101 protein-coding genes and 1 pseudogene are annotated in these 94,138 nt (G+C 71.4%); 73 read left to right on the top strand and 29 right to left on the bottom strand.

What is annotated here, in order from left to right; genetic code table 11:
* Nucleotides 1-150: 150 nt before the first annotated feature.
* From ACFXG1_RS12775 to ACFXG1_RS12755, 5 genes are all read right to left on the bottom strand, one after another.
* The gene (locus ACFXG1_RS12775) at nt 151-753 is read right to left on the bottom strand and encodes a phage tail protein (RefSeq protein ID WP_384724063.1); all 603 of its coding nucleotides are present in this window, start codon (nt 751-753) and stop codon (nt 151-153) included.
* 188 nt (nt 754-941) lie between these two features.
* Complete coding sequence (locus ACFXG1_RS12770; RefSeq protein WP_384724061.1) at nt 942-1,394, bottom strand: hypothetical protein; 453 nt, start codon at nt 1,392-1,394, stop codon at nt 942-944.
* A 294-nt stretch (nt 1,395-1,688) separates the two neighbouring features.
* Nucleotides 1,689-1,889 carry a MerR family transcriptional regulator gene (locus ACFXG1_RS12765; protein WP_384742323.1) on the bottom strand — a complete coding sequence of 67 codons (201 nt, stop codon included), beginning with the start codon at nt 1,887-1,889 and terminating at the stop codon, nt 1,689-1,691.
* A complete protein-coding gene (locus tag ACFXG1_RS12760) occupies nt 1,886-2,548 on the bottom strand; it encodes a hypothetical protein (protein ID WP_384742321.1) in 663 nt (220 codons plus the stop codon). The genes ACFXG1_RS12765 and ACFXG1_RS12760 overlap by 4 nt, the downstream gene beginning before the upstream one ends.
* Nucleotides 2,549-2,621: 73 nt before the next feature.
* Nucleotides 2,622-2,918 carry a WhiB family transcriptional regulator gene (locus tag ACFXG1_RS12755; RefSeq protein ID WP_384722416.1) on the bottom strand — a complete coding sequence of 99 codons (297 nt, stop codon included), beginning with the start codon at nt 2,916-2,918 and terminating at the stop codon, nt 2,622-2,624.
* A gap of 194 nt (nt 2,919-3,112) precedes the next feature.
* Here ACFXG1_RS12755 and ACFXG1_RS12750 point away from each other — a divergent pair, with 194 nt between their 5' ends.
* The 6 genes from ACFXG1_RS12750 to tuf all read left to right on the top strand — a co-directional run bounded on the left by ACFXG1_RS12750 (nt 3,113) and on the right by tuf (nt 9,461).
* Nucleotides 3,113-3,556, top strand: a complete 444-nt coding sequence (locus ACFXG1_RS12750) for a helix-turn-helix domain-containing protein (protein WP_384722413.1) — start codon at nt 3,113-3,115, stop codon at nt 3,554-3,556.
* A 293-nt stretch (nt 3,557-3,849) separates the two neighbouring features.
* Nucleotides 3,850-4,575 carry a hypothetical protein gene (locus ACFXG1_RS12745; protein WP_384742319.1) on the top strand — a complete coding sequence of 242 codons (726 nt, stop codon included), beginning with the start codon at nt 3,850-3,852 and terminating at the stop codon, nt 4,573-4,575.
* Between the two features lie 530 nt (nt 4,576-5,105).
* A complete protein-coding gene (gene rpsL / locus ACFXG1_RS12740; protein ID WP_003948652.1) occupies nt 5,106-5,477 on the top strand; it encodes a 30S ribosomal protein S12 in 372 nt (123 codons plus the stop codon).
* A 2-nt stretch (nt 5,478-5,479) separates the two neighbouring features.
* Nucleotides 5,480-5,950 (top strand): 30S ribosomal protein S7, encoded by a 471-nt coding sequence (gene rpsG / locus ACFXG1_RS12735; RefSeq protein WP_384719258.1) that lies wholly within the window; start codon nt 5,480-5,482, stop codon nt 5,948-5,950.
* Nucleotides 5,951-5,988: 38 nt separating this feature from the next.
* Complete coding sequence (fusA, locus tag ACFXG1_RS12730) at nt 5,989-8,115, top strand: elongation factor G (protein WP_384719256.1); 2,127 nt, start codon at nt 5,989-5,991, stop codon at nt 8,113-8,115.
* Nucleotides 8,116-8,267: 152 nt separating this feature from the next.
* A complete protein-coding gene (gene tuf, locus ACFXG1_RS12725) occupies nt 8,268-9,461 on the top strand; it encodes an elongation factor Tu (protein ID WP_384719254.1) in 1,194 nt (397 codons plus the stop codon).
* A 107-nt stretch (nt 9,462-9,568) separates the two neighbouring features.
* On the opposite strand, the gene ACFXG1_RS12720 is transcribed toward tuf, so the two are convergent.
* A complete protein-coding gene (locus tag ACFXG1_RS12720) occupies nt 9,569-11,719 on the bottom strand; it encodes a PIG-L family deacetylase (RefSeq protein WP_384719694.1) in 2,151 nt (716 codons plus the stop codon).
* A gap of 254 nt (nt 11,720-11,973) precedes the next feature.
* Nucleotides 11,974-12,894 carry a hypothetical protein gene (locus ACFXG1_RS12715; protein ID WP_384719696.1) on the bottom strand — a complete coding sequence of 307 codons (921 nt, stop codon included), beginning with the start codon at nt 12,892-12,894 and terminating at the stop codon, nt 11,974-11,976.
* A 146-nt stretch (nt 12,895-13,040) separates the two neighbouring features.
* Here ACFXG1_RS12715 and ACFXG1_RS12710 point away from each other — a divergent pair, with 146 nt between their 5' ends.
* A complete protein-coding gene (locus ACFXG1_RS12710; RefSeq protein WP_384719698.1) occupies nt 13,041-13,628 on the top strand; it encodes a Uma2 family endonuclease in 588 nt (195 codons plus the stop codon).
* Here the strand turns inward: ACFXG1_RS12710 and ACFXG1_RS12705 are convergent.
* Genes ACFXG1_RS12705 through ACFXG1_RS12695 form a run of 3 tightly spaced genes read right to left on the bottom strand, consistent with a single transcriptional unit; the run spans nt 13,619 to nt 16,861 of the window.
* Nucleotides 13,619-13,942 carry a hypothetical protein gene (locus ACFXG1_RS12705; protein ID WP_384742316.1) on the bottom strand — a complete coding sequence of 108 codons (324 nt, stop codon included), beginning with the start codon at nt 13,940-13,942 and terminating at the stop codon, nt 13,619-13,621. The genes ACFXG1_RS12710 and ACFXG1_RS12705 overlap by 10 nt on opposite strands.
* The gene (locus ACFXG1_RS12700; protein WP_384742314.1) at nt 13,924-15,150 is read right to left on the bottom strand and encodes an RNA repair domain-containing protein; all 1,227 of its coding nucleotides are present in this window, start codon (nt 15,148-15,150) and stop codon (nt 13,924-13,926) included. Before ACFXG1_RS12700 ends, ACFXG1_RS12705 begins: the two co-directional genes overlap by 19 nt.
* The gene (locus tag ACFXG1_RS12695) at nt 15,137-16,861 is read right to left on the bottom strand and encodes an RNA ligase family protein (protein WP_384709958.1); all 1,725 of its coding nucleotides are present in this window, start codon (nt 16,859-16,861) and stop codon (nt 15,137-15,139) included. The genes ACFXG1_RS12700 and ACFXG1_RS12695 overlap by 14 nt, the downstream gene beginning before the upstream one ends.
* A 662-nt stretch (nt 16,862-17,523) precedes the next feature.
* Here ACFXG1_RS12695 and rpsJ point away from each other — a divergent pair.
* The 31 genes from rpsJ to truA all read left to right on the top strand — a co-directional run bounded on the left by rpsJ (nt 17,524) and on the right by truA (nt 35,059).
* Nucleotides 17,524-17,832: a 30S ribosomal protein S10 gene (gene rpsJ / locus ACFXG1_RS12690; RefSeq protein WP_003948644.1), complete on the top strand. Its 309-nt coding sequence runs from the start codon at nt 17,524-17,526 to the stop codon at nt 17,830-17,832.
* Nucleotides 17,833-17,846: 14 nt separating this feature from the next.
* Nucleotides 17,847-18,491 (top strand): 50S ribosomal protein L3, encoded by a 645-nt coding sequence (gene rplC / locus ACFXG1_RS12685; RefSeq protein ID WP_006347233.1) that lies wholly within the window; start codon nt 17,847-17,849, stop codon nt 18,489-18,491.
* Nucleotides 18,492-18,496: 5 nt separating this feature from the next.
* The gene (gene rplD, locus ACFXG1_RS12680; protein WP_384709962.1) at nt 18,497-19,150 is read left to right on the top strand and encodes a 50S ribosomal protein L4; all 654 of its coding nucleotides are present in this window, start codon (nt 18,497-18,499) and stop codon (nt 19,148-19,150) included.
* Nucleotides 19,150-19,479 carry a 50S ribosomal protein L23 gene (gene rplW, locus ACFXG1_RS12675; protein ID WP_384709966.1) on the top strand — a complete coding sequence of 110 codons (330 nt, stop codon included), beginning with the start codon at nt 19,150-19,152 and terminating at the stop codon, nt 19,477-19,479. The genes rplD and rplW overlap by 1 nt, the downstream gene beginning before the upstream one ends.
* 51 nt (nt 19,480-19,530) lie before the next feature.
* A complete protein-coding gene (rplB, locus tag ACFXG1_RS12670; protein ID WP_384709969.1) occupies nt 19,531-20,367 on the top strand; it encodes a 50S ribosomal protein L2 in 837 nt (278 codons plus the stop codon).
* Nucleotides 20,368-20,379: 12 nt separating this feature from the next.
* Complete coding sequence (gene rpsS, locus ACFXG1_RS12665; RefSeq protein ID WP_003948639.1) at nt 20,380-20,661, top strand: 30S ribosomal protein S19; 282 nt, start codon at nt 20,380-20,382, stop codon at nt 20,659-20,661.
* Nucleotides 20,662-20,712: 51 nt separating this feature from the next.
* The gene (gene rplV / locus ACFXG1_RS12660) at nt 20,713-21,060 is read left to right on the top strand and encodes a 50S ribosomal protein L22 (RefSeq protein ID WP_384710005.1); all 348 of its coding nucleotides are present in this window, start codon (nt 20,713-20,715) and stop codon (nt 21,058-21,060) included.
* A complete protein-coding gene (rpsC, locus tag ACFXG1_RS12655) occupies nt 21,060-21,893 on the top strand; it encodes a 30S ribosomal protein S3 (RefSeq protein ID WP_384742311.1) in 834 nt (277 codons plus the stop codon). Before rplV ends, rpsC begins: the two co-directional genes overlap by 1 nt.
* Nucleotides 21,894-21,898: 5 nt before the next feature.
* Nucleotides 21,899-22,318 (top strand): 50S ribosomal protein L16, encoded by a 420-nt coding sequence (gene rplP / locus ACFXG1_RS12650; protein ID WP_006347227.1) that lies wholly within the window; start codon nt 21,899-21,901, stop codon nt 22,316-22,318.
* Nucleotides 22,318-22,542: a 50S ribosomal protein L29 gene (gene rpmC, locus ACFXG1_RS12645; protein ID WP_351565954.1), complete on the top strand. Its 225-nt coding sequence runs from the start codon at nt 22,318-22,320 to the stop codon at nt 22,540-22,542. Before rplP ends, rpmC begins: the two co-directional genes overlap by 1 nt.
* Nucleotides 22,542-22,826 (top strand): 30S ribosomal protein S17, encoded by a 285-nt coding sequence (rpsQ, locus tag ACFXG1_RS12640; RefSeq protein WP_384709975.1) that lies wholly within the window; start codon nt 22,542-22,544, stop codon nt 22,824-22,826. The genes rpmC and rpsQ overlap by 1 nt, the downstream gene beginning before the upstream one ends.
* Before the next feature lie 98 nt (nt 22,827-22,924).
* Nucleotides 22,925-23,293 carry a 50S ribosomal protein L14 gene (gene rplN / locus ACFXG1_RS12635; protein WP_003956455.1) on the top strand — a complete coding sequence of 123 codons (369 nt, stop codon included), beginning with the start codon at nt 22,925-22,927 and terminating at the stop codon, nt 23,291-23,293.
* Nucleotides 23,294-23,295: 2 nt separating this feature from the next.
* The gene (gene rplX / locus ACFXG1_RS12630) at nt 23,296-23,619 is read left to right on the top strand and encodes a 50S ribosomal protein L24 (RefSeq protein WP_361956715.1); all 324 of its coding nucleotides are present in this window, start codon (nt 23,296-23,298) and stop codon (nt 23,617-23,619) included.
* Nucleotides 23,619-24,176, top strand: a complete 558-nt coding sequence (rplE, locus tag ACFXG1_RS12625) for a 50S ribosomal protein L5 (protein WP_006347223.1) — start codon at nt 23,619-23,621, stop codon at nt 24,174-24,176. The genes rplX and rplE overlap by 1 nt, the downstream gene beginning before the upstream one ends.
* Before the next feature lie 5 nt (nt 24,177-24,181).
* Nucleotides 24,182-24,367 carry a type Z 30S ribosomal protein S14 gene (locus ACFXG1_RS12620; RefSeq protein ID WP_003956452.1) on the top strand — a complete coding sequence of 62 codons (186 nt, stop codon included), beginning with the start codon at nt 24,182-24,184 and terminating at the stop codon, nt 24,365-24,367.
* Nucleotides 24,368-24,577: 210 nt separating this feature from the next.
* Nucleotides 24,578-24,976, top strand: a complete 399-nt coding sequence (gene rpsH / locus ACFXG1_RS12615; RefSeq protein ID WP_006347222.1) for a 30S ribosomal protein S8 — start codon at nt 24,578-24,580, stop codon at nt 24,974-24,976.
* A gap of 21 nt (nt 24,977-24,997) precedes the next feature.
* Complete coding sequence (gene rplF, locus ACFXG1_RS12610) at nt 24,998-25,537, top strand: 50S ribosomal protein L6 (RefSeq protein WP_384709980.1); 540 nt, start codon at nt 24,998-25,000, stop codon at nt 25,535-25,537.
* Between the two features lie 3 nt (nt 25,538-25,540).
* Nucleotides 25,541-25,924: a 50S ribosomal protein L18 gene (gene rplR / locus ACFXG1_RS12605; protein WP_384709983.1), complete on the top strand. Its 384-nt coding sequence runs from the start codon at nt 25,541-25,543 to the stop codon at nt 25,922-25,924.
* Nucleotides 25,925-25,970: 46 nt separating this feature from the next.
* The gene (rpsE, locus tag ACFXG1_RS12600) at nt 25,971-26,576 is read left to right on the top strand and encodes a 30S ribosomal protein S5 (protein ID WP_005313527.1); all 606 of its coding nucleotides are present in this window, start codon (nt 25,971-25,973) and stop codon (nt 26,574-26,576) included.
* Entirely contained in the window at nt 26,576-26,758 is a 183-nt protein-coding gene (gene rpmD / locus ACFXG1_RS12595; protein ID WP_384709986.1) for a 50S ribosomal protein L30, read from the top strand. The genes rpsE and rpmD overlap by 1 nt, the downstream gene beginning before the upstream one ends.
* Before the next feature lies 1 nt (nt 26,759).
* Complete coding sequence (gene rplO / locus ACFXG1_RS12590) at nt 26,760-27,215, top strand: 50S ribosomal protein L15 (protein WP_384709989.1); 456 nt, start codon at nt 26,760-26,762, stop codon at nt 27,213-27,215.
* 254 nt (nt 27,216-27,469) lie between these two features.
* Nucleotides 27,470-28,789: a preprotein translocase subunit SecY gene (gene secY / locus ACFXG1_RS12585; protein WP_384709992.1), complete on the top strand. Its 1,320-nt coding sequence runs from the start codon at nt 27,470-27,472 to the stop codon at nt 28,787-28,789.
* Complete coding sequence (locus tag ACFXG1_RS12580; RefSeq protein ID WP_384709995.1) at nt 28,789-29,442, top strand: adenylate kinase; 654 nt, start codon at nt 28,789-28,791, stop codon at nt 29,440-29,442. The genes secY and ACFXG1_RS12580 overlap by 1 nt, the downstream gene beginning before the upstream one ends.
* Nucleotides 29,443-29,607: 165 nt before the next feature.
* A complete protein-coding gene (gene map / locus ACFXG1_RS12575) occupies nt 29,608-30,447 on the top strand; it encodes a type I methionyl aminopeptidase (protein WP_384709999.1) in 840 nt (279 codons plus the stop codon).
* A 225-nt stretch (nt 30,448-30,672) separates the two neighbouring features.
* A complete protein-coding gene (gene infA, locus ACFXG1_RS12570; protein ID WP_003956442.1) occupies nt 30,673-30,894 on the top strand; it encodes a translation initiation factor IF-1 in 222 nt (73 codons plus the stop codon).
* 60 nt (nt 30,895-30,954) lie between these two features.
* On the top strand, nt 30,955-31,068 hold the full coding sequence (rpmJ, locus tag ACFXG1_RS12565; protein ID WP_003956441.1) for a 50S ribosomal protein L36: 114 nt from the start codon (nt 30,955-30,957) through the stop codon (nt 31,066-31,068).
* A gap of 197 nt (nt 31,069-31,265) precedes the next feature.
* Nucleotides 31,266-31,646, top strand: a complete 381-nt coding sequence (rpsM, locus tag ACFXG1_RS12560; protein WP_384710002.1) for a 30S ribosomal protein S13 — start codon at nt 31,266-31,268, stop codon at nt 31,644-31,646.
* Nucleotides 31,647-31,711: 65 nt separating this feature from the next.
* The gene (rpsK, locus tag ACFXG1_RS12555; RefSeq protein WP_003956432.1) at nt 31,712-32,116 is read left to right on the top strand and encodes a 30S ribosomal protein S11; all 405 of its coding nucleotides are present in this window, start codon (nt 31,712-31,714) and stop codon (nt 32,114-32,116) included.
* 188 nt (nt 32,117-32,304) lie between these two features.
* Complete coding sequence (locus ACFXG1_RS12550; protein WP_146481858.1) at nt 32,305-33,327, top strand: DNA-directed RNA polymerase subunit alpha; 1,023 nt, start codon at nt 32,305-32,307, stop codon at nt 33,325-33,327.
* Nucleotides 33,328-33,522: 195 nt separating this feature from the next.
* A complete protein-coding gene (rplQ, locus tag ACFXG1_RS12545; RefSeq protein ID WP_384714909.1) occupies nt 33,523-34,047 on the top strand; it encodes a 50S ribosomal protein L17 in 525 nt (174 codons plus the stop codon).
* 118 nt (nt 34,048-34,165) lie between these two features.
* Complete coding sequence (gene truA / locus ACFXG1_RS12540; protein WP_384714912.1) at nt 34,166-35,059, top strand: tRNA pseudouridine(38-40) synthase TruA; 894 nt, start codon at nt 34,166-34,168, stop codon at nt 35,057-35,059.
* On the opposite strand, the gene ACFXG1_RS12535 is transcribed toward truA, so the two are convergent.
* Nucleotides 35,030-36,010: a hypothetical protein gene (locus tag ACFXG1_RS12535; protein ID WP_384714915.1), complete on the bottom strand. Its 981-nt coding sequence runs from the start codon at nt 36,008-36,010 to the stop codon at nt 35,030-35,032. The two genes, truA and ACFXG1_RS12535, sit on opposite strands and share 30 nt — an antisense overlap.
* Before the next feature lie 55 nt (nt 36,011-36,065).
* Between ACFXG1_RS12535 and ACFXG1_RS12530 the strand changes: the two genes are divergently transcribed.
* The 4 genes from ACFXG1_RS12530 to glmM all read left to right on the top strand — a co-directional run bounded on the left by ACFXG1_RS12530 (nt 36,066) and on the right by glmM (nt 40,860).
* Nucleotides 36,066-37,688 (top strand): ABC-F family ATP-binding cassette domain-containing protein, encoded by a 1,623-nt coding sequence (locus ACFXG1_RS12530; protein ID WP_384714918.1) that lies wholly within the window; start codon nt 36,066-36,068, stop codon nt 37,686-37,688.
* A 609-nt stretch (nt 37,689-38,297) separates the two neighbouring features.
* A complete protein-coding gene (gene rplM, locus ACFXG1_RS12525) occupies nt 38,298-38,741 on the top strand; it encodes a 50S ribosomal protein L13 (protein WP_384714920.1) in 444 nt (147 codons plus the stop codon).
* 43 nt (nt 38,742-38,784) lie between these two features.
* A complete protein-coding gene (gene rpsI, locus ACFXG1_RS12520; RefSeq protein WP_384714923.1) occupies nt 38,785-39,303 on the top strand; it encodes a 30S ribosomal protein S9 in 519 nt (172 codons plus the stop codon).
* A 198-nt stretch (nt 39,304-39,501) separates the two neighbouring features.
* A complete protein-coding gene (gene glmM / locus ACFXG1_RS12515) occupies nt 39,502-40,860 on the top strand; it encodes a phosphoglucosamine mutase (protein WP_384742304.1) in 1,359 nt (452 codons plus the stop codon).
* Nucleotides 40,861-40,978: 118 nt separating this feature from the next.
* Here glmM and ACFXG1_RS12510 read toward each other — a convergent pair whose 3' ends face one another.
* The 7 genes from ACFXG1_RS12510 to ACFXG1_RS12480 form a co-directional block, all read right to left on the bottom strand.
* Nucleotides 40,979-41,536 (bottom strand): DUF6584 family protein, encoded by a 558-nt coding sequence (locus ACFXG1_RS12510; protein ID WP_384720380.1) that lies wholly within the window; start codon nt 41,534-41,536, stop codon nt 40,979-40,981.
* A gap of 72 nt (nt 41,537-41,608) precedes the next feature.
* The gene (locus tag ACFXG1_RS12505) at nt 41,609-42,697 is read right to left on the bottom strand and encodes a protein kinase family protein (RefSeq protein WP_384720383.1); all 1,089 of its coding nucleotides are present in this window, start codon (nt 42,695-42,697) and stop codon (nt 41,609-41,611) included.
* Between the two features lie 95 nt (nt 42,698-42,792).
* A complete protein-coding gene (locus ACFXG1_RS12500; protein ID WP_384720386.1) occupies nt 42,793-43,584 on the bottom strand; it encodes an ABC transporter permease in 792 nt (263 codons plus the stop codon).
* Nucleotides 43,581-44,576 (bottom strand): ATP-binding cassette domain-containing protein, encoded by a 996-nt coding sequence (locus ACFXG1_RS12495; RefSeq protein ID WP_384720389.1) that lies wholly within the window; start codon nt 44,574-44,576, stop codon nt 43,581-43,583. Before ACFXG1_RS12495 ends, ACFXG1_RS12500 begins: the two co-directional genes overlap by 4 nt.
* 104 nt (nt 44,577-44,680) lie before the next feature.
* Nucleotides 44,681-45,112, bottom strand: coding sequence for a hypothetical protein (locus ACFXG1_RS12490; RefSeq protein ID WP_384714932.1), 432 nt, complete (start codon nt 45,110-45,112; stop codon nt 44,681-44,683).
* Between the two features lie 20 nt (nt 45,113-45,132).
* On the bottom strand, nt 45,133-45,393 hold the full coding sequence (locus ACFXG1_RS12485) for a hypothetical protein (protein ID WP_384714929.1): 261 nt from the start codon (nt 45,391-45,393) through the stop codon (nt 45,133-45,135).
* Entirely contained in the window at nt 45,390-45,755 is a 366-nt protein-coding gene (locus ACFXG1_RS12480) for a DUF2089 domain-containing protein (protein WP_384742300.1), read from the bottom strand. Before ACFXG1_RS12480 ends, ACFXG1_RS12485 begins: the two co-directional genes overlap by 4 nt.
* A gap of 259 nt (nt 45,756-46,014) precedes the next feature.
* Between ACFXG1_RS12480 and fxlM the strand changes: the two genes are divergently transcribed.
* From fxlM to ACFXG1_RS12455, 5 genes and pseudogenes are all read left to right on the top strand, one after another.
* Nucleotides 46,015-47,211 (top strand): methyltransferase, FxLD system, encoded by a 1,197-nt coding sequence (gene fxlM, locus ACFXG1_RS12475; RefSeq protein WP_384713192.1) that lies wholly within the window; start codon nt 46,015-46,017, stop codon nt 47,209-47,211.
* A gap of 82 nt (nt 47,212-47,293) precedes the next feature.
* The gene (locus ACFXG1_RS12470; protein ID WP_384713191.1) at nt 47,294-47,476 is read left to right on the top strand and encodes a hypothetical protein; all 183 of its coding nucleotides are present in this window, start codon (nt 47,294-47,296) and stop codon (nt 47,474-47,476) included.
* A gap of 126 nt (nt 47,477-47,602) precedes the next feature.
* Nucleotides 47,603-49,403, top strand: a pseudogene (locus ACFXG1_RS12465) (lantibiotic dehydratase family protein); the annotation flags it as partial.
* Nucleotides 49,404-49,655: 252 nt separating this feature from the next.
* A complete protein-coding gene (locus ACFXG1_RS12460; protein WP_384713200.1) occupies nt 49,656-50,414 on the top strand; it encodes a thiopeptide-type bacteriocin biosynthesis protein in 759 nt (252 codons plus the stop codon).
* The gene (locus tag ACFXG1_RS12455; RefSeq protein ID WP_384713188.1) at nt 50,407-51,645 is read left to right on the top strand and encodes a lanthionine synthetase LanC family protein; all 1,239 of its coding nucleotides are present in this window, start codon (nt 50,407-50,409) and stop codon (nt 51,643-51,645) included. The genes ACFXG1_RS12460 and ACFXG1_RS12455 overlap by 8 nt, the downstream gene beginning before the upstream one ends.
* A gap of 35 nt (nt 51,646-51,680) precedes the next feature.
* On the opposite strand, the gene ACFXG1_RS12450 is transcribed toward ACFXG1_RS12455, so the two are convergent.
* Both ACFXG1_RS12450 and coaA read right to left on the bottom strand, forming a co-directional pair.
* Nucleotides 51,681-52,616: a DUF389 domain-containing protein gene (locus ACFXG1_RS12450; protein ID WP_384713185.1), complete on the bottom strand. Its 936-nt coding sequence runs from the start codon at nt 52,614-52,616 to the stop codon at nt 51,681-51,683.
* A 39-nt stretch (nt 52,617-52,655) separates the two neighbouring features.
* Nucleotides 52,656-53,651: a type I pantothenate kinase gene (gene coaA / locus ACFXG1_RS12445; RefSeq protein ID WP_384713182.1), complete on the bottom strand. Its 996-nt coding sequence runs from the start codon at nt 53,649-53,651 to the stop codon at nt 52,656-52,658.
* A gap of 178 nt (nt 53,652-53,829) precedes the next feature.
* Between coaA and glmS the strand changes: the two genes are divergently transcribed.
* Nucleotides 53,830-55,677 (top strand): glutamine--fructose-6-phosphate transaminase (isomerizing), encoded by a 1,848-nt coding sequence (gene glmS, locus ACFXG1_RS12440; protein ID WP_384713179.1) that lies wholly within the window; start codon nt 53,830-53,832, stop codon nt 55,675-55,677.
* 11 nt (nt 55,678-55,688) lie between these two features.
* Nucleotides 55,689-56,057: a holo-ACP synthase gene (locus ACFXG1_RS12435; protein WP_384713198.1), complete on the top strand. Its 369-nt coding sequence runs from the start codon at nt 55,689-55,691 to the stop codon at nt 56,055-56,057.
* Nucleotides 56,058-56,395: 338 nt separating this feature from the next.
* On the opposite strand, the gene ACFXG1_RS12430 is transcribed toward ACFXG1_RS12435, so the two are convergent.
* Nucleotides 56,396-58,504 (bottom strand): endoglucanase, encoded by a 2,109-nt coding sequence (locus ACFXG1_RS12430; RefSeq protein WP_384742297.1) that lies wholly within the window; start codon nt 58,502-58,504, stop codon nt 56,396-56,398.
* Between the two features lie 36 nt (nt 58,505-58,540).
* Complete coding sequence (locus ACFXG1_RS12425; protein WP_384715150.1) at nt 58,541-59,131, bottom strand: hypothetical protein; 591 nt, start codon at nt 59,129-59,131, stop codon at nt 58,541-58,543.
* 228 nt (nt 59,132-59,359) lie between these two features.
* Here ACFXG1_RS12425 and ACFXG1_RS12420 point away from each other — a divergent pair, with 228 nt between their 5' ends.
* From ACFXG1_RS12420 to ACFXG1_RS12400, 5 genes are all read left to right on the top strand, one after another.
* On the top strand, nt 59,360-60,832 hold the full coding sequence (locus ACFXG1_RS12420; RefSeq protein WP_384715153.1) for an NAD(P)H-hydrate dehydratase: 1,473 nt from the start codon (nt 59,360-59,362) through the stop codon (nt 60,830-60,832).
* Nucleotides 60,833-61,399: 567 nt separating this feature from the next.
* Nucleotides 61,400-62,593: an alanine racemase gene (alr, locus tag ACFXG1_RS12415; protein WP_384714337.1), complete on the top strand. Its 1,194-nt coding sequence runs from the start codon at nt 61,400-61,402 to the stop codon at nt 62,591-62,593.
* Between the two features lie 76 nt (nt 62,594-62,669).
* Complete coding sequence (locus ACFXG1_RS12410; RefSeq protein WP_384714335.1) at nt 62,670-63,893, top strand: alpha/beta fold hydrolase; 1,224 nt, start codon at nt 62,670-62,672, stop codon at nt 63,891-63,893.
* On the top strand, nt 63,868-64,410 hold the full coding sequence (gene tsaE, locus ACFXG1_RS12405; RefSeq protein ID WP_384714332.1) for a tRNA (adenosine(37)-N6)-threonylcarbamoyltransferase complex ATPase subunit type 1 TsaE: 543 nt from the start codon (nt 63,868-63,870) through the stop codon (nt 64,408-64,410). The genes ACFXG1_RS12410 and tsaE overlap by 26 nt, the downstream gene beginning before the upstream one ends.
* A gap of 171 nt (nt 64,411-64,581) precedes the next feature.
* Entirely contained in the window at nt 64,582-64,782 is a 201-nt protein-coding gene (locus ACFXG1_RS12400) for a hypothetical protein (protein WP_384714329.1), read from the top strand.
* 142 nt (nt 64,783-64,924) lie between these two features.
* Here the strand turns inward: ACFXG1_RS12400 and ACFXG1_RS12395 are convergent, their stop codons facing one another.
* Nucleotides 64,925-65,470, bottom strand: a complete 546-nt coding sequence (locus ACFXG1_RS12395; RefSeq protein ID WP_384714326.1) for a hypothetical protein — start codon at nt 65,468-65,470, stop codon at nt 64,925-64,927.
* Nucleotides 65,471-65,686: 216 nt separating this feature from the next.
* Between ACFXG1_RS12395 and tsaB the strand changes: the two genes are divergently transcribed.
* The 7 genes from tsaB (at nt 65,687) to ACFXG1_RS12360 (ending at nt 71,273) form a co-directional block, all read left to right on the top strand.
* A complete protein-coding gene (gene tsaB / locus ACFXG1_RS12390; RefSeq protein ID WP_384714323.1) occupies nt 65,687-66,376 on the top strand; it encodes a tRNA (adenosine(37)-N6)-threonylcarbamoyltransferase complex dimerization subunit type 1 TsaB in 690 nt (229 codons plus the stop codon).
* A gap of 59 nt (nt 66,377-66,435) precedes the next feature.
* On the top strand, nt 66,436-66,927 hold the full coding sequence (rimI, locus tag ACFXG1_RS12385) for a ribosomal protein S18-alanine N-acetyltransferase (protein WP_384714343.1): 492 nt from the start codon (nt 66,436-66,438) through the stop codon (nt 66,925-66,927).
* Nucleotides 66,928-66,930: 3 nt separating this feature from the next.
* Nucleotides 66,931-68,055, top strand: coding sequence for a tRNA (adenosine(37)-N6)-threonylcarbamoyltransferase complex transferase subunit TsaD (gene tsaD / locus ACFXG1_RS12380; RefSeq protein ID WP_384714320.1), 1,125 nt, complete (start codon nt 66,931-66,933; stop codon nt 68,053-68,055).
* A 53-nt stretch (nt 68,056-68,108) separates the two neighbouring features.
* Nucleotides 68,109-68,354, top strand: a complete 246-nt coding sequence (locus ACFXG1_RS12375; RefSeq protein ID WP_384714340.1) for a hypothetical protein — start codon at nt 68,109-68,111, stop codon at nt 68,352-68,354.
* 122 nt (nt 68,355-68,476) lie between these two features.
* Nucleotides 68,477-68,845 carry a YciI family protein gene (locus ACFXG1_RS12370; protein ID WP_384714317.1) on the top strand — a complete coding sequence of 123 codons (369 nt, stop codon included), beginning with the start codon at nt 68,477-68,479 and terminating at the stop codon, nt 68,843-68,845.
* 58 nt (nt 68,846-68,903) lie between these two features.
* Nucleotides 68,904-70,166, top strand: coding sequence for an RNA polymerase sigma factor (locus ACFXG1_RS12365; protein WP_384714314.1), 1,263 nt, complete (start codon nt 68,904-68,906; stop codon nt 70,164-70,166).
* 456 nt (nt 70,167-70,622) lie between these two features.
* A complete protein-coding gene (locus ACFXG1_RS12360; RefSeq protein WP_384718206.1) occupies nt 70,623-71,273 on the top strand; it encodes a hypothetical protein in 651 nt (216 codons plus the stop codon).
* 13 nt (nt 71,274-71,286) lie between these two features.
* Here ACFXG1_RS12360 and ACFXG1_RS12355 read toward each other — a convergent pair whose 3' ends face one another.
* Nucleotides 71,287-72,537 carry an SAM-dependent methyltransferase gene (locus ACFXG1_RS12355; protein WP_384718214.1) on the bottom strand — a complete coding sequence of 417 codons (1,251 nt, stop codon included), beginning with the start codon at nt 72,535-72,537 and terminating at the stop codon, nt 71,287-71,289.
* Nucleotides 72,538-72,697: 160 nt separating this feature from the next.
* Here ACFXG1_RS12355 and ACFXG1_RS12350 point away from each other — a divergent pair, with 160 nt between their 5' ends.
* From ACFXG1_RS12350 to groL, 4 genes are all read left to right on the top strand, one after another.
* Complete coding sequence (locus ACFXG1_RS12350) at nt 72,698-73,657, top strand: polysaccharide deacetylase family protein (RefSeq protein WP_384718208.1); 960 nt, start codon at nt 72,698-72,700, stop codon at nt 73,655-73,657.
* On the top strand, nt 73,654-73,950 hold the full coding sequence (locus ACFXG1_RS12345; RefSeq protein WP_384718210.1) for a hypothetical protein: 297 nt from the start codon (nt 73,654-73,656) through the stop codon (nt 73,948-73,950). The genes ACFXG1_RS12350 and ACFXG1_RS12345 overlap by 4 nt, the downstream gene beginning before the upstream one ends.
* Nucleotides 73,951-74,203: 253 nt before the next feature.
* Nucleotides 74,204-74,512 carry a co-chaperone GroES gene (gene groES, locus ACFXG1_RS12340; RefSeq protein ID WP_004955293.1) on the top strand — a complete coding sequence of 103 codons (309 nt, stop codon included), beginning with the start codon at nt 74,204-74,206 and terminating at the stop codon, nt 74,510-74,512.
* Nucleotides 74,513-74,629: 117 nt separating this feature from the next.
* Entirely contained in the window at nt 74,630-76,252 is a 1,623-nt protein-coding gene (gene groL / locus ACFXG1_RS12335) for a chaperonin GroEL (RefSeq protein ID WP_384718212.1), read from the top strand.
* A 429-nt stretch (nt 76,253-76,681) separates the two neighbouring features.
* Here the strand turns inward: groL and ACFXG1_RS12330 are convergent, their stop codons facing one another.
* The 3 genes from ACFXG1_RS12330 to ACFXG1_RS12320 all read right to left on the bottom strand — a co-directional run bounded on the left by ACFXG1_RS12330 (nt 76,682) and on the right by ACFXG1_RS12320 (nt 79,333).
* The gene (locus ACFXG1_RS12330; RefSeq protein ID WP_384714070.1) at nt 76,682-77,668 is read right to left on the bottom strand and encodes a hydroxyacid dehydrogenase; all 987 of its coding nucleotides are present in this window, start codon (nt 77,666-77,668) and stop codon (nt 76,682-76,684) included.
* An 85-nt stretch (nt 77,669-77,753) separates the two neighbouring features.
* Nucleotides 77,754-78,527: an SDR family NAD(P)-dependent oxidoreductase gene (locus tag ACFXG1_RS12325; protein ID WP_384714067.1), complete on the bottom strand. Its 774-nt coding sequence runs from the start codon at nt 78,525-78,527 to the stop codon at nt 77,754-77,756.
* 116 nt (nt 78,528-78,643) lie between these two features.
* The gene (locus ACFXG1_RS12320) at nt 78,644-79,333 is read right to left on the bottom strand and encodes an MOSC domain-containing protein (protein ID WP_384714064.1); all 690 of its coding nucleotides are present in this window, start codon (nt 79,331-79,333) and stop codon (nt 78,644-78,646) included.
* Between the two features lie 79 nt (nt 79,334-79,412).
* Between ACFXG1_RS12320 and ACFXG1_RS12315 the strand changes: the two genes are divergently transcribed.
* Nucleotides 79,413-80,411, top strand: a complete 999-nt coding sequence (locus ACFXG1_RS12315) for a LysR family transcriptional regulator (RefSeq protein WP_384714061.1) — start codon at nt 79,413-79,415, stop codon at nt 80,409-80,411.
* A gap of 146 nt (nt 80,412-80,557) precedes the next feature.
* On the opposite strand, the gene ACFXG1_RS12310 is transcribed toward ACFXG1_RS12315, so the two are convergent.
* Entirely contained in the window at nt 80,558-80,887 is a 330-nt protein-coding gene (locus ACFXG1_RS12310) for a WhiB family transcriptional regulator (protein ID WP_384714058.1), read from the bottom strand.
* 416 nt (nt 80,888-81,303) lie between these two features.
* Between ACFXG1_RS12310 and ACFXG1_RS12305 the strand changes: the two genes are divergently transcribed.
* The 4 genes from ACFXG1_RS12305 to ACFXG1_RS12290 all read left to right on the top strand — a co-directional run bounded on the left by ACFXG1_RS12305 (nt 81,304) and on the right by ACFXG1_RS12290 (nt 85,825).
* On the top strand, nt 81,304-81,915 hold the full coding sequence (locus ACFXG1_RS12305) for a response regulator transcription factor (RefSeq protein ID WP_003948568.1): 612 nt from the start codon (nt 81,304-81,306) through the stop codon (nt 81,913-81,915).
* Between the two features lie 293 nt (nt 81,916-82,208).
* The gene (locus ACFXG1_RS12300) at nt 82,209-82,784 is read left to right on the top strand and encodes a sigma-70 family RNA polymerase sigma factor (protein ID WP_384714055.1); all 576 of its coding nucleotides are present in this window, start codon (nt 82,209-82,211) and stop codon (nt 82,782-82,784) included.
* A 262-nt stretch (nt 82,785-83,046) separates the two neighbouring features.
* Complete coding sequence (guaB, locus tag ACFXG1_RS12295) at nt 83,047-84,549, top strand: IMP dehydrogenase (RefSeq protein ID WP_384714052.1); 1,503 nt, start codon at nt 83,047-83,049, stop codon at nt 84,547-84,549.
* 151 nt (nt 84,550-84,700) lie between these two features.
* The gene (locus tag ACFXG1_RS12290; RefSeq protein ID WP_384714049.1) at nt 84,701-85,825 is read left to right on the top strand and encodes a GuaB3 family IMP dehydrogenase-related protein; all 1,125 of its coding nucleotides are present in this window, start codon (nt 84,701-84,703) and stop codon (nt 85,823-85,825) included.
* 403 nt (nt 85,826-86,228) lie between these two features.
* Here the strand turns inward: ACFXG1_RS12290 and ACFXG1_RS12285 are convergent, their stop codons facing one another.
* Complete coding sequence (locus ACFXG1_RS12285; RefSeq protein WP_384715884.1) at nt 86,229-87,464, bottom strand: nucleotide sugar dehydrogenase; 1,236 nt, start codon at nt 87,462-87,464, stop codon at nt 86,229-86,231.
* A 400-nt stretch (nt 87,465-87,864) separates the two neighbouring features.
* Here ACFXG1_RS12285 and ACFXG1_RS12280 point away from each other — a divergent pair, with 400 nt between their 5' ends.
* The 3 genes from ACFXG1_RS12280 to ACFXG1_RS12270 form a co-directional block, all read left to right on the top strand.
* Nucleotides 87,865-89,571, top strand: a complete 1,707-nt coding sequence (locus ACFXG1_RS12280) for a glycerol-3-phosphate dehydrogenase/oxidase (protein WP_384715881.1) — start codon at nt 87,865-87,867, stop codon at nt 89,569-89,571.
* Nucleotides 89,572-89,900: 329 nt separating this feature from the next.
* Nucleotides 89,901-92,399, top strand: a complete 2,499-nt coding sequence (locus ACFXG1_RS12275; RefSeq protein ID WP_384715878.1) for a serine/threonine-protein kinase — start codon at nt 89,901-89,903, stop codon at nt 92,397-92,399.
* Between the two features lie 202 nt (nt 92,400-92,601).
* Nucleotides 92,602-94,138 (top strand): protein kinase (locus ACFXG1_RS12270; protein WP_384742287.1); only part of this gene is annotated, 1,537 nt, incomplete at its 3' end.

The raw sequence follows: 94,138 nt of genomic DNA, 5'->3' as shown, positions 1-94,138 counted from the left end.
TTTTAATACCCCCCGCCCGCGGGGGGGGTTTTTTTCTCCCGGGGGCGGGTTTCCGCTTGGGGTTCCGCGGGGGGGGGGGGGGGGGGTGGGGGGGGGGGTGGGGGGGGGGGGGGGCCCGGGCGGGGGCCCCGCCCCGCCCCGTGCGGGGTGTTACGGGGTGACCGGCGGGGCCGCGTACGCCGGGTCCTTCATGTAGAAGGTGGCCAGCGGCCCGGTCGTGCCGGGGGAGAGGGCGGTGAAGGTGACGCCCAGCGACGCGGCCGACTTGCGGGCCAGCTTCACGTCGTCGGCGGTCGTCACCTGGCCGCGGGGGATGACGAAGCGGTAGGTGATCTCCTTCCCGTCGGTGAACTCCAGGCCCAGGGCCCGCTCGTCGAAGGTCGGGCCGTCCGGGATGTCGATGCTGTAGACCCCGGTATTCGTACCGACCGGCTTGACGTCGCTCTTCGACCCGCCGATGAAGAAGGGCAGCGTGTTCTCGTTGAACTGGAGCATCGCGAACTTCAGCGTCAGATCGCGGTCCGAGTAGACGAACCGGGCCGGGCTGATCGCCTGCCAGGTCTCCACCGGGTCGAGCTTGTCCTTCTTGGCGAAGGTCACGCCGTCGGTGGTGGTGTAGCCGAGGTCCGTCCACGCGGCGCTCCAGTCCGCCGCGGGGTTGGCGGAGAACGTGGTGGGCGCCGCCGCGCCGACCGCGCCGACGAGGACGCGGCCGGTACCGGCGACGCGGATCTCGGACGAATTGCCTGCCATAGAGGGCTCCTTGGGTGTGGGTGTGGGTGTGGGTGTGGGTGGTGCGGTGGTGCGGTGGTGGGTGCCCGGGGCCGGTCGTGACCGCCCGGGGCGGGCTGCCGTGGGCACGGCAAAGGCCCCGTCCTGGGGAGGGCGGGGCCCGGTCTGCGGGGGCGGCTCGGAGCCGCGGGGGAGGGGGGAGGGGCGGGTCAGCGGACCCGGAGGGTGAAGCGGATCACGCAGATGTAGCGATTGGCGCCCGCGTGGATGAAGTCCGGCTGCCAGCGCGGCCCGTCCAGCTCGGCCACATCCGTGACCACCGTGGTGATCCCGCCGGGGGCGGCCGGCCCGATCTCCTTGCTCCGGAGCGGGAGCAGGACGCCGCGCGCCCGGTTGGCGAGGAGGTGGGCCGCCGCCTTGGTGGCGCCGTACACCTCCAGCTCGATCATCGGCTCGTCGACCTGGAGGTCCTCGACCCAGGCGCCGCCGCGACGGGAGACGAGCACCGCCGCCTGGGTCCCGTTGAACCCGGCGGGCGGGGACTGGCCGACGTGGACGTTCGGCCCCAGTCCGCTGTGGGCGTCGCTGAGGAAGTCGACGACGATGTCCTCCACATCGGGGAAGGACGTCGGGATCGGTGAGAGCGGGGGCGGTGTGGTCATCGGGGCATCACTCCTGTTCGTACGCGGACGGCCGGATCGGCCCCGAGAGTCGGCGCGGATCCGCGCGGCCCCGCTGAACCAGGTCGTTCGCGGGCCGTCCCGGCGGGAACCGGCAGTAGGAAGCGGCGGAGCCGTGCCCGGGAGGGATCCGGAGGGATGCGGGCACGGCTCCGCCGCTGCCTCCATTGTGATCGAGAGCGCGCGAGAGCGCAACCAGTTCGTGCGAGCGCGCACAAAGAAAGGGCGGCCACTCCTTTCGGAGTAGCCGCCCCCTGGGTGATCCGGCGGTCGGTGTCAGTGGCGGCGGCGCGTCGCGCGTTCGGCGGCGAAGACGTCCTCCAGCCGGTAGAGCCCGGCCCGGCCCCGGCGTGCCGCCGGGGCCAGTCGGCCCAGCTGTACCCACTTGCGGATGGTCGCGGGGGCGACCCCGGCCTCCGTCGCGGCGAGCGCACCGGTGATCAGGGGTACGGCGGCGGGCGCCGGTGCCGGGCTCATCGGCGGGCGCCTTCCGCCGCCGCGTCCATGGCCGCCGCGAGCGCCGGCCAGTCCGTGCCGGGCGGTGCGCCGGTGTCGCCCTCGGGCCAGAGATGGCGGTGCGCCGGGTCGGTGGCGCACGGGCATCCCTCCGTACCGCAGCGGCAGCCCGGGTTGACGCAGAGGACGGCGCGCCGGTCGGGGAAGGCCCGCAGCGACACCGAATCGCACCACGGGCAGCGCCCCTCGACCCGGACCACCGGCTCCGGGTCGCCGAGCGCCCGCCCGCAGCGGCGGACCATCCGGCGGGCCTCGTCGCGGACGTGCCCGGCGAGGTCGGGGTGGGCGTCGATCTCGCCGAGCAGCCCGGCGATCCGCGCCAGCCGCTGCGGTACCCGGGCATGCCGGGGGCGGCCGATGCGGAGCCGGTCGTGGACGGCCTCGTCCAGTTCGACGACCCCGTCGGTGATGTCGCGTACGGCGTCGGAGACATGGAGTCGCAGCGGCGCCGACGGCCGGCCGGGCGCCGAACGCCCCGCGCCGCTCGGCGCCGACGGGGAGCGATTGCGGGGGGCCAGCTCGGCCAGCAGCTCGGGGAAGCGGCGATGGAGCGTCTCGATCCAGACGGCTGCGTCGTGGGTGGCCGGATTCAACGGTGCCTCCTGTGCGTGCGTGTACATCTCGTGCTCCGGGTGCGTTGACTCGGCGTACGTCTGGGTAAGGAGAAGTGAATGCGCGCCCGGCAGAAATCGCCTACGCCCCCACGGCGGCGGCGGGACCCGAAGTAACGCGCGCCCTCGCAACGTAATCGCCGCGTAGTCGCACCAGCCGTCCGTTGCGCCACAGCCGTCCGGCGCTGACGCCGTCGAAGTAGCTCTCCGCCGGGGCCACGGACTCCTCGCAGCGGCGGACCACCGGACACCGGCGGCAGGCTTCCAGCGCTGGTCGGGCCACTTCCTCGCGCCGGGCGAAGATGATCTGCGGGGGCAGTCCCGCGCAGGCGGCGGCGGTGCGCCAGCGCGGGGGAGCGGTGGAATCGGGTACGGGCATACGGACGCCTCCTGGCTCCTCGGGCAAATCGTTGCGCCTCCGCACGGTGGCACGTTGCGAGCGCACACGCAACTAATTTCGAGGTCGCTTCGCGCTCTCGCCCGGTGGCGCCAGGGCGACCGGGTGCGCAATCACGTAATTCCTTGCGCGCAAGCGCGATACCCTGAGGGCCGCTTCGGAGGGAGGCGACCGAGATGACCGCCAGTGGCCTGGAACCGTTCGCCACCTGGATCGAAGACCTCATCCGCCGCCGCGGGTACGACATCGACAGCCCGCGCGGTGGCGGGAAGTCACGACTGGCCGACGAGGCCGGAGTGCATCGCGCCGCGATCACCCGGCTGCTCCAGCGGCAGTCGATGCCCGATCTGGAGACCACCCGCCGCCTCGCCCACGTCCTCGACGTACCGGTCCGGGACATGCTCATCCGCTCGGGCCGGCTGACCGAGGAGGATCTGCCGCTGCCGCAGTCCCCCGACCCCGGCGCGGCGGCCGGGGCGGAACACCGGCGGCTGACGCTGGAGGAGGCCGCCGCCAGGCTCGGCGTACCGCCCGATCAGCGGGAGATGTTCATCCGGGTGGCGGGACAGTTCCTGCCGCCGCCCGCGCCGTCCCGGCGCGCGCCTCTCGCCAAGGACTGACCCCACGGCGTGCGCTCGTCACCAAGGGCGCGCACCGGTGTCCCGCACCCCGCGCGGCTCTCCGGGGGACGCCGTCCGCACGTCCCCCGGAGCCGCGCGCGCCTTCCCCGGCACCCCACCGCTCAACGGCCGGAAACATCACCATCAGTAAACTGTCACCGTCTGTTCCCCCGTGTTTACGCAGGCCGCCCGCCCGGTCGGGGGGCGGAGTCGGCCGAGGGGCGTCGTCGGGGGCGTTCCCGCCGGACGGCATACGGGCGGGTGGTCAGTGAAGGACGGGGCGGGGAGCGCGTATGTCCGAGCACGAGGGACCGGCGGGCGAGGTGACAGGGCCCCCGTCGGTGTCGCCGCCGTCGGTGCCGTCGGTGCCGACGCACCCCCGCCACCCGAGCGGCCCGGCCCTGCCCGGCACGCCGCCCGACGACGGCCTCCCCGGGCTGCTCGCCTTAGTGGGACGGCTCCTCGAAGGCCATGCGCCGGCCGAGATCGCCGTCCTGCTGTGCGAGGAGCTCGACCGCAGGGAGATCGAGGCGTACGCCAAGGGCTGGCGGGAGGCCGCGGCCGAGTACGGCCCGGCGCTGGAGGAGGCGCTCGCGGCGGCCAGGCCGCTGCGGCTGGTGGGCCGTACGCCCGGTCAGGCCGCGGTCATACCCTTCCCCCACGACTACGACTCTCCCGGCCGCCGCGATCAGCGCGACGAGCACGGTCGCGGAGACTTGCGCGACCCGCACGGCGGCGTCGTCCGGGACCGGGCCGGGGCCTTCCCCGGTGACGAGGAGGTTCGGCGCCGCGCGCCCGAAGAGGCCGACGCCCCGGACGGCCGGGCGGCGGGCGCGGGGACGGCCGCGCCCGAGGGCGACGAGGGGGCGCCGCAGCCGCGTCCGGCCTTTGTGGCCAAGAGCCGCAAATCGAAGGTGCCGACGATTCCCCAGCTCCCCGCGCCCCGCCGCCCGCCGCGTGACCCGGCCCCCCGGACGGACGGCGCCCCCGGCGGCGCGCCGGACGACCACGTCGGCTGACCCCGCGCGACCGGCGACCGGAAGGCCCCGCAGGCCCCGCGCGCGCCCCGCGTGCCCCGCAGGCCCCGCGGGCCCGGAATCCCGGGCCCGCGCCCCGTACGGCCCCTTCCCGGCGGGCGGTCCGTTCCGTACCCTTCGTACGGAACGGGCCCGCCGTGCCTCCCGGCCGCGCAATCACCATGTTTACGCGCTTCCAAGAGTTTTCCGGCCGCCCGGACCGACGCCCCGGAGCCCGCCCCCGGCCGCCCGGCCGCCCGAACGGGCCGAATCGCGGGGGCGGCCGGGCCGTGCCCCGCGTGGGCATTTGTTTTGACCCAAGTCCGTGCGATAGGTACGCTCAGACCTTGTGCCTGGGGTGTGCCTGGGCTCTTGTGCGTGTCCTCAGCCGCATACGAGCCCTCTGAAGGGCCACCGTAATCTGCGCCATCCCCGCCTCGCGGAGAGCCCCGCAGTATTCGACACACCCGACCGCGTGGGTCGGTGACGTTCCAGGTTAGTTTCACGAACGGCACACAGAAACCGGAGAAGTAGTGCCTACGATCCAGCAGCTGGTCCGGAAGGGCCGGCAGGACAAGGTCGAGAAGAACAAGACGCCCGCGCTCGAGGGTTCGCCCCAGCGCCGCGGCGTCTGCACGCGTGTGTTCACGACCACCCCGAAGAAGCCGAACTCGGCCCTGCGTAAGGTCGCGCGTGTGCGTCTGACCTCTGGCATCGAGGTCACGGCCTACATCCCGGGTGAGGGACACAACCTGCAGGAGCACTCCATCGTGCTCGTGCGTGGTGGCCGTGTGAAGGACCTGCCGGGTGTTCGTTACAAGATCATCCGCGGCTCCCTTGACACCCAGGGTGTCAAGAACCGCAAGCAGGCCCGCAGCCGCTACGGCGCCAAGAAGGAGAAGTAAGAATGCCTCGTAAGGGCCCCGCCCCGAAGCGCCCGGTCATCATCGACCCGGTCTACGGTTCTCCTCTGGTGACGTCGCTCATCAACAAGATCCTGCTGAACGGCAAGCGCTCCACCGCCGAGCGGATCGTCTACGGCGCCATGGAGGGTCTTCGTGAGAAGACCAACGCCGACCCGGTCATCACGCTGAAGCGCGCGCTCGAGAACGTCAAGCCGTCTCTCGAGGTCAAGTCCCGCCGTGTCGGTGGCGCCACCTACCAGGTGCCGATCGAGGTCAAGCCGGGTCGTGCCTCCACCCTCGCGCTCCGCTGGGTCGTCGGCTACTCCCGCGCCCGCCGCGAGAAGACCATGACCGAGCGCCTCATGAACGAGCTGCTGGACGCCTCCAACGGCCTCGGCGCTTCGGTCAAGAAGCGTGAGGACACGCACAAGATGGCCGAGTCCAACAAGGCCTTCGCGCACTACCGCTGGTAGTCGCTACCCCCATCGAGACCGAGAGAAGACTGAGCCATATGGCCACCACTTCGCTTGACCTGGCCAAGGTCCGCAACATTGGGATCATGGCCCACATCGACGCGGGCAAGACGACGACCACCGAGCGCATCCTGTTTTACACCGGTGTGAGCTACAAGATCGGTGAGGTCCACGACGGCGCTGCCACGATGGACTGGATGGAGCAGGAGCAGGAGCGCGGCATCACGATCACGTCCGCCGCGACGACCTGCCACTGGCCGCTCGAGGACGTCGATCACACGATCAACATCATCGACACCCCGGGCCACGTCGACTTCACCGTCGAGGTGGAGCGGTCGCTCCGCGTCCTCGACGGCGCCGTGACCGTCTTCGACGGTGTCGCCGGTGTCGAGCCGCAGTCCGAGACCGTCTGGCGTCAGGCGGACCGCTACGGCGTGCCGCGTATCTGCTTCGTCAACAAGCTCGACCGCACCGGTGCCGAGTTCCACCGCTGTGTCGACATGATCAGCGACCGCCTGGGCGCGACGCCGATCGTGATGCAGCTGCCGATCGGTGCCGAGGCCGACTTCAAGGGCGTCGTCGACCTCGTCACCATGAAGGCGTTCGTCTGGTCCGCCGAGGCGACCAAGGGCGAGATGTACGACATCGTCGACATCCCGGCCACCCACACCGAGGCTGCCGAGGAGTACCGCGGCAAGCTGCTGGAGACCGTCGCCGAGAACGACGACGAGCTCATGGAGCTGTACCTGAACGGCGAGGAGCCGTCGGTGGAGCAGCTCTACGCGGCGATCCGTCGGATCACCATCGCCTCCGGCAAGTCCGAGGGCGTCACGGTCACCCCGGTGTTCTGCGGTACCGCGTTCAAGAACAAGGGCGTCCAGCCCCTGCTCGACGCCGTGGTGCGCTTCCTCCCCTCCCCCCTGGACGTCGAGGCCATCGAGGGCCACGACGTGAAGGACGCGGAGCTGGTCGTCAAGCGCAGGCCGTCCGACGACGAGCCGCTGTCGGCGCTGGCGTTCAAGATCATGAGCGACCCGCACCTCGGCAAGCTCACCTTCGTGCGCGTCTACTCCGGCCGTCTGGAGTCCGGCACCGCGGTGCTGAACTCCGTGAAGGGCCGCAAGGAGCGCATCGGCAAGATCTACCGTATGCACGCGAACAAGCGTGAGGAGATCGAGTCGGTGGGCGCCGGCGACATCGTCGCCGTCATGGGCCTGAAGCAGACCACCACCGGTGAGACGCTGGCGGACGAGAAGAACCCGGTCATCCTGGAGTCCATGGACTTCCCGGCGCCGGTCATCGAGGTCGCCATCGAGCCCAAGTCCAAGGGTGACCAGGAGAAGCTGGGTGTCGCCATCCAGCGTCTCGCGGAGGAGGACCCCTCCTTCCAGGTGCACACCAACGAGGAGACCGGCCAGACCGTCATCGGCGGTATGGGCGAGCTTCACCTCGAGGTGCTGGTCGACCGGATGCGGCGCGAGTTCAAGGTCGAGGCCAACGTCGGCAAGCCCCAGGTCGCGTACCGCGAGACGATCCGCAAGACCGTCGAGCGCGTGGACTACACCCACAAGAAGCAGACCGGTGGTACCGGTCAGTTCGCCAAGGTGCAGATCGCGATCGAGCCGATCGAGGGCGGCGACGCCTCGTACGAGTTCGTGAACAAGGTCACCGGTGGCCGCATCCCCAAGGAGTACATCCCCTCGGTGGATTCGGGTGCGCAGGAGGCCATGCAGTTCGGCATCCTGGCCGGCTACGAGATGACGGGCGTCCGCGTCACGCTCATCGACGGTGGCTACCACGAGGTCGACTCCTCCGAGCTCGCCTTCAAGATCGCCGGTTCGCAGGCCTTCAAGGAGGCCGCGCGCAAGGCCAGCCCCGTACTGCTCGAGCCGATGATGGCCGTAGAGGTCACCACGCCCGAGGACTACATGGGTGACGTCATCGGCGACATCAACTCCCGCCGTGGCCAGATCCAGGCCATGGAGGAGCGGGCCGGTGCCCGGGTCGTCAAGGGCCTGGTGCCGCTGTCGGAGATGTTCGGCTACGTCGGCGACCTCCGCAGCAAGACCTCGGGTCGCGCAAGCTACTCGATGCAGTTCGACTCCTACGCCGAGGTTCCCCGGAACGTCGCCGAGGAGATCATCGCGAAGGCCAAGGGCGAGTAACTCACCCGAGTACACGCTTTAGGCTTGTTCCCGGAGCCTTCGGGGCATTTCCCGCCCAACCGGTGGGAAACGCCCCGGGCCCCGGTATCCCAGCAAAGATCACCTGGCGCCGATGAGTAAGGCGTACAGAACCACTCCACAGGAGGACCCCAGTGGCGAAGGCGAAGTTCGAGCGGACTAAGCCGCACGTCAACATCGGCACCATCGGTCACATCGACCACGGTAAGACGACCCTCACGGCCGCCATTACCAAGGTGCTGCACGACAAGTACCCGGACCTGAACGAGGCCTCGGCCTTCGACCAGATCGACAAGGCGCCCGAAGAGCGTCAGCGCGGAATCACCATCTCCATCGCGCACGTCGAGTACCAGACGGAGTCGCGTCACTACGCGCACGTCGACTGCCCGGGTCACGCGGACTACATCAAGAACATGATCACCGGTGCGGCGCAGATGGACGGCGCCATCCTCGTGGTCGCCGCCACCGACGGCCCGATGCCGCAGACCAAGGAGCACGTGCTCCTGGCCCGCCAGGTCGGCGTTCCGTACATCGTGGTCGCCCTGAACAAGGCCGACATGGTGGACGACGAGGAGATCCTGGAGCTCGTCGAGCTCGAGGTCCGTGAGCTGCTCTCCGAGTACGAGTTCCCGGGCGACGACCTTCCGGTCGTCAAGGTCTCCGCGCTCAAGGCCCTCGAGGGCGACAAGGAGTGGGGTGAGTCCGTCCTCAACCTGATGAAGGCTGTCGACGAGGCCATCCCGCAGCCCGAGCGCGACGTCGACAAGCCGTTCCTCATGCCGATCGAGGACGTCTTCACGATCACCGGTCGTGGCACCGTCGTCACCGGTCGTATCGAGCGTGGCGTCCTCAAGGTCAACGAGACCGTCGACATCGTCGGTATCAAGACCGAGAAGACCACCACCACGGTCACCGGCATCGAGATGTTCCGCAAGCTGCTCGACGAGGGCCAGGCCGGTGAGAACGTCGGTCTGCTCCTCCGTGGCATCAAGCGCGAGGACGTCGAGCGCGGCCAGGTCATCATCAAGCCCGGTTCGGTCACGCCGCACACCGAGTTCGAGGCCCAGGCCTACATCCTGTCGAAGGACGAGGGTGGCCGTCACACCCCGTTCTTCAACAACTACCGCCCGCAGTTCTACTTCCGTACCACGGACGTGACCGGCGTCGTGACCCTCCCCGAGGGCACCGAGATGGTCATGCCGGGCGACAACACCACCATGACCGTCGAGCTGATCCAGCCCGTCGCCATGGAGGAGGGCCTCAAGTTCGCCATCCGTGAGGGTGGCCGGACCGTGGGCGCCGGCCAGGTCATCAAGATCACGAAGTAATTCGTCGATCGACCTGGTTGCTCCGAAACGAGCACCGAGGAGAGGCCCCGCACCGAAAGGTGCGGGGCCTCTCCGCCGTTTCGTCGCTGATGGCCTGCGGACACGCCCTAGCCTTTGTCCGCCAGTACGGGACTCCTGCCCACCGGGCGCATCAGCCATGGCCGGGCCGCCGCGTCCAGCCCCACCGCCGTCACCGTCTCCCCCGCCACCACCAGGGCGGGGGAGTCGAGGGCGCCCGGCCGCCGTACTCCGCCGGTACGTCCCGTCAGCTGGATCCGCCCCCGCAGATCCCGCCCCACCAGGATGCGCGCGCCCGCGACCGAGGCCGCGCCCACCGGGCCGTACCCCTCCATCGCCGTCACCGCGCGCACCGGCGGTGCGGTCCGGCCGGCCGTCGTGGGCGCCCCGGCGCCCGCCGTCGCCCCGCCGAGTGTCACGGAGATCAGCCGGCCCGACGCGGGCCTGCGGTAGTACAGCTCGATCCGGCCGTCCGGCAGCGGTACGGCCGTCACCTCGTCGCCGGGGGTCGGCAGGGCGCCGCCGTCCGCCCGGAACGCCACCGGGCCGCCGGTCCGCTCCTGCGACCAGTGCCCCACGCCCTCCCGGGCCGCCGCGAAGACATGGACCAGGCCCCGGCCGTCGGTGACCGCCGACAGACCGTCCTGGATCTCGGCGTCGCCGCCGAGGTCGCGCCAGCGGCCCCAGGTCCCGTCGCCGGCGCGGACCCGGGTGCTGACGCCCTTGCCGGCGTTGCGGACGAACAGATGTACCCGGCCGTCGCCGCCGGTCACCGCCGTGGGCACCCCGATCCGGCGGCTGCGGTCGGCCGTGCGCTCGGGGGCGCCGAGCCCCCGCCAGGCGTGGAAGCCGCCGCCGGGTGTCCGCTGCTCCAGCAGGACCAGCTCGCGCCGGTTCTCGGCGTGCCGCCCGCCGATCGCGGCGAACCGCAGCCCGAACAGCAGCAGCCGCCCGTCCGGGAGGACGGTGTGTCCGAGCGCCGGGGCCAGCGGGCCGCCGCCCAGATCCACCGGGTCCTCCCAGGCACGGCTGCCGGGCGCGGTCTCGCGCCAGCGCACCACGCGCAGGCCGAGGACGCCGTAGGCGGCGATCCGCCCGTCGCGGTCGGCGACGGCGACCGGGCGCGGTCCCGGGTAGCGGTGGTGGGTGGAGCGCACCCAGCCCTTGCGGTTCCGCAGCGGACGGACCCCGCCGACCGCGTAGTCCCCGCAGCCCGAGGGGTTGCCGCACTCCCACTCCGGGTCGCCGCCGTAGGGCACCAGATGGGACGCCTTGGTCCGCAGCACCTCGGGCGGCAGGTTCTTCGGCCAGTGCCGGTTGTAGTAGCCGCGGAAGGCGGTCGCCACGAAGCCCGGCACCCGGCCGTCCCGCTCGGTGGCGTCCCGCACCCAGCGGATCATGGCGGCCCAGCTGAAGCAGGCGGCGGCCGTGTGGTCGCCGTGGTCCGAGTAACCCGGCTGCTCGGAGTCCTTGCGCCGGGTCCGCTCGTCGCTGTGCTGGATGTCGGGGTCCGGGTCCAGCGTCTGGACGACCGTCGGCCGGTACCGCTCCATCAGGCCCACGAGGACGTCGATCAGTCCGTGGTACGTGTACGGGGAGCTGTGCCGCAGCGGGGAGTCCTTCGCCACCACGGTCTGTACGCCGATACCGCCCCGGTCCTTCCACAGTCCGGGCAGCGCGTTGCGGCGGCGCCGGGTGTGCATCGGCAGATTGAGGAAGATCAGCTCGACCCGGCGTCCGGCGTGGGCGAGGGTGTTGATCTCGGCCCGCCGACCGCCGCTGAGGGTGACGACGTCCCGGGTCCACGGGGTGAACTTGTCGACGCCGAGCAGGGTGGCGTACGCCTGCCGCAGGCCCTGGTGGCGGGCGGAGGAGTAGCCGGGCCGGTCGGCGACGGGCGGCTCCTCGTCACCGGGTATCCGGTTCACCCCGTTGTGCTCGCCCGCGGTGATGTACACACAGACCAGCGGGGTGCCCGCGGCCAGCGTCTGCTGGGTGTCCGGGTTCATGAAGTACAGGTCGTCGTCCGGGTGGGCGAGGATCTGCATCAGCAGCGCCCGGCGGGTACCCGCTATCGGCATCCCCGGAGCGGGATCGGCGGTCGGTACGGAGACGGGGGCCGGCGGCACGGTACAGGCCGAGGCGCCCGCCCCGATCCCGGCGAGGGCCGTCAGCGCGGCGACCACCGTACGCCGCCGCGGCCGGTTCGCCTCCGGGGTGGGGGTGCTGGGTACAGCCATGCGTCATCGCTCCGTCCGCTTCCGGCAGCGGGCAGGCTGCCCCCGTGGGCGTACTCGATCCGGGATGGGCGGTAAGGGCTGGTCGGGCCGCTTCCGCGACCATCTAGACGGATAATCGTGCGACGAGGTTGCCTCGGGCGGCGGCTTTCGGCGACCCGGATGGGCCGGAGGTGTGAGTGCGCCCCCGGACACACCGACGCCGCGCCGGTTCACGACCGGCGCGGCGCTGGATGCGAAGGGGGCGGGGCGGGCGGTCAGCCCCGGGGCTCGTCGGACTCCGCGATCTCCTCGATGAACAGCTCCTCGGCGCTGTCGACCGTGAGCACCCGGTCCCACCAGCCGTCGAGCACCTCCAGATCCACACAGTCGGCGATCCGCGCGCGGTGGTCGTCCGCGATGGGGATCTCGCGCTTCTCCAGGACGCTGAGGATCAGCCGGGAGCGCTCTTCGGCCCGGCCTTCGGCGACACCCTTCAGGAACGACCGCTCGATCATCGTCCCCCGGCCGGGGAAGTACGTGCCTACTGCCATCAGGTTCCTCCAGTGAGTTCCGGCCGGGGTGTCTCCCAGACCGATTTCCAGCAGTTCGGTGAAGTAGTCGCCGGACTCGCCGTCCTGGGCGGCGGATCCGAGCGCGGAGGCCAGCGCCTTCAGTATGGCGTCGAGCTCCGGATGGGTGCTGTGGGTCAGCGCGGAAAGCGTGGCCATCGCGAGGTTCTGCCGGGCCTCGCGGGGGCTGGTGATCACCGGCAGGTTGTCCGGCCCCACGACCATCGGACGGGTACTGAGGGCGGTCCATCCCTCCACCCCGGTCGTGAACGGCCCGGCCGCCCATTTCGCCGTGGCCGGGTCGTGGCAGACAACCAGGAGAAGGGCCGGGATCCCGTACTTCGCCCTGAGATAGGCCAGGTAGTACGTCCAGCTCGCGGCCTTGTCCGGGTCGCGGCGCCGCTGCGCCTCCACGGCCAGCAGAAACCGCTCGCCGTCGGACGACTCGACCCGTAACAGGCTGTCGACCCGCCGCTCCAGCGGCCGGATCTCGGTGACATCGCCCGTGAGCACCTCGACGGAGGTTTTCGCGGGCAGGGGGACGCCCAGCACCCGGAAAACCGGGGTGAGCAATTCGGGCCGGTCCTGGAAGATCCGGTGCGCGGCCTCGTGAGAGGAAGTGACCATGACGGGAACGCTAGGCCCGTTGGATCGCATGAAGATACTCAATCCTGCATATTCATGCGAACGGGTGATCGGGTCTCGCAATGTTGACGGCACGGTCCGGTCGAATCGAAGACCGGCCCGCGGACCATACGAAGGCGGCGACTGCCATGACCCCGGGCCCGGACCAGGCGGACCACGATGCCCTCCGCTACCAGCGCCTCAAGGCCACCGCCGAACGCCTCCGGCGCGGTGTACCGGGAAAGGTGGAGATCACCCCCGAAGGGCTGGTGCACGACCTGATCTCGCCGGTGGGGCCGCACGAGTTGACCGCCGCGCGGGTCAGTCGGCGGCTGGAGAAGGTCATGCCGGAGGGGTTGCTCGCCCATACCGGGGCGCCGGATGTCGAGGACATCGCCCGGGGTGTGCTGAGGCATCCGGATGTGATGGTCATCGCCGAGCGGGACATGGAGGTCGATGGGCCCTTCGATCCCCGGTCGTTGATCGCGGCGATCGAGGTGGTGTCCCGGTCGAACCCCGACAACGACTGGATCGGCAAGGTACGGGACTATTCGCTGCTGGGGATCCCCATCTATGTGATCTTCGATCCCCGTACGGGCGAGGGCGCGGTGTTCTCCGACATCCATCCGACCGCGAGCGGCCCCCGCTACGCGACCCGGAAGGACTTCGTCTACGGGGAGCCCGTCACCGTCGGCGACTGGACCATCCCCACCGAGGATCTGCCCCGCTACTCCTGACCCGTCAGGCCCCGGGCCGCGAGCAGGGCCCAGCCCAGGCCGGGGAGCCCGCCGAACGGCGCCGAGTCCAGGCCCTTCGCCCGCGCCCACGCCTTCACCTCCCGGGCGAGGCCGGTGAAGGAGTCCCGGCGGGCCGCGCCCGCGAGTGCGAGGACCGCGTCCGCGTCGCCGACGGCGCTCAGCGCGACCGCCGCCGCATCGCCGAGTTCGGTACGGCGCTCCACGGCCCGCGCGGGCGGCACGTCACCCGTGCCGACGACGACCAGGTCGACGTCGAGCCCGCCCGTGGTGAACTTCAGCCCGGCAGCTCGCACGCCATCCGGCGGGACCCCACGAGATGGACGGAGCCCTCGGGGAACGCCCCGGTCACCCGGTGCAGGGTGTCGGTGGCGCGGGCCGCGTGGGTGTCGTCGCCGCGGGAGTGGGAGCGCGGGCGGGGGACCGCGGGCAGGGTCGTCAGTTCGGCCAGGACGCCGAAGTGGTCGGAGGCGTACAGCCCGTCCCGGTCCGGCGCGGTCCCGGTCAGTACGGCCCGGCGGGCCGTGTACCGCCCCCGCAGGAACACCCGGTCGATCCGGCCCGCCCGGCCGGTGAGGGAGCCGACGGCGGCCAGCGGATTGACCCGCGGGTCGAAGGTCGGCGCTTCGGGGTCGTCGGGCACGCGCTCCGGGGCGTCCGTCCAGGCGTCCGCCATATCGAGGATCCCGCCGGGCAGCCCGGTGGTGTCGTTCATGTCGCCCGTCACCACCAGATCCCCGCCGACCCCGGCGAAGCCCTCCCGCAGGGCGGCGAGCTGGGTCCGGCGCAGCGCCGGGCCTTCGGCGGTGTGGTCGCTGGTCAGATGGGTGGTGGCGACGGTGAGCGGACCCTCGGCGCTCTCCACGACGACCGCGAGGACGGCCTTGTGGGGGCCGAGCACCTGCCGGCCCGCTTCCCGTACCGGCAGCCGGGTCATGATCAGCAGCCCGTACTCCCCGGCCGCCCGGCGCCCCGGCAGCAGCGTCCAGCCGCCGTCCCGGACCCACTCCGCGTCCCGCAGCAGGTCGTACAGCGGCGGCTCCACCTCCTGGAGCGCGATCACATCGGCGTCGGCGTCCCGCAGGGCGGCCAGCAGGAGCGGGCGGCGGCGGGCGGTGTCGATGCGCTCGGCGTCGTACCGGTCCCACAGCGTGTTCCAGGTCAGCACCCGCGGCGCCCGGCGTACCGGTACGCCGCCGTCCGGTACGCCGTCGACCGCGACGGGTTCGAAGAACGGCGGGACCAGCAGCCGGGGGGAGCGGGCCCGGCCCGCGTCCGAGGTGTCGATACGGTCGGTGCCCGTCTCCCGGTCCCAGACCCGTTCCCCGTCGGCCTCGAACCAGACGACCCGGTGCCAGGGGACGTCCCCGCCGGGGACGAACGAGGCCAGCGGCACCCGCTTCGGCGCCGCGCCGCCGCGCTGGGCGACCCCGACGGCGAACCGGCCGGGGTCGAACCGGGCGTCCCACCGGATCCGGTGGTAGATCTGCTCACTCGTCCGCATGCCCGCCGCCGCCCCCGCTCGTGCCGTTGTCGGTGTCCTCGACCGTGCCGTCGGCGCCGAGATACCAGGTCCGGTGCGCCTCGCCCGGATACGGGGGCGCGAAGCGGCGCAACTGGCGGTCGAGCACGGCGGGCGGTACGGGATGCTCCCGGATCCCGTTGCGCCGGATCAGCTCCGCCCCGTCGACGACCGCCACGGCCTGGGTGACCAGCGCGTTCCTGCGGTCGGCGACCGCCAGGACCCGGGCCCGCTGATGCCGGTCGAGTCCCGTGGCGTCCCAGACGGTGGTCCCGCCGGCCGCGAGTGCGGTGTCCAGCAGGGCGGCGGCCCGGCGCAGGACGTCCCCGTTGGCCCGCTGGTCGGCCCGGTCCCCGGCCTCCTCGCGCAGCGCGTCGAGGGATATCCGGTGGTCGGCCGGGACCGTCGCCGCGAAGGTGCTCTTGCCGCTGCCGGACGGCCCCACCAGCTGGATCAGCCGGGGGAACCGGCCGTCGCGCCAGCGCCAGGTGGCGGCGACGGCCTCCGGCGCACCGCCGATCCGGCCCCGCGCGTACGCCTCCCTGGCCTCGGCCCGGCAGCGGTCGGCCGCGTCGGGGGAGAGGCCGTCGAAGGACCAGGACTCCCAGGGCGCGGGTGTCTCGAACAACCCGGCGTCCTGGGCGTGCAGCGCCGACCACTCGGTCTGCTCCCGGGCCTCGGCGGTCGGCGCGAGGGCGCGGGCCACCGTGTGCAGGACCCGGGGGTCGGCGGCGTACGCCATCCGGATCAGCCCGCCGCGCCGCTCCTCGTCCGGGAACGGCCGGTGCGGCCGCGGACCGAGGCCCACCAGGTCGGCGACCCGGCGGGCGGTCCGCATCCCCACGACGGGGGCGAGCCGGCCGCCGAGCCCGCCGCGGGGCTCCGCCGAGAGCAGCAGCCCGAGCGCGGCGGTCAGCCGCTCGTCGCCGAGGAGGTCGAGACCGGCCAGGGCGGCGGGAAGGTCCTGCGTGGGCGTGCCCGGGGTCTCCCCGAGCGCGGGGGCGATCGCCGCGGCCAGGTCGGCGGCCGGTACGGGCGCCCCGGACCTGATGTCCCACAGCACCGCCCCCGGGCCGCGCCGGTTCTCGACGACGGCGGAGTGCATCCAGTGCCGGTCGGTTTGTACGTGTCCGGGGCGCACCCACTTGGCGACCCGGGTACCGAACTCCTCGTAACCGAATCCCGCCGCGGTCCTGACCACGTACCCCTCCTGGCGCGCGGGGTCGACCCGCAGGGCCCGCAGCGCCTTCTCGTCGTACCTTCCGCGCCACAGGACGCGCGGGGCCGGAACGCCGATACCGCGCAGGAAGGCGACCGTACGGTCCCAGCCGAGGCACCGGTTCCGGTCGTCCCAGACGGAGAATCCGTAGAAGAAGCCGTCGAGGTCGTCGTAGCCGAGGGAGTGGCGGGCGAGCATGTTCTCGCCGCAGATCCGCCAGCCGGCGGGGACGGCCCGGCCGATCCGGCCCTGGAGGGCCTTGACCCGGGTCCGGGACGGATGGTGCGCGGAGTCGAGCGATCTGGCGTGCAGCCCGTCCCGGTAGAGGGTGGTGTTCTCGCCGTCGAGCTTCTCGGTGACGACGATCTCGCGCCCGGCGAATCCGGCGGCCGTGTCCCGGGTGATCCGTACATCGTCCGCGCTCGCCCCGGGCGACCAGGGGAGATGGGGCGTACGGGGATAGTGCGTACGCATCCCGGCCCCCTGTTCGTCCCGCTCGTCCCGTCGGTCGGAAACGACCGCGGCCCCCCGGACGCGGTCGTGTGGTCACCCACTGTAGGAACGGCCGGGTGCGGTGATCGAACGAATTTGCCGCGGGCGGCGGATCGCGCCGCGGATCGTGCCGCGGGTCCGTGCGGGTCTGCGCAGGTCGGCGCCGGTTTGGGGCGGAGCCGGAGCTTCCGGGCGGTGTTCCGGGCACACCGGGTGTGCCGGAGTTTGCAAGCAGGGGCGGTACGGGTACCCTCTTCGACCCGATTGGCCAGGTCCCGGCCCCGTATGGCAGACTAAGCGGGTTGCTCGGTTGAGTGCCGATGCTGCGCGCCTCCCGCCGGGAGGACCGGAAGCGAGTCCCACAGTACTCGTCGCCCCAACTGCCCCACAGGCCGAAAGGCCCGCACGGCAGCGCTGGGGCGGACGTACGGGAATCTTCCGGGAAGTGTCAGCGGGGTACCGACCAGGCACCCGGTGGGTGGTTCTTCCCCGGCGCGCGGGCCAGGCCCGCACCCCCTTGGTTGGGATGTCCTTAGGGACATCTGCGTAGAGGGAGTGCGACACGCCCGACCGCGTGGGTCGGAGAGGATCGCGGTACCCGCCGGGTTCCGGAGCGTACGAAGAGACAGGACTACTGAGTAGCCATGGCGGGACAGAAGATCCGCATTCGGCTCAAGGCCTACGACCACGAGGTCATCGACTCTTCGGCGAAGAAGATCGTCGAGACGGTGACGCGTACTGGTGCGTCGGTCGCTGGCCCGGTGCCGCTGCCCACTGAGAAGAACGTGTACTGCGTCATCAAGTCGCCGCACAAGTACAAGGACTCGCGCGAGCACTTCGAGATGCGTACGCACAAGCGCCTGATCGACATCCTCGACCCGACGCCCAAGACCGTTGACTCGCTGATGCGCCTGGACCTTCCGGCCGGCGTTGACATCGAGATCAAGCTCTGAGAGGCGCGGAAGAGATGGCAAAGCAGATCAAGGGCGTCCTGGGCGAGAAGCTCGGCATGACCCAGGTCTGGGACGACAACAACCGTGTCGTCCCGGTGACCGTCGTCAAGGCCGGGCCCTGTGTCGTTACCCAGGTCCGTACCAATGACAGGGACGGCTACGAGTCGGTCCAGATCGCCTTCGGCGAGATCGACCCGCGCAAGGTGAACAAGCCCCTCAAGGGCCACTTCGCCAAGGCCGATGTGACCCCGCGCCGCCACCTGGTGGAGCTCCGTACCTCCGACGCCGCCGAGTACACGCTCGGCCAGGAGATCACGGCCGAGGTGTTCGAGTCCGGCGTCAAGGTCGACGTCACGGGCAAGAGCAAGGGCAAGGGCTTCGCCGGTGTCATGAAGCGTCACAACTTCAAGGGCCTCGGCGCCGGTCACGGTACCCAGCGCAAGCACCGCTCGCCCGGCTCCATCGGTGGCTGCGCCACCCCGGGCCGTGTGTTCAAGGGCCTCCGCATGGCGGGCCGTATGGGCAACGAGCGGGTCACCACCCAGAACCTGACCGTTCACGCCGTTGACGCGGAGAAGGGCCTGCTCCTCATCAAGGGCGCGGTTCCTGGTCCGAACGGCGGCCTCGTCCTGGTCCGCACCGCGGCCAAGGGGGCCTGAGGACTATGAGCACCATTGACATTCTGTCGCCCGCGGGCGACAAGACCGGGACCGTAGAGCTCCCGGCCGAGATCTTCGACGCCAAGGTCAGCATCCCGCTGATCCACCAGGTCGTCGTCGCGCAGCTGGCCGCGGCCCGTCAGGGCACGCACAAGGTCAAGACGCGTGGCGAGGTCCGTGGTGGTGGCCGCAAGCCGTACCGCCAGAAGGGCACCGGCCGCGCCCGTCAGGGTTCGACCCGCGCCCCGCAGTTCGCCGGCGGTGGCGTCGTGCACGGCCCCGTGCCGCGTGACTACTCGCAGCGGACCCCCAAGAAGATGAAGGCCGCCGCCCTGCGCGGTGCCCTCTCCGACCGGGCTCGCCACTCCCGTATCCACGTCGTCTCCGGCGTGATCGAGGGCGAGGTCTCCACCAAGGCCGCCAAGACGCTGTTCGGCAAGATCTCGGAGCGGAAGAACCTGCTCCTGGTCGTCGAGCGCTCCGACGAGGCCGCGTGGCTCTCCGCCCGCAACCTGCCCCAGGTGCACATCCTGGAGCCGGGCCAGCTGAACACGTACGACGTGCTCGTCTCGGACGACGTGGTCTTCACGAAGACCGCTTTCGAGTCCTTCGTGTCCGGGCCCGACAAGGCCGTCGAGACCGAAGGGAGCGACGCCTGATGTCCGAGAACACCACCGGCGTCACCAGCAAGACCTTCACGGACCCCCGCGACCTCCTGGTCAAGCCGGTTGTCTCCGAGAAGAGCTACGCGCTGCTGGACGAGAACAAGTACACGTTCGTCGTCGACCCGCGCGCCAACAAGACCCAGATCAAGCAGGCCGTCGAGGCGGTCTTCTCGGTCAAGGTCACCGGGGTCAACACGATCAACCGGCAGGGCAAGCGCAAGCGCACCCGCACCGGTTTCGGCAAGCGCGCCAACACCAAGCGCGCCATCGTGACCCTCGCCGAGGGCGACCGCATCGACATCTTCGGCGGCCCGACCTCCTGACGGGGGTAGGGACGTCTAGATAGTCCGGATTCTTCCGAGGACTGAGAGACAATGGGTATCCGCAAGTACAAGCCGACGACCCCGGGCCGTCGTGGCTCCAGCGTCGCCGACTTCGTCGAGATCACGCGGTCCACGCCGGAGAAGTCGCTGGTCCGCCCGCTGCACAGCAAGGGCGGCCGTAACAACACCGGTCGTGTGACCGTCCGCCACCAGGGCGGTGGCCACAAGCGCGCCTACCGTGTGATCGACTTCCGTCGTCACGACAAGGACGGCGTGCCGGCGAAGGTCGCGCACATCGAGTACGACCCCAACCGCACCGCGCGCATCGCGCTGCTCCACTACGCGGACGGCGAGAAGCGCTACATCATCGCCCCCCGTGGCCTGAGCCAGGGCGACCGGATCGAGAACGGTCCCGGCGCCGACATCAAGCCCGGCAACAACCTGGCGCTGCGCAACATCCCGGTCGGTACGACCATCCACGCCATCGAGCTGCGGCCCGGCGGCGGCGCGAAGTTCGCCCGCTCCGCCGGTGCGTCCGTGCAGCTGCTGGCGAAGGAGGGGGTCATGGCCCACCTCCGGATGCCGTCCGGTGAGATCCGTCTGGTCGACGTCCGCTGCCGCGCCACCATCGGTGAGGTCGGCAACGCCGAGCAGTCGAACATCAACTGGGGCAAGGCCGGCCGGATGCGCTGGAAGGGCGTCCGCCCGACCGTCCGCGGTGTCGCGATGAACCCGGTTGACCACCCGCACGGTGGTGGTGAGGGCAAGACCTCCGGTGGTCGCCACCCGGTCAGCCCGTGGGGTCAGAAGGAGGGTCGTACTCGTTCTCCCAAGAAGGCGAGCAACAAGTACATCGTCCGCCGCCGCAAGACGAACAAGAAGCGCTAGGAGCGGGTTTAGATGCCGCGCAGTCTCAAGAAGGGGCCCTTCGTCGACGACCACCTGATCAAGAAGGTGGACGTCCAGAACGAAGCAGGCACCAAGAACGTCATCAAGACCTGGTCCCGTCGCTCGATGATCGTCCCGGCCATGCTGGGCCACACGATCGCGGTGCACAACGGCAAGACCCACATCCCGGTGTTCGTCACCGAGTCGATGGTCGGCCACAAGCTCGGCGAGTTCTCGCCGACGCGCACCTTCCGCGGCCACGTCAAGGACGACCGGAAGTCGAAGCGCCGCTAACGCGGGGTGTGAACGACTATGACGAACGTGTCAGACACTGAAGGGACAACCATGGAAGCCAGGGCCCAGGCGCGGTACATCCGCGTCACGCCCATGAAGGCCCGCCGCGTGGTGGACCTCATCCGTGGCATGGACGCCACGGAGGCTCAGGCGGTCCTGCGTTTCGCCCCGCAGGCCGCGAGCGAGCCCGTCGGCAAGGTGCTGGACAGCGCCATTGCCAACGCCGCTCACAACTACGACCACTCGGACGCCTCTTCGCTGTTCATCAGCGAGGCGTACGTGGACGAGGGCCCGACCCTGAAGCGGTTCCGTCCGCGTGCCCAGGGCCGTGCCTACCGGATCCGTAAGCGGACCAGCCACATCACCGTGGTCGTCAGCAGCAAGGAAGGAACCCGGTAATGGGCCAGAAGGTTAACCCGCATGGGTTCCGGCTCGGTATCACCACGGACTTCAAGTCCCGTTGGTACGCCGACAAGCTGTACAAGGACTACGTCAAGGAAGACGTCGCCATCCGTCGGATGATGACGTCCGGCATGGAGCGCGCCGGCATCTCCAAGGTCGAGATCGAGCGCACCCGTGACCGTGTGCGGGTGGACATCCACACCGCGCGTCCGGGCATCGTGATCGGCCGCCGCGGCGCCGAGGCCGACCGCATCCGCGGCGACCTCGAGAAGCTCACCGGCAAGCAGGTCCAGCTGAACATCCTCGAGGTCAAGAACCCCGAGGTCGACGCTCAGCTGGTGGCCCAGGCCGTGGCCGAGCAGCTGTCCTCGCGTGTCTCCTTCCGCCGTGCCATGCGCAAGAGCATGCAGTCGGCGATGAAGGCGGGCGCCAAGGGCATCAAGATCCAGTGCGGTGGCCGCCTCGGCGGCGCCGAGATGTCCCGCTCGGAGTTCTACCGCGAGGGCCGGGTGCCCCTGCACACGCTCCGCGCGAACGTCGAGTACGGCTTCTTCGAGGCCAAGACCACCTTCGGCCGTATCGGTGTGAAGGTCTGGATCTACAAGGGCGACGTCAAGAACATCGCCGAGGTCCGCGCCGAGAACGCCGCTGCCCGCGCCGGCAACCGCCCGGCCCGTGGTGGTTCCGACCGCCCGGCCGGCCGTGGTGGCCGCGGTGGCGAGCGTGGCGGTCGCGGTCGCAAGCCGCAGCAGAGCGCCGGCGCCGAGGCCCCCAAGGCCGAGGCCGCCGCCGCTGCTCCGGCTGCTGAGAGCACCGGAACGGAGGCCTGACCGCCATGCTGATCCCCCGTAGGGTCAAGCACCGCAAGCAGCACCACCCGAAGCGCAGCGGTATGTCCAAGGGTGGTACGACGGTTGCGTTCGGCGAGTACGGCATCCAGGCCCTCACGCCGGCGTACGTGACCAACCGCCAGATCGAGGCGGCTCGTATCGCGATGACCCGCCACATCAAGCGTGGCGGCAAGGTCTGGATCAACATCTACCCGGACCGCCCGCTCACCAAGAAGCCCGCCGAGACCCGCATGGGTTCCGGTAAGGGTTCCCCCGAGTGGTGGATCGCGAACGTCAAGCCCGGTCGGGTGATGTTCGAGCTGTCCTACCCGAACGAGAAGATTGCTCGTGAGGCGCTCACCCGCGCTGCTCACAAGCTTCCGATGAAGTGCCGCATCGTTCGGCGCGAGGCAGGTGAGGCGTGATGTCGGCCGGAACCAAGGCGTCCGAGCTGCGCGAGCTGGGCAACGAGGAGCTGGTGAACAAGCTCCGCGAGGCCAAGGAAGAGCTGTTCAACCTCCGCTTCCAGGCGGCGACCGGACAGCTTGAGAACCACGGTCGGCTGAAGGCCGTCCGTAAGGACATCGCGCGGATCTACACCCTGATGCGCGAGCGCGAGCTGGGCATCGAAACGGTGGAGAACGCCTGATGACTGAGAACAACGTGACCGAGCAGAAGACCGAGCGCAACGCGCGGAAGACCCGTGAGGGTCTGGTCGTCAGCGACAAGATGGACAAGACCGTCGTCGTCGCCGTCGAGGACCGCGTCAAGCACGCTCTGTACGGCAAGGTCATCCGCCGTACGAACAAGCTCAAGGCCCACGACGAGCAGAACGCCGCCGGCGTCGGCGACCGTGTCCTCCTGATGGAGACCCGGAAGCTGTCCGCCAGCAAGCACTGGCGCGTCGTCGAGATCCTCGAGAAGGCCAAGTAATCGCCCGAGGGCTTTCCCTCGGGTCAGTTCCGCCAGGCTCCGGGGGCCGCTTTCCGAAGCGGCCCCCGGGGAACCGGCAGACAAACAGGAGATAAGACGTGATCCAGCAGGAGTCGCGGCTGCGTGTCGCCGACAACACTGGTGCCAAGGAGATCCTTTGCATCCGTGTTCTCGGTGGCTCGGGCCGCCGCTACGCGGGCATCGGTGACGTCATCGTCGCCACCGTCAAGGACGCGATCCCCGGTGGCAACGTGAAGAAGGGTGACGTCGTCAAGGCGGTCATCGTTCGCACCGTCAAGGAGCGCCGCCGCCAGGACGGCTCGTACATCCGCTTCGACGAGAACGCCGCCGTCATTCTGAAGAACGACGGCGACCCTCGCGGCACCCGTATCTTCGGCCCGGTGGGTCGTGAGCTGCGCGAGAAGAAGTTCATGAAGATCATCTCGCTCGCGCCGGAGGTGCTGTAAGCATGAAGATCAAGAAGGGCGACCTGGTCCAGGTCATCACCGGTAAGGACAAGGGCAAGCAGGGCAAGGTCATCGCGGCCTTCCCCCGCGAGGACCGTGTCCTGGTCGAGGGTGTCAACCGGGTCAAGAAGCACACCAAGGCGAACCAGCCCGGCCGCGCTTCGCAGGCCGGCGGGATCGTGACGACCGAGGCCCCCGTCCACGTGAGCAACGTTCAGCTCGTCGTGGAGAAGGACGGCAACAAGGTCGTGACCCGCGTCGGTTACCGCTTCGACGAAGAGGGCAACAAGATCCGCGTTGCCAAGCGGACGGGTGAGGACATCTGATGGCTACCACCACCACCCCGCGTCTCAAGACGAAGTACCGCGAGGAAATCAAGGGCAAGCTGCTCGAGGAGTTCTCGTACGAGAACGTCATGCAGGTTCCCGGCCTCGTCAAGATCGTGGTCAACATGGGTGTGGGCGACGCCGCCCGCGACTCCAAGCTGATCGACGGTGCCGTCAAGGACCTCACCACGATCACCGGACAGAAGCCGGCCGTCACCAAGGCCCGCAAGTCCATCGCGCAGTTCAAGCTGCGTGAGGGCCAGCCGATCGGTGCCCACGTCACGCTCCGCGGTGACCGCATGTGGGAGTTCCTGGACCGCACCCTGTCGCTGGCGCTTCCGCGCATCCGCGACTTCCGCGGCCTGTCGCCGAAGCAGTTCGACGGCCGTGGCAACTACACCTTCGGTCTCACGGAGCAGGTCATGTTCCACGAGATCGACCAGGACAAGATCGACCGCGTCCGGGGTATGGACATCACCGTGGTCACCACGGCGACCAACGACGACGAGGGCCGCGCCCTCCTTCGTCACCTCGGCTTCCCCTTCAAGGAGGCGTAAGCGAGATGGCGAAGAAGGCTCTTATTGCCAAGGCCGCCCGCAAGCCCAAGTTCGGTGTGCGCGCGTACACCCGCTGCCAGCGCTGTGGCCGTCCGCACTCCGTGTACCGCAAGTTCGGCCTCTGCCGTGTGTGCCTTCGTGAGATGGCTCACCGCGGCGAGCTGCCGGGCGTGACCAAGAGCTCCTGGTAGTTCCCCTTTTCGGGAACGACCGGAGTCTCTCGGTAAGCAAAGGGCTGGCGGGAGCCCGGCCCTCCATGGCGTAGGCTGGGAGGGTTGGGCGCCCGTCGCCCGTACGACTTACTACGCCGTAGGTCCCCGCGCCGCACCCGTCCCGCCCCTGTGTGGGGAGAGGGATGGCGCATACAGGAAACCCCGGCGAGAGAGGCCGAAGGCCAATTCATGACCATGACTGATCCCATCGCAGACATGCTGACGCGTCTGCGGAACGCGAACTCGGCGTACCACGACTCCGTGACCATGCCGCACAGCAAGATCAAGTCGCACATCGCGGAGATCCTCCAGCAGGAGGGCTTCATCACGGGCTGGAAGGTCGAGGACGCCGAGGTCGGCAAGAACCTCGTCCTGGAGCTCAAGTTCGGCCCGAACCGTGAGCGCTCCATCGCGGGCATCAAGCGGATCTCGAAGCCGGGTCTCCGGGTGTACGCGAAGTCCACCAACCTGCCCAAGGTTCTCGGTGGCCTCGGCGTGGCGATCATCTCCACGTCGCACGGCCTCCTGACCGGCCAGCAGGCGCAGAAGAAGGGCGTGGGTGGGGAAGTCCTCGCCTACGTCTGGTAGTTCGGGAACGGAGGAATAGCAATGTCGCGTATCGGCAAGCTCCCCATCCAGGTTCCCGCCGGTGTGGACGTCACCATCGAGGGCCGCACGGTCGCCGTGAAGGGTCCCAAGGGCTCTCTCACGCACACCGTCGCGGCGCCTATCGAGATCGCCAAGGGCGAAGACGGCGTACTGTCCGTCACCCGTCCGAACGACGAGCGTCAGAACAAGGCCCTCCACGGCCTGTCCCGCACGCTGGTGGCGAACATGATCACCGGTGTGACCCAGGGATACACGAAGGCGCTCGAGATCAGCGGTGTCGGTTACCGCGTGGCCGCGAAGGGCTCCAACCTGGAGTTCCAGCTCGGCTACAGCCACTCGATCCTGGTGGAGGCCCCCGAGGGGATCTCCTTCAAGGTCGAGTCGCCGACCAAGTTCTCGGTCGAGGGCATCGACAAGCAGAAGGTCGGCGAGGTCGCCGCGAACATCCGCAAGCTGCGGAAGCCCGACCCGTACAAGGCCAAGGGCGTCAAGTACGCGGGCGAGGTCATCCGCCGCAAGGTCGGAAAGGCGGGTAAGTAAGCCATGGCATACGGTGTCAAGATTGCTAAGGGCGACGCGTACAAGCGCGCCGCCATCAAGCGACGCCACATCCGCGTCCGCAAGAACGTCTCCGGTACTCCGGAGCGTCCGCGCCTGGTCGTGACGCGTTCCAACCGCAACATCGTGGCCCAGGTCATCGACGACATCGCGGGCCACACGCTCGCGTCGGCGTCGACCCTGGACACCTCGATCCGCGGTGGCGAGGGCGACAAGAGCGCCCAGGCCAAGCAGGTCGGTGCCCTGGTCGCCGAGCGCGCCAAGGCCGCCGGCGTCGAGGCCGTCGTGTTCGACCGTGGTGGCAACAGGTACGCCGGGCGCATTGCCGCTCTGGCTGACGCCGCCCGCGAAGCCGGGCTGAAGTTCTAAGCCCCGGTTCCGGGACTAACGGACGTAACAGAGAGAGGTAAATCCAATGGCTGGACCCCAGCGCCGCGGAAGCGGTGCCGGTGGCGGCGAGCGGCGGGACCGGAAGGGCCGTGACGGCGGCGCAGCCGCCGCCGAGAAGACCGCGTACGTTGAGCGCGTTGTCGCGATCAACCGCGTCGCCAAGGTTGTGAAGGGTGGTCGTCGCTTCAGCTTCACCGCGCTGGTCGTGGTGGGCGATGGTGACGGCACCGTCGGTGTCGGTTACGGCAAGGCCAAGGAGGTGCCGGCCGCCATCGCCAAGGGTGTTGAGGAGGCCAAGAAGCACTTCTTCAAGGTCCCCCGCATCCAGGGCACCATCCCGCACCCCATCCAGGGTGAGAAGGCCGCGGGCGTCGTCCTGCTGAAGCCCGCTTCCCCCGGTACCGGTGTTATCGCCGGTGGCCCGGTGCGCGCCGTCCTGGAGTGCGCCGGCGTTCACGACATCCTGTCGAAGTCGCTCGGCTCCGACAACGCGATCAACATCGTGCACGCGACCGTGGCGGCCCTCAAGGGCCTGCAGCGTCCCGAGGAGATCGCGGCCCGCCGCGGTCTGCCCCTCGAGGACGTCGCCCCCGCGGCTCTGCTGCGTGCGCGTGCGGGAGCGGGTGCGTAATGGCCCGCCTCAAGATCACGCAGAAGAAGTCGTACATCGGCAGCAAGCAGAACCACCGCGACACCCTGCGCTCGCTCGGGCTGAAGAAGCTCAACGACGTGGTTGTCAAGGAGGACCGCCCCGAGTTCCGCGGCATGGTGCACACCGTCCGCCACCTCGTGACGGTCGAGGAGGTCGACTGATATGGCGGAGCAGAAGCCGCTGAAGGTCCACAACCTCCGTCCCGCCCCCGGCGCCAAGACCGCGAAGACCCGTGTCGGTCGTGGTGAGGCGTCGAAGGGTAAGACGGCTGGTCGTGGTACCAAGGGCACCAAGGCCCGCTACCAGGTTCCGGAGCGCTTCGAGGGCGGGCAGATGCCCCTCCACATGCGTCTCCCGAAGCTCAAGGGCTTCAAGAACCCGTTCCGTACCGAGTACCAGGTCGTGAACCTCGACAAGCTGGCCGCGCTCTACCCCGAGGGTGGAGAGGTCACGGTGGCCGGTCTGGTCGCCAAGGGTGCCGTTCGCAAGAACCACCTCGTCAAGGTGCTCGGCCAGGGCGAGATCTCCGTGGCGCTCACGGTGACGGTCGACGCCGTCTCCGAGTCCGCCAAGGAGAAGATCACCGCGGCGGGCGGTTCCGTCACCGAACTGGTCTGAGACCTGTTCAGTGGCTGAAAGCTGAAATCATCGACCGGGGATGCCTCCCAAAAGGGGCATCCCCGGTTGGTCGTTCCACGGGTGGCACCCTCGCCGGTAAGGTGGCGGCGTCACACTGCTGTGAACAATCCCGAACGGTCGGCTCCTCACCGGGAACCCGGCCGGGCGTTTTGCTGTTAGTTAGCTGACAACTATCCGTCGATCCTCAAGACCGTCACCCTTGACGCAGTAGCGCGGGGGTCGCAGGAGGCACCGTGCTCACCGCGTTCGCCCGAGCGTTCAAGACGCCCGACCTGCGCAAGAAGCTGCTCTTCACGCTCGGCATCATCATTCTGTTCCGGCTCGGATCGCACGTCCCCGTACCGGGCGTCGACTACCAGAACGTTCAGACCTGTGTGAACCAGGCGGCCGAGAGCAACAACAGCCTGTTCGGCCTGGTGAACATGCTCAGCGGTGGTGCGCTGCTGCAGATCACCGTCTTCGCCCTCGGCATCATGCCGTACATCACGGCGAGCATCATTCTCCAGCTGCTCACCGTGGTGATCCCGCGTCTGGAAGCCCTCAAGAAGGAGGGCCAGTCCGGTACCGCGAAGATCACCCAGTACACCCGGTATCTGACGGTGGCCCTCGCCGTGCTCCAGGGCACCGGCCTGGTGGCGACCGCCCGTAACGGCATGCTGTTCCAGGGATGTTCCGTCGGTACGGAGATCGTCCCCGACAAGTCGATCTACGCCACCGTCGTCATGGTCCTCACCATGACCGCGGGTACCGCCGCCGTGATGTGGCTCGGTGAGCTGATCACCGACCGCGGTATCGGCAACGGCATGTCCATCCTGATGTTCATCTCGATCGCGGCCGGCTTCCTCGGCTCCCTCTGGGCCATCAAGGAGAGCGGCAAGCTCGCCGACGGCTGGATCGAGTTCGGCACCGTCATCCTCATCGGCTTCGTGATGGTGGCCCTGGTCGTCTTCGTCGAACAGGCCCAGCGCCGCATCCCGGTGCAGTACGCCAAGCGGATGATCGGACGCCGTTCGTACGGCGGAACCTCGACGTACATCCCGCTCAAGGTGAACCAGGCCGGTGTCATCCCGGTTATCTTCGCCTCGTCGCTGCTCTACATCCCGGCGCTGATCGCACAGTTCTCCAGCGGTACCTCCTCCTGGAAGACGTGGATCGAGAACCACCTGGTCAAGGGCGACCATCCGTACTACATCATCACGTATTTCCTGTTGATCGTCTTCTTCGCCTTCTTCTACGTCGCCATCTCGTTCAACCCCGAGGACGTAGCGGACAACATGAAGAAGTATGGTGGTTTCATCCCGGGTATCCGGGCTGGTCGACCTACTGCCGAGTACCTGAGCTACGTGCTCAACAGGATCACTTGGCCGGGCTCGCTGTACCTGGGTCTGATTGCTCTTGTCCCGACGATGGCGTTGGCGGGCTTCGGAGGCGCGAACCAGAACTTCCCGTTCGGCGGGACGAGCATCCTCATCATCGTGGGTGTGGGTCTGGAGACCGTGAAGCAGATCGAGAGCCAGCTCCAGCAGCGCAATTACGAAGGGTTCCTCCGCTGATGCGAATCGTCCTCGTCGGACCTCCCGGGGCCGGCAAGGGAACGCAGGCTGCGTACCTTGCCGAGAACCTGTCGATCCCGCACATCTCCACGGGCGACCTCTTCCGCGCCAACATCAGCCAGGGCACCGAACTCGGGCGCCGGGCGAAGTCCTACATGGACGCGGGAGATCTGGTGCCCGACGAGGTCACCATCGGTATGGCCAAGGACCGCATGGGCCGTCCGGACGCCGGGAACGGCTTCCTGCTCGACGGCTTCCCGCGCAATGTGTCCCAGGCCGAGGCCCTCGACGCGATGCTGAAGTCCGAGGGCATGACCCTCGACGCGGTACTGGACCTGGAGGTCCCCGAGGACGAGGTGGTCAAGCGGATCGCCGGCCGGCGGATCTGCCGGAACGACTCCAGCCACGTCTTCCATGTGTCGTACCACCCGCCGAAGGAGGCGGGCGTCTGCGACACCTGCGGCGGCGACCTCTACCAGCGCGACGACGACTCCGAGGAGACCGTCCGCAAGCGCCTGGAGGTCTACCACACCCAGACCGAGCCGATCATCGACTACTACCGGGGTCAGGGCCTCGTAGTGACGATCTCGGCGCTCGGCCCGGTCACCGAGGTGACCGGACGGGCGATGGAAGCGCTGGGCAAGAAGGACTGACCCGTCCGAGAGGGCGGTACGGCGTACGACGCCGAACGGCCGCGGTGTCCGGTGGACGCCGCGGCCGTACTGTTGAGCGAGAGCCCCCGCGCGTCCGGGCGGCCCGGGGAACGGGCGCGCGGCGGACGGGCGCGGACGACACCGGTGAGAGGCAAGGACACGGGCATGGTGCAGATCAAGACCCCGGAGCAGATCGCGAAGATGCGCGAGGCGGGGCTGGTCGTCGCCGCCGTCCACGCGGCCACCCGGGAGGCCGCCGTCCCCGGCGCCACCACCCGGGACCTCGACGAGGTCGCCCGTAAGGCGATCGCCGATCACGGCGCGAAGTCGAACTTCCTGGGGTACGGCGGGTTCCCCGCGACCATCTGCACCTCGGTCAACGAGGTGGTCGTCCACGGCATCCCGGACGACAAGACCGTCCTCAAGGACGGCGACATCATCTCCATCGACGCCGGCGCCATCGTCGACGGCTGGCACGGGGACGCCGCGTACACCGCCTTCGTGGGCACCGGTCACGCTCCGGAGCTGGTGGAGCTGTCGCGGGTGACGGAGGAGTCCATGTGGGCCGGGATCGCCGCCATGAAGGCGGGCAGCCGGCTGGTGGACGTCTCCCGGGCCATCGAGACCTATATCCGCCGCCAGCCCAAGCCCGGCGGCGGACGTTACGGGATCATCGAGGACTACGGCGGCCACGGCATCGGGACCGCGATGCACATGGAGCCCCATCTGCTGAACTACGTCTCCCGCAAGCGCGGCAAGGGCCCCCGGCTGGTGCCCGGCTTCTGTCTGGCGATCGAGCCGATGGTCTCCCTCGGCACCCCGAAGACCGAGGTCCTGGCCGACGAGTGGACCGTGATCACCACCGACGGCACCTGGTCCTCCCACTGGGAGCACTCGGTCGCCCTCACCGAGGCCGGTCCGCTGGTGCTGACCTCCCCGGACTGCGGCCGGGCCAAGCTGGCCGAGCTGGGTATCACCGCGGCGCCCGACCCGCTGGGCTCCTGATGGACCGGCGCCCCCGGAGCGGGCGGCGGAGCGCCCCCGTCCGGGGGAGCGGGGTCCGGCCGGTGCGTAAAGATCTTGTCGACTGGGCAAACTCGGTGGATTCGTCTTTTCGGATGGCCTGACGTAGACTGATGCGTCGGCTCTCGTGTACCCGTCTGCCCGCGTGCGCGCGGTCTCGCGGAGGGGTGGGGAGCCGATCAAGGTAGCCGATTCGAAGGGCGAAGCGTGGCCAAGAAGCAAGGTGCCATCGAAATCGAGGGCACCGTGATCGAGTCCCTCCCGAACGCCATGTTCAAGGTGGAGCTTCAGAACGGTCACAAGGTCCTCGCGCACATCTCCGGCAAGATGCGGATGCACTACATCCGAATCCTTCCGGACGACCGGGTCGTGGTGGAGCTGTCTCCGTACGACCTGACGCGTGGCCGGATCGTCTACCGCTACAAGTAGATCTTGTCCCCGACCGCCTCGTGCGGGACGGTGGCACTGACCCGGAGAACCTGACATCCCATGAAGGTCAAGCCGAGCGTCAAGAAGATCTGCGACAAGTGCAAGGTGATCCGCCGTCATGGTCGGGTCATGGTCATTTGCGACAACCTGCGCCACAAGCAGCGCCAGGGCTGACGTACGCCGACCAGCACATCGCAGTACTTCGCGCGACGCGAGCAAAACATCGTTCATACGCAGAGTCCGCCCAGCCCGTCAGGGTCGGCGACACCTCCGGCGGGGGCCGGGGACCCGGACGTACCACCATCCGATTCGGATGGTCGGCGGCCGGGAGCGGCTCTGTGGAAGACCCCCGAGTACACAGGAGCCATTGAATGGCACGCGTTTCCGGTGTCGACATCCCGCGTGAAAAGCGTGTGGAGATCGCACTCACTTACGTTTTCGGGATCGGCCGCACCCTGGCGCAGGAGACCCTCGCCGCCACCGGTGTGAACCCGAACACCCGCGTTCGTGACCTGGCCGAGGAAGACCTGGTCAAGATCCGCGAGTACGTGGACAGCAACCTCAAGACCGAGGGTGACCTCCGCCGCGAGATCCAGGCCGACATCCGCCGCAAGGTCGAGATCGGCTGCTACCAGGGTCTGCGTCACCGCCGCGGTCTGCCGGTCCACGGCCAGCGCACCAGCACGAACGCCCGTACCCGCAAGGGTCCGCGTCGCGCCATCGCCGGTAAGAAGAAGCCGGGCAAGAAGTAGTCCTCAGCGGACGCTCATCAGCGGTCTTCGCTGTAGGACCGACCACCTCCCGTAGGAGTTATTAGATGCCCCCCAAGGGACGTCAGGGCGCTGCCAAGAAGGTGCGCCGCAAGGAAAAGAAGAACGTCGCTCACGGCCACGCGCACATCAAGAGCACGTTCAACAACACGATCGTCTCGATCACGGACCCCTCGGGCAACGTGATCTCCTGGGCCTCCGCCGGCCACGTCGGCTTCAAGGGCTCGCGCAAGTCCACTCCGTTCGCCGCGCAGATGGCCGCCGAGTCGGCCGCCCGCCGCGCGCAGGAGCACGGCATGCGCAAGGTCGACGTCTTCGTCAAGGGTCCCGGCTCCGGCCGTGAGACCGCGATCCGCTCCCTCCAGGCCACCGGCCTCGAGGTCGGCTCGATCCAGGACGTCACCCCCACCCCGCACAACGGCTGCCGTCCGCCGAAGCGCCGCCGCGTCTGACGCTGCGCGCTTCGGGTGGCCGGTTTCGCCGGCCGCTTCGAGTGGCTTGTCGCGACGGTACGGACTCGCCTCCGTCCGTCGCGACCGGGCGGTACGTCCCCGTTGGGGCCGTACCGCCCGTACCCTGTTTTAGGCAACACCTTGTGGGCGTCAAATAGTGGGTGCCCCCGAATGAAGGAACGATCCACATGCTGATCGCTCAGCGTCCCTCGCTGACCGAAGAGGTCGTCGACGAGTACCGCTCCCGGTTCGTGATCGAGCCGCTGGAGCCGGGCTTCGGCTACACCCTCGGCAACTCCCTCCGCCGTACCCTCCTCTCCTCGATCCCGGGCGCGGCCGTCACGTCCATCCGGGTCGACGGGGTCCTGCACGAGTTCACCACCGTGCCGGGCGTCAAGGAGGACGTCACCGACCTGATCCTCAACATCAAGCAGCTCGTCGTCTCCAGTGAGCACGACGAGCCGGTCGTGATGTACCTGCGCAAGCAGGGCCCGGGTCTGGTCACCGCCGCCGACATCGCGCCCCCGGCCGGTGTCGAGGTCCACAACCCCGACCTCGTCCTCGCCACGCTCAACGGCAAGGGCAAGCTGGAGATGGAGCTGACGGTCGAGCGCGGCCGCGGCTATGTCTCCGCCGTGCAGAACAAGCAGGTGGGCCAGGAGATCGGCCGGATCCCGGTCGACTCCATCTACTCGCCGGTGCTGAAGGTCACGTACAAGGTCGAGGCCACCCGAGTCGAGCAGCGCACCGACTTCGACAAGCTGATCGTCGACGTCGAGACCAAGCAGGCGATGCGTCCGCGTGACGCCATGGCCTCCGCCGGCAAGACCCTGGTCGAGCTGTTCGGTCTCGCCCGCGAGCTGAACATCGACGCCGAGGGCATCGACATGGGTCCGTCCCCGACGGACGCCGCGCTCGCCGCGGACCTGGCCCTGCCGATCGAGGAGCTGGAGCTGACGGTCCGCTCCTACAACTGCCTCAAGCGCGAGGGCATCCACTCGGTGGGCGAGCTGGTGGCCCGCTCCGAGGCGGACCTGCTCGACATCCGCAACTTCGGCGCGAAGTCGATCGACGAGGTCAAGGCGAAGCTGGCCGGCATGGGCCTCGCGCTCAAGGACAGCCCGCCCGGATTCGACCCGACCGCCGCCGCGGACGCCTTCGGGGCGGACGACGACGCGGACGCCGGGTTCGTGGAGACCGAGCAGTACTGAGCCGTCTCGCCGGGCGCGGGTCCTTCACGGGAGACCGTGGGCCCGCCGCCCGGTGAGGGACCGCGCGTTCGCAGTGGTTGATCGCGCGGTTACCCGCGCCCCTGACCGGGGCGCACCATCTGCCCGCAGGCGGCCGCCTGCGGGGCCCTGACATCGGTACCTGATACGGCCGGTGCAGACACAAGGAGAAACACCATGCCGAAGCCCGCCAAGGGCGCCCGTCTGGGCGGCAGCGCAGCGCACGAGCGGCTGCTCCTCGCGAACCTCGCGAAGGCGCTGTTCGAGCACGGCCGGATCACCACGACCGAGGCCAAGGCCCGCCGCCTTCGTCCGGTCGCCGAGCGGCTGATCACCAAGGCGAAGAAGGGCGACATCCACAACCGTCGCCTGGTTCTTCAGACGATCACGGACAAGGGCATCGTCCACACGCTCTTCACCGAGATCGCCCCGCGCTACGCCGAGCGCCCGGGTGGCTACACCCGGATCACCAAGGTCGGCAACCGTCGCGGTGACAACGCCAAGATGGCCGTGATCGAGCTCGTCGAGGGCGAGATCGCCAAGAAGGCGACCGTGGACGAGGCCGAGGCCGCGACCAAGCGCGCGGTGAAGGAGGACGCCCTGAAGAAGGAGTCCGCCGAGGCCGAGGACGCCGCTCCGGTCGAGGACGCCAAGCCGGCCGCCGAGGCCGTCGAGGAGTCCAAGGAGTCCAAGGACGCCTGATCGGTTCCGCCGATCGCGTTCCCACGGCTGGTGGACGGGCCCGTTCCCCCTCGGGGGAGCGGGCCCGTCCCGTTTGCCGACCCCCGCTGCCGACCCCCGCAGAGACGAGGATCTTCACGTGACTGATGACGGCTACGGCGTCCCGCCCGGTCTGGTGCGGGTACGGCTCGATCTGTCGTACGACGGGACCGCCTTCTCCGGCTGGGCCAAGCAGGCCGCGGGCCGCCGGACCGTCCAGGGCGAGATCGAGGACGCGCTGCGTACGGTGACCAGGTCCCCGGTGACGTACGAGCTGACCGTCGCGGGCCGGACCGACGCCGGGGTGCACGCCCGCGGCCAGGTCGCCCATGTGGACCTGCCCGCCGCGGTGTGGGCCGAGCACCGGGAGAAGCTGCTGAAGCGGCTCGCCGGGCGGCTCTCGCGCGATGTGCGGATCTGGCGTGCCGATGAGGCCCCCGCGGGCTTCGACGCGCGGTTCTCGGCGGTCTGGCGGCGGTACGCCTACCGGATCTCCGACCACCCGGGCGGGGTGGACCCGCTGCTGCGCGGGCACGTCCTGTGGCACGACTGGCCGCTCGACGTGGCGGCGATGAACGAGGCGTCCCGGGGGCTGCTCGGGGAGCACGACTTCGCCGCGTACTGCAAGCGGCGCGAGGGCGCGACCACCATCCGCACCCTCCAGCGGCTGGAGTGGGAGCGGGACGCTTCGGGGATCGTCACGGCGACCGTGCGGGCCGACGCCTTCTGCCACAACATGGTCCGCTCCCTCGTGGGCGCGCTGGTCTTCGTCGGCGACGGGCACCGGCCGGTGGAGTGGCCCGCGCGGGTCCTGGCCGCGGGCGTCCGGGACTCCGCCGTCCATGTCGTACGGCCGCACGGGCTCACCCTGGAGGAGGTCGGCTATCCGGCCGACGAGCTGCTGGCGGCCCGCAGCCGGGAGGCCCGCAACCGGCGGACCCTGCCGCCGGCCGGGGGCGCCGGATCAGTTCCCGGGCCCGCCGACTGCTGCTGACGCCTGGGCGGTGCCCCGGGCCGCGATCTGCCGGAAGACGAAGTCCGCGACGTCGTTGTTCATGCGGTAGGCCCGGGTGTCGCCGGTGGTGACGTTCTTCGTACCGGTGTAGCCGGTCGCGGTGTAGTACGCGTACCGGCCGACCTGGTTCGAGGTGAAGAGACAGATCCGCCGGCCGCCCTGGCAGAAGGAGCCGACGCCCTTCCCGGCCAGGGGCGCGATGTTCTTCATGGTCTCCTTGGCCCGCCGGGCCTCCGCCGTGGTGCCGAAGACCGCGATACCGACGGTGACCGCGAGACCGTCCTGCTGATACGTGGCCCGGAACACCTGGTCGCAGTTGTTGCTCCGCAGGGCGCCCACGAGGCCGCGCTGGGCGACGGAGGCGCAGTTCGCGGTCCGGTGGTTGGCCGCCTCGGTGTAGGTACGGCCCTCGGCGGTGATCGTCGTCCCGGGGAAGAGGCCGTCGAGCGTCAGGGGCGCCTTGTCCTTCTTCTCGTCGGCGATGAAGTCGTTGGGGTTCGGCGGGGGCGGCGGGGCGACCGACGAGAACGAGGGTCCGGGCTCGGTCGGCCCGGAGGTGGCGCTCTCCTTGCCGTCGGCCCGGTCGGCACCCTTGGAACCGTTGTTCGACGTGACGATCGCGGTCGCCACGAGCGCGGCGATCGCGACGGTCGCCAGCGCCCCGCCGCCGATCATCAGCCGGCGCCGCCGGCGGGCGCGGGACGCGGAGGCGTCGGCCAGCGCGGCCCAGTCCGGGGTGCCGGGCCCGCCGCCCTGGCCGAAGGGCCCGCCGTCCGGGCCCTGGGCACGGTTGCCGTACGGATCGTGGCCCTGGGGCCCGGAGCCGTACGGTGTCCCGCCCTGCCACGGGGCGGGCCGGTTCTGGTTCGGGTCCTGATTCTGCTGTCCTTCGCCGGCCCCCCACGGAGGCCCCCCCTGACCGAAGCTCATGTCGCGCATCCTAAACCGGTTGGGCGAAGGGGGTATCGGGCCTCATCATCGAAGGATGGGACATCTCGAAGCCGCGCATCTGGAGTACTACCTTCCCGATGGGCGGGTGCTGCTGGCCGACGCCTCGTTCCGGGTCGGGGACGGCGCGGTGGTGGCCCTGGTGGGGGCCAACGGCGCGGGCAAGACGACCTTGATGCGGCTGCTGGCGGGGGAGCTCCAGCCGCACGGCGGCTCGGTCTCCGTCAGCGGCGGGCTCGGGGTGATGCGCCAGTTCATCGGCTCCGTACGGGACGACCGTACGGTCCGTGACCTGCTGGTGTCCGTGGCCCCCGCGCGGATCCGGGAGGCGGCCCGGGCGGTCGACGAGGCCGAGCACCTGATCATGACCGTGGACGACGAGGCCGCCCAGATGCGGTACGCCCAGGCGCTCAGCGACTGGGCGGAGGCACGCGGGTACGAGTCCGAGACGCTCTGGGACATGTGTACGACGGCGGCGCTGGGCGTGCCGTACGAGCGGGCCCAGTTCCGGGATCTGAAGACGCTGAGCGGCGGCGAGCAGAAGCGGCTGGCGCTGGAGGCGCTGCTGCGCGGCCCGGACGAGGTGCTGCTCCTCGACGAACCGGACAACTATCTGGACGTCCCCGGGAAGCGCTGGCTGGAGGAGCGGCTGAAGGAGACCCGTAAGACGGTCCTCTTCGTCTCCCACGACCGTGAGCTGCTGTCCCGGGCGGCGGAGAAGATCGTCAGTGTGGAGCCCAGCCCCGCCGGGTCGGACGTCTGGGTGCACGGCGGCGGCTTCGACACCTACCACCAGGCGCGGACGGAGCGCTTCGAGCGGTTCGAGGAGCTGCGGCGGCGCTGGGACGAGCAGCGGGCGCGGCTGAAGAAGCTGGTCCTGGACCTCCAGCAGTACGCGGCGCGGAGCGACGAGATGGCGTCGCGGTACCAGGCGGCGAAGACCCGGTTCCGGAAGTTCGAGGAGGCCGGGCCGCCGCCGGAGCCGCCGCGGCAGCAGGAGATCCGGATGCGGCTGGTCGGAGGACGGACCGGGGTCCGGGCGCTGACCTGCGAGCGGCTGGAGCTGACCGGGCTGATGAAGCCCTTCGACCTGGAGGTCTTCTACGGCGAGCGGGTGGCCGTGCTGGGCTCCAACGGCTCCGGGAAGTCGCACTTCCTGCGGCTGCTGGCGGGGGAGGGCACGGTGGAGCACACGGGTCTGTGGAAGCTCGGCGCCCGGGTGGTGCCCGGCCACTTCGCGCAGACCCATGCCCATCCGGAGCTGATCGGGCGGCCCCTGGTCGACATCCTGTGGACGGAGTTCGCCCGGGACCGGGGCGGCGCGATGTCCGTTCTGCGGCGGTACGAGCTGGAGCGGCAGGGCGACCTGCCGTTCGACCGGCTCTCCGGCGGGCAGCAGGCGCGCTTCCAGATCCTGCTGCTGGAGCTGGCGGGCACGACGGCGCTGCTGCTGGACGAGCCGACGGACAACCTGGACCTGGAGTCGGCGCAGGCCCTTCAGGACGGCCTGGAGGCGTACGAGGGGACGGTGCTGGCCGTCACCCACGACCGGTGGTTCGCCCGCTCCTTCGACCGGTATCTGGTCTTCGGGGCGGACGGGGTGGTCCGGGAGACCGACGGGCCGGTCTGGGACGAGCGGCGGGTACGGCGGGCACGGTAGACCGGCTTCTGCTGGGCGAAGGCGATCACGGGCTCTTCGGGGCGCCCGTCGGCGGCGGCGGTGATCCGGTACTGGTTGACCATCGGGGTGATCTTCTGGGTCACGAGGAACTCGGTCAGCTGCTGCATGACCGGGACGGTAGGCGTCGGCGGGGCCGCGCGCGGGCGCCGGAAGTGGACGGCGTGGGAGACTTTCGTCGTACGGGGCCCTTCGGCCCGTCACGGGCGCCGTCGCCCCTCGGATCCCGGATCCCGGCTCCCTGCTGCGGGTGAGCGGATCGGGCTCCGACCGATGATTTCCGGCCGTTCTTCCGGCCCCGGCCCCCGGCCGTCGCTGTCCGTTTTCGGAGGGCGACGGGGTGCGACTTTGACCCGTGCGAAGGGGGCCGGGTAAGCTTCTGCTTCGTTATGCGTATTGGCTTGCTCCATCTCACGTGAGGGGCCCTTACGCCGGTCCACCGGGCCGATGACCAGCGGCAGGCACACGGGTTGCGTCCCCGGCGTGCTGTCACGGCTGTCGTGATCGTTCGGGTGGCCTTGTCAGGACCTTCTTCCCGTGTCCTCGCGGACGGGGGAAGACCCACTCACTGAAGAAGCGAAGGCTACGACCGTGCGTACGTACAGCCCCAAGCCCGGCGATGTGACGCGCCAGTGGCACATCATCGACGCGCAGGACATTGTCCTGGGCCGTCTGGCCACCACCGCCGCCACACTCCTCCGGGGCAAGCACAAGCCGATCTACGCGCCCCACGTCGACGCCGGTGACTTCGTCATCATCGTCAACGCGGACAAGGTGCACCTGTCCGGCAACAAGCGGACCCAGAAGATGGCGTACCGTCACTCCGGTTACCCGGGTGGTCTGCGCTCCATCCGCTACGACGAGCTGATGGCGAAGAGCCCCGAGAAGGCCGTGGAGAAGGCCATCAAGGGCATGCTCCCCAAGAACACCCTGGGCCGTCAGATGCTCTCGAAGCTGAAGGTCTACGCGGGCGAGAACCACCCGCACGCTGCGCAGCAGCCGGTTCCGTTCGAGATCACCCAGGTCGCGCAGTAAGTCCGGCCACACCCCCTAAGACGAAAAGAATCTGAGGAGCATCGTGGCCGAGACCACCGCTGAAACCCCCGTCGAGGTCGAAGAGACCTACGAGGAGGTCACCACCTTCGAGTCGGAGGCGCCCCTGGAGGGCGAGTACACCTCCGAGTCGCTGGCGTCCCGCTTCGGCGAGCCGCAGCCCGCCGCGGGCCTGGGCCGTCGTAAGAACGCCATCGCCCGCGTCCGGATCGTTCCGGGCACCGGCAAGTGGAAGATCAACGGGCGCACCCTTGAGGACTACTTCCCGAACAAGGTGCACCAGCAGGAAGTGAACGAGCCCTTCAAGGTGCTCGAGCTCGACAACCGCTACGACGTCATCGCCCGCATCTCGGGTGGCGGCGTCTCCGGCCAGGCCGGCGCCCTGCGCCTGGGCGTGGCCCGCGCGCTGAACGAGGCGGACGTGGACAACAACCGCGGCGCGCTGAAGAAGGCGGGCTTCCTGAGCCGCGACGACCGTGCGGTCGAGCGCAAGAAGGCCGGTCTCAAGAAGGCCCGTAAGGCCCCGCAGTACAGCAAGCGTTAATCACGCCTGCTCGGTCTGTTCATCCGTACGCCCCGGCGGCACTGTTCGTGCCACCGGGGCGTACGTTTTGCACAGCTGTACGAAGCTGTACGAAGCTGACCAAAGGCGTCCGCCCGTCCCGGCGGAGCGGAGGGCCCGGCCGGGCCCGTTGTTTTGAATCGCGGAGCAAGGCTCACGAGGCACTTTCGGAGGACGGTTGTGGGACGACTCTTCGGCACGGACGGTGTGCGCGGTGTCGCCAACGCGGATCTGACGGCCGAGCTCGCGCTCGGTCTGTCGGTGGCGGCGGCGCATGTGCTCGCCGAGGCGGGCACCTTCGAGGGACACCGGCCGACCGCCGTGGTCGGGCGGGACCCCCGTGCCTCGGGTGAGTTCCTGGAGGCGGCCGTGGTCGCCGGGCTCGCCAGTGCCGGTGTGGACGTACTGCGGGTGGGTGTACTGCCCACCCCCGCGGTGGCCTATCTGACCGGGTCGCTCGGCGCCGACCTCGGGGTGATGCTCTCCGCCAGCCACAACGCCATGCCCGACAACGGCATCAAGTTCTTCGCCCGCGGCGGCCACAAGCTCGCCGACGATCTGGAGAACCGGATCGAGACGGTGTACGAGCAGCACCGCACCGGCGCGCCGTGGGACCGGCCCACCGGTGCGGGCGTCGGCCGGGTCACCGACTACGACGAGGGCTTCGACAAGTACGTCGCCCATCTGGTGGCCGTACTGCCGAACCGGCTCGACGGGCTGAAGGTCGTCCTCGACGAGGCGCACGGCGCGGCGGCCCGGGTCTCCCCGGAGGCGTTCGCCCGGGCGGGTGCCGAGGTCGTCACGATCGGCGCGGCGCCGGACGGTCTGAACATCAACGACGGCTGCGGCTCCACCCATCTGGGGCAGCTGCGGGCCGCGGTCGTGGAGCACGGCGCGGACTTCGGTATCGCCCACGACGGCGATGCCGACCGCTGCCTGGCCGTCGACGCGGCGGGCGAGGAGATCGACGGCGACCAGATCCTCGCGGTCCTGGCGCTGGCGATGCGCGAGGCGGGCACCCTGCGCGGCGACACGGTCGTGGCGACCGTGATGTCGAACCTCGGCTTCAAGCTGGCGATGGAGCGCGAGGGCCTCGAACTGGTCCAGACGGCGGTCGGTGACCGCTACGTTCTGGAGTCCATGAAGGAGCACGGGTACGCGCTCGGCGGCGAGCAGTCCGGCCATGTGATCGTCCTCGACCACGCGACGACCGGCGACGGCACCCTCACCGGGTTGATGCTCGCGGCCCGGGTCGCGGCGACGGGCCGGTCGCTGGCCGACCTGGCGGGTGTCATGGAGCGCCTGCCGCAGATCCTGATCAATGTCCCGGACGTCGACAAGTCCCGGGTCCACACCTCCGCCGAGCTGGCCGCCGCGGTCGGCGAGGCGGAGCGCGAGCTGGGGACGACCGGCCGGGTACTGCTGCGGCCCTCCGGTACGGAGCCGCTGGTACGGGTCATGGTCGAGGCGGCCGACATCGAGCAGGCGCGCGCGGTCGCGGAGCGGCTGGCGGACGCCGTGAAGTCGGCTCTGGGCTGACGCCCGCTCCCGCTCCCGTTTTTTCGTCGCCCGTGCCCCGGCGTACTACGCGTACACCGGGGCACGGGCGTACCGTACGGCGGCGGTCCTGTGCAGAGCCCACCGCGGGCCTTGCGGTTCAGTCGAAGAGGGCGATCACCCCGATCACCCAGATCGTGACGGTGGCGGCGACGGCCGTCAGACAGCCGATCGCCGCGAGGATCCCGCCGATCGTGCCGATCCAACCGCCCGGCCGTTCTCCCCGCTCCGCAGACCGCTCCGCCGCCCTCTCGACCTCGTACTCCTCGGCACGGGACGGCGGCGCGCTCCAGTCGACGGGGCGTCCGATCGCCTCCGAGCAGGTGATACGTACCGTGGCGAGCTGGTCGCGGGCGAAGTCGGAGGGCGCGTCCGATTCGGGTCCGCGCCAGGCGAGCGCCCGCATCCGCCGTCCGGTGACGCCGTACCGCTCCTCGAAGGCCGAGGTCTCGGCCGGGTCCCGGTCCGCTTCGAGATACATCCAGCGGCCCGCCTCGGCGGGCTCCCCGTACAGCCGGTACACCTCGGCCAGCCGTCGGCGCGGCGCCGGATCGGCGGGGTAGGACGACACCAGTCCGCGCAGCCGCTGGCGGGCGACGGGGACACGTCCGGCGGCGAGATCGGCGTCGGCACGGGCGAGGGTCTCTCGTAGGGACATGCACGCATGATCGGGGAGCCCGCCGACCGCCGTCGAACGGATTTCCGTCCGGCGCCGGCCGGTCAGGGGTGGTCAGCGCCGGCCGAGGAGGAGTGCCCGGTCGATCTCCTGCGCCGGGTACGGGAGCTGCCGGCTCTCGTCCATGAGCCTGCCGTAGAAGTCCGTGACGACGGCGGCGGTCGGCGCGTGGCGGACGATCGCGGCGCGGGCCGCCGCGGGCCCCGGCGGTGGCTCCGCCCCGGCCGCGCAGGCGCGGATCAGGGCCTCGCGCTCCGGCCTCCGATGCCCGTACAGGGCTGTGATCAGCCAGTTGACCAGATAGCTCAGGGTGTACGCCGGGTCGTGGGCGTGGTGGCGGGCGGCGAAGTCGTGTTCGGCGGGGGAGAGGTCGAAGCGGGTGGAGAGCGCGAGGCCGAAGTCGGTGAAGTAGAGGCGGCGGCCGTCGGTGAGGACGTTCTGGAAGTGGCCGTCGAAGTGGAGCAGTCCGCGATCGTTCATCAGGGCGATTCCGGCGCCGAGTTGCTCCTCGACCTGTCGTACGGCGGTGTCCGCCTCGGCGGGTCCTGCCGCGATCCGCGCGGAGAGCCAGTCGTGCAGGGTCGTGGGTATGTACTCCAGGAAGAGGAGGAGGCTCGCGGAGGCGTCCCGCAGCTCTTCGAGACGGCGGCGGATCTCCGGCCCGCCGCCCCAGTAGGCCACGGACTCCTCGACGTCGGCGAGTTCGTCGGGAAGGGCCGGTGCGGCGCCGGGCAGTACCCGCCAGTGGTAGAGGAGGGGAAAGCCGTCGTACGCCCCGGTGAGCACCCAGTTGGTGGTCATCCGGTGCGCGGCCAGCTCGCGCCAGGCCCCGAATCCGGGGGTGCCGACGCCGTAGTGGCAGTACGCGGGCAGTCCGAAGACATCGGAGGTGGAGTGCCGGTGCTCCGGCGCCCGCTCGCGGTCGGTGAGCGGGACGCGTTTGACGAAGACGGGTGTCCCGGCGACGTCCAGCAGCGCGGAGGTGCCGCCGATGCCGGAGCCCAGCGGGGCGGCGGTCTCCAGCAGTTCGGCGAGCCGCCGGTCGCCGAGCAGGGCGAGACCGGTGGCTGCGGTCTCGTATGCGTCGAGCCGCGCGCTGTCCGTGCTGTCCGTGCTGTCCGCGCTGTCCGGTGCCGCGTGCATGTGTCTCTCCTCCGGGCCGGGTGTCCGGGCACTGTACGCGGGACCCGGGTACGGCCCGGGTCCCGATGAGCCCTTGCCCGCGCGGCCGACGCCGACTAGCTCGGGTCGCGGTCGAAGAGGGATGCGGACCAGAGGTAGCCGAGGACGGTGAGACCCACGCACCAGGCGAGGGCGAGCCAGCCGTTGTGGCCGATCCCGGTGCCGAGGAGCAGGCCGCGCAGGGTCTCGATGGCCGGGGTGAAGGGCTGGTACTCGACGATCGGCCGGAACCAGCCCGGCATCGTATCGGCGGGGATGAAGGCGCTCGACACCAGCGGCAGGAGGATCAGTGGCATCGCGTTGTTGCCCGCGGCCTCCGGGTTCGGTCCTGCCAGGCCCATTCCGACGGCGATCCAGGTGAGCGCCAGGGCGAAGAGCGAGACCAGCCCGAAGGCGGCCAACCACTCGATGGCGGTGGCGTCCGTGGAGCGGAAGCCGACGGCGAGGGCGACGGCGCCGACGACGACTGTGCTCAGGACCGCCTGGAGGACGCTGCCGGCGACATGTCCGACGAGGACGGAGCCGCGGTGGACGGCCATGGTGCGGAAACGGGCGACGATGCCCTGGGTCATATCCATCGATACGGACACGGCGGTGCCGATCGTGGTGCTGCCGATGGTCATCAGCAGCAGGCCGGGGACGAGATAGGCGATGTAGGCGGAGCGGTCGGCGACTCCGCCGTTCATGCCGGCGCTCAGGGTGTCGCCGAAGACGTAGACGAAGAGCAGCAGCATCATGACCGGGGTGAGCAGCAGGTTCAGGGTCATCGACGGATAGCGCCTGATGTGCAGCAGATTGCGCCGCAGCATCGTGGACGAGTCGCGGACGGCGAGGGGGAGCGTGCTCACCGGGTGGTCTCCTCGGGCTGGTGCGGGACGGCGGGGCCGGTGAGGGCGAAGAAGACGTCGTCGAGGTCGGGGGTGTGGACGGTCAGTTCGTCGGCCTCGATCCCGGTGGAGTCCAGCCAGTCGAGTACGGACCGCAGTTCGCGCTGGCTGCCGTCGCTGGGGATCCGGAGGGCGAGGGCGTCGTCGTCGCGGGTGGTCTCGCGCAGGGTGTCGGCAGCGTGCCGGTACGCGGCCGGGTCGGTGAAGCGGAGCCGGATATGGCCGCCGGGTATCCGCCTCTTGAGGTCGTCGGCGGTGCCTTCGGCGGCGATCCGGCCGTTGTTCAGGACGGCGATGCGGTGGGCGAGTTGATCGGCCTCCTCCAGGTATTGGGTGGTGAGGAAGACGGTGACACCGCCGGAGACCAGCTCGCGGATGATCTGCCACATGGTGTGGCGGCTGCGCGGGTCGAGGCCGGTGGTCGGCTCGTCGAGGAAGATGATCCGCGGGGCGCCGACGAGGGTCATCGCGATGTCGAGGCGCCGCTTCATCCCGCCGGAGTAGCTCTGCGCGGGCTTCTTCGCCGCTTCGGTGAGGTCGAACCGCTCCAGTAACTCCGCGGTGATCCGCTGGCCGTCCCGCCGCGACAGATGGTGCAGATCGGCCATGAGGAGCATGTTCTCCTCGCCGGTGATCAGTCCGTCGACGGCGGAGAACTGGCCGGTGACACCGATCGCGGCGCGGACGGCCCGGGGCTCGGCTGCCAGGTCGTGGCCCGCGATCCGGGCGCTGCCGCCGTCGGCGCGGACAAGGGTGGAGAGGATCTTCACGGCGGTGGTCTTGCCCGCGCCGTTCGGACCGAGTAGCGCGAACACCGACCCGGCCGGGATGTCGAGATCGATGCCGTCGAGGACGGATTTGTCGCCGTACGACTTCCGCAGACCGGTGGCGGAGACGGCGGCGGGCGGCCGGGCGCCGCCCTGTTTGGATGTGGGCATGACAGATATGGGCATGGAGCCCTCCTTTTCGTCAACCGGTGAACGGCGGTGCTCGCCCCGGCGCGGGCGGCCCGGCCCGGTTTCGTGAACCGGACGGGCCGCGGGCGCCGGGGGTGGTGTCACTCGCAGAAGACCCGCACCGTGGACTCCGCGTCGTCGACGTCGACCCTGACGTCGTCGAGCTGCTCGACCAGCTCTTCGAGGTGCTCCGGCTTCAGCTCGCCGAGGTCGATCGGCACCCCCGCCTTGTCCAGCTCGGCGTTGACCTTCGTGAGCGCTCGCGGGGGGATGAGGCTGGTGAGCCTGACCCCGGCGCGCAGCAGCTGCAACGGGATCCGGACGTCGATCCGGCTCGTCCCGTCCCCGCCGGACTCGTCCGCGGAGTCCACCACCACACGCAAGTGCTTGGGCCGCGTCTTCGGACGGGGCGTGGTTCCGGGCGGCGCGTCGGGCCGCTCCCGTTCGAGGGCGTCGATCAGCCGCTCGGCCTCATCCGCGGTGATCTTGCCCTCGGCCAGCATCTCCAGGATCTGACGGCGCTGCTCGTTCACTGTCGCTTCTTCTCCTCGACTCATCTGACGCTTACCGATACGGCCGTTCGGCCCTGCTCCATTTCGAACCGGGTGCCGGGCAGAGCCCACAGCAGCCGCCCGGTGTCGCGCAGCGCGCGCGTCGCGCTCGCCCCGGCGGCGCGGCAGGCGACGAGACCGGCCAGGACGGCGAGCAGCACCAGCGGCGACAGCACCACCAGAACCGGCGGTACGGGAACATGCACCTGCCGCCGCTGGCCGTTCGAGCGCCGGTATCCCACCGTCACCAGCAGCGGAATCACCGGGGCCCCTCCAGCTCGGCCAGTGCCTCCTGGGCGCTGATCTCCCCGCGCCTCAGACGCTCGACGACCTCGGCGGCACCGGTGGGCGCCGGGGCGGTGTCGACGAAGTCGAGCCGCTCGGCGATCCGCTTCAGCCGGGCTTTGACCGTCGGGTAGCTCACCCCGAAGATCCGCTCCATCTCCTTGATCGACCCGTGCGACCGTACGAACGCGGCGATGAACACCTGGTCGTCGACGTCGAGTGCGGCCAGCTGCGGCGGCTCGAACTGCCCCTCGATCGCGACACCGCTGCCCACGAGGCGGACCCGCTCGACCACGAACGGCTGCCCGCGCGTCAGATCCGTCAGCTCCTGCCAGTCCACCTTCGGCTCCCTTGCTCTCGACGGTGTGCCCGCTGTTCATTTGTATCTTGAGTTTTTTGAGGAGTCAACGCATGGATCTTGATTTTCTTAATCTGGAGGTTGAGAAACTGAATCGAGGGTCGAGGGTGTCCAGGGGGGCCGTCAGCGGTCGGCGCGCGTTCACGCGGGAGGGGTATCCCGCGCGGCGCTCCTCGACTACTCGATAGCGGACTGTCAGGATGAGGTAACTCGCCCTGATTCCAAGGGTGTTGGAGGAGCTTTGGATATCGAGCCGCCCGCTGTCGCACTGCACGAGGCCCTGGTCGAAGAGCTGCGGAGCAGCGGGAGAATCACCACTCCGGAGGTGGCGGACGCGTTCACGGCGGTGCCACGTCATCTGTTCGTCCCGGGGGTGCCGCTGACGGAGGCGTACCGCGACGACGCCGTGTTCACCAAGCGCGACACGGACGGCACCCCCCTCAGCTCCGTCTCGGCCCCCTGGCTGGTGGCCACCATGCTGGAGCGCCTCGACGTGGCCCCGGGGGACCGGGTGCTGGAGATCGGCTCCGGTGGCTACAACGCCGCGCTGCTGTCCCGTCTGGTCGGCGAGAAAGGCGAGGTGACCAGCCTGGACATCGATCCCGATGTGATCGAACGGGCGGCGCGGTCGCTGCGGGACGCGGGGATCGCGGAGGTACGTCTGGTGACCGGTGACGGGACGCTGGGGGTCCCCGGCGGGGGACCGTACGACCGGACCGTCGTCACCGTCCAGGCCACCTCGATAGCCCCCGCGTGGCTGGACCAGCTCACGGACGACGGCCGGCTGGTCGTCCCGCTCCGGCTGCGGGGCCTGGGACGGCTGCTGACCTTCGTCCGCGAGGGCGACCACTGGGTCGGCGACGGCTGGGACCTGTGCGGCTTCGTCCGGATGCGCGGCCCGGCCGCCCGTAACCCCATGGCGACCACCCCGCTGGGCGAGGGCGTGCGGCTGCGGTGGGACGGCGGCCCCCGGCCCGATGCCGACGCCCTCACCGCGGCCCTGGCGGGGGAGCGCCGGGAGGTGTGGACGGGGGTGACCGTCGGCGCGACCGAGGGCACCCGGCCCGTCGTCGATCTGTGGCTGGCCACCGTGCTGGACGTCTTCGGGCGGCTGCACACGACCGGGACCGGGCCGGGTGACGTCCGGGCACTGCCGGGAGGATCCCCCGCCACCTGGGACGACACCGGCCTCGCCCATCTGACGATGCGCCCGGCGGACGCCGGGGGCTCGCGTTTCGAGTACGGCGTCGTCCGGTACGGCGGCGACGACACCGCGGCGGAAGAGTTCGCCCGGCAGTTACGAACCTGGGACCGCGACCACCGGGCCGGGCCGGGCCCCGTTCTGCGCGTCTTCCCCCGGGGCGGGCCCGAACGGGGTCCGGGCGTCCATCGGGTGCTGGAACGGCCGGGCCTCCCGCTGGTGCTCGCCTGGCCGTGAGGACGTAAGCCCGACAGTCTCCCGGACCGCCGGGTCCGGGCGTGCCACCACCTTCGACGACGTAGGAAGGAGGTTGACCGAGATGAGCACGGATCTGTTCGAGGTGTTCCGGCTCGACGCCGCCCATGTCGATCTGTCGCGGATCCGGGACGGCTTCGCCGAGACCGACGGCGACGACGCCGACGGTGACACCACCGGAGACGGCTGCGGGCCGTCCCCGCCACAGGGCCCGACGACGGGGTGCCTGATCCCGGGCGCCCGGTAGACCCTGTGACGAACCGGATGAACCGGCGGTAGAACGGGGCGGCGCGGGCCCACCGGTCCGTGCCGCCCCGGACATCCTGGAGTTGGGGGCGTGGTGGGGCAAGTGTTCGGGTACGGTCCGGCGGCCATGGGCCGGATACCCCTGACGGCCGGCGGCGACGGCTCGCCGGGGCACGACGGACTCTTCACGGAGGGGCTGCTGCTGGCGTCCCGCGCGACGGCGGACGCGGGTGACACGGTCCGGGCCGAGGCCACCCGCACGGCCTATGCGCTACGGGCCCGTGAACGGACGACCCCGCACGGGGTGTGGTGCGCGGTCGCCCCCGTCGCGCTGGCGGGCGACCGAACCGTACTCCGGCTCGGGACGGACCACCGGCCGGTGAGCGCGCCGAGCCCGCTGTGGCTCCGGGAGTGCGCCGACCGGCTGCTGGATCAGCCCGGGACGGTTCCCCGGCTGACCCTCACCACCAACAACCTGACGGTGCGCCGCGGTGCACGCTTCGAGGCCGAGCACGCCGCACCAGGACGGGGACGGCTCGGCAGCGTCCGGGTGACGGATCTTTCGGATTGGCTGCTGACGGTCTGTACCGGGGGTGTCCGGGGTGCCGAGGTGATCGACGCGATCGTGGCCCGCTACCCCGGCGCCGACGCCGAGGCGGCACGGTCCGCGCTCGTACAGATGATCAGCACGGGACTGCTCCTCACCGACCTTCTGCCCCGGGACGCGCGACAGGATCCACTCGCGCATCTTCTGGCGCGGATCCCCGACACCGTGAGCCTTCGCCCGTCCCTCGTCCGGCTGCGGCGAGCGCTCAAAAGCGCGGACGCTCACCCGCCGGGATCCGCCCGCCGGTTGGCGCTGCTGCGCGCCGCCCGCCGCGTGGCCGACCGGGTCCGGGTCGTCGACCGGCCGATCACCGTGGACACCGTGGCCGACGCGGAACTCCGGTTACCCGCCGAGATCGGCCGGAGGGCGGCGGAGGCCGCTGGAGTGCTGTGGCGCGTCGGCGCGCGTCGGCCTCCGCTGGGCGACTGGTCGGCACGGTTCACCGCCGCGTACGGGCATCAGCGCCGTTCCCCTGCTGGAAGCCGTCGATCCGGTGGCCGGGATCGGTCCTCCCGGGGCCGCCGACGGACTGGCCGCCGCTTCCGTCGACGACGACAAACGCGAACGGGCTCTCGCCCGCCTCCTGGCGGAGTCGTACGCCGAGGGGTGGGCGGACGTGGAGCTGACCGAGGAGTGGGTCGAGCACCTGGCCCGTCCCGGTGGCGTACCTCCGCGTTCCGCCGAGATCCATGTCCGGGTGGTGTCCGGTCCGCACGGTTCCGTCCGGCTCGTGGTGGGCCGGCACTCCGCCCAGACCGCCGGCTCGGCGGCCGGCAGGTTCGCCGCCCTGCTTCCCGGACCTGCTCCGACGGCCCCGGCAGCCGGAGAAGAGGGAGCGGCCGTCGCGGAGATCGTGTGCACCCCCCTGACGGCCCGGACCGCCGGTCTCGCCGTCGAGACGGGCTTCGCCCCGTACCGGATTCCTGTCGGTGTTCCACCCCGGGACGGTGATCTCCACCCCCGTGACCTGGTGATCTTTTCGAGCGACGGCCGCCCGCTGCTGTGGTCCACCGCGCTGCGACGGCAGGTCGTGCCCGTCCTGTTCAGCCGGATCACCCGGGACCTGCTGCCCGCTCCCGCCCGGCTGCTGCACCTGCTGGGGCACGTCGGCGAGCGCCCCTGGCACACCTGGTCCTGGGGTCGGGCCGAGATCTTCCCGTACACCCCCAGGGTCACCTACCGCGGGACCGTGCTCGTGCCCCGGCGCTGGCTGCTCCCCGACGACCTGATCGCCGCCGCGTCCCGGCGCTCCCTCTGGCACAGCCGGCTGGCGGACTGGCTCACCGAGGCACGGCCGGCGCCGCCCGGTGAAGTCGTCGCCGAGGAGTCCGACCGGGGGCTGCCGTTGCGGACGGCCGACACGACGCACCGGGAGATCCTTCGCCGGACGGTGCTGCGCGGGACCCGCACCCTGGCGGAGGCCATCGGGCACGGCGACGGCGAGCGCCCCGTCACCGGCCCGGACGGCCGTCATCTCCTCGAACTCGTCGTCCCTCTGCACCGGTCGGCCCCGGCGGAACCCCGGTGCCCCGTCGACCCGCGGACCGCCGTACGGCCGCGTCGCGCGGACCTGATGCCACCGGGTTCGGGCTGGCTCTCGGCCGCCCTCGCCGTGCCCGTCCGGCATCAGGACGCGGCCCTGCGGCAGTTGGCCGCCCCACCCGCCGCCGCACGCCTGTACTGGCTCCGCTACCGCACCCCGGCGCTGGGCCCGCAACTGCGACTGCGCTACTGCGGGCCTCCCGACGCGCTGCGGGAGATCCGGCACATGCTTCTCCGCTGGGGCTCCGGCCTGGCCGAGCAGGGGTTGAGCGACGGACACCTCCACTACGAGCCGTACATCCGGGAAACCCCGCGCTACGGCGGCCCAGGTGCCGTCGACGCGGCCGAGGACGTTTTCGCCGCCGACAGCGCGCTGGCCCTCACCGTGCTGGTGACGGAGACACAGGAGGGCGCCGAGCCCCACCGCCTGCCGCTCGCGGCGATCTGCGCCGTGGCGGTCGCCAGGGCGCTCACGGCCCCGGGAGCCGTCCCGGAAGTCGTCCGGGGATCCGTCCGGGGCGGTCCGCTGACCCGCGCGGAGCGCCACGAGCGGGACCGGCTGCGTACCGCCGCGCGAAGCCACCGGCTCCCGTCGTGGCTCACCGAAGCATGGTCGGTACGGCAGAAGGCGCTCGCCGCCTACGGCGACGTACTGCCGGACCCGGACATCGCCGGACGGTGTGCGTCGGACCTCGTCCACCTGAGCTGCAACCGGCTGCTGGGGGCGGACGCGGGGCTGGAGCGGGTCGCCAGATCATTGGCGACCGACCTGCTGTACGCCCATGACTGAGGCCGCGCGGCACATCGAGCGGATCGTCCGGACCGTGGCCGATCCGGAGCGACTCGTCGCCGATATCGGACCCGTGAGGGGAGCCACCCTGAGCCACGGGCTGCCCGGGACGGCGCTCCTGCTGGCGGCCCTGGCCGCCGGGGAACCGGCACTCGCGCGACGGGCCGAACAGCATTGGGAGACGGCCGCCGGGCTCCTGAGGGGCCGCGCGCCGGACGGCATCCACAGCGGACCGGGAGCGCTCGCCGCCTCCGTCGTCGTCGGGAGCGCCTATCTGCGAGAGCCCCGGCCCGAACTCCTCGACCGGGCCGCGTCCTGGCTTACGGCCCGGGCCCACGGGCTCGCACTGCACCAGCGGCGACGGCTCGCGGCCGGGTACCGGGGATCCCCCTGGGGCGTCTACGACGCGGTCAAGGGGCTCTCCGGCATCGGTCGCGTGCTGCTCGTCGCGTACCGCGCCGGCTGCGCCCCCGCCGCTCCCGGTCTGACGGCCGCGCTCGCCACTCTCACCGGCCTGATCCGCGCACCGGCGAACGGTCTGCCCGGATGGTGGCTCCCCGCCGGGGACCATCGGCTGCCTCTCGCCGGAGAAGTGCCGCCGTCCGGGGCCGCGACCACAGGTCTCGCCCATGGCATCGCGGGGCCGCTCGCCCTGCTCTCCCTCGCCGCCGACGCCGGATACACCGTCCCGGGGCAGGGGACGGCCATCCGTACGGCGGCGGACTGGCTGCTGTCCTGGACCGACGACGATCACGGCTGCCCCGCCCACATCAGCGGAGACGCGCTCCGAAGGCCACCCGACCCGCGGCGGCTGTCGGCCGCCCCCGGCAGACGCCACGCGTGGTGCTACGGCGCCGCCGGAATCGGCACCGCCGTCGCCCACGCGGGGCGCGCCCTGGAGGACGACGGGCTGCGCCGAGCCGGCCGGGACATGATCACGGCGATCGCCCGGCGCCCCGAGGACCGCTGGGACACCGAAGGCCCCGGCCTCTGCCACGGCAGCGCCGGAGTCCTCCAGGCCGCACACCGCGCGGGCTGTACGGAGCTGGCACGGCGGGCCCTGCGGCTGACCTCGGACCTGCTCCGGGAACCGGGAGAGGAGGCGGGCGGGGCTACCGACGCGGGGTTCCTCGGCGGGGTGACCGGGGCGGCCTGTGCGCTCGCGGAGGCCGAGGGGCTGCTGCCCGTTCCGGGGTGGGGCACCTGGGACGCGGTCCTGTTGCTGAACTGACGGCCGTCGGACGTGGGCGGGCCGGTCTTGGAAGGTCAGCGCTTGGCGCGTTTCCTCTGGCGGGTCCAGAAGAGCTTCTGTGCCAGCAGGGTCAGGGTGCCGGCCACCACGATGCCGAAGAGGTTGAGGAGCAGCTGCTCCGTGGAGCCCCAGGCCTGGCGGTACTCGTCGAAGGAGAAGGCGACCGCCGCGTTCGCCGCGGCCGGGATCGTGGTGACGGAGATGGCGACGCCGACGAGGGCGCCCGACTTGGCGGAGGTGAGGGAGAGGGTGCCCGCGACGCCCGCGAGGATGGCGACGACGAAGGAGAACTCGTCGGGCTGGTAGATGAAGTTCGTGTTGGGGCGGGGGCCTTCGAGGGCCGCGGCGTCGAAGAGGTCGAACCAGGTCATCAGATGGCTGAAGCCGACCGTTACGGACATCGCGGTGACGAAGCCGATCAGCAGGGCCAGCAGGGAGCGGGCCGCCAGCCGGGGGGCGCGCTGGACCAGGGCCGTGGAGACGCCCGCCAGGGGGCCGAACTCGGGGCCCACCGCCATCGCGCCCACGATGAGGATCGCGTTGTCGAGGACCACACCGCAGGCGGCGAGCATCGTGGCGACCGACATGAAGGCGAGATACGTGGCGGAGAGGCTGGACTCCTCGTGGGTGGCGTCCGTCAGGTGCTCCCACAGGACCGCGTCCGCGCTCTCGCCCGGGGCCGCCTTCTCCGCCGCGTCGGCGCGGCGGGAGACGGAGAGGTCGATGTTCTCCACGGCGATGCAGCCGGTCTCGTCGATCCGCAGTTCCCGCAGGTCGGCGATGAGTTCATCGGCCGCCTCACGGGCCACGTCGCACAGGACCAGATCGCCCGCCGGGTCGCGGGCGGCGCCCGGCAGGACCACCACATGGGCGGTGCCCACCGACGCTTCGAGCAGCCGGACGACGTCGTCGGTGCGGTCGGCGGGGGTGATCAGTCGCAGATGCAGCACACCGGGACGCTCCTCACGGCTGGCTCGGCTGGGACGGGGTCAGAGTTTGCGCAGGGACAGGCGGGCGACCTTGTGGTCCGGGCCCTTGCGCAGCACCAGGGTGGCACGGCCGCGGGTCGGGGCCACGTTCTGGAGGAGGTTCGGCTTGTTGACGGTGCGCCAGGTGGCGCGGGCGTACTCCATCGCCTCCTCCTCGGAGACCTCGGTGTACTTGCGGAAGTACGAGGACGGGTCCCGGAACGCGGTCTCCCGCAGCCGCCGGAAGCGGTGCAGATACCAGTTCTCGATGTCCTCCGGACGGGCGTCCACATAGACCGAGAAGTCGAAGTAGTCCGCGAGCGCCACCCGGGTCCGGCCGTCCTGCCCCGGCAGGGCCGGCTGGAGGACGTTGATGCCCTCCACGATGAGGATGTCCGGGCGGCGTACCACCAGACGCTCCCCGGGGACGATGTCGTAGACCAGATGCGAGTAGACCGGCGCGGTGACCTCGTCCTTGCCCGCCTTGATGTCCGCGACGAACCTTGTCAGCGCCCGGCGGTCGTACGACTCGGGGAATCCTTTCCGCGACATCAGCCCCCTGGCCCGCAGCTCCTTCATCGGCAGCAGGAAGCCGTCGGTGGTGACCCGCTCGACCCTGGGGTGCTCGGGCCAGCGGGCGAGCAGGGCCTGGAGGAGCCGGGCGACCGTCGACTTGCCGACCGCCACCGAGCCCGCCACGCCTATGACGAAGGGGGTGCCCCGCTGCGCCCCATGGCCTCCGCCGGTGTCCCCGAGGAAGGTGTTCAGGGCCCCGCGCAGCTCGCCCGTGGCCTTGACGTAGAGGTTCAGCAGCCGGGACAGCGGCAGATAGACGTCCCGTACCTCGTCGAGGTCGATCACGTCCCCGAGGCCGCGCAATCGCTCCACCTCGTCGGCGGTGAGGGGGAGCGGGGTCTTGTCGCGCAGCGCCCTCCATTCCGCACGGGTGAGATCGACGTACGGGGTGGAGTCGGCGGCGGCCTTGCGGTGGTTGTTCCGTGGCGGCGTCGTGATCACAGGCCCATTGTCGGGGGCGGGCGGCGGAAGTGGGCCGTGGGGTCCGTCACCCGGGTGGTGACAGGGGGTCGCGGGGACGGGGGGGGGGGGCAGGGGGCCGGGGCTGGGCGGGTGGCGTGCCGCCGGGGGTACGGGTGGTGCGCCGGTGACGGCGCTCCCACGTCGTACAGTGCGACTTATGTGCGGAATCGTGGGATATGTCGGAGGCCAGTCGGCGCTGGACGTCGTCGTCGCCGGGTTGAAGCGGCTGGAGTACCGCGGCTACGACTCCGCCGGGGTCGCCGTGCTCGCCGACGGGGGCATCGCCACCGCGAAGAAGGCCGGGAAGCTGGTCAATCTGGAGAAGGAGCTGGTCGACCGGCCCCTGCCCGCCGGGTCCACCGGTGTGGGGCACACCCGCTGGGCCACCCACGGCGGGCCCACCGACGCCAACGCCCATCCGCATCTCGACAACGCGGGCCGGGTCGCCGTCGTCCACAACGGGATCATCGAGAATTTCGCCGCCCTGCGGTCCGAGCTGACGGCGCGCGGCCACCGGCTGGACTCCGAGACCGATTCCGAGGTCGTCGCCCATCTCCTCGCCGAGGCCTTCTCCTCCTGCGGCGATCTCGCCGACGCGACCCGGCTCGTCTGCCGCCGCCTGGAGGGCGCCTTCACCCTGGTCGCCGTCCACGCCGACCAGCCCGGCACCGTCGTCGGCGCCCGGCGGAACTCCCCGCTGGTCGTCGGGGTCGGCGAGGACGAGTCCTTTCTCGCCTCCGACGTCTCCGCCTTCATCGCCCACACCCGCTCCGCGATCGAACTGGGCCAGGACCAGGTCGTCGAGGTGCGCCGGGACGGGATCACGGTCACCGACTTCGACGGCGCCCCCGCCGAGGTCCGCTCGTACCTGATCGACTGGGACGCGTCGGCGGCCGAGAAGGGCGGCTACGCCTCCTTCATGCTCAAGGAGATCGCCGAGCAGCCGCGGGCCGTCGCCGACACCCTGCTCGGCCGGGTCGACACCGACGGGTCGCTGACGCTGGACGAGGTACGGATCCCCGTACCCGAGCTGCGGGCGGTGGAGAAGGTCGTGGTCGTCGCCTGCGGTACGGCGTTCCACGCGGGTCTGATCGCCAAGTACGCGATCGAACACTGGACCAGGATTCCGTGCGAGGTGGAACTGGCGAGCGAGTTCCGCTACCGGGATCCGATTCTCGACCGGCGGTCGCTGGTGATCGCGATCTCCCAGTCCGGCGAGACCATGGACACCCTGATGGCGGTCCGGCACGCCCGGGAACAGGGCGCGAAGGTCCTCGCCGTCTGCAATACGAACGGCTCCACCATTCCGCGCGAGTCGGACGCCGTCCTCTACACGCATGCCGGGCCCGAGGTCGCCGTCGCCTCCACCAAGGCGTTCCTCACCCAGCTCGTCGCCTGCTATCTCGTCGCCCTCTATCTGGGGCAGGCCCGCGACACGACCTGGGGCGACGAGGTCCGGGCCGTCATCCGCGACCTGGCCCGGATCCCGGAGGCGCTCGACCGGGTCCTGACCACGACGGAGCCGGTACGCGAACTCGCCCGCTCCCTCGCGGGCCAGGACACCGTCCTCTTCCTGGGCCGCCACGTGGGCTACCCGGTGGCGCTGGAGGGCGCGCTCAAACTGAAGGAACTGGCCTATATGCATGCGGAGGGCTTCGCCGCCGGCGAGCTGAAGCACGGCCCGATCGCCCTGGTGGAGTCCGGTCTCCCGGTGGTCGTCGTGGTGCCGTCGCCCCGGGGCCGGTCGATCCTCCACGGCAAGGTCGTCTCCAACATCCAGGAGATCCGGGCGCGGGGGGCGCGGACCGTGGTGATCGCCGAGGAGGGCGACGAGGCGGTGGTCCCGTACGCGGACCATCTCATCCGGATCCCGGCCACCCCGACACTGCTCCAGCCGCTGGTCGCTACGGTTCCCCTACAGGTGTTCGCCTGTGAGCTGGCCACGGCCCGGGGCAACGAGGTCGACCAGCCGCGCAATCTGGCCAAGTCCGTGACCGTGGAGTAGTGAGTCATCAGATGATCATCGGGGTGGGGATCGACGTCGCCGAGATCGACCGGTTCGCGGCGTCGCTACGGCGGACGCCCGCGATGGCGCGGCGGCTCTTCCTGGAGCGCGAGCTGCTGCTGCCGAGCGGTGAACGGCGGGGTTACGCGTCCCTCGCGGCCAGGTTCGCCGCGAAGGAGGCCGTGGCCAAGGCGCTGGGGGCGCCGCCGGGTCTCCAGTGGACGGACGCCGAGATCTGCGTGGAGTCCGACGGCCGCCCCCGCCTGGAGGTCTACGGCACGGTGGCGGCGCGCGCGACGGTGCTGGGGGTGCGTTCCTGGCATATCTCGCTCAGTCACGACGCCGGGGTGGCCTCGGCGGTGGCGATCGCGGAGGGGTAGCCCCCTCCGCGCGTAGTTCCGCGGGTCCCCTTCCCGGGGTGGGGGACCCCCAGGCCCCTCGGCCACCCGTGGCCGGGGTCCCGAGGCCGGGCGCGTCCGGCGACCGCGGCTGTTTTCGGGCCGCGGCCCGGTGGTGAGCTTGTCGCGCGGTTCCCCCGCCCCTGAACAACTTCACCCGAGCCGAGCCGTTCAGCCGGAGATCTCGGGGGCGGAACCGCGCGAGCGACCACGCACCGGGCCGCACATGGCGCACGGCGGAAACACACCGGTGCCGCCGGCCCTGGTTCCCGGGGAGGGAGGGGGCGGCGGCACCGGCGGGTTCCGGGCTTTCCCGGGGGTCAGGTCCGGCGTCGGCGGTGGACCAGGACGGTGGCCACCGCGCCCGCGACCGCGAGGGCTCCCGCCGCGGCGGTGAGGGTGAGCGCGCTCGTACCGGTGGAGGCGAGGGAGCCGCCGCCCGAGGCGCCCGCGCCGCCGACGCTGCCGCCGCCGACGGAGCCGCCGGAAGTGCCCGAGCCGCCCGAGGTGCCGGTCGTACCGCCGTTCCCGCCGCCCGTGGACTGGGCGTCGGGGCCGCCGGACGACGAACCGCCGGACAGGCCGGACGACGAGCCGCCCGCGGTCGGACCGCCCGACGACGAGCCGCCGGACGTGCCGGGCGGCGGGTCCTCCGGGGGATCGGTCACCTTGAGCGCGGCCGGAGCCGAGCGCAGGGACCCGACGGAGTTGGAGAACACCGCCCGGTAGCGGTTTCCGTCGTGCTCCTTCGCCGCCTTGAACGTCAGCTTCGGACCCGACGCGCCCGCCACCGGCAGCCACGCCGTGCCGTCCGAACTGACCTCCCAGCCGTTCACGGGCTCCGGGAAGCCCGTCGCCGCGGCCGTGAACTCCGCGTTCTTCCCCGTCGTGACCGTGATCGCCTTCGGCGCCCCGGCCACCGCCGGGGAGACCTGCCGCTGGCTCTGGGTCACCTTCCCGTCCTCCGCGACCGTGAACAGGCCGCGTCCCTCCGGGTCGAGGGCGATCCCGGCGGCCCGGTCGCTGACCTCCAGCACCTCCGTTTTCCCGGTCTTCACCTCGATCGCGGCGACTTCGGGCGCCTGCGTCCGGGCCGCGTACAGGGTGCCGGTGGTGTCGTCGAAGCCCAGCGCCTTCGGGTTGGGGCCCGCGGTCAGCGTGCCGGTGACCTTGTTCGCCGCCAGGTCGACGGTGAAGACCGTGCCCGCCGCCAGATTGGCGACATAGCCGGTACGGCTCTTCGGTTCGATCGTCAGGCCCATGCTGCCGAGCGCCGTCGTGCCCAGGCTCAGCGGCTCACCGGCCGGCGCGCCGGTCTTGCCGTCGACGGCGTTCAGCAGGTTGTGGAACGTCATCGGCGAGGTGGACAGGTTGGGTCCGACCGAGGTGGCGTACGCCCGGTCCGCCGAGGTGTCGACGGCGAGACCCGCCGGCGGGTGACGGAGGACGGCCGGGGTGCCGACCTGCTGCCAGGCGGCCGCCGCGGACTTCCCGGTGGTGAAGGTCGTGATCGACCTCTTCGACGGTACGCCGGCGTAGATCCGGCCCGCCACGGGGTCCACGGCCAGCAGACCGACATGGGCCTCCGCCGTCGCCTTGTCCTTGAGGACTCCCTTGTCCGTGTCGTACGTGGCCAGTTTCTCGTCGAAGGCCAGGTGCAGGGCGCCCGCCGGGACGTCCAGCGCCATCGCCGAGACCGCGCCGGGCAGTTCGGCGGGTTTGCCGACGACCTGTCCCGTGGTGGTGTCGTACGTCGTCAGCCGCCGCTCCTCGCCGCTGTCGCTGGCGACGTACAACCGCTTCGCCGCCGAGTCCACGGCCGCGTGCCCCGCGCCGCCGACGGCCGGGGTGATGGTGCGCAGGGCCTTGTGCTTCACGGTGCCGGCCGGGACCTCGGGCGTCGGCTGTCCGGCGCCCGACCCGAACGTGAACGGGACGAGCACGTCCTGGTCGCGGTCGGAGATATGGGTGTGGTCCGCCCGGGTGACGACGGCGCAGCGGGTCTGGGAGCAGTCCGCGCCGCTGTCCTTTGCCTTGAGGGTCAGGTCCAGGGTGAAGCCGCCCTTGCCGTCGGAGCCGACGGTGAACTTCTTCGTCAGGCCCTGGCCGTAGTCCGGCGGGTTGTTGGAGATCCAGTAGGAGGATCCCGAGCTGCCGGAGAAGTCGCTGCCGCCCAGGCAGGGGCTCGGCTGTTCGGTGGGCGACGCCGGGACCTTGCAGACGGCGAGGTAGATGCCCTTGGTGACGTCGTAGCCGGTGCCGGTGACCCGGACCTTCTGTCCGGCCGGATCGATGCCCCGGGTCTCGGAGACGGTGAGTTTCTGGCCGGTGGGCCCGTTGGCCTCGCCGGGCGTGGCCGCCGCGGCCGTTCCCGGTGCCGCCGCGGTGAGGGCCGCGGCGGCGAACAGGAACGGCGCGGCGACGGCCACGAGGCGACCGGCGCCTTTCGCGCGCGCAGGCATGATTTAGGAGAACGTCACCGGGACGTAGACGTCGTACTTGCGGTCGTTGGTGTCGAAGTGGTCGGCGCGGGTGACGATCGAGCAGGTCACACCGTTCTGGCCGCAGGTGACGGAGGCCGAGAGCTGGGCCTTGACGTGGATCTGGACGGAGAAGGAGCCACGGCCGTTGGAGACCGTGTACGGCGACGAGTTGTTCGGCGCCATCCAGTACCAGTCCTTGTTGACCCAGTGCGAGGCGCCCGTGGTGCCGGCCTGGTCCTGGCCCCCGAGACACGGCGTCGGCTTGGAGTTCCACGTCGCCGGGTTGGAGACGTCGACACCCGCGGGCACGGCGCACAGGCCGACGTACACGCCCTGGGACGGGTTGTAACCGGTACCGCTGACGGTGACGTTCTGGCCGGTCGCGGCGGCGGTGCTCGGGGCGGTGAGGGAGAGGTTGTACGTCGCCCCGTCCACCACGGTTCTGTTCACGGTCGCCGCGGAGGCGGAGGAGGCGAGGCCCAGGGTGAGGGCGGCGGCACCGAGCACGGCGACACCGGCGCGGGCGGCCGTACGGGTGGCCTTGCGGGGGGCCTTGGTGGCGACTGAGGGCATGGGTGGGGACACCTTTCGGGGGAAGGGCGATGAGAGGTCGCGAGACGCTCACGACCACTTAGGTAAGGCAAACCTAAGTTCGAGTTGAGGTTGCGTCAACCCTGTGACGTGGGGTGAGACGGGGAAGGCAACTCGCACGGGGAAGGGCGCGGTTGGCCGGACATACCGGCCGGAGTGTCGGCGCCGGGCCCGGGGGCGTATCGCCGCGCCCTGGGGCAGACTCGGACCATGCGTACCGCCCACACCGTGGACAACGTCCGCCGCGCCGAGGCCGAACTGATGGCCCGGCTGCCCGACGGCGCCCTGATGCTGCGCGCCGCCGCCGGACTCGCCGCGGCCTGCGCCGAAGTCCTGCGCGGCGGATCCGGCGGACGGATCTACGGCTCCCGCGTCGTCGTCCTCGCGGGCAGCGGCGACAACGGCGGCGACGCGCTCTACGCGGGCGCCCGGCTCGCGCGCCGCGGCGCCGGGGTGCACGCCGTACTCCTCGCGCCCGGCCGGGCCCACCCGGGCGGGCTCGCGGCGCTCCTGGCCGCGGGCGGGCGCGTCGCGGACGATCCGTACGAGGTCCTGGCCTTCGCGGACCTGGTGATCGACGGGATCACCGGTATCGGCGGCCGCGGCGGACTGCGGCCCGACGCGGTACCGGTGGCCCGCGCCGCCCGCGGCTCCCGCGCCGTCGTCGTCGCCGTCGACCTGCCCAGCGGTGTCGAAGCCGACAGCGGCGAGGTGCGCGGCGAGGCCCTGCGGGCGGATCTGACCGTGGTGTTCGGTACGGAGAAACCGGCCCTCCTCGTCGACCCGGCGCGCGGCTACGCGGGCACGGTACGGCTCGTGGACATCGGCATCGGCGACGAACTGCCGTCCCTGCCGGCGCTGGAGGCGCTCCAGCACGTGGACGTGGCCAGGCTGCTGCCGGAACCCGGCGCGGCGAGCGACAAGTACCGGCGGGGCGTCGTCGGTATCGCCGCGGGCTCCGCGCGCTATCCCGGCGCGGCCGTCCTCGCGGTCGCGGGCGCGCTGCGCGGCGGGGCGGGAGCCGTACGGTACGTGGGCCACGCCGCCGACCAGGTGATCGCCCGCTTCCCCGAGGCGCTGGTCCACGCCGGCCCGCCGGAGAAGGCGGGGCGCGTCCAGGCATGGGTCGTCGGGCCCGGCATCGGCGACGAACTCGACGCGGTCGACGAGGTGCTCGCCGCGCCGGTCCCCGTCCTGGTCGACGCGGACGGGCTGCGCCGTCTGCCCGGCTACCCCGGGCTGCTGCGGGACCGGGCCGCGCCGACCCTGCTCACCCCGCACGCGGGCGAGGCCGCCGCGCTGCTCGGCACGTCCCGGGAGGAGGTGGAGGCCGCGCGGCTGGACGCGGTCCGCGAACTGGCGGGGCGGTACGGGGCGACGGTGCTCCTGAAGGGCTCCACGACCCTGGTCGCCGACCCCGACCCCGCGGTGCCGGTACGCGTCAACACGATGGGCACGCCCTGGCTCGCGACGGCCGGCTCCGGCGACGTGCTCTCCGGCCTCGCGGGCTCGCTGCTCGCGGCGGGCCTCGGCGCGAGGAACGCGGGCTCCGTCGCGGCCTACCTCCACGGGCTGGCCGCACGGGCGGCGACGGAGCGGGTCGGCGTCCCGCTGACGGCCTTCGACGTCGCGGACACCGTCCCCCACGCCTGGCACGACACCCGCACGGCGCGTGAGCCGTAAGGCCGCGGGCCCCGGCCCGGGACCGGACGCGTCCGGCGCCCTCGCATGTCTTTCGGGCCACACCCCGGTGATGGGCTTGTCGCGCAGTTCCTCGCGCCCCTGGATACCCAGGTGATCGCCCCCGCAGAGGCATCGCCCTTCGGGCGGGGTTGTGTGCCGGGTGCGGCCCGTACGTGGTTCCTCGCGCAGTTCCTCGCGCCCCTAAAGGCATCTCCGGGCACTGCGGCCCCTGAAAGCATCTCCGGTGCCGCGCCTCTAAAAGATGTCGGGCTGAGGGGTGCATGGTCGTGTGCGTGGGGAGGGCGGATGCGGGGTTGCCCCCGCAGCCGTCGGCGGGGTGCAGCGGTCAGCGGTTCCGGGGGCCCGGGTTCCGCCGATGGCGAGGAGGTAACCCCGGAGTCGACCGACCAACCCGCGCCACACAGGCAACCCGCAGAGTCCTGGAGTAACGCCCAGCCGACAAGACCACGCACAAGACCCCGCGCCGAGCCGGCCACCACCCACCACCCATCGGCCCGGAGAACTGCGGAACAGCCACCGACGGGGCGCTCTGAGAGACTGGGGGCGATGAACGACACCACCGCTACCACAGACACCCCCCGCGCCCGCGCCGAGATCGATCTCGGTGCCCTGCGCGCCAACGTCGCGACGCTGCGCGACCGCGTCCGGGCGAACGGCGCCGCGGTGATGGCCGTGGTGAAGGCGGACGCCTACGGGCACGGCGCCCTGCCCTGCGCCCGGGAAGCCATCGCGGCGGGCGCCACCTGGGTCGGTACCGCCACCCCCCGGGAGGCGCTCGCGCTGCGTGCCGCCGGGCTCGACGGGCCGCTGATGTGCTGGCTGTGGACGCCCGGCGGGCCCTGGCGCGAGGGCGTCGACGCCGGGCTCGACATGTCCGTCAGCGGTATGTGGGCCCTGACCGAGGCGACCGCCGCCGCCCGGGAGGCCGGCCGCCCCGCCCGGATCCAGCTCAAGGCCGACACCGGTCTCGGCCGCAACGGCTGCCAGCCCGCCGACTGGCCCGAACTCGTCGCCGCCGCCCGCGCCGCCGAGGCGTCCGGCGCGGTCCGGGTCACCGGTGTCTGGTCGCACTTCGCCTGCGCCGACGAGCCCGGGCACCCCTCGATCCGGCACCAACTGGACGCCTTCCGGGAGATGCTGGCCTACGCGGAGGGCCAGGGCATCGACCCCGAGGTGCGGCATATCGCCAACTCCGCCGCCGCCCTCACCCTCCCCGAGGCCTACTTCGACCTGGTCCGTACGGGTATCGCGATGTACGGCGTCTCCCCGTCGCCCGAGGTCGGCACCCCCGCCGAGCTGGGGCTGCGGCCCGTGATGACGCTCTCCGCCCAGGTCGCCCTGGTGAAGGGCGTCCCCGCCGGACACGGCGTCAGCTACGGGCACACCTATGTCACCGCCGACGAGACGACCCTCGGTCTGATCCCCGTCGGCTACGCGGACGGCATCCCGCGCCACGCCTCCGGCCGCGGCCCCGTCCTGGTCGGCGGGGAGCGGCACACCGTCGCGGGGCGGGTCGCCATGGACCAGTTCGTCGTCGACCTCGGGCGGCACAAGGTCCAGGAGGGTGCGGAGGCGGTGCTGTTCGGCCCGGGTGACCGGGGTGAGCCGACGGCCGAGGACTGGGCGGTGGCCGCGGACACCATCGCGTACGAGATCGTCACCAGGATCGGGCAGCGGGTGCCGCGCCACTATGTGAACGCCTCCCGGGACCCGGTGACCTCCGGCCCCGGTCACGCCTGAGGCCCGGTGACGCCGGGCCCGGGGACGCCCGGGACCCGGTGACGCAGACACACGGACGAGTACGAGGAGCCGCACGGTGACCGACACCAGCACGGGCGAAGCCCTGGCCGCAGCCGCGGTCTCTGCCGGGACGGGCCCCTGGCGCCGCGCCGGGATCGCGGGCGCCGCGATAGGCGTGATCGCCGCGGGCGCGGCGGTGGGCGTCGCCGTGGAGCGCCTCACCGTCAGCCGCGGCGTCCGCAAGAAGGCCCGGCTCGCCCTCGACGCCACCGGCCCCTACGGCGCGCTGCGCGGCACCCCCGGCAAGGCCGTCGCCGACGACGGCACGCTCCTCTACTACGAGGTCGACGACGTCGATCCGCAGGCCTCCCCGCCCCGCCGCCGCAGGCTCTTCGGCCGGAAGACCCCCGCCCCGGTGACCGTCGTCTTCAGCCACGGCTACTGCCTCAACCAGGACGCGTGGCACTTCCAGCGGGCCGCCCTGCGCGGACTGGTCCGTACCGTCCACTGGGATCAGCGGAGCCACGGCAGGTCCGAGCGCGGCTCCTCCCAGCAGGGCCCCGACCGGCGGCCCGTCACCATCGACCAGCTGGGCCGGGACCTGAAGACCGTGATCGACGCCGCCGCCCCCGAGGGGCCCGTGGTGCTCGTGGGGCACTCGATGGGCGGGATGACGGTGATGGCGCTGGGCTCGCAGTATCCGGAGTTCGTACGGGAGAGGGTCGCGGCCGTCGCCTTCGTCGGCACCTCCGGCGGACGGCTCGGCGAGGTCAACTACGGGCTCCCGGTCGCGGGTGTGGCCGCCGTACGGCGGGTCCTGCCGCAGGTGCTGCGGGCCCTCGGCTCGCAGGCCGAACTGGTGGAGCGGGGCCGCCGCGCCACGGCCGACCTCTTCGCCGGACTGATCAAGCGGTACTCGTTCTCCTCGCGCGACGTCGACCCGGCGATCACCCGGTTCGCGGAACGCATGATCGAGTCGACCCCGATCGATGTGGTCGCGGAGTTCTACCCGGCGTTCGACGAGCACGACAAGGCCGCGGACCTCGGTGTCTTCGCGGAGCTGCCGGTCCTGGTGCTGGCCGGGGACAAGGACCTGGTCACCCCCAGCGCCCACAGCGAGTCCATCGCCGATCTGCTGCCGGACGCCGAACTGGTGATCGTTCCGGACGCCGGACACCTGGTGATGCTGGAGCATCCCGAGGCGGTCACGGACCGGCTCGCGGATCTGCTCGCCCGGGCCGGGGCCGTACCGGCAGCGGCTAACGTTGGCCCGTATGGAAGCACCGCACAACCCGGCTGACGCCGCCCCCGCGCCCCGCGCCGCCGCCCCCGTCGCCGACCCCGCCGCCGTGCTCGCCGTCGAATCGGCCGAGGAGATGCGCGAGCTGGGGCGACGGCTGGCGAAGCTGCTGCGCCCCGGCGATCTGGTGATGCTCACCGGTGAGCTGGGCGCAGGCAAGACGACCCTGACCCGGGGCCTCGGTGAGGGGCTCGGGGTCCGGGGCGCGGTCACCTCGCCCACCTTCGTCATCGCCCGGGTCCATCCGTCGCTGAGCGGCGGCCCGGCCCTCGTCCATGTGGACGCGTACCGGCTGGGCGGCGGTCTCGACGAGATGGAGGACCTCGATCTCGATGTGTCCCTGCCGGACTCGGTGATCGTCGTGGAGTGGGGCGACGGCAAGGTCGAGGACCTGTCGGACGGCCGGCTCCATGTGGTGATCCACCGGGTCGTCGGCGACACGGACGACGACCGGCGGACGGTGACGCTGACCGGGTACGGGGCGCGCTGGGCCGAGTCGGATCTGCGGCTGCTCTGACGGCCGGCCTCCCAGGACACCGGGACGCCCTTTCGCGGATTTTCCGACAAGCCGTCGGGAAAATGTTGCGCGGGGCGTGCCGACCGTGGTGACATGGTACGGACGCTTGGTTAGGTGTACCTAACTACCCGACCGTCGACCGTTCTGGTCCCCGTGATCTGGGAGGCAGCCATGCCGGCATCCGAGCGTGACACGGCGCCCCGACCGCCCCGGCGGCACCGTCCGCCCCAGCCGCCGTCGATGCGGGATCTGCTGGCCTCGTGCGCCGCGGCGACCGCGGTCTCCACCCCGCCGCGGATCCGTGACGACCGCGCGGACGCGTCGGCGGAGACGGGCGACGGGCACCCGCCCGCGCGCCGCGACGCCGCGTAGACCGGCCCGCCGCCACTCCACGACGGGGGGTACGGGACAAAGCGCCGTGCCCTGTCCTCCGTACGGGCGGTTCTTCCGCAGGCGGGAGCAGGAGCGCGCAGGTAGCTGCGGGCGCTGCGGGCAGGCGCGGCAGGCGCGGGCGTCAGGGGAGGACGACGACCTTCGTGCCGACCGTCGCGAGGCTCCACATCGCGTCGCCGTCGGCACGTGTCATCCGTACGCCGCCGGTCTTCTTCTTCGCGTTCGGCGCCGCCATGGAGCCGTTGACCGCGGCGCTGAAGCCGATCGTCACGCCCTTGACCTTGGCGAACCGCACCACATGCTCGATCGCCACCCCGTCGGAGCCGGGGATCTTCCCCGCGCGGGAGGTCACCGCGTAGTTCCCGGGCGTCGGGTTGACCGTCGACGGCATCACCTGGAAGGTCCGCCGGACCTTGTTCCCCTTGGCCTCGACCAGCCAGACGCGGCGTGCTTCGAGCGCGTAGACCACCCGCTCGCCGGAGCCCGATTCCGCGGGCAGCGCCAGCGGGTTCACCGGTGTCTTGGACGCCGACTTCCCGGGGCCCGTGCTCGCGCCCGGCTTCGCCTTCATCTCGGAGACGCTGGCCTCCGCCTTGTAGGCGAGGAAACCGACACCCGCCAGAGCGGCCGCCGTGAGCCCGGCCACCAGTCCCGAGCTGCGTGCCACCTGCGCCACCTTTCGGTCTTCTCCGAGCCTGTCACTTACGGGGCAGTATGCGCCCGTGTTTGTCGCCTTTCGTTCCGGAACGGCTCCGAAACGCCTCCGGATCGTCGAAACGACTGAACGACTGTCGCATGGGATGTATCCGTGGCGACGGTAGCAGCAGCTTCCCCCGCCGGAGGGGGAGCCGTGCCCGGGGCGCGGGAGCCGTAGGCTGTTCGCGTGCTCTTGCTCGCCGTAGATACCGCCACGCCCGCCGTCACCGCCGCCCTCCACGACGGTACGGACGTCGTCGCCGAGTCCAGCCGGGTGGACGCCAGGCGCCACGGCGAACTGCTGCTGCCCGCCGTCGACCGGGTCCTGGCCGATGCCGGGGTCGGCATCGACGCCGTCACGGCGGTGGTGACCGGGGTCGGCCCCGGCCCGTACACCGGACTGCGGGTCGGTCTGGTGACCGCCGCGACCTTCGGTTCGGCGCTGGGCGTGCCCGTGTACGGGCTGTGCACGCTGGACGGGATCGCGTACGCCGCCGGGCGGGAGGCCGGGATCGAGGGGCCGTTCGTGGTGGCGACCGACGCCCGGCGCAAGGAGGTCTACTGGGCCCGGTACGACTCGCCGCGCGCGCGGGTCGAGGGTCCGGCCGTCGACCGGCCCGCCGAACTGGCCGAGCGGGTCGCGGGCCTGCCCGCCGTCGGCGCGGGCGCCCTGCTCTACCCCGATGCCTTCACCACCGTCCTGCCGGGACCCGAGCACGCCTCGGCCGCCGCCCTGGCGTCGCTCGCCGCCGCCGAACTCGCGCGGGAGGCCGCGACCGGGGAGCCTTCGACCGTGTTCCTGCCGCCGCAGCCGCTGTATCTGCGCCGCCCCGACGCGCAGGTGCCGAAGAACTACAAGGTGGTCACCCCGCAGTGACCGCCCCGCACGATCCGGCCGGGGACGGCCGGGCCGCACCCGCTCCGGTCCTGCGCGAGATGCGCTGGTGGGACCTCGATCAGGTGCTGGCCCTGGAGAACGACCTCTTCCCGGAGGACGCCTGGTCGCCCGGGATGTTCTGGGGCGACCTCGCCCACGCCCGCGGCCCCCGCGCCAACCGCCACTACGTGGTGGCGGAGGAGCCCGGTACCGGTACCGGTACTGGTGCCGGGGATGGCGGCCGGATCGTCGGCTACGCCGGACTCGGCGCGGCGGGCGGCCTCGCGGACGTCCTCACGATCGCCGTCGCCCGCGACCGCTGGGGCACCGGACTCGGCGCCCGGCTGCTGACCGATCTGATCCGGCACGCCACCGCCTTCGAGTGCGAGGAGATCCTGCTCGAAGTGCGGGTGGACAACACCAGGGCCCAGAAGCTGTACGAGCGCTTCGGCTTCGAGCCCATCGGAATCCGCCCCGGCTACTACCAGCCGGGAAATGTCGACGCGCTCGTCATGCGCCACCAGGTGCGCGGCACTGCGAGGGAATGTTGAGTGATGGCTGACGAACCGCTCGTTCTCGGAATCGAGACCTCCTGCGACGAGACCGGGGTCGGTGTCGTCCGCGGGACGACCCTGCTCGCCGACGCCGTGGCGTCCAGCGTCGACACGCACGCCCGCTTCGGCGGGGTCGTCCCCGAGATCGCCTCCCGTGCCCATCTGGAGGCGATGGTCCCCACCATCGAACGCGCCCTGAAAGAAGCGGGCGTCTCCGCCCGCGACCTCGACGGGATCGCGGTCACCGCGGGTCCCGGCCTGGCCGGTGCGCTGCTGGTCGGGGTGGCGGCGGCCAAGGCGTACGCGTACGCGCTGAACAAGCCGCTGTACGGGGTCAACCACCTCGCCTCCCATATCTGCGTCGACCAGCTCGAACACGGCAAGCTGCCCGAGCCGACGATGGCCCTGCTGGTCTCCGGCGGCCACTCGTCGCTGCTGCTGGCGCCCGACATCACCAGCGATGTGCGGCCCCTGGGCTCCACCATCGACGACGCGGCGGGCGAGGCGTTCGACAAGATCGCCCGGGTGCTGGACCTCGGCTTCCCCGGCGGACCGGTGATCGACCGGCTGGCGAAGGAGGGCGACCCGGCCGCGATCGCGTTCCCGCGCGGGCTGACCGGCTCGCGCGACCCCGCGTACGACTTCTCCTTCTCCGGGCTCAAGACGTCCGTGGCCCGCTGGATCGAGGCGAAGCGGGCGGCGGGCGAGGAGGTGCCGGTACGGGATGTGGCGGCGTCCTTCCAGGAGGCGGTCGTGGACGTCCTGACCCGTAAGGCGGTCCGCGCCTGCCTGGACGAGGGCGTCGACCATCTGATGATCGGCGGCGGGGTCGCGGCCAACTCTCGGCTGCGGGCGCTGGCGCAGGAGCGGTGCGAGCGGGCGGGCATCCGGCTGCGGGTGCCCCGGCCGAAGCTGTGCACCGACAACGGCGCGATGGTGGCGGCGCTCGGCGCGGAGATGGTGGCGCGCAACCGTCCGGCGTCCGACTGGGAGCTGTCGGCGGACTCGTCGCTGCCGGTGACGGATCCGCATGTACCGGGCGAGCCCGGGCACTCCCATTCCCATTCCCATGGCCACGACCACGACCATGTGCACGAGGTCAGCAAGAAGAACCTGTATTCGTGACGGAAGAGGGAGACGTCGTGCCGGATGAGGGGACCGGGGCGCTGGTCGCCCTGATGTGGGAGGCCAAGGCGGTCACGGGTCGGGGTGCCGAACTGCTGGCGTGGGCCAGGGCCCAGCCGCTGCCGGGACCGCGTCGGCGGGAGACCTTCGCCGCCGGGACCGACCGGGTCCTGGTGATCAGCTGGTGGGAGACCGCCGACGGGCTCGGGGCCGACCTGCCCGAGCTTCCGGAACCCCCCACCGGGCTGGTCGCCCGCCCCGTACACCGCTGGCGTTTCGAGTCCCTCGGGGTTGACTGAAAGAATTTTCGGCAGCTTTTCGGGAGCGGTGTCGAAAACGCCGCCGCGCGATCGACGGAAGGGTGAGAGGCGGGAAGAACACCCCGCACGAACGAACACCCCGCACGAACGAGGAGCTCCCCATGCCGCGCTTTCTGACACTGGTTCGCGTCGACGAGAACAACACCCCCGAAGGCGGCTTCTCGCCCGAGATGGGCGAGCGGATGGGCGCCCTCCTGAAGGAGATCACCGAGGCCGGGGTGATGCTGGAGACCGCGGGCCTCGCCCCCACCTCCGAGGGCCGCCGGGTCACCTTCTCCGGCGGGAAGCTGTCGTACACCGACGGCCCCTTCACGGAGACCACGGAGGTGATCGGCGGCTACTCCATCATCCAGGCCAAGGACATGGCCGAGGCCGTGGAGTGGACGAACCGCTTCCTCAAGGTCCACGACGACGCGTGGACGGTGACCTGCGAGGTCCGTCAGATCACCGAGATGTCCGACGAGGGCTGAGCCCGGCCGGCCGGGTCCGGCTTGCCGTCGCCGTCCACGGCTGCTCTGATGGGTGGCCGTGACGGCGGCGAGTGCGGTGGAAGCGGTGTTCCGGATCGAGCAGCCGCGGGTCATCGCGGCCGCGGCCCGAATCGTCCGGGACGTCGGGACGGCGGAGGAGATCGCGCAGGACGCCCTGGTCAGCGCGCTTGAACAGTGGCCCGCCGACGGAGTGCCGGAGAAGCCGGGCGCCTGGCTCGTCGCGGTCGCCAAGCGCCGTGCGATCGATCTCGTACGCCGCCGGGAGAACTACGCGCACAAGCTGGCCGAGGTCGGCCGGGCGCTGGAGACCGAGCAACCGCCGCCGCCGGAGCCGTCGGACGGCAGCGGCACCGAGGCCGACATCGACGACGACCTGCTGCGGCTGATCTTCGTGGCCTGCCATCCCGTGCTGCCGACCCCGGCGCGGATCGCCCTCACCCTGCGGCTGCTCGGCGGACTGACCACCGACGAGATCGCCCGCGCGCTACTGGCGTCCGAACCGGCGGTGGCCCAGCGGATCGTCCGCGCGAAACGCGCGCTCGCCGGGGCGGACGTGGCGTTCGACGTGCCGTACGGGCCCGATCGCGCGGCCCGGATCGACTCCGTCCTGGAGGTCGTCTACCTGATCTTCAACGAGGGCTACTCGGCCACCAAGGGCGACGACTGGGTGCGCCCGGCACTCTGCGAGGAGGCGCTGCGGCTGGCCCGGGTACTCGCGGCGCTGCTGCCGGACGAGGCCGAGGTCCACGGACTCGCCGCCCTGCTGGAGATCCAGGCGTCCCGGATTCCGGCCAGGACCGGGCCCGGCGGTGCGCCGGTCCTCATCGCCGACCAGAACCGGGCCCGCTGGGACCGGCGTCTGATCCGGCGCGGATACGCCGCCCTCGACCGCGCGGGCGCCACCGGTACGGCCCCGGGGCCCTACACCCTCCAGGCCGCGATCGCCGCGTGTCACGCCCGTGCCGTGCGGTACGAGGACACCGACTGGGCCATGATCGCCGCGCTGTACGAGCGGCTCGCCGCCGTCGCGCCGTCCCCGGTGGTGGAGGTCAACCGGGCCGTCGCCGTCGGCATGGCGTACGGGCCCGAGGCCGGGCTCGCGGTGGTCGACGCGGTCGCCGACGACCCCGGGCTGCGGGAGTACCACCCGCTGCCGAGCGTACGGGGCGACCTGCTGGCCCGCCTCGGCCGCACGGACGAGGCACACGCGGAGTTCCGCCGCGCGGCGGCCCTGGCCCGCAACGACCGCGAACGCGCGCTGCTTCTGGCGCGGGCGGCGGCGACGCGCCGTGGGGCCTGACGAGGAGATCCGGGTGCGGTTTGGTGGGTGGCTGGTCGCGCAGTTCCTCGCGCCCCTGGATGCTGTGGTTCACGTCTCTTGTCGGGCTCGGGCCCTTGTGCGTGGTCTTGTCGGCTGGGCGTTGCTCCGGGACTCTGCGGGTTGCTTGTGCGGCGCGGGTTGGTCGGTCGACTCCGGGGTTACCTCCTCGCCATCGGCGGAACCCGGGCCCTCGGAAACACTGACCGCTGCACCCCGCCGACGGCTGCGGGGGCAACCCCGCATCCGCCCTCCCCACGCACACGAACATGCACCCCCCAGCCCGAGATCATTGAGAGGCGCCCCGCCCGGAGATGTTTTTAGGGGCGCGAGGAACTGCGCGACAAGCCCACCACCGGGCTGCGGGCCGACGAACACCCGTGGGCGCCGGATGCGTCCGGTACTGGCCGTGGCCACGGGTAGAGGTAACCTCCGCGCATGTCTGCGCTGCCTTCTCCGCCACCTGAACCGGGCGACATATCCCCCTGGCCGGACCGCCGCGCCCTGCTCGACGAGCGTCGGCGCGTTCTCGGACAGCTGGTTCGCAAGTCGGTCGGCCCGGCCCGGCTGGCCGGTCTGGTCATCGTGGTGGCGGCGTTCGAAGCGGGCTGGGCGCTCGTCGGCGTCGGGCTCCACTCCGTCGACGACACCGTGGACGGCTTCAATCTCGTCTTTGCCGCGTTCGTCGGCATCGTGGGCGCGGCGATCCTCGTACCGACCCTGACCGTGGTCGCGGCGGACGCGCGCGAGGACCGGGCCGTACGGACCCTGCTGCGGTCGTGGACGGCCCTCGACCGGGATCCGCGCGGTGACGCCCGGTTCGGCCGGGGCTGGCTCAACGGGGCCTGGCTGCTGGTCTCCCTCGGCTGTCTCGTGGCCGGGCTCGTGGTGTGCGGGACGCTCTCGGGCGCCGTCGACGAGGGGCACCGCACCCCTTACTCGACCCTCGTCTACACCCTGGGCGCCGGGCTCGTCCCGGTCGTCGCCGGGCTCGCGGGGCTCGCGAACACGCTCGCCCATCTGCACTGGCTGGCCCGCGTCCTCGACCCGGTCCCGGCCGCGCGCCGCGCGGGGGGCGCCCACCGCTGAGACCGGCCCCGGCTCAGCCCGCGGCCGGCGCGGGGCGGCCGATCAGCATCGAGGGCGCGCCGTCCACCCTGGTCAGAAAGACCGTCGCCGCGTTCGGCCCGCTGGGCTTCACCTTGCGCCGTACCTCCTCGGGCTCGACCGCAGACCCCCGCTTCTTCACCGTCAGCGTCCCGACCGCGCGCTCGCGCAGCAGCGCCTTCAGCCGCTTCAGGTTGAACGGGAGCACATCGGTGATCTCGTACGCGGTGGCGGACGGCAGCGGGCGCAGCGCGTCCGACGTGACATAGGCGATCGTCTCGTCGATCAGTCCGCCGTCCGGGAGCCCGGCCGCGACCTCGGCCACCAGATGGGCCCGGATGACCGCGCCGTCCGGCTCGTACAGATAGCGGCCCACGGGACGCACCGGGGGATTCGGCAGCCCGCGCCCGGTCAGCGTGTACGCCTCCGTACCGTCGCCGGACAGCAGGGTCGCGGCGACGGTCCCCGGGGCCGGGTCGCCGGTGCCGCGCCACAGCACGGCCTCCTTCACATCGCCCTCGTACGAGATCCACTCGGCCGCGAAGTCGTCGGGGATCAGCTCGTGCGGCACACCCGGCGCGATCTTGAGGGCGGCGACCGGGCGGCGGCGGGCCGCGTCGAGCGCCCAGGACAGCGGGGGCGAGTACGCCTCCGGGTCGAAGACCCGGCCCCGGCCGCCCCGGCGCGCGGGGTCGGTGAACACGGCGTCGTACGGCTCGGTGTCGATCTCCGTGACGTCCGCGCACCGCACCTCGACGAGGTCGGCCAGGTCCAGCGCCTCGGCGTTGGCCCGGACCACGGCGGCGGTCAGCGGGTCGCGGTCCACGGCCAGCACCCGGATGCCCGCCCGGGCCAGGGCGATCGCGTCGCCGCCGATACCGCTGCACAGATCCGCCACGGAGCGCACCCCGAGGGCGGCGAGCCGGGCGGCCCGGTGGGCGGCGACCGGGGCGCGGGTGGCCTGCTCGACGCCGTTCGGGGTGAAGAACATGCGATACGCGTCCGCCGCGCCGAACTTGGCGACCGCCCGCCGCCGCAGCCCGGCCTGGGCCAGCGCCGCCGAGACCAGCTCGGCCGGATGGTCGCGGCGCAGCCGGGTCGCCAGCGCCAGCTCGCCGGCCGGGTCGTAGTCGCGTACCGCGTCGAGCAGGGCACGGCCCTCGGGCGAGAGCAAAACGGCGAGGGGCGCCGGAAGGCCGGACGGCGAAGCGGTGGGGGAGGCGGAGGCGTCGTTCACCCGGCCCATTGTGAGCCAGTTGTGGGCCAGGAGGGTCACTGTCCACAGGTGACGGCGGTGTCGTACGGATCCGGTGGGGGGCGGGCTGCCAGGATGCAGCGCCATGCGGCTAGTACGACAAAACGGAAAGATGGCTGGAATGGTCCACAATGCGGGCAGAGGTGAGGAGATGGCTTCCGGCGGCGCACGGCGGCGGGCCCCGGCCCCGCGCGGAACCCGGATCGCGGTCGCGCTGCTCGCCTGCGCGCTCGGCGCGGGCTGCACCGTACCCGGCCCGCAGGGGCACGGCGGAGCGCCGCCCCACTCCGGGGCCCAGGCGGAGGAGTCCCAGCTTGAGCGGGCGGAGAAGGACGCCCAGCGGGCCGGGCCCGCCGGATCGCGCGCCGACTACGTGGACCAGGTGGAGAAGGTCCAGAAGGCCCGCGCGGTCGCGGCCCGGAAGTGGGGGCTCGCACAGACCCCGCTGCCCGCGCCCCAGCCGCCCGCGACCAAACCCCTGATCAACACCCGTCAGGGGTTCGAGGTCGAGGGCGGGGCGGCCCTGCCGCCGGTCTTCACCACCGTCCCGGTGAAGGAGAAGATCGTCTTTCTGACGGTCGACGACGGGGCCGAGAAGGACCCCGACTTCCTCCGGATGATGAGCGATCTGAAGATCCCGTACAGCGCCTTCCTGAGCGACTACGTGATCAACGACGACTACGGCTACTTCCGGCGCATGCAGGACGCGGGCGTCGAACTGCACAATCACACCCTCAACCACCGCTATATGCCCGGCCTCTCCTACGAGGACCAGCGACAGGAGATCTGCGGTCAGCAGGACAGCCTCCAGCGGCTGTACGGGAAGCGCCCGCCGCTGTTCCGGCCGCCGTACGGCAACTACAACCGGGACACCCTGAAGGCCGCGCAGACCTGCGGGGTCAAGGCGGTGCCGCTCTGGGCCGCCGAGGCGTTCCCGGACCATATGGAGTGGCGGGAGTGGGACCGGGATCTGCACCCCGGCGACATCGTCCTGACCCACTTCCGGGGCGCCGGCGACTGGAAGGGCACCATGCCCGACATGGTGCGCCAGGTCATGAAGACGATCACCGAGAAGGGGTACGCCGTCGCCCGGCTGGAGGACTACGTGTGAGGCGGATCGCGGCCGCCGTCCTGGCCGCGGGGGCGCTGCTCGGCTCCGCCGGGTGCGCCTCCCCGGCCGTGGACCCCATCGAACGGCTCGGCCGCCGGGCGGTGGACCCGGGCGGGGGCGAGAGGGCCGACGCCGCCGGGACCGGTGCCGCGGGCGCCCCCGGGCGCGAAGGAGCGCGCGCCCCGGTACGCAACCCCGCTTCCCCCGCGCCGACCCCTTCCGGCGCGGCTCCCGCCTTCCCGGCCTTTCCGGCGCCCGCCGAGGCCGCCGGCCGGCTGCTGGACCGGCTCTGAAAGCACCCCGGCGCGCGCCGGTTCGGCCGGGCGCATCGGGCGTGCGCCCGGCGCGCCGTGTTCCGCCACGGGCGGACGAATTGGCACTCCGCTTGACCGAGTGCTAATCGCGGTCATAGTCTCGGCTCTGGCACTCCCCGAGGGAGAGTGCCAACACAGCGACAGGCAGGTCCGGCACCCGCGACGACGGATCGACCTGGTCGCCACCTCAGACAGTTAACCCCGTGAGATCTCCGAAGGGGGAGGTCGGATCGTGACGACCGCCAGCTCCAAGGTTGCCATCAAGCCGCTCGAGGACCGCATCGTGGTCCAGCCGCTCGACGCCGAGCAGACCACGGCCTCCGGCCTGGTCATCCCGGACACCGCGAAGGAGAAGCCCCAGGAGGGCGCCGTCCTCGCCGTTGGTCCGGGCCGCTTCGAGAACGGCGAGCGCCTGCCGCTCGACGTCAAGGTCGGCGACGTCGTGCTCTACAGCAAGTACGGCGGCACCGAGGTGAAGTACAACGGTGACGAGTACCTCGTGCTCTCGGCTCGCGACGTGCTCGCGATCATCGAGAAGTAAGCCGAGCCGTCTCCGCTTGTTCTTGATCCGCGCCCCTGGCCCCCGCTGACTTTCCTGAACGGGCGCTGGGGGCGCGGCTTTTTCGCAGACTTTTCAGAAGAGGACTGAAACGCTCCCATGGCGAAGATCCTGAAGTTCGACGAAGACGCCCGTCGCGCCCTTGAGCGCGGCGTCAACAAGCTTGCCGACACCGTGAAGGTGACGATCGGCCCCCGTGGCCGCAACGTCGTCATCGACAAGAAGTTCGGCGCTCCCACCATCACCAACGACGGTGTCACGATCGCCCGCGAGGTCGAGCTCGACGACCCGTACGAGAACCTGGGCGCCCAGCTCCTCAAGGAGGTGGCGACCAAGACCAACGACATCGCGGGTGACGGCACCACCACCGCCACCGTGCTGGCCCAGGCGCTGGTCCGCGAGGGTCTGCGCAACGTCGCCGCCGGCGCGTCCCCGGCCGCCCTGAAGAAGGGCATCGACGCCGCGGTCAAGGCCGTCTCCGACGAGCTGCTCGCCACCGCCCGTCCGATCGAGGACAAGTCCGACATCGCCGCCGTGGCCGGGCTCTCCGCCCAGGACTCGCAGGTCGGCGAGCTCATCGGCGAGGCGATGGACAAGGTCGGCAAGGACGGTGTCATCACCGTCGAGGAGTCCAACACCTTCGGTCTGGAGCTGGACTTCACCGAGGGCATGGCCTTCGACAAGGGCTACCTCTCGCCGTACATGGTGAGCGACCAGGAGCGGATGGAGGCCGTCCTGGAGGACCCGTACATCCTGATCAACCAGGGCAAGATCACCTCCATCCAGGACCTGCTGCCGCTGCTGGAGAAGGTCATCCAGGCCGGTGGCTCCAAGCCGCTGCTGATCATCGCCGAGGATGTCGAGGGCGAGGCGCTCTCCACCCTCGTCGTCAACAAGATCCGCGGCACGTTCAACGCCGTCGCGGTCAAGGCCCCCGGCTTCGGCGACCGCCGCAAGGCGATGCTGCAGGACATGGCCACCCTCACCGGTGCCACCGTCGTCGCCGAGGAGGTCGGCCTCAAGCTCGACCAGGCCGGTCTGGACGTGCTGGGCTCCGCCCGCCGCGTGACCATCACCAAGGACGACACCACCATCGTCGACGGTGGCGGCAGCTCCGAGGACGTCACCGGCCGGGTCGCCCAGATCAAGGCCGAGATCGAGTCCACGGATTCCGACTGGGACCGCGAGAAGCTCCAGGAGCGCCTCGCGAAGCTGGCCGGAGGTGTGTGCGTGATCCGTGTCGGCGCCGCCACCGAGGTGGAGCTGAAGGAGAAGAAGCACCGTCTGGAGGACGCCATCTCCGCGACCCGCGCCGCGGTCGAGGAGGGCATCGTCTCCGGTGGTGGCTCCGCGCTGGTCCACGCCGCCAAGGTGCTCGACGGCGACCTGGGCAAGCAGGGCGACGAGGCCACCGGTGTCTCCGTGGTCCGCCGCGCCGCGGTCGAGCCGCTGCGCTGGATCGCCGAGAACGCCGGCCTCGAGGGCTACGTCATCGTCTCCAAGGTCCGCGAGCTGGAGGCCGGCCACGGCTACAACGCCGCCACCGGCGAGTACGTGGACATGGTGAAGGCCGGCGTCATCGACCCGGTCAAGGTCACCCGCTCCGCCCTGGAGAACGCCGCCTCCATCGCGTCCCTGCTGCTCACGACCGAGACCCTGGTCGTCGAGAAGAAGGAAGAGGAGCCGGCGGACGCGGGCCACGGCCACGGCCACTCCCACTGACACCGTCCCGTACGTCAGGACACCCCGCGCCGAGCCCGGCGCCCCCACTCAGGGGGCGCCGGGCTCGACCCGTTCCGCGTCCACCGACGTGTGACGGCTGCATGTTCGTGTGCGTGGGGAGGGCGGATGCGGGGTTGCCCCCGCAGCCGTCGGCGGGATGCAGCGGTCAGCGTTTCCGAGGGCCCGGGTTCCGCCGATGGCGAGGAGGTAACCCCGGAGTCGACCGACCAACCCGCGCCACACAAGCAACCCGCAGAGTCCTGGAGCAACGCTCACCCGACAAGACACACCAAGGGCCCCGCACCCCACACAGCACGTGAACCACAACATCCAGGGGCGCGAGGAACTGCGCGACCAGCCACAGACGGCGCGCGGTCGGCACACATGGCCTGCCCACCACACAGCTCGCCGCTCCGGCGCAAGGCCCCGTTACGCCGAGCGCGTCAGGGACTCCGGTGTCACCGGCTCGGTGAACGGGCGCCCATCGGCCCACCGCTCCAGTTCGTCCAGTGCCGCGTCGGCCAGCCGGTGGAGTTCGGGGCCGAGCGACCCCGCCAGATGCGGGGTCAGCAGAACGTTCGGCAGGGAGTACAGCGGTGAGTCGGGCGCCGGGACCTCCGGCTCCGTGACGTCCAGGACCGCGTACAGACGCCCCGACACCAGCTCCCGTACCAGCGCCTCCTCGTCGACGAGGGAGCCGCGGGCCGTGTTGATCAGCGTCGCGCCGTCCGGCAGCAGCGCCAGCCGCCGGGCGTCGATCAGCCGCCGGGTCTCCGGCAGCTCCGGCGCGTGCACCGAGACGATGCCGCTGCGTGCGCACAATTCGTCGAGCCCCACCGGGACCGCGCCGAGACCGGCCGCCTCGGTGGCGCTCGTGTACGGGTCGTACAGCAGCACCTCCCGGCCGAAGGGGCGCAGCAGCCCGATCACCCGGCGGCCCACCCGGGACGCTCCGACGACCCCGACCGTACGGTGCTGGTCCCCCGCTCCGGCCAGTTCGGCGCCCCAGTCGTGCGGCGCCCGCAGTTCCGCGTACCGCCGGGCCGACGAGAGCACCCGCTTGCCCGCGAGGAGGATCGCCCCGAGCGTGTACTCGGCGACCGGGACCGCGTTGGCCGATGCCGCCGACGACACCGCGACACCCCGTTCCCAGCAGGCGGCCGTGATGTGCCCCCGCACCGAACCGGCCGCGTGGACCACCGCCTTCAGCCGGGGCGCGGCCGCCAGCGCCGAGGTGTCCAGGAGCGGTGCGCCCCAGCAGGTCAGCAGGGCGTCCGCGGTCGCCAGGGCGTCCCGTACGGCGGGGGAGGGGTCCCGCAGATCGTGGGCGACCAGCGCCGGATCGGTCCGGGCGATCGTCATCAGCCTGGTCAGCTGACGGTCCGTGAAAAGCCGTTCGGCCACCCCGGGGCCCATGGCCAGCAACACCTTCGGCCGGCCGTCCCGGCCGTCCCGGGCGTCCGCCGTCGTCTCCGCGCCGTTCACGACCGCCGCCGCCGCTCTACTGCGGGCCGTACTTGCGGCCGGTCTTGGAGGTGAAGCCGCCCAGCAGACCGCGCGGTGCCAGCTTCGCGACGCCCATCAGGGCCTTGTACCGCGGGTCCGGGATCGAGACCGCCTTGCCGCGGGCCAGATCGCCGAGCGCCGCGTCCACCACCTTGTCGGCGTCCAGCCACATCCACCCCGGGATGTTCTCCGTGCCCATTCCGGCCCGCTGATGGAACTCGGTCCGTACGAAACCCGGGCAGAGCGCCATCAGCCGTACGCCCGTACCCGTCAGGTCCCGGGCCGCGCCCTGGGTGAACTGGACGACCCACGCCTTGGACGCGCCATAGGTGCCACGCGGCACAAAAGCCGCCACGGAGGCCACATTGACCACTCCGCCGCGACCCCGTTCCCGCATCGGTCCGGCCGCCGCCGCGGTGAGCCGCAGCACCGCCTCGCAGTGGACCTTCAGCATCGTCAGCTCATCGGCCATGGACACTTCGAGGAATCGGCCCTTGTTGCCGAAGCCCGCATTGTTGACCAGCAGGTCCACCGCGTTCCTGCGGTCGTCGAGACGATGCTCCACGGCCGCGATCCCGCCCTCGGTGGAGAGGTCGGCGGTCAGTACCTCCGCCTCGATGCCGTGCCGGTCGTGCAGTTCGGTGGCCTGCTCCCGGAGCCTGTCGGTGTCCCGGGCCACCAGGACCAGATCGCGGCCGTCGGCGGCGAGTCGCCGGGCGAACGCGGCGCCGATCCCCGCGGTGGCTCCCGTAATCAATGCGGTCGTCATAGGCGGCACGTTAGTGCCCCCGGCCGGACGCGGCCGTACGCGCCCACCCCGCTCCGGTCCCGCTCAGGCCCCGGTGGGGGGCGGGACCGGCCGGGTACCGGGCCGTCGGCGGGGTGTCAGACGGACAACTGCCGCTCGCTCGTGCGGCGCAGATACTTGTCGATCTTCTCGATCACGGCGGGGTTGAGTACATCCCGGGCGACCTGCAGCGACGGCAGCAGGTCCTGTTCTATCGTGCAGGCCCGGAAGGCCGTGGAGACCGTGATGCCGTGGTCCGGGCGGTACGCGATCGTGACCTCGTCGCCCGCGCGGACCTCTCCGGGCTCGATCACCCGCAGATACGCGCCGGACTCCGCCTGCTGGGTGAAGCGCTTCAGCCAGCCTTTCTCGGGCAGGCCCGACTCGCCCAGCCAGCCCGCGAACGTACGGCACGGAACCCGACCGCTGGTGACCTCCAGCAGGGCGCCGCCGATCCGCCACCGCTCGCCGATCAGGGCGCCGTTGACATCGACGCCCCGGGTCGTCAGATTCTCGCCGAACGTGCCGTTGGCGATCGGCTGCCCCAGCTCGCGCTCCCAGAAGTCGAGGTCCTCCCGGGCGAAGGCGTACACCGCCTGATGCGTGCCGCCGTGGTTGGACCCGTCGCTGACCGTGTCCCCGGCCACCCCGCTGCCCTCGTCCCCGCCCGGGTCCGCCAGCCGGACCGGGCCGCCGGCCGGCCGCTTGTCGATCCCGGTGACACCACCGGGCGTGCTGGTGTAGTCGACGATCCGGGGACGGCCCACATTCACGGTCAGGAGTTCCATGGTCCTACGCTAAACCCCCGTACTCAAAGCATCTACCGGTTAATTCGCCTCGGACCCAAGAATCTCTTATATTCGAGGCATGATCGAGGCGCGTCATCTCCGAGTCCTGCGCGCGGTGGCCGGTACCGGCTCCTTCTCCGCCGCCGCCCGAGCCCTGGGCTGTACCCAGCCCGCGGTGAGCCAGCAGATGAAGGCCCTGGAATCCTCGGCGGGCACCCCTCTGCTGATCCGGACCGGCCGCGAGATGCGGCTCACCCAGGCCGGTGAGGCGCTGGTACGCCACGCCTCCGGCATCCTCGCCGGGCTCACCGCCGCCGAGGAGGAGGTCGCGGCGATCGCCGGGCTGCGCGCCGGGCGGGTGCGTCTCGTCTCCTTCCCCAGCGGCAGCTCCACCCTGGTCCCCGCGGCCCTGGCCGCGCTCCGGGCCGCCCACCCCGGCACCCGGGTCTCCCTGGTGGACGCCGAGCCGCCGCGCTCGGTGGAGATGCTGCGCGAGGGCGACTGCGACATCGCACTGGCGTTCCGCTACGCGGACCCCGGCGGCGCGCCCGCCGGGACCGGCGGAACGACCGGGGCGACCGGAACGAACGGGACCGGGGCCGGGACCACCGGAACCGCCGTCGCCCGGGAATCGGCGACGGACCGGGTCGACCAGTGGGACGACCTCGTGGTCCGTCCCCTCCTCTCCGACCGGCTCGTCGGGCTGGTCCCCGAGGGGCACCGGCTCGCCGACGCCGGGACGGTCGCCATCGGGGACCTCGCCGACGACCCGTGGATCGCGGGCTGCCCCCGCTGCCGCCGCCAGCTCGTCGACGTCTGCGAGAGCGCCGGGTTCACCCCCCGTATCGACTTCGCCACCGACGACTACCCGGCGGTCGCCGGTCTGGTGGGCGCCGGTCTCGGGGTCGCCGTCCTGCCCGAGCTGGCGCTGGAGTCGGTACGGGCCAAGGGCGCCGTCACGGTCACGCTCGCACCGCGAGTCGAACGGGAGATCGTCGCCCTCACCCTGCCGGACCTCGCCCAGGTCCCCGCCGTCGCGGCCACCCTCGACCGGCTCACCCGGGCCGCCGCCCGCTGACACCTCCCGCCGACACCGTCCGCTGCTACCGCCAGCCCGCCGCTACCGCCCGCCGATCCCGCCGCTGTCTCGCGCGCGGTTGTCGCGCGCGGTATTCAGGAGGGCCGTAAAAGAAACGTTTCTTCGGTCGTTTGGGTCCGGGTGGGTCAATGCCGCTCGGTCGTGCCCCGCGCGCCGCTGCCCGCGGGCACCAGCCGGTGCCGCGCCCGCCCCATCAGCTCTTCGCGCTCGTCCTCGGTCAGCCCGCCCCAGACGCCGTACGGCTCCCGCACCGCCAGGGCGTGTGCCGCGCACTCCGCCCGTACCGGGCAGCGCATGCACACCTCCTTGGCCGAATTCTCGCGGGCGCTGCGGGCGGCGCCCCGCTCGCCCTCGGGATGGAAGAAGAGGGAGCTGTCGACCCCGCGGCAGGCGGCGAGGAGCTGCCAGTCCCACAAGTCGGCGTTGGGTCCGGGAAGGCGGGAGAAATCTGCCATGGCTTGCCCCTTGAATCCGTGCTCAGTGAGTCCGGTCAGGTCGTGCGGGCGTGTCTCCGCCGCGCCGCGCCGATGTCCGCACCATGTCTCACGACCGTACATCTACTATCTAAGTAGATGTAAATATGATTCATTGCGAATCTAGCCACAGACACTGACCAAAGTGAAGAAAAAGCATCTAAATGGGGCATAGCTTTCAGGTAAACCCCGCCCCCCGCGCGGTCCCGCCCGGGTGCCGAAGAGGTCTCCGGAACCCGTAACTCTTTCGAGTGACCGTCGTTGGTAGGTCGGAGGCGGTTGAAGGAACGAGCGCTCGGGCACATGTCCGAGAGCGTTCAACCGCACAGGTGACGATACGTACCAGCCTGGAGGCTCAAGGTGACGCGCATCAGCTGCGAGCGCCACGGAGGTCAGTCATGACGTCCGTCCTCGTCTGCGACGACTCCCCGCTCGCCCGAGAGGCGCTCCGCCGCGCGGTGGCAACCGTGCCCGGCGTGGAGCGTGTGACGACCGCGGCCAACGGCGAGGAAGTCCTCCGCCGCTGGGGCGCGGACCGCTCGGATCTCATCCTGATGGATGTCCGCATGCCCGGCCTGGGCGGGGTCGAAACCGTCCGGCGGCTGCTCTCGGCCGACCCGGGCGCCCGGATCATCATGCTCACGGTCGCCGAGGATCTCGACGGGGTGGCCCTCGCGGTCGCCGCCGGAGCCCGCGGCTATCTCCACAAGGACGCCTCCCGCGCCGAGCTGCGGGCGACGGTGACCCAGGCGCTGGCCGATCCGACCTGGCGGCTCGCCCCCCGGCGGCTGCGCTCGGCCGAGATGGGGGCCGCCCCCACGCTCACCGCGCGTGAGATCCAGGTCCTGGAGGGCATGAGTCACGGCCGGTCCAACGCCGAGATCGGCCGTGAGCTGTTCCTCTCCGAGGACACGGTCAAGACCCATGCCCGCCGGCTCTTCAAGAAGCTGGGCGCGTCGGACCGGGCGCACGCCGTCGCGCTCGGATTCCGCTGGGGCCTGGTCCGCTGAGGGCATGACCCTCGACGCGCCTTCGCGGGCCGGGCGTGATGGTGACGGCCCTGGTCCCGCGAAAGCACCGAGCACCCCGCTCGCCGTACGGTGGTGGGCGGGGAGACGGAACCGATCGGGCGTCCGTTTCCCCCGCGATGCCGCATCCTTGAGATGTGGAGTTCCTCGGGGAGACGGTCGAGCGGAAGGGGAGGGCGCAGGCGATGAGTTCCGGCGCACCTGCTCATAACGCTTCGGTGCACAACATGGGACGCGGTGCCACGGACGAGCGGCCACCGAGGCACCATGGACCGATGCGTGACGACAGAAGCACGGTGATCGGTGCCCTGGTTCGCCGCGCCGTCGACGGGGACGAACGGGCCACCCGCGATCTGCTCGCGCATGTCCATCCCCTCGCGCTGCGCTACTGCCGGACCCGGCTGAGCAGGCTGCCGGGTGACGCGCGCCACTTCGTGGAGGACCTGGCGCAAGAGGTCTGCGTCGCCGTGCTGATGGCCCTTCCGCGGTATCGGGACACCGGCCGCCCCTTCGAGGCGTTCGTCTTCGCCATCGCCTCCCACAAGGTCGCCGACCTGCAGCGGGCCGCCATGCGCCACCCCGGTTCCACGGCCGTGCCCTCCGACGAGATGCCGGAGCGGCCCGACGACTCCCTCGGGCCCGAGGAGCGGGCGCTGCTCAGCAGCGATGCCGAATGGGTCAAAAAACTGCTGGCCAATCTGCCCGAGACCCAGCGTGAGCTGCTGGTCCTGCGGGTCGCGGTGGGGCTCACCGCGGAGGAGACCGGCCAGATGCTGGGGATGTCGCCCGGCGCCGTACGGGTCGCCCAGCACCGCGCCCTGAGCAGGTTGCGGGCGCTCGCCGAGCAGTAGCCGGGGGCCTGCGGACGCTGCGGACGCTGCGGACGCCGCGGGTGCCGGAGATGGAGGGGCGGACCGGCCGATGGCCGCGTACGGCATTCGTACCGGCTTTGTACGCCGTCCCTACGCCATCCGTCCGCGCGCCGCAAACCATTCGTACGACATGTGGACCATCGCACAAAGTCGCCAGGTGATCTTGATCGTGGAATGGGACGGGGTCCCGGGCCGTTAGCATGGACATCCGCACCGATCAAGGCCATTTGGGGAAGGTGTCATGACCAACGTCGACGGAGTGCCCGAGAAATTCGCGACACTCGGGCTGACCTACGACGATGTGCTGCTGCTGCCGGGCGCCTCCGATATGGCTCCCGACCAGATCGACACCTCCTCGTACATCTCCAGGAACGTCCGGGTGAACGTCCCGCTGCTCTCCGCGGCGATGGACAAGGTCACCGAGTCCCGGATGGCCATCGCCATGGCCCGTCAGGGCGGCGTCGGCGTGCTGCACCGCAATCTCTCCATCGCCGACCAGGCCAACCAGGTCGACCTGGTGAAGCGGTCCGAGTCCGGCATGGTCACCGACCCGATCACGGTGCACCCCGACGCGACGCTCGGCGAGGCCGACCAGCTCTGCGCCAAGTTCCGGATCAGTGGTGTCCCGGTCACCGACCGAGGCGGCAAGCTGCTGGGCATCGTCACCAACCGTGACATGGCCTTCGAGTCGGACCGCGGCCGTCAGGTCCGCGAGGTGATGACCCCGATGCCGCTGGTCACCGGCAAGGTCGGGATCTCCGGTGTGGACGCCATGGAGCTGCTGCGCCGCCACAAGATCGAGAAGCTGCCGCTGGTCGACGACGCGGGCGTGCTCAAGGGCCTGATCACGGTCAAGGACTTCGTCAAGGCCGAGCAGTACCCCAACGCGGCCAAGGACGCGAACGGCCGGCTGCTGGTCGGCGCGGCCGTCGGTGTCGCCGGTGACGCCTTCGAGCGGGCCCAGGCCCTGATCGAGGCGGGAGTCGACTTCGTCGTCGTCGACACCGCGCACGGACACTCCAGGCTGGTCGGCGACATGGTCGCCAAGATCAAGTCGAACCATGCCGGGGTCGACATCATCGGCGGCAACGTGGCCACCCGCGACGGCGCCAAGGCGCTGATCGACGCGGGCGTCGACGGCGTCAAGGTCGGGGTGGGCCCCGGCTCCATCTGCACCACCCGGGTCGTCGCCGGAATCGGCGTCCCCCAGGTCACCGCGATCTACGAGGCGTCCCTTGCCGCCAAGGAGGCCGGGATCCCGGTCATCGGCGACGGCGGCCTCCAGTACTCGGGCGATATCGCCAAGGCCCTGGTCGCGGGCGCCGACACGGTGATGCTGGGCTCCCTCCTCGCCGGCTGCGAGGAGTCCCCGGGCGAGCTGCTGTTCATCAACGGCAAGCAGTTCAAGTCGTACCGCGGCATGGGATCCCTCGGCGCCATGCAGTCCCGCGGCGACCAGCGGTCCTTCTCCAAGGACCGGTACTTCCAGGAGGGCGTGGCCTCCGACGAGAAGATCGTTCCCGAGGGCATCGAGGGTCAGGTGCCGTACCGGGGTCCGCTTTCCGCCGTCGTCCACCAGCTGGTCGGCGGGCTGCGCCAGTCGATGTTCTACGTCGGCGGCCGTACGGTCCCCCAGCTTCAGGCCAACGGCCGGTTCGTCCGGATCACGTCGGCGGGGCTCAAGGAGAGCCACCCGCACGACATCCAGATGACGGTCGAGGCGCCGAACTACAGTCGTAAGTAAGAGCGTGTACTGATACCCCGTGACGGTGTGCGGACCGTCACGACCCCGGGAGGGGCGGTACGGGGCGTTCCGCGAGGACGCCCGGGCCGCCCCTCCGTCATGGGTCGGGGATACTGGTAGGCGCTGACTCAGAGGGAAAGGCCGAGACAAGGTGACTGAGATCGAGATCGGGCGCGGCAAGCGCGGACGGCGGGCGTACGCGTTCGACGACATCGCCGTCGTACCGAGCCGGCGTACGCGGGACCCGAAGGAGGTCTCGATCGCCTGGCAGATCGACGCCTACCGCTTCGAGCTGCCCTTCCTGGCCGCCCCCATGGACTCCGTGGTCTCCCCGCAGACCGCGATCCGGATCGGTGAGCTGGGGGGTCTCGGCGTACTGAACCTCGAAGGCCTGTGGACCCGGTACGAGGACCCGCAGCCGCTGCTCGACGAGATCGCCGAGCTGCCGGCCGAGACGGCGACCCGCCGCCTCCAGGAGATCTACGAGGCCCCGATCAAGGAAGAGCTGATCGGGCAGCGGATCAAGGAGGTGCGCGACTCGGGCGTCGTCACGGCCGCCGCGCTCTCCCCGCAGCGCACCGCGCAGTTCTCCAAGGCCGTGGTGGACGCGGGCGTGGACCTGTTCGTGATCCGCGGGACCACGGTCTCCGCCGAGCACGTGTCGGGCGCCGCCGAGCCGCTGAACCTGAAGCAGTTCATCTACGAGCTGGACGTCCCGGTCATCGTGGGCGGCTGCGCCACCTACACCGCCGCCCTGCACCTGATGCGGACCGGCGCGGCCGGTGTGCTGGTGGGCTTCGGCGGCGGCGCCGCGCACACCACGCGCAACGTCCTGGGCATCCAGGTGCCGATGGCGACCGCGGTGGCCGATGTCGCCGCGGCCCGCCGCGACTACATGGACGAGTCCGGTGGCCGGTACGTCCACGTCATCGCCGACGGCGGTGTGGGCTGGTCCGGCGATCTGCCGAAGGCCATCGCCTGCGGCGCCGACTCCGTGATGATCGGCTCGCCGCTGGCCCGCGCCACGGACGCCCCCGGCCGGGGCCGCCACTGGGGCATGGAGGCCGCGCACGAGGACGTCCCGCGCGGCAAGCTCGTCGACCTGGGCATCGTGGGCACCACCGAGGAGATCCTCACGGGCCCCTCGCACACCCCCGACGGCTCGATGAACTTCTTCGGTGCGCTGCGCCGGGCGATGGCGACGACGGGTTACAGCGAGTTGAAGGAGTTCCAGCGCGTCGAGGTGACGATCGCGGACTCCCAGCACAAGCGCTGACGCACGCTACGCGCTGAGCGGTACGCGAAGGGGCCCGACACCCATGGGGGTGTCGGGCCCTCTGCGTTGCGGCGGAGGTTTTCAGGGGCGCGAGGAGCTGCGCGACAAGCCACATACGGCCCGCGGGCCGACGCGAAACCGCACCCGGCAGACGCGACCGCCCTCGGGGCGCGGCTTCCCGCCGTAGAGCGTGATGTGGTGTCCCGGCCGCGCGCCGAGGTGGGTTGCTCGCGCAGTTCCGCCCCCTATGCCTTCGGCGATGGGGGGACCCCCAGCGCCCCTGGAGCTTCTCCGGTGGCGCCAACCGGAGGTTTTCAGGGGCGCGAGGAACTGCGCGACCAGCCGCGTACGGCCTGCGGGCCGACGCGAAACCGTACTCGGCAGACGCGACCGACCCCCGGAGTCAAAGGCGGTACGCCGCCCCGGCGGGGGTGGCGCCCCGGGTGTCTAGGAGGAGTTGCGCCTTCACGGCAAGACCCTGGAGGTCGTAGGTGCGGTGGTGCTGGAGCAGCACCGTCAGATCGGCGTCGGCCGCGGCCTCGTAGAGCGACTCGGCCCGGGGGACGGGCGCGCCGTCGACGCGCCATTCGGGGATGTACGGATCGTGGTAGCCGACGGCCGCGCCGAGCCGGGTCAGCCGGTGGGCGATCTCGGTGGCGGGGGTGCCCTGGAGGTCGGCGAGATCCGGTTTGTAGGTGACCCCGAGGAGCAGGACCCGCGCCCCGCGGGCCGACTTGCCGTGCTCGTTGAGGAGGGTCGCGCAGCGCTGGACGACGTACCGCGGCATCCGGCCGTTGATCTCCTGGGCCAGCCCGGTCATCCGCAGCACCGGGCCGGGGACGCGGCCCGGAGCGCGGCCGGGGTCAAGGGGCGTGCCGTGGCCGCCGACACCGGGGCCGGGGCGGAAGGCGTGGAATCCGTACGGTTTGGTCTCGGCGCAGCGGATGACGTCCCACAGGTCGACGCCGAGGTCGTGGCAGAGCACCGCCATCTCGTTGACGAGGGCGATGTTGACCTGCCGGAAGTTGGTCTCCAGCACTTTCACGGTCTCGGCCTCGCGCGGGCCGCGGGCCCGGACGACCCGGTCGGTGAGCCGGCCGTAGAAGGCGGCGGCGGATTCGGTGCAGGCGGGGGTGAGGCCGCCGATGACCTTGGGGATGCTCGCGTAGACGGGGGTACGGCTGCCGGGGTCCACCCGACCGGGCGAGTACGCCAGATGGAAATCGCGTCCGGCCCGCAGCCCGGAGCCCTCTTCGAGGAGGGGCCGGAGAAACGTCTCGGTGGTGCCGGGGGCGACCGCGGACTCCAGCAGGACGGTGGTGTGGGGACGGAGCCGGGCGGCGAGGACACGGGCGGCGTCGGCGAGGCCGGTGAGGTCGAGGTCGCCGTCGGGGCCGAGGGGGGTGGGGACGCAGAGGGCGGCGGTGCGGACCCGGCCGAGTTCGGCGGGGTCGGTGACGGCCTTGAAGCCGCCCGCGACCATGCGGCGGACGTCGGCGGGGGTCCGCCCGGCGGCCGGTTCGGAGAGCCGGGCGGGGTCGGGGTCGTAACCGATGGTGGCGATACCGGCGGTCACGGCGGCCTGCGCGAGCGGGAGGCCGTCGGTGCCGAGTCCGATGACGGCGAGATCTGCGGGCATGGCGTAGGCCGTCCTTCCTTAACCGGAGGAGGTGGTCCGCGCAAGCCCGGTGGGCTGCATGGGCGGGCGCAAAGTCAGACTAGGCGGAAATATGAACGTTATGTCGCATTGTGGGCTTGTGGGACACGGAGTGTTATCCACAGGCGGTGGCTGAAGTCGCGGAGCGGGGACAGAATCGAAGAGGTGAGCCCGACTGGATCATCCGGCCGGGACGCCGATCCGGTCCGTGCCGGGCAGGTCCGGGACGCGGAGCGGATCCGGCGGGCCGCCGGGCGCGGCGCATGGGCACGGCGTGCGCGGGCACGCGCACGGACGGGCCCCGCGCCGGTTCCGCGCCGTGCGGGACGGGCCGTGCCGGGCAGGGCAGGGCAGGGCAGACGGGGGCGACGGGAGGCATGCGGTGAAGACAGCGGCACTAGGACCCGATGAGCGCGCCGAGGCGCTGGTCGCGATGGCGGAGCGGGAGCTGGACGTCCTGGTCGTGGGCGCGGGCGTGGTGGGAGCCGGCACGGCGCTGGACGCGGTGACCCGAGGGCTCTCCACCGGGCTCGTGGAGGCCCGTGACTGGGCGTCCGGTACGTCCAGCCGGTCGAGCAAGCTCATCCACGGCGGGCTGCGCTATCTGGAGATGCTCGACTTCGCGCTGGTCCGCGAGGCGCTGAAGGAGCGCGGACTGCTGCTGGAGCGGCTCGCCCCGCACCTGGTGAAGCCGGTGCCGTTCCTCTACCCCCTCCAGCACAAGGGCTGGGAGCGGTTCTACGCGGGCGCGGGCGTCGCGCTCTACGACACGATGTCGGTCTCGTCGGGCCACGGCCGGGGCCTCCCGGTCCACCGGCATCTCTCCCGGCGGCACGCCCTGCGGGTGGCGCCCTGTCTGCGGAAGGACGCCCTCGTCGGCGCCCTGCAGTATTACGACGCCCAGATGGACGACGCCCGTTTCGTCGCCACCCTGGTGCGGACCGCCGCGACCTACGGCGCCAAGGTCGCCAGCCGGGCCCGGGTGATCGGTTTCCTGCGCGAGGGCGAGCGGGTCGTGGGCGCCCGGGTGCAGGACGTCGAGGGCGGCGGGGAGTACGAGATCAGGGCCCGCCAGGTGGTCAACGCGACGGGGGTGTGGACGGACGACACCCAGGCGCTGATCGGGGAGCGCGGCCAGTTCCACGTCCGCGCGTCGAAGGGCATCCATCTAGTCGTCCCCAAGGACCGGATCCACTCCACGACCGGACTGATCCTGCGGACCGAGAAGTCGGTGCTCTTCGTCATCCCCTGGGGGCGGCACTGGATCGTCGGCACCACGGACACCGGCTGGGATCTCGACAAGGCCCATCCCGCGGCCTCCAGCGCCGATATCGACTATCTGCTGGAGCATGTGAACTCGGTCCTGGCCGTCCCGCTGACCCGGGACGACGTCCAGGGGGTGTACGCGGGCCTGCGGCCCCTGCTCGCCGGGGAGTCGGACGCCACCAGCAAGCTGTCCCGGGAGCACACCGTCGCCCATCCGGTCCCCGGACTCGTCGTGGTGGCGGGCGGTAAGTACACGACGTACCGCGTGATGGCGAAGGACGCGGTCGACGAGGCCGTGCACGGTCTCGACCAGCGGGTGGCCGCCTGTGTCACCGAGGAGACACCACTGGTCGGCGCGGAGGGCTACCCCGCCCTCTGGAACAAGCGCGCCGGGATCGCCGCCAGGACCGGACTCCATGTCGTCCGGGTCGAGCATCTGCTGAACCGGTACGGCTCGTTGGCGGAGGAGGTCCTCGCCCTGATCGCCGACGACCCCGGCCTCGGGGAGCCGCTGGGCGGCGCGGACGACTATCTGCGCGCCGAGGTCGTCTACGCCGCGTCCCACGAGGGCGCCCGCCACCTCGACGACGTGCTCACCCGCAGGACCCGGATCTCCATCGAGACCTTCGACCGGGGGACGCGCAGCGCCCGGGAGTGCGCCGAGTTGATGGCCCCGGTGCTGGGCTGGGACGCCAAGCAGATCGAGAAGGAGGTCGAGCACTACGAGAAGCGGGTGGAGGCGGAGCGGGAGTCGCAGCGCCAGCCGGACGATCTGACGGCGGACGCGGCGAGACTGGGGGCGCCGGACATCGTGCCGCTGTGACGGGCGCGGTGGTGGGGTGACGGCCGTGACGGACCGTCGTACGGCGGGGTTTCCACCCCGGTGTCCGTGCGGTCCGCCGACCGGGCGGGCGATGGGGCGGGGGATCGGTCGGCGGGGTGGGCCGTACCACCGCGTGGGACGGTGCCCGGTCGAGGGTGGGGGACCGGCTGGTTCCGTACTACCCTCGCCAGCACCCTCGGGTGCGCGGCGGACCCTGAAAGACACGCCCTGCCCGGAGTGAGAGACAATGAAAGCTCTGCCAGGGCGTGTTACCGCATCGCGCGGGAGCGACAGGCGCGGGCGAAGACCAGGGATCGCAGAGGGGACGCATGTCGGAGGCAGAGCAGTCGCGGAAGCCCCAGCGGGACGGCTCCGAGGAGCGTGCGTCTGCGACGGGTACGGCGGGCGACGGGCCTGACGGCCAGTCGGCCGGGGATCGGGATTCCGGCGCGTCCGGCGCCCCCGGCGGCGGTGCGGAGCCGGTCGGGGACGACAAGGCGGCGGCGGACGGCGCTTCTCGTGCGTCCGGTGCGTCCGGTGCGTCCGGCGCGTCCGGTGTGAACTCCCGGGACGGTGCGGAGCAGCCGGTCATCGGGGCACAGGCCGACCGGCGGTCGAAGGGCGACAAGGCGGCCGGGGCGGCCGGGACCGGGAGTTCGGCCGCGTCGCCCGAGGCGGCCGGGACGGCCGGTGTCGGTAAGGACGCCACGCGGTCCGAGAAGACGGCCGATACGGCGGAGAAGAGCGACAAGGCCGGCCAGGGCGACGGGGCGGAGAAGTCCGCCGCGGTCGCGACGGCCGCGAAGACGGAGAAGGCCGCGAAGGCCGAGAAGGCCGAACCGTCCGAGCAGGTCCGGAGTTCGGGCGGCGAGGGCTCCGGTTCCGAATCCGGCTCAGGTTCCGGTTCCGGGAAGAAGGCCCGGGGGACCGGGCGCGCCGAGTCCGAGGGGCGGCTGCTCGCCGGGCGCTACCGGCTGGGCGGGGTGCTCGGCCGGGGCGGTATGGGCACGGTGTGGCGTGCCGAGGACGAGACCCTCGGCCGGACCGTCGCGGTCAAGGAGCTGCGGTTCCCCCACCAGATCGACGAGGACGAGAAGCGACGGCTCATCACCCGGACGCTGCGCGAGGCCAAGGCCATCGCCCGGATCCGTAACACCAGCGCCGTCACGGTGTACGACGTGGTCGACGAGGACGACCGGCCGTGGATCGTGATGGAGCTGGTCGAGGGCAAGTCGCTGGCCGAAGTCATCCGGGAGGACGGCATCCTGACGCCCCGCCGCGCGGCCGAGGTCGGCCTGGCGATACTGGACGTCCTGCGGTCGGCCCACCGCGAGGGCATCCTGCACCGGGATGTGAAGCCGTCGAATGTCCTGATCGGCAAGGACGGCCGGGTCGTCCTCACCGACTTCGGTATCGCGCTGGTCGAGGGCGACCCCTCGATCACCTCCACCGGCATGCTCGTCGGCGCCCCCTCGTACATCTCGCCCGAGCGGGCCCGCGGCCACCGTCCCGGGCCCGCCGCCGATCTGTGGTCGCTGGGCGGTCTGCTGTACGCGAGCGTCGAGGGCACCCCGCCGTACGACAAGGGGTCGGCGATCGCCACGCTGACCGCCGTGATGACCGAGCCGCTCGACCCGCCGAAGAACGCCGGTCCGCTGGAGGAGGTCATCTATGGCCTGCTCGCCAAGGACCCGGCGCAGCGCCTCGACGACACCGGCGCCCGCACCCTGCTGAGCCGGGTCGTCAACGCCCCGGACGAGCCGGTGGCGCCGCCGCTCCCGGTCGACGCCACCCGTGCCATGGCGCTTCCGACCATCCCGCCGCCCGAGCCGCCGGCTCCGGCCCGGCCCGTCGCCGACCGGCAGCGCGGCCCCCAGCGCCCCGCCCGTAACAGCCCTTCCCGCAACAAGCCCGCCCGGGGCGGCGCGCGGACCCCGGCGGCGGGGCCGGCGGCCGCGGGCGCGGCGAGTGCCTCGCCCGTTCCGCCGCCCGCGCCGCCCGTGCAGCGGGCCGCGCCCCGCCGGGCGCCGCTGACCGATGTGGTCCCGCGCCGGACGCTGGTCCTGCTCGCGATCGGCGTCGTGCTCGCCCTGCTCGGCACGATCCTCTATCTGACCATCGGCGGCGGGTCCGACGGCGACGGCGCGGGCGGCGAGACCGGCGCGGGCAAGCCCCCCGCGTCTGCCGGGGCCGACAACGGCAGCCAGGGCGACGGCGGCCAGGAGAAGCCGACCGGCGAGACCGGCAAGGAGACCCCCGCCGGTGATCCCGCGAAGGGCGGGGACGGCAAGACGGGAAGCACCCCCGACGGTACGAAGCCGGGGGCGTCGAAGGGGCCCGGTTCGGGTGGCACCGGAAAGGACGCCCTGCCCGCCGGATACGCGGTGAAGACCGACGACCGGTTCCGGTTCTCCATGGCGATGCCGGAGGACTTCCGCCGGACGGACATAGCCGGACGGAACTCCGGGGGCATATTCAACACCGGCCGAGGCGCCTTCCCCCGGGTCCAGGTCGACTTCAACAAGAAGCCCGGCACCGACGCGGCGGCGGCCTGGCGGAACGCGGTCCCCGGGACCAGGAGCGCCAGCAACAACTACCAGCACCTGAGCATCAATGCCGTGCTGTACCGGGGCTATCCGACCGTCGCCGACTGGCAGTTCGAGCGCGACCACGACGGCAAGCGGATGCGGGTGCTCAACCGCGGGTTCAAGGTCGACGACCGGCGGGGCTACTCGATCATGGTGTCCTGCCCGGTGGCCGAATGGGACGGGGCCGAGTGCCGGACGCTGCGGGACACCGCGTTCGCGACATTCGCGCCCAAGGACTGAGCGGGTACACGTATCGTGAGAAGGCGCGGACGGAACGCGCCCGTACGACCGCCGGGACCGGCCGGACGACCCGATCACCGGGGCGTCCTGACGGACCGTGCGGACCCGGTCGGCGAGCCCGGGACGGGGCGCGGGCACAACCGGCGGGCCGTGGGGGCCGGCGGGCGTTGACCTTGGGCACGAGGGGAGGCGACGAGGCGAGATGGACGACTACGCGGGCAGGGTGCTGGCCGACCGCTACCGCCTGCCGCTGTTCCCGCCCGACGCGGCGGACGGCTCCGGCGATTCCGACGAGGCCCACGGGTACGAGAACGCCGAGACCAGGGCCTTCGACACCTACAGCGGCCAAGAGGTCTTGGTCCGTCAGGTGCCGCTGCCCGAGATAGTGGAGGCGGAGTTCGTCGGGCCGGACGAACTCCCCGGCCCCGCGGGCGGCACGAGACCGTACACCGGCGGGCGTTCCCCGGGCGCCGTCCTCCGCCCGGAGGACCCGGCGGTCCAGCGCGCCGTCGAGGCGGCCAGGGCCGCGGCGCGGGTGCCCGACCACCCCCGGCTCGACCAGGTCTTCGACGTCTTCGCCGAGGACGGGTCGCTGTGGATCGTGAGCGAATGGGTCGCCGCGCGTCCGCTCGCCGCGTTCCTCGCGGACCAGCCGCTGACGCCCTATCGCGCGGCCGAAGTCGCCTCCGACGTCCTCACGGCCATCGGCGCGGTGCACGCGTACGGCTGGACGCATCGCAATATCACCGCGCGTACGGTCCTGGTCTGCGAGGACGGCCGGATCATGCTCACCGGCCTGGCGGCGGGCGCCGCCGAGGAGGCGCTCTGCGGCTATGCCCCGGAGCCCGAGCCCGTCGAAGCGCCCCTCGATCCGTACGGGGACTTCGACGAGGGCCCCGACGCCGATGACGAACACGCCGAGCACACCGCACACGCTGCACACGCTGCACACGCCGCACACGCAGGAGATCCCGAGTACGCCGAGGACACCGGCGCGGAGTACGACCCGGACGGCCCGGACGACCCGGATGACGAGGACGACGGGTCCGGAGGGGGCGTCGAGGGCGACGGCTCCGGGGGCCGTGGGGCGTACACCGTCGCGCCGTGGGGGACGCCGGACGTACGGGCCGCGCGGTCCGGGGCCATCGCCGCCTACCGGGCCGGGGCGCGCGCCGCAGGCCGGGGGAGCGACGAACGGCCCCCCGGCGGCGGGCGGCCCGTCCAGACCGGCGACGACCCCGACTGGTGGGCCCGTAAGCCCGGGACCCCGGCCGCCCTGCCTCCGAGCCCCGAGCCGGAGCACGAGGGCCCCCGCTACCACGACCATGTGACCCCCACCGGCGACGGGGAGGACACCGACGACCCCGACGGCACCGAGGCGCCCGGCGGTCATGAGCCGCACTATCACGACCCGTACGGCACCGAGGCGTACGGGAGTGATCCGTACGGCACCGGTGGGCCGGGACCCGCGCATCTCACCGGCAGCTGGCACGACGGTCCCCGGCCCGGCCACGAAGGACCCCGGCCGCTCCCCGGGGGCGGCGGCCCCGTCACCCCGGCCCTGCCGGGACCGGCGGGTGCCGACCCGGTTCCCGTCCGCAGGCCCCAGCACCACAGCGACCCGTACGGTGTCCGTGCCCTGCCGCCCGGCGACAGGGCGGCCCCGTCCTCCGGCGGGCTGCCCGCCCTGCCCGTGGCCCGGGCCGGACGGCCCGGCGGGGCCCCGCCCCCCGAGGGCG

It is taken from the genome of Streptomyces sp. NPDC059248 (genome assembly GCF_042753905.1).
Classification (GTDB): Bacteria; Actinomycetota; Actinomycetes; order Streptomycetales; family Streptomycetaceae; genus Streptomyces.
The sequence above is the reverse complement of the archived record's forward strand: the minus strand, read 5'-3'. Positions and strand labels throughout refer to the sequence as shown.

What these genes read in the sequence shown, in the direction of transcription:
- tsaD (WP_384714320.1), top strand. Translation starts at nt 66,931, where the DNA reads ATGGCTGACGAACCGCTCGTTCTCGGAATCGAGACCTCCTGCGACGAG.
- ACFXG1_RS12375 (WP_384714340.1), top strand. Translation starts at nt 68,109, where the DNA reads ATGTGGGAGGCCAAGGCGGTCACGGGTCGGGGTGCCGAACTGCTGGCG.
- rpsK (WP_003956432.1), top strand. Translation starts at nt 31,712, where the DNA reads ATGCCCCCCAAGGGACGTCAGGGCGCTGCCAAGAAGGTGCGCCGCAAG.
- ACFXG1_RS12720 (WP_384719694.1), bottom strand. Translation starts at nt 11,719, where the DNA reads ATGGCTGTACCCAGCACCCCCACCCCGGAGGCGAACCGGCCGCGGCGG.
- rplO (WP_384709989.1), top strand. Translation starts at nt 26,760, where the DNA reads ATGGCGGAGCAGAAGCCGCTGAAGGTCCACAACCTCCGTCCCGCCCCC.
- ACFXG1_RS12550 (WP_146481858.1), top strand. Translation starts at nt 32,305, where the DNA reads ATGCTGATCGCTCAGCGTCCCTCGCTGACCGAAGAGGTCGTCGACGAG.
- ACFXG1_RS12325 (WP_384714067.1), bottom strand. Translation starts at nt 78,527, where the DNA reads ATGACGACCGCATTGATTACGGGAGCCACCGCGGGGATCGGCGCCGCG.
- ACFXG1_RS12535 (WP_384714915.1), bottom strand. Translation starts at nt 36,010, where the DNA reads ATGAGCTTCGGTCAGGGGGGGCCTCCGTGGGGGGCCGGCGAAGGACAG.
- rpsC (WP_384742311.1), top strand. Translation starts at nt 21,060, where the DNA reads ATGGGCCAGAAGGTTAACCCGCATGGGTTCCGGCTCGGTATCACCACG.
- ACFXG1_RS12285 (WP_384715884.1), bottom strand. Translation starts at nt 87,464, where the DNA reads ATGCCCGCAGATCTCGCCGTCATCGGACTCGGCACCGACGGCCTCCCG.
- rplX (WP_361956715.1), top strand. Translation starts at nt 23,296, where the DNA reads ATGAAGATCAAGAAGGGCGACCTGGTCCAGGTCATCACCGGTAAGGAC.
- rpmD (WP_384709986.1), top strand. Translation starts at nt 26,576, where the DNA reads ATGGCCCGCCTCAAGATCACGCAGAAGAAGTCGTACATCGGCAGCAAG.
- ACFXG1_RS12695 (WP_384709958.1), bottom strand. Translation starts at nt 16,861, where the DNA reads ATGCGTACGCACTATCCCCGTACGCCCCATCTCCCCTGGTCGCCCGGG.
- rpmC (WP_351565954.1), top strand. Translation starts at nt 22,318, where the DNA reads ATGTCGGCCGGAACCAAGGCGTCCGAGCTGCGCGAGCTGGGCAACGAG.
- ACFXG1_RS12305 (WP_003948568.1), top strand. Translation starts at nt 81,304, where the DNA reads ATGACGTCCGTCCTCGTCTGCGACGACTCCCCGCTCGCCCGAGAGGCG.
- rimI (WP_384714343.1), top strand. Translation starts at nt 66,436, where the DNA reads ATGCGCTGGTGGGACCTCGATCAGGTGCTGGCCCTGGAGAACGACCTC.
- rplP (WP_006347227.1), top strand. Translation starts at nt 21,899, where the DNA reads ATGCTGATCCCCCGTAGGGTCAAGCACCGCAAGCAGCACCACCCGAAG.
- rplR (WP_384709983.1), top strand. Translation starts at nt 25,541, where the DNA reads ATGGCATACGGTGTCAAGATTGCTAAGGGCGACGCGTACAAGCGCGCC.
- ACFXG1_RS12750 (WP_384722413.1), top strand. Translation starts at nt 3,113, where the DNA reads ATGACCGCCAGTGGCCTGGAACCGTTCGCCACCTGGATCGAAGACCTC.
- guaB (WP_384714052.1), top strand. Translation starts at nt 83,047, where the DNA reads ATGACCAACGTCGACGGAGTGCCCGAGAAATTCGCGACACTCGGGCTG.
- rpsE (WP_005313527.1), top strand. Translation starts at nt 25,971, where the DNA reads ATGGCTGGACCCCAGCGCCGCGGAAGCGGTGCCGGTGGCGGCGAGCGG.
- alr (WP_384714337.1), top strand. Translation starts at nt 61,400, where the DNA reads ATGAACGACACCACCGCTACCACAGACACCCCCCGCGCCCGCGCCGAG.
- ACFXG1_RS12530 (WP_384714918.1), top strand. Translation starts at nt 36,066, where the DNA reads ATGGGACATCTCGAAGCCGCGCATCTGGAGTACTACCTTCCCGATGGG.
- rpsS (WP_003948639.1), top strand. Translation starts at nt 20,380, where the DNA reads ATGCCGCGCAGTCTCAAGAAGGGGCCCTTCGTCGACGACCACCTGATC.
- ACFXG1_RS12470 (WP_384713191.1), top strand. Translation starts at nt 47,294, where the DNA reads ATGAGCACGGATCTGTTCGAGGTGTTCCGGCTCGACGCCGCCCATGTC.
- rpsJ (WP_003948644.1), top strand. Translation starts at nt 17,524, where the DNA reads ATGGCGGGACAGAAGATCCGCATTCGGCTCAAGGCCTACGACCACGAG.
- groL (WP_384718212.1), top strand. Translation starts at nt 74,630, where the DNA reads ATGGCGAAGATCCTGAAGTTCGACGAAGACGCCCGTCGCGCCCTTGAG.
- ACFXG1_RS12760 (WP_384742321.1), bottom strand. Translation starts at nt 2,548, where the DNA reads ATGTACACGCACGCACAGGAGGCACCGTTGAATCCGGCCACCCACGAC.
- ACFXG1_RS12420 (WP_384715153.1), top strand. Translation starts at nt 59,360, where the DNA reads ATGCGTACCGCCCACACCGTGGACAACGTCCGCCGCGCCGAGGCCGAA.
- ACFXG1_RS12400 (WP_384714329.1), top strand. Translation starts at nt 64,582, where the DNA reads ATGCCGGCATCCGAGCGTGACACGGCGCCCCGACCGCCCCGGCGGCAC.
- map (WP_384709999.1), top strand. Translation starts at nt 29,608, where the DNA reads ATGGTGCAGATCAAGACCCCGGAGCAGATCGCGAAGATGCGCGAGGCG.
- rplE (WP_006347223.1), top strand. Translation starts at nt 23,619, where the DNA reads ATGGCTACCACCACCACCCCGCGTCTCAAGACGAAGTACCGCGAGGAA.
- ACFXG1_RS12770 (WP_384724061.1), bottom strand. Translation starts at nt 1,394, where the DNA reads ATGACCACACCGCCCCCGCTCTCACCGATCCCGACGTCCTTCCCCGAT.
- ACFXG1_RS12370 (WP_384714317.1), top strand. Translation starts at nt 68,477, where the DNA reads ATGCCGCGCTTTCTGACACTGGTTCGCGTCGACGAGAACAACACCCCC.
- ACFXG1_RS12765 (WP_384742323.1), bottom strand. Translation starts at nt 1,889, where the DNA reads ATGAGCCCGGCACCGGCGCCCGCCGCCGTACCCCTGATCACCGGTGCG.
- rpsH (WP_006347222.1), top strand. Translation starts at nt 24,578, where the DNA reads ATGACCATGACTGATCCCATCGCAGACATGCTGACGCGTCTGCGGAAC.
- rpsQ (WP_384709975.1), top strand. Translation starts at nt 22,542, where the DNA reads ATGACTGAGAACAACGTGACCGAGCAGAAGACCGAGCGCAACGCGCGG.
- rpsG (WP_384719258.1), top strand. Translation starts at nt 5,480, where the DNA reads ATGCCTCGTAAGGGCCCCGCCCCGAAGCGCCCGGTCATCATCGACCCG.
- ACFXG1_RS12320 (WP_384714064.1), bottom strand. Translation starts at nt 79,333, where the DNA reads ATGGAACTCCTGACCGTGAATGTGGGCCGTCCCCGGATCGTCGACTAC.
- ACFXG1_RS12710 (WP_384719698.1), top strand. Translation starts at nt 13,041, where the DNA reads ATGACCCCGGGCCCGGACCAGGCGGACCACGATGCCCTCCGCTACCAG.
- ACFXG1_RS12425 (WP_384715150.1), bottom strand. Translation starts at nt 59,131, where the DNA reads ATGCCCTCAGTCGCCACCAAGGCCCCCCGCAAGGCCACCCGTACGGCC.
- ACFXG1_RS12745 (WP_384742319.1), top strand. Translation starts at nt 3,850, where the DNA reads ATGTCCGAGCACGAGGGACCGGCGGGCGAGGTGACAGGGCCCCCGTCG.
- ACFXG1_RS12460 (WP_384713200.1), top strand. Translation starts at nt 49,656, where the DNA reads ATGCCACCGGGTTCGGGCTGGCTCTCGGCCGCCCTCGCCGTGCCCGTC.
- rplW (WP_384709966.1), top strand. Translation starts at nt 19,150, where the DNA reads ATGTCCGAGAACACCACCGGCGTCACCAGCAAGACCTTCACGGACCCC.
- rplC (WP_006347233.1), top strand. Translation starts at nt 17,847, where the DNA reads ATGGCAAAGCAGATCAAGGGCGTCCTGGGCGAGAAGCTCGGCATGACC.
- ACFXG1_RS12355 (WP_384718214.1), bottom strand. Translation starts at nt 72,537, where the DNA reads ATGGGCCGGGTGAACGACGCCTCCGCCTCCCCCACCGCTTCGCCGTCC.
- ACFXG1_RS12715 (WP_384719696.1), bottom strand. Translation starts at nt 12,894, where the DNA reads ATGGTCACTTCCTCTCACGAGGCCGCGCACCGGATCTTCCAGGACCGG.
- ACFXG1_RS12505 (WP_384720383.1), bottom strand. Translation starts at nt 42,697, where the DNA reads ATGCACGCGGCACCGGACAGCGCGGACAGCACGGACAGCACGGACAGC.
- tsaE (WP_384714332.1), top strand. Translation starts at nt 63,868, where the DNA reads ATGGAAGCACCGCACAACCCGGCTGACGCCGCCCCCGCGCCCCGCGCC.
- ACFXG1_RS12300 (WP_384714055.1), top strand. Translation starts at nt 82,209, where the DNA reads ATGCGTGACGACAGAAGCACGGTGATCGGTGCCCTGGTTCGCCGCGCC.
- rpsM (WP_384710002.1), top strand. Translation starts at nt 31,266, where the DNA reads ATGGCACGCGTTTCCGGTGTCGACATCCCGCGTGAAAAGCGTGTGGAG.
- ACFXG1_RS12580 (WP_384709995.1), top strand. Translation starts at nt 28,789, where the DNA reads ATGCGAATCGTCCTCGTCGGACCTCCCGGGGCCGGCAAGGGAACGCAG.
- ACFXG1_RS12755 (WP_384722416.1), bottom strand. Translation starts at nt 2,918, where the DNA reads ATGCCCGTACCCGATTCCACCGCTCCCCCGCGCTGGCGCACCGCCGCC.
- rplB (WP_384709969.1), top strand. Translation starts at nt 19,531, where the DNA reads ATGGGTATCCGCAAGTACAAGCCGACGACCCCGGGCCGTCGTGGCTCC.
- ACFXG1_RS12700 (WP_384742314.1), bottom strand. Translation starts at nt 15,150, where the DNA reads ATGCGGACGAGTGAGCAGATCTACCACCGGATCCGGTGGGACGCCCGG.
- ACFXG1_RS12495 (WP_384720389.1), bottom strand. Translation starts at nt 44,576, where the DNA reads ATGCCCATATCTGTCATGCCCACATCCAAACAGGGCGGCGCCCGGCCG.
- ACFXG1_RS12310 (WP_384714058.1), bottom strand. Translation starts at nt 80,887, where the DNA reads ATGGCAGATTTCTCCCGCCTTCCCGGACCCAACGCCGACTTGTGGGAC.
- glmS (WP_384713179.1), top strand. Translation starts at nt 53,830, where the DNA reads ATGTGCGGAATCGTGGGATATGTCGGAGGCCAGTCGGCGCTGGACGTC.
- rplQ (WP_384714909.1), top strand. Translation starts at nt 33,523, where the DNA reads ATGCCGAAGCCCGCCAAGGGCGCCCGTCTGGGCGGCAGCGCAGCGCAC.
- rplV (WP_384710005.1), top strand. Translation starts at nt 20,713, where the DNA reads ATGGAAGCCAGGGCCCAGGCGCGGTACATCCGCGTCACGCCCATGAAG.
- ACFXG1_RS12315 (WP_384714061.1), top strand. Translation starts at nt 79,413, where the DNA reads ATGATCGAGGCGCGTCATCTCCGAGTCCTGCGCGCGGTGGCCGGTACC.
- ACFXG1_RS12360 (WP_384718206.1), top strand. Translation starts at nt 70,623, where the DNA reads ATGTCTGCGCTGCCTTCTCCGCCACCTGAACCGGGCGACATATCCCCC.
- ACFXG1_RS12275 (WP_384715878.1), top strand. Translation starts at nt 89,901, where the DNA reads ATGTCGGAGGCAGAGCAGTCGCGGAAGCCCCAGCGGGACGGCTCCGAG.
- ACFXG1_RS12455 (WP_384713188.1), top strand. Translation starts at nt 50,407, where the DNA reads ATGACTGAGGCCGCGCGGCACATCGAGCGGATCGTCCGGACCGTGGCC.
- rplD (WP_384709962.1), top strand. Translation starts at nt 18,497, where the DNA reads ATGAGCACCATTGACATTCTGTCGCCCGCGGGCGACAAGACCGGGACC.
- ACFXG1_RS12775 (WP_384724063.1), bottom strand. Translation starts at nt 753, where the DNA reads ATGGCAGGCAATTCGTCCGAGATCCGCGTCGCCGGTACCGGCCGCGTC.
- ACFXG1_RS12510 (WP_384720380.1), bottom strand. Translation starts at nt 41,536, where the DNA reads ATGTCCCTACGAGAGACCCTCGCCCGTGCCGACGCCGATCTCGCCGCC.
- rpmJ (WP_003956441.1), top strand. Translation starts at nt 30,955, where the DNA reads ATGAAGGTCAAGCCGAGCGTCAAGAAGATCTGCGACAAGTGCAAGGTG.
- rplF (WP_384709980.1), top strand. Translation starts at nt 24,998, where the DNA reads ATGTCGCGTATCGGCAAGCTCCCCATCCAGGTTCCCGCCGGTGTGGAC.
- fusA (WP_384719256.1), top strand. Translation starts at nt 5,989, where the DNA reads ATGGCCACCACTTCGCTTGACCTGGCCAAGGTCCGCAACATTGGGATC.
- ACFXG1_RS12330 (WP_384714070.1), bottom strand. Translation starts at nt 77,668, where the DNA reads ATGGGCCCCGGGGTGGCCGAACGGCTTTTCACGGACCGTCAGCTGACC.
- ACFXG1_RS12620 (WP_003956452.1), top strand. Translation starts at nt 24,182, where the DNA reads ATGGCGAAGAAGGCTCTTATTGCCAAGGCCGCCCGCAAGCCCAAGTTC.
- ACFXG1_RS12435 (WP_384713198.1), top strand. Translation starts at nt 55,689, where the DNA reads ATGATCATCGGGGTGGGGATCGACGTCGCCGAGATCGACCGGTTCGCG.
- ACFXG1_RS12350 (WP_384718208.1), top strand. Translation starts at nt 72,698, where the DNA reads ATGGCTTCCGGCGGCGCACGGCGGCGGGCCCCGGCCCCGCGCGGAACC.